Origin of the sequence: Arthrobacter sp. LjRoot78 (assembly GCF_964254335.1) — a bacterium.
Taxonomy (GTDB): Bacteria; Actinomycetota; Actinomycetes; order Actinomycetales; family Micrococcaceae; genus Arthrobacter.
In genome coordinates, this window is the sequence record NZ_CAXUTG020000001.1 from 2,319,162 (window position 1) to 2,431,801 (window position 112,640).

110 protein-coding genes and 1 tRNA gene (2 of these 111 cut by a window edge) are annotated in these 112,640 nt (G+C 64.9%); 59 read left to right on the forward strand and 52 right to left on the reverse strand.

Features of this window, described 5'->3' with window-relative positions; translation table 11 throughout:
- The 3 genes from ACSQ1X_RS10720 to ACSQ1X_RS10730 form a co-directional block, all read left to right on the forward strand.
- Positions 1–201, forward strand: the 3' portion of a protein-coding gene (locus tag ACSQ1X_RS10720; RefSeq protein ID WP_436057662.1) for a TrmH family RNA methyltransferase. The gene continues 609 nt to the left of window position 1, outside the view; 201 of the gene's 810 nt are visible here — the last part of the coding sequence; its start codon lies beyond the left edge, outside the window; it ends in the stop codon at positions 199–201.
- A gap of 188 nt (positions 202–389) precedes the next feature.
- Complete coding sequence (locus ACSQ1X_RS10725; RefSeq protein ID WP_011691973.1) at positions 390–647, forward strand: type B 50S ribosomal protein L31; 258 nt, start codon at positions 390–392, stop codon at positions 645–647.
- A 90-nt stretch (positions 648–737) separates the two neighbouring features.
- Complete coding sequence (locus ACSQ1X_RS10730) at positions 738–1,844, forward strand: lipoate--protein ligase family protein (RefSeq protein WP_436057663.1); 1,107 nt, start codon at positions 738–740, stop codon at positions 1,842–1,844.
- Here ACSQ1X_RS10730 and pepN read toward each other — a convergent pair.
- Positions 1,841–4,450, reverse strand: coding sequence for an aminopeptidase N (gene pepN, locus ACSQ1X_RS10735; RefSeq protein ID WP_436057664.1), 2,610 nt, complete (start codon positions 4,448–4,450; stop codon positions 1,841–1,843). The two genes, ACSQ1X_RS10730 and pepN, sit on opposite strands and share 4 nt — an antisense overlap.
- Positions 4,451–4,527: 77 nt before the next feature.
- Entirely contained in the window at positions 4,528–5,538 is a 1,011-nt protein-coding gene (locus ACSQ1X_RS10740) for a YeiH family protein (protein WP_436057665.1), read from the reverse strand.
- Positions 5,539–5,771: 233 nt separating this feature from the next.
- On the opposite strand from ACSQ1X_RS10740, the gene ACSQ1X_RS10745 reads away from it, so the two are divergent.
- From ACSQ1X_RS10745 to ACSQ1X_RS10755, 3 genes are all read left to right on the forward strand, one after another.
- The gene (locus ACSQ1X_RS10745) at positions 5,772–7,328 is read left to right on the forward strand and encodes a circularly permuted type 2 ATP-grasp protein (protein ID WP_028269258.1); all 1,557 of its coding nucleotides are present in this window, start codon (positions 5,772–5,774) and stop codon (positions 7,326–7,328) included.
- Between the two features lie 81 nt (positions 7,329–7,409).
- Positions 7,410–8,336: an alpha-E domain-containing protein gene (locus tag ACSQ1X_RS10750; RefSeq protein WP_011691978.1), complete on the forward strand. Its 927-nt coding sequence runs from the start codon at positions 7,410–7,412 to the stop codon at positions 8,334–8,336.
- The gene (locus tag ACSQ1X_RS10755) at positions 8,333–9,184 is read left to right on the forward strand and encodes a transglutaminase family protein (protein ID WP_436057666.1); all 852 of its coding nucleotides are present in this window, start codon (positions 8,333–8,335) and stop codon (positions 9,182–9,184) included. The genes ACSQ1X_RS10750 and ACSQ1X_RS10755 overlap by 4 nt, the downstream gene beginning before the upstream one ends.
- A 19-nt stretch (positions 9,185–9,203) precedes the next feature.
- Here the strand turns inward: ACSQ1X_RS10755 and ACSQ1X_RS10760 are convergent, their stop codons facing one another.
- Positions 9,204–9,689 (reverse strand): pyridoxamine 5'-phosphate oxidase family protein, encoded by a 486-nt coding sequence (locus ACSQ1X_RS10760; protein WP_436057667.1) that lies wholly within the window; start codon positions 9,687–9,689, stop codon positions 9,204–9,206.
- A 154-nt stretch (positions 9,690–9,843) separates the two neighbouring features.
- Between ACSQ1X_RS10760 and ACSQ1X_RS10765 the strand changes: the two genes are divergently transcribed.
- Entirely contained in the window at positions 9,844–11,541 is a 1,698-nt protein-coding gene (locus ACSQ1X_RS10765) for a GAF domain-containing sensor histidine kinase (RefSeq protein WP_436059328.1), read from the forward strand.
- Here the strand turns inward: ACSQ1X_RS10765 and ACSQ1X_RS10770 are convergent.
- Positions 11,538–12,302 carry a response regulator gene (locus ACSQ1X_RS10770; RefSeq protein WP_436057668.1) on the reverse strand — a complete coding sequence of 255 codons (765 nt, stop codon included), beginning with the start codon at positions 12,300–12,302 and terminating at the stop codon, positions 11,538–11,540. The genes ACSQ1X_RS10765 and ACSQ1X_RS10770 overlap by 4 nt on opposite strands.
- A gap of 271 nt (positions 12,303–12,573) precedes the next feature.
- On the opposite strand from ACSQ1X_RS10770, the gene ACSQ1X_RS10775 reads away from it, so the two are divergent.
- Positions 12,574–13,017: a universal stress protein gene (locus ACSQ1X_RS10775; protein ID WP_436057669.1), complete on the forward strand. Its 444-nt coding sequence runs from the start codon at positions 12,574–12,576 to the stop codon at positions 13,015–13,017.
- Between the two features lie 73 nt (positions 13,018–13,090).
- Here the strand turns inward: ACSQ1X_RS10775 and ACSQ1X_RS10780 are convergent, their stop codons facing one another.
- The 3 genes from ACSQ1X_RS10780 to glgC form a co-directional block, all read right to left on the reverse strand.
- Positions 13,091–13,555 (reverse strand): pyridoxamine 5'-phosphate oxidase family protein, encoded by a 465-nt coding sequence (locus ACSQ1X_RS10780; RefSeq protein WP_055805794.1) that lies wholly within the window; start codon positions 13,553–13,555, stop codon positions 13,091–13,093.
- 120 nt (positions 13,556–13,675) lie between these two features.
- Complete coding sequence (locus ACSQ1X_RS10785; RefSeq protein WP_055805791.1) at positions 13,676–15,127, reverse strand: SDR family NAD(P)-dependent oxidoreductase; 1,452 nt, start codon at positions 15,125–15,127, stop codon at positions 13,676–13,678.
- Positions 15,128–15,195: 68 nt separating this feature from the next.
- Positions 15,196–16,593, reverse strand: coding sequence for a glucose-1-phosphate adenylyltransferase (glgC, locus tag ACSQ1X_RS10790; RefSeq protein ID WP_055805790.1), 1,398 nt, complete (start codon positions 16,591–16,593; stop codon positions 15,196–15,198).
- A 102-nt stretch (positions 16,594–16,695) separates the two neighbouring features.
- Here glgC and glgA point away from each other — a divergent pair, with 102 nt between their 5' ends.
- Entirely contained in the window at positions 16,696–17,892 is a 1,197-nt protein-coding gene (gene glgA / locus ACSQ1X_RS10795) for a glycogen synthase (RefSeq protein WP_055806626.1), read from the forward strand.
- Between the two features lie 118 nt (positions 17,893–18,010).
- On the opposite strand, the gene ACSQ1X_RS10800 is transcribed toward glgA, so the two are convergent.
- Positions 18,011–20,125, reverse strand: coding sequence for an acyl-CoA dehydrogenase family protein (locus ACSQ1X_RS10800; protein WP_436057670.1), 2,115 nt, complete (start codon positions 20,123–20,125; stop codon positions 18,011–18,013).
- Positions 20,122–20,889 carry a TetR/AcrR family transcriptional regulator gene (locus ACSQ1X_RS10805; protein WP_436057671.1) on the reverse strand — a complete coding sequence of 256 codons (768 nt, stop codon included), beginning with the start codon at positions 20,887–20,889 and terminating at the stop codon, positions 20,122–20,124. Before ACSQ1X_RS10805 ends, ACSQ1X_RS10800 begins: the two co-directional genes overlap by 4 nt.
- A gap of 63 nt (positions 20,890–20,952) precedes the next feature.
- On the opposite strand from ACSQ1X_RS10805, the gene ACSQ1X_RS10810 reads away from it, so the two are divergent.
- From ACSQ1X_RS10810 to ACSQ1X_RS10820, 3 genes are read left to right on the forward strand one after another with little or no spacing between them, the layout of a single operon-like run.
- Positions 20,953–22,323, forward strand: coding sequence for an acetyl-CoA C-acetyltransferase (locus ACSQ1X_RS10810; protein WP_436057672.1), 1,371 nt, complete (start codon positions 20,953–20,955; stop codon positions 22,321–22,323).
- A 10-nt stretch (positions 22,324–22,333) separates the two neighbouring features.
- Positions 22,334–23,674 carry a 3-oxoacyl-ACP reductase gene (locus tag ACSQ1X_RS10815; protein ID WP_436057673.1) on the forward strand — a complete coding sequence of 447 codons (1,341 nt, stop codon included), beginning with the start codon at positions 22,334–22,336 and terminating at the stop codon, positions 23,672–23,674.
- Entirely contained in the window at positions 23,671–24,582 is a 912-nt protein-coding gene (locus ACSQ1X_RS10820) for a MaoC family dehydratase (RefSeq protein ID WP_436057674.1), read from the forward strand. The genes ACSQ1X_RS10815 and ACSQ1X_RS10820 overlap by 4 nt, the downstream gene beginning before the upstream one ends.
- Before the next feature lies 1 nt (position 24,583).
- On the opposite strand, the gene ACSQ1X_RS10825 is transcribed toward ACSQ1X_RS10820, so the two are convergent.
- From ACSQ1X_RS10825 to ACSQ1X_RS10845, 5 genes are read right to left on the reverse strand one after another with little or no spacing between them, the layout of a single operon-like run.
- Positions 24,584–25,705, reverse strand: a complete 1,122-nt coding sequence (locus ACSQ1X_RS10825) for an FUSC family protein (protein ID WP_436057675.1) — start codon at positions 25,703–25,705, stop codon at positions 24,584–24,586.
- A gap of 47 nt (positions 25,706–25,752) precedes the next feature.
- Positions 25,753–26,892 (reverse strand): serine hydrolase domain-containing protein, encoded by a 1,140-nt coding sequence (locus ACSQ1X_RS10830; protein ID WP_436057676.1) that lies wholly within the window; start codon positions 26,890–26,892, stop codon positions 25,753–25,755.
- 36 nt (positions 26,893–26,928) lie between these two features.
- The gene (locus ACSQ1X_RS10835; protein ID WP_436057677.1) at positions 26,929–28,011 is read right to left on the reverse strand and encodes a glutathione S-transferase family protein; all 1,083 of its coding nucleotides are present in this window, start codon (positions 28,009–28,011) and stop codon (positions 26,929–26,931) included.
- Between the two features lie 9 nt (positions 28,012–28,020).
- Positions 28,021–28,770: a M50 family metallopeptidase gene (locus ACSQ1X_RS10840; protein ID WP_436057678.1), complete on the reverse strand. Its 750-nt coding sequence runs from the start codon at positions 28,768–28,770 to the stop codon at positions 28,021–28,023.
- Positions 28,767–29,132 (reverse strand): TraR/DksA family transcriptional regulator, encoded by a 366-nt coding sequence (locus tag ACSQ1X_RS10845; protein WP_436057679.1) that lies wholly within the window; start codon positions 29,130–29,132, stop codon positions 28,767–28,769. The genes ACSQ1X_RS10840 and ACSQ1X_RS10845 overlap by 4 nt, the downstream gene beginning before the upstream one ends.
- Positions 29,133–29,381: 249 nt before the next feature.
- Here ACSQ1X_RS10845 and ACSQ1X_RS10850 point away from each other — a divergent pair, with 249 nt between their 5' ends.
- Positions 29,382–29,825, forward strand: a complete 444-nt coding sequence (locus ACSQ1X_RS10850) for a hemerythrin domain-containing protein (protein WP_436057680.1) — start codon at positions 29,382–29,384, stop codon at positions 29,823–29,825.
- 76 nt (positions 29,826–29,901) lie between these two features.
- Positions 29,902–32,055 carry a 4-alpha-glucanotransferase gene (gene malQ / locus ACSQ1X_RS10855; RefSeq protein ID WP_436057681.1) on the forward strand — a complete coding sequence of 718 codons (2,154 nt, stop codon included), beginning with the start codon at positions 29,902–29,904 and terminating at the stop codon, positions 32,053–32,055.
- Positions 32,056–32,071: 16 nt separating this feature from the next.
- On the opposite strand, the gene ACSQ1X_RS10860 is transcribed toward malQ, so the two are convergent.
- The 3 genes from ACSQ1X_RS10860 to ACSQ1X_RS10870 all read right to left on the reverse strand — a co-directional run bounded on the left by ACSQ1X_RS10860 (position 32,072) and on the right by ACSQ1X_RS10870 (position 35,098).
- Positions 32,072–32,968, reverse strand: coding sequence for an HNH endonuclease (locus ACSQ1X_RS10860; protein WP_436057682.1), 897 nt, complete (start codon positions 32,966–32,968; stop codon positions 32,072–32,074).
- A 58-nt stretch (positions 32,969–33,026) separates the two neighbouring features.
- The gene (locus ACSQ1X_RS10865) at positions 33,027–33,398 is read right to left on the reverse strand and encodes an STAS/SEC14 domain-containing protein (RefSeq protein ID WP_436057683.1); all 372 of its coding nucleotides are present in this window, start codon (positions 33,396–33,398) and stop codon (positions 33,027–33,029) included.
- A 398-nt stretch (positions 33,399–33,796) separates the two neighbouring features.
- Positions 33,797–35,098, reverse strand: coding sequence for a class I SAM-dependent methyltransferase (locus ACSQ1X_RS10870; protein WP_436057684.1), 1,302 nt, complete (start codon positions 35,096–35,098; stop codon positions 33,797–33,799).
- A gap of 226 nt (positions 35,099–35,324) precedes the next feature.
- Here ACSQ1X_RS10870 and ACSQ1X_RS10875 point away from each other — a divergent pair, with 226 nt between their 5' ends.
- Positions 35,325–35,507, forward strand: a complete 183-nt coding sequence (locus tag ACSQ1X_RS10875; protein ID WP_028269234.1) for a hypothetical protein — start codon at positions 35,325–35,327, stop codon at positions 35,505–35,507.
- 81 nt (positions 35,508–35,588) lie between these two features.
- Here ACSQ1X_RS10875 and ACSQ1X_RS10880 read toward each other — a convergent pair whose 3' ends face one another.
- The gene (locus ACSQ1X_RS10880) at positions 35,589–35,780 is read right to left on the reverse strand and encodes a hypothetical protein (RefSeq protein ID WP_055805752.1); all 192 of its coding nucleotides are present in this window, start codon (positions 35,778–35,780) and stop codon (positions 35,589–35,591) included.
- Positions 35,777–36,250 carry a hypothetical protein gene (locus tag ACSQ1X_RS10885; protein WP_436057685.1) on the reverse strand — a complete coding sequence of 158 codons (474 nt, stop codon included), beginning with the start codon at positions 36,248–36,250 and terminating at the stop codon, positions 35,777–35,779. Before ACSQ1X_RS10885 ends, ACSQ1X_RS10880 begins: the two co-directional genes overlap by 4 nt.
- A gap of 113 nt (positions 36,251–36,363) precedes the next feature.
- On the opposite strand from ACSQ1X_RS10885, the gene ACSQ1X_RS10890 reads away from it, so the two are divergent.
- The 4 genes from ACSQ1X_RS10890 (at position 36,364) to ACSQ1X_RS10905 (ending at position 39,001) form a co-directional block, all read left to right on the forward strand.
- Positions 36,364–36,867: a hypothetical protein gene (locus ACSQ1X_RS10890; RefSeq protein WP_436057686.1), complete on the forward strand. Its 504-nt coding sequence runs from the start codon at positions 36,364–36,366 to the stop codon at positions 36,865–36,867.
- A 124-nt stretch (positions 36,868–36,991) separates the two neighbouring features.
- On the forward strand, positions 36,992–37,744 hold the full coding sequence (locus tag ACSQ1X_RS10895; protein ID WP_436057687.1) for an HNH endonuclease family protein: 753 nt from the start codon (positions 36,992–36,994) through the stop codon (positions 37,742–37,744).
- 77 nt (positions 37,745–37,821) lie between these two features.
- Positions 37,822–38,379 carry a Pr6Pr family membrane protein gene (locus tag ACSQ1X_RS10900; RefSeq protein ID WP_436057688.1) on the forward strand — a complete coding sequence of 186 codons (558 nt, stop codon included), beginning with the start codon at positions 37,822–37,824 and terminating at the stop codon, positions 38,377–38,379.
- Positions 38,380–38,410: 31 nt separating this feature from the next.
- On the forward strand, positions 38,411–39,001 hold the full coding sequence (locus ACSQ1X_RS10905; protein WP_436057689.1) for a hypothetical protein: 591 nt from the start codon (positions 38,411–38,413) through the stop codon (positions 38,999–39,001).
- Between the two features lie 130 nt (positions 39,002–39,131).
- Here ACSQ1X_RS10905 and ACSQ1X_RS10910 read toward each other — a convergent pair.
- Positions 39,132–39,214 (reverse strand) — tRNA-Leu (locus ACSQ1X_RS10910).
- A gap of 165 nt (positions 39,215–39,379) precedes the next feature.
- Here ACSQ1X_RS10910 and ACSQ1X_RS10915 point away from each other — a divergent pair.
- Positions 39,380–40,684: a M20/M25/M40 family metallo-hydrolase gene (locus ACSQ1X_RS10915; RefSeq protein WP_436057690.1), complete on the forward strand. Its 1,305-nt coding sequence runs from the start codon at positions 39,380–39,382 to the stop codon at positions 40,682–40,684.
- 46 nt (positions 40,685–40,730) lie between these two features.
- Complete coding sequence (locus tag ACSQ1X_RS10920) at positions 40,731–41,909, forward strand: acyl-CoA dehydrogenase family protein (protein ID WP_436057691.1); 1,179 nt, start codon at positions 40,731–40,733, stop codon at positions 41,907–41,909.
- Positions 41,910–41,943: 34 nt separating this feature from the next.
- On the opposite strand, the gene ACSQ1X_RS10925 is transcribed toward ACSQ1X_RS10920, so the two are convergent.
- Positions 41,944–42,177, reverse strand: a complete 234-nt coding sequence (locus tag ACSQ1X_RS10925; protein ID WP_436057692.1) for a DUF5703 family protein — start codon at positions 42,175–42,177, stop codon at positions 41,944–41,946.
- A 39-nt stretch (positions 42,178–42,216) separates the two neighbouring features.
- On the opposite strand from ACSQ1X_RS10925, the gene ACSQ1X_RS10930 reads away from it, so the two are divergent.
- Positions 42,217–42,480 (forward strand): hypothetical protein, encoded by a 264-nt coding sequence (locus tag ACSQ1X_RS10930; protein WP_055805727.1) that lies wholly within the window; start codon positions 42,217–42,219, stop codon positions 42,478–42,480.
- Positions 42,481–42,522: 42 nt separating this feature from the next.
- Here the strand turns inward: ACSQ1X_RS10930 and ACSQ1X_RS10935 are convergent, their stop codons facing one another.
- Positions 42,523–43,458: an aldo/keto reductase gene (locus ACSQ1X_RS10935; RefSeq protein WP_436057693.1), complete on the reverse strand. Its 936-nt coding sequence runs from the start codon at positions 43,456–43,458 to the stop codon at positions 42,523–42,525.
- A 52-nt stretch (positions 43,459–43,510) separates the two neighbouring features.
- On the opposite strand from ACSQ1X_RS10935, the gene ACSQ1X_RS10940 reads away from it, so the two are divergent.
- The gene (locus ACSQ1X_RS10940) at positions 43,511–44,344 is read left to right on the forward strand and encodes an undecaprenyl-diphosphate phosphatase (RefSeq protein ID WP_436057694.1); all 834 of its coding nucleotides are present in this window, start codon (positions 43,511–43,513) and stop codon (positions 44,342–44,344) included.
- A gap of 15 nt (positions 44,345–44,359) precedes the next feature.
- Positions 44,360–45,637 carry a cysteine--1-D-myo-inosityl 2-amino-2-deoxy-alpha-D-glucopyranoside ligase gene (gene mshC, locus ACSQ1X_RS10945; RefSeq protein WP_436057695.1) on the forward strand — a complete coding sequence of 426 codons (1,278 nt, stop codon included), beginning with the start codon at positions 44,360–44,362 and terminating at the stop codon, positions 45,635–45,637.
- 13 nt (positions 45,638–45,650) lie between these two features.
- On the opposite strand, the gene ACSQ1X_RS10950 is transcribed toward mshC, so the two are convergent.
- On the reverse strand, positions 45,651–46,556 hold the full coding sequence (locus ACSQ1X_RS10950; RefSeq protein WP_028269220.1) for a PAC2 family protein: 906 nt from the start codon (positions 46,554–46,556) through the stop codon (positions 45,651–45,653).
- A gap of 163 nt (positions 46,557–46,719) precedes the next feature.
- Here ACSQ1X_RS10950 and ACSQ1X_RS10955 point away from each other — a divergent pair, with 163 nt between their 5' ends.
- From ACSQ1X_RS10955 to ACSQ1X_RS11040, 18 genes are all read left to right on the forward strand, one after another.
- Positions 46,720–47,469 (forward strand): HAD family hydrolase, encoded by a 750-nt coding sequence (locus tag ACSQ1X_RS10955; protein ID WP_055805717.1) that lies wholly within the window; start codon positions 46,720–46,722, stop codon positions 47,467–47,469.
- Complete coding sequence (locus tag ACSQ1X_RS10960) at positions 47,438–48,649, forward strand: site-2 protease family protein (protein WP_436057696.1); 1,212 nt, start codon at positions 47,438–47,440, stop codon at positions 48,647–48,649. Before ACSQ1X_RS10955 ends, ACSQ1X_RS10960 begins: the two co-directional genes overlap by 32 nt.
- Before the next feature lie 103 nt (positions 48,650–48,752).
- Positions 48,753–49,820, forward strand: coding sequence for a tRNA (adenine-N1)-methyltransferase (locus ACSQ1X_RS10965; protein ID WP_055805714.1), 1,068 nt, complete (start codon positions 48,753–48,755; stop codon positions 49,818–49,820).
- A gap of 82 nt (positions 49,821–49,902) precedes the next feature.
- Entirely contained in the window at positions 49,903–51,684 is a 1,782-nt protein-coding gene (gene arc, locus ACSQ1X_RS10970; protein WP_028269216.1) for a proteasome ATPase, read from the forward strand.
- A 50-nt stretch (positions 51,685–51,734) separates the two neighbouring features.
- The gene (gene dop, locus ACSQ1X_RS10975; RefSeq protein ID WP_436057697.1) at positions 51,735–53,354 is read left to right on the forward strand and encodes a depupylase/deamidase Dop; all 1,620 of its coding nucleotides are present in this window, start codon (positions 51,735–51,737) and stop codon (positions 53,352–53,354) included.
- 83 nt (positions 53,355–53,437) lie between these two features.
- On the forward strand, positions 53,438–53,641 hold the full coding sequence (locus ACSQ1X_RS10980; protein WP_028269214.1) for a ubiquitin-like protein Pup: 204 nt from the start codon (positions 53,438–53,440) through the stop codon (positions 53,639–53,641).
- 87 nt (positions 53,642–53,728) lie between these two features.
- Positions 53,729–54,550 (forward strand): proteasome subunit beta, encoded by an 822-nt coding sequence (gene prcB, locus ACSQ1X_RS10985; RefSeq protein ID WP_055805709.1) that lies wholly within the window; start codon positions 53,729–53,731, stop codon positions 54,548–54,550.
- Between the two features lies 1 nt (position 54,551).
- Complete coding sequence (gene prcA, locus ACSQ1X_RS10990) at positions 54,552–55,259, forward strand: proteasome subunit alpha (protein WP_055805706.1); 708 nt, start codon at positions 54,552–54,554, stop codon at positions 55,257–55,259.
- Position 55,260: 1 nt separating this feature from the next.
- Positions 55,261–56,625, forward strand: coding sequence for a Pup--protein ligase (gene pafA, locus ACSQ1X_RS10995; RefSeq protein WP_028269211.1), 1,365 nt, complete (start codon positions 55,261–55,263; stop codon positions 56,623–56,625).
- A 111-nt stretch (positions 56,626–56,736) separates the two neighbouring features.
- Positions 56,737–57,666: an FKBP-type peptidyl-prolyl cis-trans isomerase gene (locus ACSQ1X_RS11000; RefSeq protein WP_055805705.1), complete on the forward strand. Its 930-nt coding sequence runs from the start codon at positions 56,737–56,739 to the stop codon at positions 57,664–57,666.
- A gap of 43 nt (positions 57,667–57,709) precedes the next feature.
- Positions 57,710–58,105 (forward strand): FKBP-type peptidyl-prolyl cis-trans isomerase, encoded by a 396-nt coding sequence (locus tag ACSQ1X_RS11005; protein ID WP_028269209.1) that lies wholly within the window; start codon positions 57,710–57,712, stop codon positions 58,103–58,105.
- 123 nt (positions 58,106–58,228) lie between these two features.
- Positions 58,229–60,229, forward strand: a complete 2,001-nt coding sequence (locus ACSQ1X_RS11010) for a helix-turn-helix transcriptional regulator (protein WP_436057698.1) — start codon at positions 58,229–58,231, stop codon at positions 60,227–60,229.
- 10 nt (positions 60,230–60,239) lie between these two features.
- The gene (locus tag ACSQ1X_RS11015; protein ID WP_436057699.1) at positions 60,240–60,617 is read left to right on the forward strand and encodes a hypothetical protein; all 378 of its coding nucleotides are present in this window, start codon (positions 60,240–60,242) and stop codon (positions 60,615–60,617) included.
- A 32-nt stretch (positions 60,618–60,649) separates the two neighbouring features.
- On the forward strand, positions 60,650–60,946 hold the full coding sequence (gene tatA / locus ACSQ1X_RS11020) for a Sec-independent protein translocase subunit TatA (protein WP_055805697.1): 297 nt from the start codon (positions 60,650–60,652) through the stop codon (positions 60,944–60,946).
- A 48-nt stretch (positions 60,947–60,994) separates the two neighbouring features.
- The gene (tatC, locus tag ACSQ1X_RS11025) at positions 60,995–61,789 is read left to right on the forward strand and encodes a twin-arginine translocase subunit TatC (RefSeq protein WP_055806611.1); all 795 of its coding nucleotides are present in this window, start codon (positions 60,995–60,997) and stop codon (positions 61,787–61,789) included.
- Positions 61,790–61,813: 24 nt separating this feature from the next.
- Complete coding sequence (locus ACSQ1X_RS11030; protein WP_436057700.1) at positions 61,814–64,705, forward strand: DEAD/DEAH box helicase; 2,892 nt, start codon at positions 61,814–61,816, stop codon at positions 64,703–64,705.
- 63 nt (positions 64,706–64,768) lie between these two features.
- Positions 64,769–66,445, forward strand: a complete 1,677-nt coding sequence (locus tag ACSQ1X_RS11035) for an amidohydrolase (RefSeq protein WP_436057701.1) — start codon at positions 64,769–64,771, stop codon at positions 66,443–66,445.
- Positions 66,446–66,866: 421 nt separating this feature from the next.
- The gene (locus tag ACSQ1X_RS11040) at positions 66,867–67,607 is read left to right on the forward strand and encodes a polyprenol monophosphomannose synthase (protein ID WP_436057702.1); all 741 of its coding nucleotides are present in this window, start codon (positions 66,867–66,869) and stop codon (positions 67,605–67,607) included.
- 117 nt (positions 67,608–67,724) lie between these two features.
- Here ACSQ1X_RS11040 and ACSQ1X_RS11045 read toward each other — a convergent pair whose 3' ends face one another.
- From ACSQ1X_RS11045 to ACSQ1X_RS11060, 4 genes are all read right to left on the reverse strand, one after another.
- Positions 67,725–68,072 carry an RNA polymerase-binding protein RbpA gene (locus tag ACSQ1X_RS11045; protein WP_026266329.1) on the reverse strand — a complete coding sequence of 116 codons (348 nt, stop codon included), beginning with the start codon at positions 68,070–68,072 and terminating at the stop codon, positions 67,725–67,727.
- A 261-nt stretch (positions 68,073–68,333) separates the two neighbouring features.
- Positions 68,334–69,335 (reverse strand): SPFH domain-containing protein, encoded by a 1,002-nt coding sequence (locus tag ACSQ1X_RS11050; protein WP_436057703.1) that lies wholly within the window; start codon positions 69,333–69,335, stop codon positions 68,334–68,336.
- 115 nt (positions 69,336–69,450) lie between these two features.
- Complete coding sequence (locus ACSQ1X_RS11055; protein ID WP_055805686.1) at positions 69,451–69,912, reverse strand: NfeD family protein; 462 nt, start codon at positions 69,910–69,912, stop codon at positions 69,451–69,453.
- A gap of 122 nt (positions 69,913–70,034) precedes the next feature.
- Positions 70,035–70,886 (reverse strand): putative RNA methyltransferase, encoded by an 852-nt coding sequence (locus ACSQ1X_RS11060; RefSeq protein WP_436057704.1) that lies wholly within the window; start codon positions 70,884–70,886, stop codon positions 70,035–70,037.
- Positions 70,887–71,008: 122 nt separating this feature from the next.
- Between ACSQ1X_RS11060 and ACSQ1X_RS11065 the strand changes: the two genes are divergently transcribed.
- Positions 71,009–73,093, forward strand: a complete 2,085-nt coding sequence (locus tag ACSQ1X_RS11065; protein ID WP_436057705.1) for a S9 family peptidase — start codon at positions 71,009–71,011, stop codon at positions 73,091–73,093.
- Here ACSQ1X_RS11065 and ACSQ1X_RS11070 read toward each other — a convergent pair.
- The gene (locus ACSQ1X_RS11070) at positions 73,090–73,761 is read right to left on the reverse strand and encodes a peptide deformylase (protein ID WP_436057706.1); all 672 of its coding nucleotides are present in this window, start codon (positions 73,759–73,761) and stop codon (positions 73,090–73,092) included. The two genes, ACSQ1X_RS11065 and ACSQ1X_RS11070, sit on opposite strands and share 4 nt — an antisense overlap.
- A 9-nt stretch (positions 73,762–73,770) precedes the next feature.
- Entirely contained in the window at positions 73,771–74,682 is a 912-nt protein-coding gene (locus tag ACSQ1X_RS11075; protein WP_436057707.1) for a hypothetical protein, read from the reverse strand.
- A 58-nt stretch (positions 74,683–74,740) separates the two neighbouring features.
- Between ACSQ1X_RS11075 and ACSQ1X_RS11080 the strand changes: the two genes are divergently transcribed.
- The gene (locus ACSQ1X_RS11080) at positions 74,741–75,172 is read left to right on the forward strand and encodes a nuclear transport factor 2 family protein (protein ID WP_436057708.1); all 432 of its coding nucleotides are present in this window, start codon (positions 74,741–74,743) and stop codon (positions 75,170–75,172) included.
- 20 nt (positions 75,173–75,192) lie between these two features.
- Here the strand turns inward: ACSQ1X_RS11080 and ACSQ1X_RS11085 are convergent, their stop codons facing one another.
- Genes ACSQ1X_RS11085 through ACSQ1X_RS11095 form a run of 3 tightly spaced genes read right to left on the reverse strand, consistent with a single transcriptional unit; the run spans position 75,193 to position 78,276 of the window.
- Positions 75,193–76,347: an FAD-dependent oxidoreductase gene (locus ACSQ1X_RS11085; RefSeq protein ID WP_436057709.1), complete on the reverse strand. Its 1,155-nt coding sequence runs from the start codon at positions 76,345–76,347 to the stop codon at positions 75,193–75,195.
- On the reverse strand, positions 76,340–77,050 hold the full coding sequence (locus ACSQ1X_RS11090) for a class I SAM-dependent methyltransferase (protein ID WP_055806601.1): 711 nt from the start codon (positions 77,048–77,050) through the stop codon (positions 76,340–76,342). Before ACSQ1X_RS11090 ends, ACSQ1X_RS11085 begins: the two co-directional genes overlap by 8 nt.
- Before the next feature lie 14 nt (positions 77,051–77,064).
- Positions 77,065–78,276, reverse strand: a complete 1,212-nt coding sequence (locus tag ACSQ1X_RS11095; RefSeq protein WP_436057710.1) for a type III polyketide synthase — start codon at positions 78,274–78,276, stop codon at positions 77,065–77,067.
- 148 nt (positions 78,277–78,424) lie between these two features.
- Here ACSQ1X_RS11095 and ACSQ1X_RS11100 point away from each other — a divergent pair, with 148 nt between their 5' ends.
- From ACSQ1X_RS11100 to ACSQ1X_RS11110, 3 genes are all read left to right on the forward strand, one after another.
- Positions 78,425–80,815 (forward strand): ATP-binding cassette domain-containing protein, encoded by a 2,391-nt coding sequence (locus ACSQ1X_RS11100; RefSeq protein WP_436057711.1) that lies wholly within the window; start codon positions 78,425–78,427, stop codon positions 80,813–80,815.
- 305 nt (positions 80,816–81,120) lie between these two features.
- Positions 81,121–81,531 (forward strand): hypothetical protein, encoded by a 411-nt coding sequence (locus ACSQ1X_RS11105; protein ID WP_436057712.1) that lies wholly within the window; start codon positions 81,121–81,123, stop codon positions 81,529–81,531.
- A 40-nt stretch (positions 81,532–81,571) separates the two neighbouring features.
- On the forward strand, positions 81,572–82,159 hold the full coding sequence (locus ACSQ1X_RS11110; RefSeq protein WP_436057713.1) for a hypothetical protein: 588 nt from the start codon (positions 81,572–81,574) through the stop codon (positions 82,157–82,159).
- 121 nt (positions 82,160–82,280) lie between these two features.
- Here ACSQ1X_RS11110 and ACSQ1X_RS11115 read toward each other — a convergent pair whose 3' ends face one another.
- From ACSQ1X_RS11115 to ACSQ1X_RS11125, 3 genes are all read right to left on the reverse strand, one after another.
- Positions 82,281–82,619, reverse strand: a complete 339-nt coding sequence (locus ACSQ1X_RS11115) for a hypothetical protein (RefSeq protein WP_436057714.1) — start codon at positions 82,617–82,619, stop codon at positions 82,281–82,283.
- A 44-nt stretch (positions 82,620–82,663) separates the two neighbouring features.
- Positions 82,664–82,960: an antibiotic biosynthesis monooxygenase family protein gene (locus ACSQ1X_RS11120; protein ID WP_055803696.1), complete on the reverse strand. Its 297-nt coding sequence runs from the start codon at positions 82,958–82,960 to the stop codon at positions 82,664–82,666.
- Between the two features lie 123 nt (positions 82,961–83,083).
- A complete protein-coding gene (locus ACSQ1X_RS11125; protein WP_436057715.1) occupies positions 83,084–83,560 on the reverse strand; it encodes a VOC family protein in 477 nt (158 codons plus the stop codon).
- A gap of 136 nt (positions 83,561–83,696) precedes the next feature.
- On the opposite strand from ACSQ1X_RS11125, the gene ACSQ1X_RS11130 reads away from it, so the two are divergent.
- Positions 83,697–84,329: a LysE family translocator gene (locus ACSQ1X_RS11130; RefSeq protein WP_055803131.1), complete on the forward strand. Its 633-nt coding sequence runs from the start codon at positions 83,697–83,699 to the stop codon at positions 84,327–84,329.
- A 21-nt stretch (positions 84,330–84,350) separates the two neighbouring features.
- Here ACSQ1X_RS11130 and ACSQ1X_RS11135 read toward each other — a convergent pair whose 3' ends face one another.
- On the reverse strand, positions 84,351–84,719 hold the full coding sequence (locus ACSQ1X_RS11135) for a VOC family protein (RefSeq protein ID WP_436057716.1): 369 nt from the start codon (positions 84,717–84,719) through the stop codon (positions 84,351–84,353).
- 132 nt (positions 84,720–84,851) lie between these two features.
- On the opposite strand from ACSQ1X_RS11135, the gene ACSQ1X_RS11140 reads away from it, so the two are divergent.
- Positions 84,852–85,271 (forward strand): DUF3054 domain-containing protein, encoded by a 420-nt coding sequence (locus ACSQ1X_RS11140; protein ID WP_436057717.1) that lies wholly within the window; start codon positions 84,852–84,854, stop codon positions 85,269–85,271.
- Positions 85,272–85,353: 82 nt separating this feature from the next.
- Positions 85,354–85,635 (forward strand): Lrp/AsnC family transcriptional regulator, encoded by a 282-nt coding sequence (locus ACSQ1X_RS11145; protein WP_055803137.1) that lies wholly within the window; start codon positions 85,354–85,356, stop codon positions 85,633–85,635.
- Between the two features lie 13 nt (positions 85,636–85,648).
- On the opposite strand, the gene trpD is transcribed toward ACSQ1X_RS11145, so the two are convergent.
- Complete coding sequence (trpD, locus tag ACSQ1X_RS11150) at positions 85,649–86,707, reverse strand: anthranilate phosphoribosyltransferase (protein ID WP_436057718.1); 1,059 nt, start codon at positions 86,705–86,707, stop codon at positions 85,649–85,651.
- A 148-nt stretch (positions 86,708–86,855) separates the two neighbouring features.
- Between trpD and ctaE the strand changes: the two genes are divergently transcribed.
- The 4 genes from ctaE (at position 86,856) to qcrB (ending at position 91,193) form a co-directional block, all read left to right on the forward strand.
- A complete protein-coding gene (gene ctaE, locus ACSQ1X_RS11155) occupies positions 86,856–87,494 on the forward strand; it encodes an aa3-type cytochrome oxidase subunit III (protein ID WP_436057719.1) in 639 nt (212 codons plus the stop codon).
- 86 nt (positions 87,495–87,580) lie between these two features.
- The gene (qcrC, locus tag ACSQ1X_RS11160) at positions 87,581–88,369 is read left to right on the forward strand and encodes a cytochrome bc1 complex diheme cytochrome c subunit (RefSeq protein WP_028269177.1); all 789 of its coding nucleotides are present in this window, start codon (positions 87,581–87,583) and stop codon (positions 88,367–88,369) included.
- A 99-nt stretch (positions 88,370–88,468) separates the two neighbouring features.
- Entirely contained in the window at positions 88,469–89,539 is a 1,071-nt protein-coding gene (gene qcrA, locus ACSQ1X_RS11165; RefSeq protein ID WP_028269176.1) for a cytochrome bc1 complex Rieske iron-sulfur subunit, read from the forward strand.
- Positions 89,517–91,193, forward strand: coding sequence for a cytochrome bc1 complex cytochrome b subunit (qcrB, locus tag ACSQ1X_RS11170; RefSeq protein ID WP_436057720.1), 1,677 nt, complete (start codon positions 89,517–89,519; stop codon positions 91,191–91,193). The genes qcrA and qcrB overlap by 23 nt, the downstream gene beginning before the upstream one ends.
- 89 nt (positions 91,194–91,282) lie before the next feature.
- Here qcrB and ACSQ1X_RS11175 read toward each other — a convergent pair whose 3' ends face one another.
- A complete protein-coding gene (locus ACSQ1X_RS11175) occupies positions 91,283–92,077 on the reverse strand; it encodes a GntR family transcriptional regulator (protein ID WP_347894505.1) in 795 nt (264 codons plus the stop codon).
- Positions 92,078–92,201: 124 nt separating this feature from the next.
- On the opposite strand from ACSQ1X_RS11175, the gene ACSQ1X_RS11180 reads away from it, so the two are divergent.
- Positions 92,202–92,531, forward strand: coding sequence for an HPr family phosphocarrier protein (locus tag ACSQ1X_RS11180; RefSeq protein ID WP_436057721.1), 330 nt, complete (start codon positions 92,202–92,204; stop codon positions 92,529–92,531).
- 118 nt (positions 92,532–92,649) lie between these two features.
- Here the strand turns inward: ACSQ1X_RS11180 and ACSQ1X_RS11185 are convergent, their stop codons facing one another.
- The 5 genes from ACSQ1X_RS11185 to ACSQ1X_RS11205 form a co-directional block, all read right to left on the reverse strand.
- On the reverse strand, positions 92,650–93,051 hold the full coding sequence (locus ACSQ1X_RS11185; RefSeq protein WP_055803147.1) for a cytochrome c oxidase subunit 4: 402 nt from the start codon (positions 93,049–93,051) through the stop codon (positions 92,650–92,652).
- Positions 93,048–94,775, reverse strand: a complete 1,728-nt coding sequence (ctaD, locus tag ACSQ1X_RS11190) for an aa3-type cytochrome oxidase subunit I (RefSeq protein WP_028269171.1) — start codon at positions 94,773–94,775, stop codon at positions 93,048–93,050. Before ctaD ends, ACSQ1X_RS11185 begins: the two co-directional genes overlap by 4 nt.
- 10 nt (positions 94,776–94,785) lie before the next feature.
- Positions 94,786–95,658, reverse strand: a complete 873-nt coding sequence (gene ctaC / locus ACSQ1X_RS11195; RefSeq protein WP_028269170.1) for an aa3-type cytochrome oxidase subunit II — start codon at positions 95,656–95,658, stop codon at positions 94,786–94,788.
- A gap of 186 nt (positions 95,659–95,844) precedes the next feature.
- Entirely contained in the window at positions 95,845–96,234 is a 390-nt protein-coding gene (locus ACSQ1X_RS11200; RefSeq protein ID WP_011692062.1) for a HesB/IscA family protein, read from the reverse strand.
- Between the two features lie 198 nt (positions 96,235–96,432).
- Positions 96,433–97,863, reverse strand: a complete 1,431-nt coding sequence (locus ACSQ1X_RS11205) for a dipeptidase (RefSeq protein ID WP_436057722.1) — start codon at positions 97,861–97,863, stop codon at positions 96,433–96,435.
- A gap of 132 nt (positions 97,864–97,995) precedes the next feature.
- Here ACSQ1X_RS11205 and ACSQ1X_RS11210 point away from each other — a divergent pair, with 132 nt between their 5' ends.
- Positions 97,996–98,595, forward strand: a complete 600-nt coding sequence (locus tag ACSQ1X_RS11210; RefSeq protein WP_055803156.1) for a DUF3043 domain-containing protein — start codon at positions 97,996–97,998, stop codon at positions 98,593–98,595.
- 80 nt (positions 98,596–98,675) lie between these two features.
- Here ACSQ1X_RS11210 and ACSQ1X_RS11215 read toward each other — a convergent pair whose 3' ends face one another.
- A complete protein-coding gene (locus ACSQ1X_RS11215) occupies positions 98,676–99,761 on the reverse strand; it encodes a quinone-dependent dihydroorotate dehydrogenase (RefSeq protein WP_436057723.1) in 1,086 nt (361 codons plus the stop codon).
- Between the two features lie 126 nt (positions 99,762–99,887).
- Here ACSQ1X_RS11215 and ACSQ1X_RS11220 point away from each other — a divergent pair, with 126 nt between their 5' ends.
- On the forward strand, positions 99,888–100,895 hold the full coding sequence (locus ACSQ1X_RS11220) for an alpha/beta hydrolase (RefSeq protein ID WP_436057724.1): 1,008 nt from the start codon (positions 99,888–99,890) through the stop codon (positions 100,893–100,895).
- Entirely contained in the window at positions 100,892–101,977 is a 1,086-nt protein-coding gene (locus tag ACSQ1X_RS11225) for an alpha/beta hydrolase (protein WP_436057725.1), read from the forward strand. Before ACSQ1X_RS11220 ends, ACSQ1X_RS11225 begins: the two co-directional genes overlap by 4 nt.
- Here the strand turns inward: ACSQ1X_RS11225 and ACSQ1X_RS11230 are convergent.
- The 3 genes from ACSQ1X_RS11230 to leuA form a co-directional block, all read right to left on the reverse strand.
- Positions 101,974–102,798, reverse strand: coding sequence for an isoprenyl transferase (locus ACSQ1X_RS11230; RefSeq protein ID WP_436057726.1), 825 nt, complete (start codon positions 102,796–102,798; stop codon positions 101,974–101,976). The two genes, ACSQ1X_RS11225 and ACSQ1X_RS11230, sit on opposite strands and share 4 nt — an antisense overlap.
- 2 nt (positions 102,799–102,800) lie before the next feature.
- Positions 102,801–103,556, reverse strand: coding sequence for a DNA repair protein RecO (gene recO, locus ACSQ1X_RS11235; protein WP_436057727.1), 756 nt, complete (start codon positions 103,554–103,556; stop codon positions 102,801–102,803).
- 92 nt (positions 103,557–103,648) lie between these two features.
- Positions 103,649–105,388, reverse strand: a complete 1,740-nt coding sequence (gene leuA / locus ACSQ1X_RS11240) for a 2-isopropylmalate synthase (RefSeq protein WP_436057728.1) — start codon at positions 105,386–105,388, stop codon at positions 103,649–103,651.
- A gap of 254 nt (positions 105,389–105,642) precedes the next feature.
- Between leuA and ACSQ1X_RS11245 the strand changes: the two genes are divergently transcribed.
- On the forward strand, positions 105,643–107,595 hold the full coding sequence (locus ACSQ1X_RS11245; RefSeq protein ID WP_436057729.1) for a M13 family metallopeptidase: 1,953 nt from the start codon (positions 105,643–105,645) through the stop codon (positions 107,593–107,595).
- Between the two features lie 105 nt (positions 107,596–107,700).
- Here ACSQ1X_RS11245 and ACSQ1X_RS11250 read toward each other — a convergent pair whose 3' ends face one another.
- The 5 genes from ACSQ1X_RS11250 to ACSQ1X_RS11270 all read right to left on the reverse strand — a co-directional run.
- On the reverse strand, positions 107,701–109,275 hold the full coding sequence (locus ACSQ1X_RS11250) for an LCP family protein (protein ID WP_436057730.1): 1,575 nt from the start codon (positions 109,273–109,275) through the stop codon (positions 107,701–107,703).
- Positions 109,276–109,448: 173 nt separating this feature from the next.
- Positions 109,449–110,405, reverse strand: a complete 957-nt coding sequence (era, locus tag ACSQ1X_RS11255; protein ID WP_055803178.1) for a GTPase Era — start codon at positions 110,403–110,405, stop codon at positions 109,449–109,451.
- Positions 110,389–111,732: a hemolysin family protein gene (locus tag ACSQ1X_RS11260; RefSeq protein WP_436057731.1), complete on the reverse strand. Its 1,344-nt coding sequence runs from the start codon at positions 111,730–111,732 to the stop codon at positions 110,389–110,391. Before ACSQ1X_RS11260 ends, era begins: the two co-directional genes overlap by 17 nt.
- Complete coding sequence (ybeY, locus tag ACSQ1X_RS11265; RefSeq protein WP_055803182.1) at positions 111,729–112,202, reverse strand: rRNA maturation RNase YbeY; 474 nt, start codon at positions 112,200–112,202, stop codon at positions 111,729–111,731. Before ybeY ends, ACSQ1X_RS11260 begins: the two co-directional genes overlap by 4 nt.
- Positions 112,199–112,640: the 3' portion of a PhoH family protein gene (locus ACSQ1X_RS11270; RefSeq protein ID WP_055803185.1), read on the reverse strand. Its footprint extends 647 nt past the window's final position; the window shows 442 of its 1,089 coding nt (coding positions 648–1,089); its start codon lies beyond the right edge, outside the window — the gene reads right to left on this strand; its stop codon occupies positions 112,199–112,201. The genes ybeY and ACSQ1X_RS11270 overlap by 4 nt, the downstream gene beginning before the upstream one ends.

Here is a 112,640-nt window from a genome sequence, read left to right on the forward strand (position 1 = left end):
GCCGTGGACCTCGACGAACTGGCCGCCCGCAACCCGGACAAGCTCGCGCTAGTGCTGGGCACCGAAGGAGCAGGCATGAGCCCGGAGACGCTCGCCGCCGTGGACCTCGCCGTCAAGATTCCCATGCGGGCGGGAGTCGATTCGCTCAACGTCGCGGCGGCCTCCGCCGTCGCTTTCTGGGAACTCCGCCCGAAGGGCTGACCCCGCCCGCCGGACTGCCCGGTTCGCGCCCCTCTGATTCGTGCCGAAACCGTGTTTAGGCTAGGATTGAGTGTTGGTCCGGACACCCGGTGTTTGCATGGCTTTTAGCAACCACCGTTGCCCCGCACCCTCATCCCATTCATACCTGGCAGCTGGCAAAATCCAGTTGTGCGAACGAAGGTCCAATTATGAAGTCTAATACTCACCCGAAGTACGAAGCTGTTGTTTTCAACGACCTGGCTTCCGGCGTCAAGTTCCTGACCAAGTCGACTGTGTCTTCCAAGAAGACCATCGAATGGGAAGACGGAAACACCTACCCGGTCATCGACGTCGAAATCTCCTCCGAGTCCCACCCGTTCTACACGGGCAAGCAGCGCATCATGGACTCCGCAGGCCGCGTCGAGCGCTTCAACGCTCGCTTCAAGGGCTTCGGCGGCAAGAAGTAATAACTTCTCCCCAAGGCAGTTGGAAAAGCCCGCATCTTTCGGAATTCCGGAAGATGCGGGCTTTTGCGTTGGTGGGGCAGGATGGGATGCATGACATTCCCTCCTTTTGAGACCGGTCCGGCGGACGGCACGGACGACGGCGGCCGGCGCCACGGTGAGTACAAGGTCCCGGGCGGCAAGCTCGTTGTGGTGGATTTCGACGTCGTCGGGGGCCGCCTCGCGCACGTTTCCGTCAGCGGTGACTTCTTCCTGGAACCCGATGAAGCGCTGTTGGACATTAACCGCGCCCTGACTGGGTTATCGGAAACAACTGCAGCCGCGGACATCTCCGCCGCCGTGGCCGCCGGCCTCCCCGAAGACGCCGTGCTCTTCGGGTTTTCGGCCGACGCCGTGTCCATCGCTGTCCGCAGGGCCCTCGCGAAGGCGACCGGCTGGGCAGACCACCACTGGAATGTCATCGCGCCCTCGGTCCTGCCGACGCACATCAACGTTGCCCTGGACGAAGTGCTCACCGAGGAAGTGGGGGCAGGGCGCCGTAACCCGACCCTCCGGTTCTGGGACTGGGAGGAACCGTCCGTTGTGATCGGCAGTTTCCAGTCGGTCCGCAACGAGGTCCATCCCGAGGGCGTGGCACGCCACGGCATCAGCGTGGTCCGGCGGATCAGCGGCGGGGGAGCCATGTTCATGGAAGCGGGCAACTGCATCACCTACTCGCTGTACCTGCCCCAGACCCTTGTGGACGGCATCAGCTTCGCCGACTCCTACGCTTTCCTGGACGCCTGGGTCATGGCTGCACTGGAGAAACTGGGCATCAGTGCCTTCTACGTCCCCCTCAACGACATTGCCACGGAGCAGGGCAAGATCGGCGGTGCCGCCCAGAAGCGCCTGGCCAACGGCGGCATGCTGCACCACGTCACCATGAGCTACGACATCGACGCCGACAAAATGGTAGAGGTCCTCCGGATCGGCAAGGAAAAACTCTCGGACAAAGGCACCGCCAGTGCCAAAAAGCGCGTCGATCCGCTGCGCCGCCAGACCGGCCTGGCCCGAACGGAAATTGTTGAGGCCATGATCGATGTGTTCAGCGGCCGCTACGGGGCCACACCATCAGTCCTGACTGACGGAGAACTGGCCGCCGCCCGTGATCGCGTGGCGGCGAAATTCGGCACCTCGGAATGGCTGCACCGGGTGCCTTAGCCCCGTGCGCGAGCCTGTGCTGTGAGGGAACGGTGCAGGTGGCTCCGCTGCTCGATGACGATGCGGCGAAGCGCCCGTGGAGCCTCCGGGTGCCCGGCCAGCCAGTCGTCCGTCCGGACGATCACGGCGTGGGTGTCCGGACTGCTGCCGTCCAAATCCTGGCCCGCCGGATAGAGCCCCCGGACAATCCGGCTGGCGATCTCGATGCTGCGCTCCGCCCAGACGTTCTCCAGGCACTCGAAGTACGGTTCCACAAACGGGTCCAGCAGGCCGTCCGGTGCCGTGTTGAAACCGGCAATCGTGGCGCTGAGCAGCTGGTTGGAGAGAGTGCTGCCTTTGACGGCGGCATCCCAGGCTGCGGCTTTGACGGCCGCCTCGGGGCGGGCGGCCAGCGCCGTGGCGTGGCCCGCGCGGCCCGAAGCCGTGGTGTCACGGGAAAGTTCGGCGTCCAGTTCAGCTTGCGTTGCCTGTCCGTTGGCCGCCAGGGCATGCCACAGGCTCCAGCGGAGCTCCGGGTCCACGGCAAGGCCCTCGACGACGGTTGTGCCGTCCAGGATCCCCCTCACGAGGTCCAGCCGGCCTGCTGACTGCCTGCTCGTGGCGGCGAGGGTCCTTGCCCAGGCAAGCTGGTGGTCCGAACCCGGCCGGGCTGCGCCAAGTTCCCGGGCAGCCACGTCCAGGAAGCGGTTGCGAACCGAGTCCCGCACGGAAACCGGGACATAGCGGTCGACGGCGGTCGAAGCGTTGCCCAACACGTTGAGCAGGACGGCGATTCCGTTTTCAGCGGCGCCGAATTTCTCCACGGCCGCAACGTAGCTGTCCGCCGGTGCCATACCGTCGCGGGCTGCATCCCAGAGCGCTGTCCAGCAGAGCGCCCGCGCCATCGGGTCCTGCAGGGCACCGAGGGACGTCCGCGCGGTGGCTTCCGATCGGGGATCGAAGCGGACCTTCACATAGCTGAGGTCGTCGTCGTTGACCAGGAGGAGGGCGGGCACAGGCTTGCCCGCCAGTTCCGGGACCACCGTGCTCTGGCCGGTCAGGTCCGTCTCCACGCTGTCCGTGCGGACCAGCAACCCGTCGGCGTCGAAATCGTACAGCCCGACCCGTATACGGTGCGGCCGCAGTTCCTGCTGTCCGGTGACCGGGTCCACTGCCTCCTGGACGAGGGCCACCCTGCCCAGCACGCCATCGTGCTCTTCGATTTCCGCCGTGACGGTGGAGATCCCTGAAGTCTGCAGCCACTGGCGGGCCCATGCTGCGAGGTCCCGGCCGGACGCCTCGCCAAGCGCGGCCAGCAGGTCCGCCAGGGTGGTGTTGCCGTACTCGTGGTCCCGGAAATACCGGCGCGAGCCGGCGATGAACGCCTCAAAGCCGACGTAGGCCACCAGCTGCTTCAGCACGGACGCGCCCTTGGCGTAGGTGATGCCGTCGAAGTTCTGCTTGGCCGCCTCGAGGTCGGGAATGTCGGCCACGATCGGGTGGGTGGTGGGCAGCTGGTCCTGGACGTAGGCCCACGCCTTGCGGTTATTGGCGAAGTTCACCCAGGCGGTGTCCCAGTCCGTGGCGCGGTCCACGCCCAGGGTGCCCATGTAGTCGGCGAAGGACTCTTTGAGCCAGAGATCGTTCCACCACTGCATGGTTACGAGGTCGCCGAACCACATGTGTGCCATTTCGTGCATCAGGGTGTTGGCGCGTGCCTGGTACTGGGAATCGGCGGCCCGGGACGTAAAGACATAGTTTTCGGTGAAGGTGACCAGCCCGGGGTTCTCCATGGCACCGAGGTTGTATTCGGGCACGAACGCCTGGTCGTACTTGCCCCAGGGGTAGGGGTAGTCGAAGAGGTTGTTGAAGAATCCGAGACCCTGCTTGGTGAGCTGGAACAGGTGCCCGGTATCGAAGGATCCTGCCATGGAATTGCGGCAGTAGAGCGCCAGCGGGATTTCCAGCGCAGTGCCGTCCTCCAGGGTTCCGCTCCAGTGGTCCTCCGCCTTGAAGTACGGCCCTGCCAGCACCGTGGTGATGTAGGTGGACATCCGCCGCGTCGGTGCGAAGTCCCAGCGGCTCGTTGCGGGATCGCTGGTCAGCTGCGTGCGGTTTGCCTCGGCGCCGTTCGAAGCGACCTGCCAGTCGGAGGGAGCCATCACATGGAACGTGAACTCCGCCTTGAGGTCGGGCTGTTCAAAGTTGGCGAACACCCGCCGGGCATCAGCCGGCTCGTACTGCGTGTAGAGGTAGCACTGGCCGTCGGCGGGGTCGAAGAAGCGGTGCATGCCTTCCCCTGATGTGCTGTACAGCGCGGTCCCGGTGACGGTGACCTGGTTTTCGGCCTGCAGGTTGTCGAGCCGGATACGGGATCCGTCCACGACGTCGGCGACGGACAGCCCCTTCCCGTTCAGGAACACGCTGTGCACGTCTCTGCTGATGAAGTCCAGGAATGTGGAGCCGCCGGGTTCCCGGGCGGAGAAGTTGATAACGCTGCGGCTGGTGTAGCCGGTAACCTCCGGATCCAGCGCCGTGCGGACGTCGAGGGAAACGTCGTAGCTATGGGTGGTGATCAGGGCTGAGCGATTTGCCGCTTCATCGCGTTGCAGGTTCTCATTCGACACCAAGCTATTGAATCATGGCGCAAGCCGGATCACCGGTGCCGCAGTTCCCGTGCCGTTGTCCGGGTGGGACCAGTCAGTTACGGCTGAACGATCAGCATGGCAGCCCCAAGGCCCAGGGCGGCGATGAGGAGCCACGCGGCGAGGGCTGCCAACAGGGCCCTGGCGCCGGTGTGGAGCAGGGTTCGCACCCGAACCGCCGAGCCCAGGCCGAAGAGCGCCGTGCCGAGCAGCAGGTCCTGCACGGCGGCCGCGGCCTCCAGCCAACCGGGGGACAGCCACCCGGTGGACCGCACGCCCACCATGGCCACAAATCCAATGACGAACAGCGGAACAACGGGCGGCATCCGCAGCTCCGCACCGTCGGCGTCGGATGCCGGGCCGCCCGGCTCCGCACGGGCAATCCCGTCCGTCCCCGCGCCGTCCCGCACAGCCCCGTTGCGCTTATCGCGGTTGATGGCCGACCGCTGGTGGATCCCCGCAGCGGCCACCATGGGGGCCAGCAGGATCACCCGCGTCAGCTTCACGACGACGGCGATCGCCAATGCACCGGTGCCTGCGGTCTGTGCGGTGGCCACCACCTGGCCGACGTCGTGCACCGAAGCCCCGGTCCACGCGCCGAACACTTCAGGAGTGAGCTGCAGCGGGTGCAGGAGGAGCGGCAGGACACCGATGGCCAACGTGCCACACAGCGTGACCAGTGCAACCGGCAGGACGGTGTCCACATGGCGGATCCTGCGGACCGCCGCCATCGCCCCAATGGCTGAGGCGCCGCAGATTGAAAAGCCGGTGGAGATGAGCAGGGAGGCATCGCGGGTCAGCCGGAACATCCGGGAAATCCCGTATGTTCCGACGAAGCTGACCAGAACCACCCCCGTGATCAGCAGCAGCGACTGCCAGCCAAGCCCCAGGACGTCCAACACGCTGACTTTCAGTCCGAGGAAAACAATCCCGGCCCGCATCAGGTGCTTGCCGGCGAAGTCGAGCCCCGGACGCGCCCGCCCCGCCGCCCAGGTTCCCGTGCCGGGGAGGTTCGCAGCGAGCAGGCCCAGCACCACGGCGACGGTCATGGCGGGCAGGACAGGCACCATTGCGTGTACGGTAAAGGCCACCCCGACGGCGAAAACGGCAGTGAGTAGTCCCGGCAACAGGGGTGGGATCCGTGTGGAGATCCGCCCTTGGAGGGCGGCGGGGAATCTGGGCAATGGCACTCACCTACCTTGCCGGAACAGTGCGGAAAAACACGAACCGGAAGGGTGGCTTCAACACGCCCCAATGGGCATCAGTAATGAATTCGAAACAAAAAGGTGGTTGGCTAATGACCATGTCTGACCTATTCCAGGATTACTCCGAGGCTGCCGGCCGCACCGGCGCCTACGACGAGATGTTTGCACCCGGCCAAGAAGCCAGGAAGTCCTACGGACAGGTCGCCGGTGCCCTACGGGAACTTTCCCTCACCGATGTCACTGCCCGTGCCGATTCGATGGCGCGTACGTTCCTGGACCGCGGTGTCACTTTCGACTTCGCCGGAGAGGAACGTCCGTTTCCCCTGGATATCGTCCCCCGGGTGATCCCTGCCGATGAGTGGACCGTCCTGGAGAAGGGCGTGGCCCAGCGGGTCCGTGCCCTCGAAGCCTTCCTCAATGACGTCTACGACAAGATGACGGTGGTGGCAGACGGCGTCATCCCGCGCCAGCTCGTCACCACCAGTGCCCACTTCCATCGCCAGGTTCACGGTTTCGAGCCGGCCGGCGGCGTGCGCGTCCACATCTCGGGGATCGACGTCGTCCGTGACGCTGCGGGAACCTTTCGGGTGCTCGAAGACAACGTGCGGGTACCCTCCGGCGTAAGTTATGTGCTGGAAAACCGCCGGGCCATGGCCAAGGGCCTGCCCGAGGCGTTCGGCCAGCAACTGATCCGTCCGGTGGAGGAATACCCCCGCCGGCTGTTGTCGGCACTCCGCAAGACAGCACCGTCCGGCGTCGACGACCCCACCGTAGTGGTCCTCACGCCCGGCGTGTTCAACAGCGCGTACTTCGAACACACCCTGCTGGCCGGTCTCATGGGCGTTGAGCTCGTTGAGGGCCGCGACCTCATCTGCCGCGGCAACCGGGTGTACATGCGTACTACCGCCGGCGAACAGCGCGTTGACGTGATCTACAAGCGGATTGACGACGACTTCCTCGACCCGCTGCAGTTCCGCGCCGATTCCATGCTGGGCTGCCCCGGTCTGGTCAATGCGGCCCGCGCCGGTGGCGTGACCATCGCCAATGCGGTGGGCAACGGCGTGGCCGACGACAAGCTCGTCTACAGCTATGTGCCCGACCTCATCCGCTACTACCTCAACGAAGAGCCCGTGATCGCCAACGTGGACACGTTCCGGCTGGAGGAGAAGGAAGCGCGTGAGCACGTCCTGGACAGGCTGGATGAACTGGTGGTAAAACCGGTGGACGGCTCCGGGGGCAAGGGCCTGGTCATCGGGCCCGACGCGTCCAAGGAAGAACTCGAGGCGCTCCGCAAGCGCGTCATCGCGGATCCCCGTGGCTGGATTGCGCAGCCGGTCCTGCAGCTGTCTACGGTTCCCACCCTCAGCGGTGATAAGTTTGGCCCTCGGCACGTCGACCTGCGACCGTTCGCCGTCAACGACGGCGACGAAGTCTGGGTGCTTCCGGGCGGACTGACGCGCGTTGCCCTCAAGGAGGGTTCGCTGATCGTCAATTCCAGCCAGGGTGGCGGGTCCAAGGACACGTGGGTGCTGTCGGACTCTCCCGAGGTTCCGGTGGAGCTCCTGCCCAGGCCGTCCATCACCGTCCGCGAGCGGGTTTCGGTGTGGCCGGTCGAAAGCAACTGGCGCGACCGCCAGACGGAACAGCAGCAGTGAGCCGCCGCCGTCGGGAGTTCCCCGCACCAGTTTCCATTTCTATGTACATGCAGATTTCGGACCCGCAGGAGGTAGCCGCGAATGCTTAGCCGTATCGCTGAGTCCCTATTTTGGATCGGCCGCTATGTGGAGCGGGCTGACGGTACCGCCCGCATCCTGGACGTCCACCTTGAGCGGCTCAACCACCTGCCCACGGAGGAGCGGGACAATGTGGCCCGGGAACTCCTGGCTGTTATGGGAGCCCGGCCCGAGAGCGACGAATTCGGCCTCGAGGAGCTGCTGCACGCCCTCGCCTACGACAAACAGAGCGCCACATCGATCGCCGGATCGTTGGGGGCTGCCCGCGAAAACGCCCGCCGTGCCCGCGAAACGGTTTCCTCCGGGCTCTGGGAAAGCTTGAACACCACGTACTACGGCCTGAACCAGCACCGCAAGGACGTGGTCGGCACCTACCGGTTCTGCCACTGGGTGCTGGAGCGCACGGCCATGGTCAGCGGCCTGGCGGACACCACCGTGAGCCACGACGACAGCTGGTTGTTCCTGGCCCTGGGACGTTCCCTGGAGCGTGCCGACATGACGGCACGCATGCTTTCAACCCGCGATGTGCTCTCCGCCGGCATGTCATGGGTCAACATGCTCCGCTGCGCCGGGGCATATGAGTCCTTCCTCCGGACCCGCAGGGCCGCCTTCGGGGACCAGCATGCCGCCGAGTTCCTGCTGCTGGACCGGTTGTTCCCGCGTTCGATCGTCTACGCCCTGCGTGATGCTGATGAGTGCCTGGCGAAGCTCGACCCTTCCGCCCAGCGCGTCGGTTTCATCAACGACGCACGCCGGATCGTGGGCCAGGCCCGCACCTTCCTGGAGTTCCACCGTACGGACGACCTCATGTCCGAACTGCCGGAGCACATGGAGCGCGTCCAGAAGGCTGTGTCGCAGGCGTCCGACGCCATTTCCCGTAAGTACTTCAATCAGGCGGACGAACTGGCCTGGGTGGGAGAAGTTTCATGACCCGGCTGAGCATCATCCATAAAACCGGCTACAAGTACAACAAACGCGTCACGCTCTCGTACAACGAAGCCCGCATGACGCCGCTGACGGATCCGCAGCAGGTAGTGCTGGAATCGTCCATGAAAGTTGCGCCGTCGCAGGCCGCCATCAGCAGCTACCGCGACTACTGGGGCACACGCGTTACGGCCTTCGACATGCAAATGCCGCACGAGTACCTGGAGGTGGTCGCCACTACCACGGTCGAAGTCCACCGCGCAGAGCGCGTCCCGGCAGAGGGCGACATCGTCTCGTGGGACGTGCTGCAGGCGCCTGAGACGCTCAACCAGTTCAGCGACTGGGTCCCGCAGTCCAGGCTGAGCGGTCCCGGTGACGAAGTCCTCGGCATCATTCCGGGGATCGTCGAAGGCAGGAATCCGCACGGGTCGGCCATGGCCATCTTCGAATGGATGCGCGGCGAGATGACCTATATGAAAGGCTCAACCGGCGTCACCACCAACGCCGCGCAGGCCTGGGGGCAACGCCAGGGCGTCTGCCAGGACCTGGCGCACCTCGCCATCGGCGCGCTGCGCAGCTGCGGTATTCCGGCACGGTATGTCTCCGGTTACCTTCACCCGCGTTCGACGGCGGACATCGGCGAGACGGTGGCAGGCCAGTCGCACGCGTGGCTGGAGTGGTGGGACGGCGAATGGCGCAGCTGGGACCCGACCAACCACAAACCGGCCGGCGACTTCCATGTCACCGTGGCACGCGGACGCGATTACCGGGATGTGCCGCCGCTCAAGGGCATCCTGTCAGGCGGCGGCGGTTCCGCGTTGAACGTGAGCGTCGAAGTCACCCGTCTGGCGTAGGCCGGCCGCCCTGGCAGGCTTATTCGTACCCGGACCTGGTGGCGTCATCCAGCGGCGTCCACCAGGTCAACGGGGGAGTGACCTTGAAACGCCTGCCCGTGACCGTGTCCGGTGTAATCCGGACGAAGTGCTCTTTCTTGCCGGCCTGCCAGGGGAAAAGCAGCAGTCCCACAGTGTCCAGAACCTCCTGCTGGTTCTTGACCGGCGCGGCTTGCCCTTTGATCACCACGCTCCAGGCGATGCCGCTGTCCGCATCCACGCCGTCTGCCTCCACGGCAACAGGAGTGTCGCCCGTGGCTGCCTGCAGCTTGGTGCCATCTGCCGTGCGGAAGACGAGAGTTCCGTGGTCCACCTTGTAGTTGATGGGGAAGATGTCCGGGTGGTCCTCGACCCAGACTGCCAGCCGGCCCACTGAGACGCTCCGCAGCAAACGCCAGCATTCGTGGTTGTCAAGGTTTTCGACTTCGTGCGGATGGTCAGCGCCCGGTTTAGGATCAGTGCTCATGACGCCGAGCCTAAGCGAGGGTAGGTCCGGAAAGCTAGGGCCCAAGGTCCCTGCCGCCAAATCGACACCCCCTCGCCCCATGATGATTGCCTTAACGGTATTCTGGCCTCACGACGCCGGAGCGGACGGACGCGGTCAGGAGTGGTTTGTGGATATGCATGCCGATGGCGACGCCCCGGGGCGATACACCGCGCCAAGCGGCACCAGGATCGAGGACTTGCTCAAGGACTTTGTTTCCCGGGCCGGTGAACTCCTCCAGTTCCAGGAACGCATGGGTGGCCTGCTCGAAGCGGTGGTTGCCGTTGCAGAGGACTTGAGTCTCGACGCCGTCCTGGAACGGGTTGTCCAGTCAGCCTGCCAGCTACTGCGCGCCCGCTACGGTGCCTTGGGTGTCATCGGGGATGACCGCGCCCTCAGCCACTTCATAACGGTCGGGATCGACGGCGAACTCGCCAAGCAGATCGGCCCCCTCCCCACCGGCCATGGCGTCTTGGGATTACTGATCTCCGACCCCCGGCCACTGCGGCTTCATGACCTGAGGATCCATCCCGAGGCCTACGGCTTTCCCAAACACCATCCGCCGATGCAGTCATTCCTTGGCGTTCCGGTCCGGGTCCGGGACGTTGTCTTCGGAAACCTGTATCTGACGGAAAAGGTGGGCGGCGGCGACTTCACGGTGGAGGATGAAGAGTTGGCCGTTGCCCTCGCGGCAGCCGCCGGCGTAGCCATCGAAAATGCGCGGCTCTACGACGACGCCAGGCGGCGTGCCCAATGGCTTGAGGCCTGCATGGATGTTGCCGGGCTGATGCTGGGGACCGATCCCGCCCACTCCGCCGGGCTTGGTCCCATCGCCGGGAGGGCCCTTCGAGAGTCCGGATCCAAGCTGGCCCTGATCGTGGAACCCGCGGCAGACGGCGACGGCTATGTCGTGGCCGGGGCCGACGGCGAAGGCGCTGAGCTGTTTTCCCGCTTGCCGTTGTCCCTGGATTCGGAAACGCTCCGGGGCGTACTCTCCGGAGGCGACCCCCTTCTCGTGGACAACGCCGCCGACGTGCTAGGAGTGTTGGAAGGTACTGTGGCCGGACCGCTGCTTGCGGTGGCACTCAGCACCCAGGGCGCCCATCACGGCCTGCTCCTCCTCGTCCGGGATTCCGGGGCCGGCCCGTACGGCCGGATCGATGTGGAGATGGGCGCTGTTTTTGGGTCCCATGTCGCGTTGGCGCTGGAACTCGCCAGGGTCCACCGCCTGCGGGAAGAACTGTTGGTGTACACCGATCGCGACCGTATTGCCCGCGACCTTCATGACCTCGTAATCCAGCGGCTCTTCGCCGCCGGCCTGAGCGTCCAAAGCCTGAACCGCTTCACGAAGGAAGAACTTGCCCTGGATCGGATCCGCGCCGTCACCGGGGAACTCGATGAGGCCATCCGCAGCCTCCGGGATACCATCTACTCGCTGAGGACCGGCAACGGCGATACGGAATTGCTCAGCGCGCGGCTCCGCCGCGTCACCCGGAGCGCGGCCAAGTCACTGCCCTTTGCGCCCGGACTCATGCTGGAAGGCCCGGTTGACTCAGTCCTCCCGGACAAGGCCGAACATGTGGTGGCCGTAGTTTCAGAGGGGCTGAGCAACGCCATCCGCCATTCGGGAGCGGACTCGATCGAGGTGTCCGTTTCTGCCCTGGACGGCAGGATGACGGTCCTGGTCACGGACAACGGCAGCGGGTTCAACGGTTCCACGAAGCGCAACGGTCTCAACAACATGGAGGAGCGCGCGAGGATGCTGGAGGGAACGTGCACCATCACCGGCGCGCCAGGTGCGGGCACCAGCCTCGAGTGGTCGGTTCCGCTTTAGTGCCTGTGCCCGTCGGAATCGGTGCCGGCCGAGTGGGCCGAGGACGAATGTGCCGCAGCGGAGTGCCCTGAAGACGACGCAGCCGGCATGGAGCTGTTGGCAATATACACCGCAGCCTGCGTCCGCCGTTCAAACCCAAGTTTTGCCAGCAGCGAGGACACGTAGTTCTTAACGGTCTTCTCCGCCAGGAACATTTCCGCAGCAATCTGCCGGTTCGTCAGGCCGCCGCCCACGAGCTCCAGGACGCGCCGTTCCTGCGGTGTCAGCCCGGCAATCCTCGGGTCCACCTGCTGGGGCGTGACGAGGCTTTCGACGACGCTGGCCGCCACGCCGTCGTCGAACAGCGACTCACCGGCAGCCGCACGCCGGAGTGCCCCGATGAGGTCAGTGCCGCCGATTTCCTTCAGAACGTAACCGCGGGCGCCGGCGAGTACCGCGCCCCGCAGGGCCTGCTCATCGTCGAAACTCGTCAGGATCAGGCAGTTAAGATTCGGGTCCACCGACCGGACATCCCGGCAGACTTCAATGCCCGTGCCGTCCGGAAGCCGGGCGTCGAGCACGCTAACGTCGGGGTGCAGAGCGGGAATGCGCCGCGTTGCCTCGACAGCGGAACCTGAGCTGCCCACAACTTGGAAACCCTCGCCCTCAAGGAGCTCCTGAAGCCCGCGCCTGACAAGTTCATGGTCATCGAGGATGAACACACGGATCAGGTCGGTGTTCGCGTCCTGTGCGGTGGGACCTTGGTCTGCCCGAGGAATCATGGTCCTCCTGTCCGGCGGCCGGAGCCGCCATCATCGGTCCGCAACCGGCTTGCGGTGCGGTGCAGATCCCATTATGTCTGTCCGGACCCGGTTTCCCTCATCCGGCTCTGCCATTCTCGTTGACACCTCCGGGCGCAACAAGGGTCCTTGGACCCACAGCGGGCATGACTTTAGGCCCTAGCACCGCGCGGTTCCGGCACACATCCTTGAAGTACACCTGCCGGTCCGCGGCCGGGTTCCACCCGTGAAAGCCCCTGCGAAAGGGAACGACATGAATGAGGCCAGGGATGTCCGTACCATCGTTGTCGGAGTGGATGGTTCGGACGCTTCGGTGGAAGCCCTGAAGCGGGGGCAGGGCCTTGCGGAGCAACTCGGAGCCCAGGTTGTCGCGCTGGCGTGCTGGGATTACCCGCCCGTATACGACGGCTACGTGGCCATGGGCATTAACGACTTCGATGTCCGTGCCGGGGAGATCCTGAACGAATCCGTAGCCAAGGCCTTCGGGCCGGAGACACCGCCGAACGTCGAGACCCGGCTGGTGCAGGGGCGCCCGCGTCATACCCTCATTGACGCCAGCCGGACCGCGGACATGCTGGTGGTCGGCCGCCGCGGCCACGGCGGCTTCGGGGGCCTGCTGCTAGGGTCCGTGAGTTCTGCCTGCGTTGCGCACGCGCATTGCCCGGTGCTGGTGGTGCATACCCCGGAGAAGCGCTGACACGCGGAATGTAGACGCCGGCGAATGTCGATGCCGGCGGCCGGGCGTGCGCGCTATCCGAAGGCCGCGCTGCCTACTCGAAAGCCGCGCGCCGGGGATCGGAGAGCCGGGTGTTCCACAGGTCCGGCTTCTTGACCTTGAATCGCCGGCCGGTCAGGGCCTTTGGCGCGACCCTGACGTAGTAGTCCTTGTCGCCGGGCTGCCATGGTTCCAGGAAGAGGGCATCAACCTCGTCCTTTTCGTCCTTGGCCTCGATCAGTTCGGCTTCGCCGCGGGCAACGACGCTCCAGGCCATCTCTTCATGGGCGTCATAGCCGTCGATTTCGAAAGCCACGGGCTTGGCGGTCATGGCAGCCCAGAGCTTGGTCCCGCCTGCAGTGCGGAAGACGATGCTGCGGCGCTGGAGCACGAAGTTCACCGGGAAGATCTCGGGGTGGCCGTCGACAATGAGGGCGATCCTTCCCACCGTCTCCGTGTCGAGCATGACCCAGCACTGGTCAATGGACAGCTGGCCTTCGGGCGGCGTCATGTTGTTCATGTAAACCCACGTTACGGTCCTGCCGCCATGCCCATTAGGGCCATAGGGCCCCTTGCGGCACCACAACAGCCTCTGATAGCGGACGAGCTACGTTGTTGCGCCTTACCAGGATTGTGGCGCCTACCAGGGGCTGGGCTTGTAGTCCTTGAGGAAGACGCCGTACTGGTCCTCGCCGTTTTCGCCCATGACAATCGGGTCGTAGACCCTGGCTGCACCGTCCACGAGGTCCAGCGGCGCATGGAAGCCTTCCTCCATGAGCCTGACCTTCGTGAAGTGGGGCCGCTCATCGGTAATCCACCCGGTGTCCACCGCGGTCATCAGGATGCCGTCGGAATCAAGCATTTCCTGCGCACTGGTCCGGGTCATCATGTTCAGCGCCGCTTTGGCCATGTTCGTATGGGGGTGGCCCGGGCCCTTGTAGGCGCGTGAGAACTGGCCCTCCATGGCCGAGACGTTCACGATGTACTTCCGGTGCGCGGTGGAGCGCTTCATGGCTGCACGCAGCCGGCTGACCAGCAGGAAGGGCGCCGTGACGTTGCAGAGCTGCACCTCGAGCATTTCCAGCGGATCCACTTCGTCCACCACTTGGGTCCAGCTATTGATCGCGGCAAGATCCGGGACCAGTCCGCCGGCGTCAATGGCCGTGCCGGAGGCAATGCGTTCCAGCGATGCCGAGCCTGTCGAGAGGGCAAGGGAGGTGATGGCATCCCCGGCCAGGACGGGGTGCTCCATGACGCTGCTGGCAAGGGCGAGCGGGTGTTTGTCATGGGCATGGCCGAACGTCACCAGTTCCGGGCCGCCATTGGCTACTTCAAGGGCTGTCGGCAAGGGCTCGTCCTCGGCATCAACCAGGGGTTTGTACGCGTTCCCGGACCGGCGGACGGTCTGGGCGGCGTTGTTGATGATGATGTCCAGGGGCCCCGCGGCGTCGAGGGAGTCGGTCAGGGCCATCACCTGGGAGGGATCACGGAGGTCGATGCCCACAATCCGGAGCCGGTGGAGCCAGTCACCGCTGTCCTCCATGGCCGCGAAGCGACGTGCAGCATCCTTCGGGAACCGCGTGGTAATCGTGGTGTGGGCGCCGTCGCGGAGCAGCCGCAGCGCAATGTACATGCCGATTTTTGCGCGCCCTCCCGTGAGCAGAGCGCGCCGGCCTGTGAGGTCGGTGCGCGCATCACGCTTGCTGTGGCTGAAGGCAGCACACTCAGGGCACAACTGATGATAGAAAGCGTCAACCTGCGTGTAGTGGTTCTTGCAGATGTAGCAGGGGCGGGACCTGATGAGGTGCCCGGCAACTTTCCCCGTCGCTGAGGGTTCCAGTTTGTTCCCGCGGGTTTCGTCGTCGATCCGGTCGGGTGCAGCCGTGGCCGTCTGGGCGATCACTGCCCGGTCCGATTCCGCGATCAGGTCGCGTTTCGTGACCCGGCGGTGGCGTTTGACAGCCTTGAACATCTTGCCCGTGGCGCGGCGCACCGAGACGTAGTCAGGGTGTTCCTCGTCGTAGGCGTGGATGGTGTTGAGAACCTTGAGGCAGGCCTGGATGTCCTCAGGCGTCAAATCGGCGGTGTTCATTGGTCCAATTTTACAGCCTGGGAATCCTTCGGCCTGCCGTCAGGTTTCGGGGGATAGGGATCCGGGTCCTAGTCGGCGACCGTCACACCCAGCGTCGCTGCGTGGGCTTCGCCCAGCTTGGTCACGGTGTCCCGCACAGCCGGGTAGTTTTCCGTTGCCGCCTTTATCGCGTTGGGGACCAAGTGAAGGTTGGCGGCGGACAGTGCGCGTTCGGCGTCGTCCGGCTCGGGGACTTCCTGGCCCTTGGACAGCACGGTGATGCCCGAATCGGTGACTTTGAACCCGCGGGCCCGGTCGCGCTCCGGGTCCAGGCCGATCGCTGCGCCGGCGGGTACTTTGACGTTTTTGTCGATGATGGCGCGGTTGACTACGGCTCCTTCGCCGATCTGGACCTTGTCCATCAGGACCGAATCAACCACCCGGCTGGACGTACCCACGTAGACGTCGTTGGACAGGACTGAACCCTCCACGATGCCGCCGGAGATCACCACGCCGCTGGCCACGATCGAATCGAGCGCCGTACCCACGGTGTTTCCCTTGCCGCGAACGAACTTTGCCGGCGGGGAAATGCTCTGCCGGGTGTAAATGGGCCATTCCGAGTTGTACAGGTTGAAAACCGGCATCGGGGAAATAAGGTCCATGTGCGCATCGTAGAAGGAGTCGATGGTGCCCACGTCGCGCCAGTAAGTCCGGTCCCGTTCGGTGGAACCCGGAATGTCGTTCAGCGTGAAGTCATAAACGCCTGCTTCGCCTTTGTTGACGAAGTACGGAATGATGTCGCCACCCATATCGTGCTTAGTGTCGAGGCGCTCGGCGTCAACATGCAAGGCGTCCACCAGGGCATCGGCATCGAACACGTAGTTACCCATGGAAGCCAGGAACTGCGTCGGATCAGCGGCCAGGCCCGGAGTTGAGGACGGCTTCTCCACGAAGGCCGCAATCTTCTGGGGATCGTTCTGGTCCACTTCGATGACGCCGAACTGGTCGGCCATGTTGAGGGGCTGGCGGACGGCGGCCACCGTTGCCTTGGCGCCGCTGGCGACGTGCTGCTCCACCATCTGCGCGAAGTCCATGCGGTAGACGTGGTCCGCACCGACGACGACCACGATGTCCGGGTTGGCGTCATGGATCAGGTTCAGGGACTGGTAAATGGCATTAGCGCTGCCAAGGAACCAGCTCTTGCCCACACGCTGCTGCGCGGGGACGGAAGCAATGTAGTTTCCCAGCTGCGTGGACATCCGCCACGTTTCGGAAATGTGCCGGTCCAGGCTGTGGGATTTGTATTGCGTGAGCACCACAATCTGCAAATAACGGGAATTCACGAGGTTGGAAAGTGCAAAGTCAATCAGCCGATAGCTTCCGGCAAAAGGCACGCCGGGTTTGGCCCTGTCCGCCGTCAATGGCATCAGACGGTTGCCCTCGCCGCCTGCGAGGACAATGGCCAGGACTTTCTTATTCAACGGCATGGTGGTCGCTCCTGTACGCCTTCGTATCTTTCCCCAATAGTCCGGCACGCCCGGACCCCTTCACACTAGAACAGATACGCCGTAAGGACTACCTTGGGTATCGTGCGAATAGACATTGTGACTAAAGAGTTCCCGCCCGAGATTTACGGTGGCGCCGGGGTCCATGTGGCTGAACTGAGCCGCGTGCTGGCCAAGCATGTGGATTTGCAGGTGCGGGCCTTCGGGGCGCCCCGGGATCCCGACTATCACGGGGCGAAGGTGACGTCCTACTCCGTTCCGGAGGATCTGGGAGCCGCCAACGCCGCCGTCCAGACGCTCGGGGTCGATCTGCGCATCGTGCCGGACATCGCGGGGGCCGACCTTGTGCATTCGCACACCTGGTATGCCAACATGGCGGGCCACCTGGCCTCGCTGCTGCACGGCATCCCGCATGTGTTGAGCGCCCATAGCCTGGAGCCGCTCCGGCCGTGGAAAGCCGAACAGCTCGGGGGCGGCTACGCCTTGTCCTCCTGGGTGGAAAAGACCGCCTACGAGGCCGCCGCTGCCATCATCGCCGTGTCCGAAGGGATGCGGCAGGACATCCTGCGCAGCTACCCCGATGTGGATCCGGCCAAGGTCCGCGTGGTGCATAACGGCATTGACGTCGAACTCTGGCAGCGTGACGAGGCCGATGACGCCATCCGCGCCCTGGGCATCGATCCGGCCCTGCCCAGCGTGGTGTTCGTAGGCCGCAACACCCGCCAGAAGGGTGTTCCGTACCTGCTGCGTGCCGCGGCCAAGCTGCCGGCGGATGTCCAGCTGGTGCTGTGCCTCGGCGCGGCGGACACTCCCGAGCTCGCCGCGGAAACTGCCCGCCTGATCGAGGAGCTGCAGAGTCAGCGCAGCGGAGTTGTCCTTATTGAACGGATGCTTCCGCGCAACGAACTGATCCAGGTCCTCAGCCACGCAACCGCCTTTGCCTGCCCGTCCATCTACGAACCGCTGGGGATCGTCAACCTCGAGGCCATGGCCTGCGGTGCGGCCGTGGTGGCCAGCGCCACCGGCGGGATCCCGGAAGTGGTCCAGCACGGCGAAACCGGACTGCTAGTGGATCTGGAACAGGTCACCGACGGCACCGGAACCCCGCTGGATCCGGAGAAGTTCGTCAACGAATTCGCAGCCGCCTTGACCGAGGTGGTGTCCGACCCCGAGCGCGCCCGCGCCATGGGACAGGCCGGCCGCCGCCGCGCGGAGGAGCACTTCTCCTGGGACTCCATCACGCAAACCACCCTTGAGGTGTACCGCTCGGTCCTTGCCTAAACGGAATTAATCGACGACGGCGCCGCACCCCGCTAAGGGGGCGGCGCCGTCGTGGTTTCCCGCCGGTATGACTTCCTACCAGCGAACGTCCTCAGACTGTCCGGACAGTGCCGGCAACCTAGCGGCGCTGAGGCTTGGACTCACGCGCCTTCTTCGCAAGAAGGACTTTCTCGTCAACGGGGGCCTTGCCGTCGGCGCGCTGCGAACGGAAGTAGGCCCTGGCTTCGTCCTGCCGGATCTGTTCGGCGCCGGTCGCAATCGCCGCCCGGAGATGCTCCGGTCCATACCCGAAGGCGTCCACTAAATCCACGGCGTGCGGACGGATCTTGACCAGGAGCCGGTTAATGTAGTCGCCCACCGTTCGCGCACGCTGCATCGACAGCCGCCCGTTCATGAGGTACCAGGACAGGTTCTTCTCGATGAGCGAGAGTCCGAACAGATCCCGCAGCCAGGTCAGCACCCGCTTGGTGCCCGGGTCCTTCACGTTGGCCAGGGCCTCGGTGAAGGCCTCCCACTGCAATAGCTCCGCGTGTGCCTGCGCCGCTTCGATCAGTTCGTGCTGGTGCTGGTTGAACGCCTCGGCAGCCTTCTGCTGCGGCAGCTTGTTCGTCCCCTTCAGTGCGGCTCCCGCTTCGGCAACCATGGTCTGCACCCGGTCGGTCAGCAGCAACCGCTGCGTGGCCTCGTCCCGCAGCGCAATGGCTGCCTTCTGGACGGAGCCAGTGTCGGCCACGAACTGGGCGACCTGGCGAAGGCCCGTCCGGTGGACTGCAGTGCCGGCGGCCTGGCTCACCACGTAGCGGGCCAGCACCCCGACATCGACGTTGCGGAATTCCTTGGCGTAATCCGCGAGGAGCCGCTTGGCCACCAGCTGGAGCAGCACCGTGTTGTCACCTTCGAAGGTGACATAGACGTCCAGGTCGGCACGCAGGGATGCAAAGCGGTTCTCAATCAGGAACCCGGCACCGCCGCAGGCTTCACGGCATTCCTGGAGCGTGTCGAGGGCATGCCACGTGCTGAGAGGTTTGAGCGCGGCGGCCAGGGTCTCGAGGTCCTGGCGGTCCTCGTCGGTGTCGTGGGCGCCCGAGAACACGTCGTCGAATTTCTGGAGCAGCTGCTCGTGGGCGAAGCCCGCGGCGTAGGTCGTGGCCAGCCGGGTGAACAGCCGCCGCTGGTGGCGCTGGTAGTCGAGCAGCACTTCTTCGTCAATGTGTGATGAAGCGTTGAACTGGCGGCGTTCGGTGGCGTACTGGATGGCGGTCTTGAGGGCGATCTTGCTGGCAGCCACCGCGGCACCGTCCAGCGAGACGCGGCCCTGGACCAGGGTGCCCAGCATGGTGAAAAAGCGGCGGCCGGGGCTGGCAATGGATGAGGTGTAGGCGCCGTCAGTGTCAACGTTGCCGTAGCGGTTGAGCAGGTTGGTCCGCGGGATGCGGACGTTGCTGAAATGAAGCCGGCCGTTGTCGATGCCGTTCAGGCCGCCTTTGACGCCGTCGTCCTCACCGCCGATGCCGGGCAGGAATTCCTTCGTCTCCGGATCCCGCAGGTCCACGTAGAAGGCGTGGACACCGTGGTTCACGCCGCTGGTGACCAGCTGGGCGAACACCACGGCGCCGAGTCCGTCTATGGCGGCGTTGCCGATGTAGTCCTTCCACGCTGCACGAAAAGGCGTGTTGACCACGAATTCCTGGGTGGCCGGGTCAAAGGTCGCCGTGGTGGCAATACTCGCAACATCGGAGCCGTGCCCGGTTTCCGTCATCGCGAAGCAGCCGGGAATGTCCAGATTCATGATGCCGGGCAGCCACTTGGCGTGGTGTTCCTCAGTGCCGAGGTGCATCACAGCCGAACCAAACAAGCCCCACTGGACGCCCGCCTTGATTTGCAGCGACGGATCGGCCGTGACGAGTTCCTCGAACCCGGCGATGTTGCCGCCGTGATCATCGGAACCGCCCAGCGACGCGGGAAAGGCGCGGTGGACGGCGCCATTGTCCACCAGGTACTTGAGCTGGCCGAATGTGCGCTTCCGGTGCTCCGTATGGGTCAGGCCCTCGGTCTTGTACAGTTCGGGGCGGCCTGCAAGCTCGCGCGAGTGCAGGCGGATCCGGGCCCACTTGCCCAGAAGCTGCTCACCTAGCGCCTCGACGTCGACGGACGGCGTGGCGTCCGCGCGGTGGTGTGCGCGGGCGGCGGGGCGGCTTGCCTGGCTGGCGGGGCGGTCAACTACGTCAGTCATGTCGATTCCTTCTTTGGTTCTGACAATTCACTAAGGGTCGGATTGAGTGGATCCAGGACTTCGAGTTCCGGGGCTATCCCGACGCACAGCCACGCCGTGATCTGGCGGGCCATCATTTCCTGGTCCGGTTTGTTGGTTGATTCCGGTGTGGCGAGCCACTGCTCCCCGGCATTCCGGACGAGTCCGATCGCCGCGGTAGGCCAGTACCCGATCACGGCTTCCTTGCCGGCTCCGAGGTGTTCCCGCATGGGCCGGGCGATCATGTCGCGGACTTCTTCGAAGAAGTGGCCAAGGGCACCGGCTGCGGCCATTCCGCCGGTGGTCGTTCCCGGCTCGCCCGCCGAATAGGTGGTGACGAACGTGTAGACGTGGGGACTGGTTTCAGCCATTTGGAGGTAGGCGGACACCATGGCCAGAAGCCCCTCCCTGGGCGTTTGCGCGCTCTGCGCTGCTTCCTGGATACGGCGCTGCATCTGGCTGAGCACCACCTCGCCGACTGCCTGCTGCAGGCCGGCCTTGTCGCCGAAATAGCGGTAGAACACGGACTTGGACGTGCCGGCTGCAGCCGCGATGTCCTCCATGGAAGCGTCGCTCCCCAAGGCGTGGACTGCCTTCCGAGCCGATTTGATCAGTTCGCGCCGCCGCTCCTCACGGTGCGACTGCCAGCGTGCGGCGCGTCCGTCGATGGCCGAGCCGCTTGCGGAAATACCGCCGAGGGAGTTGCCGTCCCGGGGCGCGGGAGGATCAACGGGGGGAATGTTCACGATACTCAGCGTATCAGGTACGCTGGGTATCGGTAATCAGAGTTCAGCCAAAGGAGACAGCACATGTCCTTTACCGGACAGTCCGCCACCGGACCAGAGGAATCATCCAACGCCCAAGCGGCCACACATGGACGGGACTCATTGCGCAAAGCTGTGGTGGTGGGCGGAAACCGGATTCCGTTCGCGCGGACCGGCGGCGCATATACCAAGTCTTCGAACCAGGACATGCTGACTGCAGCACTGGACGGCCTGATCGCCCGTTTCGGCCTTCAGGATGAACGGATCGGCGAGGTTGCCGCCGGCGCCGTGCTCAAGCACTCCCGTGACTTCAACCTCACCCGGGAAGCAGTTCTGGGCTCGGCGCTCTCCGCGGAAACACCCGCCTATGACCTCCAGCAGGCGTGTGCCACGGGGCTCGAAACGGTCCTGGGCTTAGCCAACAAGATTAAGCTTGGACAGATTGATTCGGCGATTGCCGGTGGCGTCGATTCAGCATCCGATGCGCCGATTGCCGTGAGTGAGGGCCTGCGCGAGGTCCTGCTGGACCTCAACCGGGCCAAAACCCTGCCCCGGCGGCTTCAGGTCCTGAGCCGCCTTCGTCCCAAGGACCTGGCACCCGACGCACCCAATACGGGGGAACCGCGAACCGGGCTGTCCATGGGTGAACACCAGGCCCTCACCACCGCACAGTGGAAGATCACACGGGAAGCCCAGGACCAGCTGGCGTACAACAGCCACCGCAACCTCGCCGCCGCCTACGATGCAGGCTTTTTCGACGATCTGCTCACGCCCTACCGTGGGCTGACCCGGGACTCAAACCTCCGCGCTGACACCACCCTGGAAAAACTGGCAACGCTCAAGCCCGTCTTCGGCAAGAGCCTCGGCGCCGAGGCAACTATGACAGCGGGGAACTCCACACCCCTCACCGATGGCGCGTCCACCGTGCTTCTTGCTTCGGAGGAATGGGCCGACGCCCACGAACTGCCCAAGCTCGCCACCGTGGTCGACGGCGAGGCGGCCGCCGTCGATTTCGTCCACGGCAAGGACGGCCTCCTGATGGCGCCGGCATTCGCCGTGCCGCGACTGCTGGCCCGCAACGGCCTGACGCTCGATGACATCGACTTCTTTGAGGTCCACGAAGCGTTTGCCGGCACCGTCCTCAGCACGCTGGCCGCCTGGGAAGACGAGGAATTCGGGCGCACTCGCCTGGGTCTGGACGGCGCGCTGGGCAGCATCGACCGCTCCAAACTGAACGTCAACGGATCCTCACTGGCCGCGGGGCACCCCTTTGCTGCGACCGGCGGCCGGATCGTGGCCTCCCTGGCGAAGATGCTCCACGACAAGGGCCGGGTGGACGGCCGTCCGGCGCGCGGCCTGATTTCCATCTGCGCCGCCGGCGGCCAAGGGGTCGTCGCCATTCTTGAAGCATTCTAAGGAGGCCGGTGTGACTGACAAGTACACACAATTTGTAAGCCGTGGAATCGGCAAGGATGTGGCCAAAAAGCTCGGCCTGCCGCAGCCGGTAGTGCTCCGGCGCTACCAGCCGGGACAGCCCCTGGTCCCCGGTCCGATCCTGGTCCAGGGCTCCAGTGACGGCGCCGACGAAGTCGCCGCCGCCCTTTTGTCCTGGGACCTCGACGTCCGCCGGCATGCGGTGCCCCGGGAGAAGCTGGGCGCCATCATCCTGGTGCTGGACGAGCTGGGCCGCCCGGAGGATCTGGAAGGGCCTGTCCTCGCGGCGGCAACGTCCATTCGGGATTTGTCACCCAACGCCCGCGTCGTGACGGTGTCTCGGACAGCGGCAGGCGCGCCGGGTCCGGCGTCTGCGGCAGCGCGCCAGGGTGTGGACGGACTATTGCGCTCCCTCGCCAAGGAGTTGCGCGCCGGCGCCACGGCAAACGGCATCGTCCTGGCGGACGGGGTAACGACCACGAGTCCCAGCGCCCTGGGAGCATTACGGTTCTTTCTCTCCGCCCGGTCGGCTTTCGTCGACGGCCAGTTCCTCACCATTGCATCCGGGGAAGGGAAACTGCCGGCCGATCCGGACAAGCCGCTGGCCGGGAAGGTCGCAGTGGTGACCGGTGCCGCCCGCGGCATCGGCGCGGCAATAGCCCGCACGCTTCACCGGGACGGGGCCACCCTGGTGGTCGTCGACATCCCTGCTGCCGGCGACCATCTGGCGGCAGTGGCCAACGAGGTCCGCGGCACAGCGCTTCAGCTAGACATCACCCGGGAAGACGCCGGGCAGCGGATCATCGACCATGCAGTGGGCAGGCACGGACGCCTGGACATAGTTGTCCACAACGCTGGCATTACCCGGGACAAGTTGCTGGCCAACATGGATCCGGACCGCTGGAACTCCGTCATTGCCGTCAACATCGTCGCCCAGCTGCGCATCAATGAGGCCTTGCTGGCGTCCGAACAGTTCCGCAACTCCCCGCGGATCGTCTCGGTCGCGTCCACCAGCGGTATCGCAGGCAACCGCGGGCAAACGAACTACGCGGCATCCAAAGGCGGCGTGATGGGCATGGTGCGCGCCACGGCACCGCTGCTCGCGGAACGCCACGGATCCATCAACGCTGTGGCGCCCGGCTTCATCGAAACCGAAATGACTGCCCGGATTCCGTTTGCCACCCGCGAAGTTGCCCGGCGCCTGAACTCCCTCCAGCAGGGCGGCCGGCCCGAAGACGTCGCAGAGGCGATCGCGTTCCTGGCGGGCGACGCCGCCGGCGGCATTACCGGCGAAGTGCTGCGAGTGTGCGGACAGAACCTGGTGGGCGCATGACCGGTGCCCAGCCCGTGATCCTCGGGGACATGCCGTCGTTATCCAAGCTTTATGTGAATGCCGCGGCCACCGCAGCACGGCGCCGGGTGCTGGGTGCTGACGCGGGGATCACGCTTCCACCCTGCGGGCATGAAGTCAGGGGAGTGCGGGCCCAGGTGGCAAATCTCACCGCCTACCAGCATCTGGTGGGCGAGACGGCAAGCGACGTTTTGCCTGCCGGATTCATTCACGCCCTGGCGTTTCCGGTGTCCATGAGCGTGATGAACCGTGACGATTTTCCGCTGCCGCTACTAGGAATGGTGCACCTGAGCAACAAAGTGGAGCAGCACGGAGCCATCCTGTTCACGGAGCCCCTGGACATCACGTCATGGGCCGAGAACCTGGGCGGTCACCGTGCCGGCACGCAGGTTGACATCGTCGCGGAGGTTCGGCGCGCAGGGGAATCCGCGGTCCTCTGGAAGGGAACGTCCACGTACCTCGCCAAGGGCGTCTTCCTCCCCGGGATCGACAAGCCCTCGGCGCCGGCTGCACCTGCGTCGTTTTCTGCGCCGGATCCCACGGCGCTGTGGCAGTTGGGCGTTGACACGGGAAGGGCCTATGCGGCCGTGTCCGGCGACTTCAACCCCATCCACCTGAGCGTGCTCTCGGCCAAAGCCCTGGGTTTGCGCCGTTCCATAGCGCACGGCATGTACCTGGCCTCGCGGGCACTCGCCGACGTCGGCGCCGTGAAGGGGGATTCATTCCGCTGGGATGTTGCGTTTGAAGCGCCGGTGTTCCTGCCGGCACGGGTCGCGCTGGACATCAGTTCGGTCCATTCCTCTTCCGGCGCCTGGCTGTGCTCCGACTACTCCGCATGGAATCCGCGGTCCGGCCGCCGGCACTTCACGGGCAGCGTAAGTTTGCTGTAGCTCAGGACTGCCCGGCCGAGACCACCCGGAGGATCCGGTGGAGATTCAGCACGATGGATTCGGCAGCGCTGGGGGCATCCGGATTGACATCGTCGGATGCCATCCGCTCTGCCAGTGCGTCCACGGCGGTTTTGGCTGACTCAATCAGCTCGTTTTGCTTTTGCGGGTGCTCGTCTTCCATGGACCTGAGGACCTCGCTGACTGCGGCCAGTGCATCAGCCAGCGGCTCGCTGTAGGGCAGTGGGATGACGAAGGGCACGTCCTTGTCCCAAATGACGTCCGCCAGCACCTCGGTCATGTCCTGGATGTGGAAGGTAACGCCCTCCAGGCCCCTGACGTTGTTGTAGTCCCGGTCCAGGTCATGTGGATGGAGCCGGCGCCGCGGATTGGCCTGCCGGCTTGCATCCGCCTTTTGGACGGCGGCCCGAACAGCCCGGGCCGACTGGGCGAGCTCCTCCGACCGCACCGCCCAGTCCTCATGCTCGGGCGGCCATGTTTCCCTCAGGGCCTCGCCCATGTCCGAGAGCTGCTTGGCGAGCGCCCACCGGAGCTCGGCGAGGCTGAGCGCCGCAGCCTTGAAATGCAGGGGCGGGAAAACCAGCATGTTGACGGCGATACCGACGGCGACTCCGACGCCCATTTGAACAAGGTAGCCGAAGGAGAAGTCGTCAGGGTTGTTCCCGCCTACCAGCAGCACCAGCAGGGCCGCCGTCGGGATCCAGTCGCGGCCGGCCCCGAGGCGCGGCAGTCCGGCCAACAGGACGCCGAGCGCCATAAAGATGGCCACGGTGACGGGCGAGGGTTTGCTGACACTGATCAGCAGGAAGGCCAGGCCGATGCCCAGCCCAAGGCCCACCAGCGTCTGGACGCCCTGCTTCATGGAACCCGACACGTTCTCGTACATGGCGACCAGTGCGCCGAGCGGGGCATAGTAAGGGTACTGGGCCGCGGCGCCGGGCATCAGGGGCGCAATGAGGAAGGCAAGCCCGGCGGCCAGCCCTGCCTTGGCTGCGAGTTTCAGCCGTGGGCCTGACAGTGCCACCGCAATGCTGTCCGCAACGGACTGCCATATCTTGCCGGCCCGCGAGGGGAGGGCCTCTTCCTGCTGTTTTGAGTTAGCCATTGGGCCTCACCATAGGGCTGTCCTGAAGCTGCTACAAGTGGATAAACCTACTCACGGGTAAGAGCTGGCGCCGTGGCCCCTCCGACGGAGGCAGCCGCCTGCCGGACCGCGTGGGCCAGCCGGTGCGCGCGGCCCGGGGTTCTGCCTTCCTCCTGCGTTCCGGGCACGTAGCCGAAGGCGAGGTCGTAGGCAGGATCCGCAAAGCCCAGGGCGCCACTGGCACCTTCGTGGCCGAACGCCCGGTGGCTGCCGAAGTTGCGGCTGGGGTGCGGCTTCATAAAGACAACAGCAAAGGCATTGTCCAGCCCGGACGCGCGGTCCAGCCCCCATACCTGTTCCTCGGACATGATCCGGATGGTTTCCGGTGACAGGAAGGCCGGACGGCCCTCCAGGCCAGTGGTGGCGGCAGCATAGAGCCGGGCCAGGCCCTCTGCCGATCCCACGCCTCCGGCACTGCTCATGCCATGTTCCCGAATGACTCGCTGGTTGGGGAGTTCCATCACTGTGCTGACTGCCGCATTGCCGTTGAGGCCTTCAAGTCCCAGCGGGTCCAGCCAAGGCTGGCTGGTGTCGACGGTGTACAGCACGTCCCGGTAACGGGGCTCCTGCTTCGCCGGGAGCCCGAGGAAAAAGTTGATGCCGTACGGCAGCCGGATGCGTGACGAGTACAGCTCCTGGAGGGTACTGCCGGAGAGCCGCCGACAGAGTTCCTCCATGATGATGCCTATGGTCAGGGCGTGGTATCCGAACGTGGCGCCCGGCCGCCACAGCGGCGGCGCCGCAGCCAGCTTCCCGGCCGCGTCCGCCGTCGTGAATTCACTGAGCGCGAATCCTCCTTCCACCCCAAGCAGCCCGGCCCGGTGCGAGAGCGCCTCGCGGACTGTGATCGTGTCTTTTCCGTGGGCAGCGAATTCGGGCCAGTAGTGCGCCACTGTACGGTCAAGGTCCAGCAGTCCGTCCTGGACCAGGAGGGCGATGACAAACGCGGCGGCACCCTTCGAGCAGGAGTAGGTGCCCGTGATCGAGTCCGCTGCCAGGCGGGGCCCGCCGCTGACCTCCAGCACTTTCGTGCCTGAACGGTAGGCGGCAAGCTGGGCGCTGTACTGCGGGTCATCCCGGAGGAATGAATCGAACAGGCTCCGGACGGCTTGGTATTCGGGCACGGCAAAGCCTGACGAAAGTTGCATGGGACAACACTAGCGGCGCGCCAGGATCACTCCCGATCAGCGTGCGCCGTGTCCCGCGGCAACTTCCTCGCCGCTGCGGACGGGACCGGGAGCGGTGCCCGCTCCAAAGGGGCGGCCGCCCAGGGCCTCGCGGCCGTGGCCTGTCAGCCATCCGGCCAGATCAGGCCCCTGCGGGACGATTCCGGTGGGGTTGATGTCTTCGTGGACGATGTAGTAGTGCTGCTTGATCTGCACGAAATCGATGGTGTCGCCAAATCCTGGGGTCTGGAAAAGATCCCGGGCGTAGGCCCACAGCGCCGGCATCTCGCTAAGCTTTTGCCGGTTGCACTTGAAGTGGCCGTGGTAGACGGCGTCGAAACGGACCAGCGTGGTGAACAGCCGCACGTCCGCTTCGGTGATGGTGTCGCCCACCAGGTACCGCTGGCCGGCGAGGCGTTCCTCCAGCCAGTCCAGGGTGGTCCACAGGCGTGTGTACGCGGCGTCGTAGGCGTCCTGCGAACCGGCAAAACCGCAGCGGTAGACGCCGTTGTTTACCTCGGTAAACACCCTCTTATTAACCTCGTCGATCTCGGTCCTGAGATGGGCAGGGTAGAGTTCCGGGGCCCCTGGCCGGTGGAACGCGGCCCACTCAGTGGAGAAGTCGAGCGTTATCTGCGGGAAGTTATTGGTGACCACACCGCCTGAGCGTACGTCCACGATGGCCGGCACGGTGATTCCGCGGGGGTACCCCGGGAATCTCTTGAAATACGCGTCCTGGATCCGCTCAATTCCGAGGACGGGATCGACGCCGCCCCGGTCCAGGTCAAAGGACCAGGACCGCGCGTCATGCGTAGGGCCGGGCTGCCCCAGCGAGATGGCATCCTCCAGTCCCAGCAGCCTGCGGACGATAGCTGTCCTGTTCGCCCAGGGGCAGGCACGGGCTGCGATCAAGCGGTACCGTCCGGCTTCCACCGGCCACCCCGGCTCCCCGTTCCGTCCCGGCGCGCCGTCCCGGGTGATCCGGTCCTCGATGTAGTTGGTGTCCCGGGAAAATTCCTCACCGCCGGTGACGTATGAGCCCTTGGTGCTGAATCCGGGGTCGGAAGAGTGATCAGCCGCGGCGCGGGAACCTGAAGTCATGTTTCCACCCTATTGGCTCAGCAGCGTTGCAAACACCCGGGCCATGGGCTGCCAGGCCACCCACCACGAACCGGCAACCACCGCGGCGAAGAGCAGGATCCAGACGGCGGCGGGAACCGACGTGGCCCGGTAAAGGAGATGCGCGTCGGATGTGGGCAGCCTGTCCCGGCGCCGCAGGTGCACGTTTGACAGCTTGGCGAGGTCGCGGACGGCGGCCACCAGCAGGGCGAGGCCCAGAGCAATCACCACGTGGCCGGTGAACTGCGGCGGGACGAAAAGCACCAGGAGTGCGCTGCCTACAACTGCTGCGGAGGTAATGAGCAGCCCCATGGCGTTGCGGATAAACAGGAACGAACCCGCCAGGATTAGCGTGCCGACGGACATCGCCGCCGGTCCCCAGCCGTTGAAACCCGACCACACCATGGCCGCTCCCACCACGCCGGGCACGGGGTAGCCCCAGAACGTGGACCAGACTGCGGGGAAGCGTCCCCTGCTGTACGTGGTGGTGGTCCCGGAGTGGTCCAGGCTCAGCCTGATGCCGCCCAGGCGCTGCCCGGTCATGAGGGCAGCGAACGCATGCCCGAGTTCATGGGTGACGGTGGCCAGCAGCCCGAAGTACCGCCACGAAGCACGGGGGAGCGACAATACCGTAGCAAGCACCACCACAATCAACAGTTCTGTCGCCGTCACCTGCGGCGAGGGCGACTGGGAGAATCCCGAAACGATACGCTCCCACAATGAACCGGCAACATCCGTCATGGCTTTGGACCTGACTTTCCGCCGGCGTGATCGATGCAATAGGGGGTCCAGGGGCGGGCTTCGAGCCGGCCCTCGGCAATCGCCACGCCGCAGATTTCACAGTGGCCGTAGCTGCCGCCCGCTATCCGGGCAAGTGCCGCCTCAACCTGCGCCAGGGTGGCGCTGCTTTGGTGCATCAGCGCGGCAGCCTGGGAAAGCTCAAAGGCAATAGTGGCGCCCTCGGGATCATGCTCGTCATCGACGTTGGAGTTCTGGCGCGCAGCGTTCGCGGCGGTGATGTCGGCACGGAGCGCCGGCAGCAATAGCGTTTTCCGGGCGCGCTCGGATTCAAGCAGAATCCGGAATCTCTCGACGTCAACCATAGTATTCAAGGCTAGCCCGGCGCGGGGGCCGAGCCTAAAGGGCAGAAGGTTTTCGGGCCATAAGACCCCTCACCGACGGGCCGTGCGTCCGTAGAGTGAAATTGCGTAAAGCCAGTACCCGCCCGGTGAGGGGCCGCCCGCCGGACGGCAGGCGCGCACGAGACCGGGAGGGACGATGAACCATCCGTCAGAGAAGGACCCTGCTGCGGAGAACGAAGCCTGGAGGCCGTGGAAAGGCACCACGCGAGCATGTTGAAACGCCTCACGGCGCTCGTTGCCGCTTTGACGAGTTCGGTGGAGAAACGCGATGCCGGGGGCGAGCATGATGCGCACGAGATATTGCTGGAATGGTTGGAAAACGAGTTGGTGCCCCATGCCCTCGCCGAAGAAGGCCCGCTCTATGGTGGTCCCCGGAAATCAGCGGAAGCGAGGCTGCTGGTTGAAGGCATGCTGGCAGAACACCAGGTGGTCGTGGCACTCGTCGAAGAGTTCCGTGGGGCGCGGGGTGTGGCCGCCGCCGTAACAGCGGGCTCCATTCAACGCATCTTTGCCCTACACCTGGATAAAGAGAACAGGCTCCTGATGCCATTTGTGGTGTCATCGCCCGAACTGTCCCTGGCCGAAGCCGTCTCAGGGCTGCACGAGTTGGTGGGCGAAGAGCACGCGCACCACCGGGGCAGCGCGCATCATTAGCACAGGGCGCAGCAGCACGAAAATAGGTGGCGGCGGTGTCCTTGCCGAAGCCCGGCGACCCAATAGAGTAAGGGCCATGGCGCATGGAACGGGACAAGAAACCACAGGGATGGCCGATGAACTGCTTCGCAAACTGGCGGCAGCCCGCGGCGTGAGCACCTCCTTCCGCGGCTGGGATGGCAGGCAACATCCCGTCGCGGCCGGGACGCTGCACGGCGTATTGGCTGCACTGGGGGACCGAACCGGGACAGTTGATGACCTCCATGGCGCCCTGCGCGATGCGGAACAGGCGCCGTGGCAGCGTCTCCTCCCGCCGTCGGTCGTTTCGAGGGAAGGCCGCGAAATCCACGTTGCCGTTCACGTCCCGCACGGAACACCCGTCAGTGTGTGGGCGGTAACGGAGGATGGGAACCGAGTGGACGCCGAGCAGCGGGACAACTGGGAGGAGCCTCGTGAAGTGGACGGCACGCTCACCGGCCGGGCGTCCTTTGCCATTTCCGGCGAACTGCCCCTGGGCTGGCACACCCTGCATGCCGACGCTGGCGGGGAACTCGCGGAATGTGCCCTGGTCATTACGCCCGAGCGGCTGGAGACCACCCGGCGTCTGGCGTCTGACCGGCAGTGGGGGCTGACAGCCCAGCTATATTCGGTCCGGTCGTCCCGTTCATGGGGCATCGGCGATTTCTCCGACCTTGTGGACCTTGCTGCGATTGCAGGAAAGGACGGCGCGGGTTTCGTCCTGGTGAATCCCCTGCATGCGGGGGAACCCCGGCCTCCTATCGAGGATTCGCCGTATCTGCCCACCACCCGCCGTTTCTTCAACCCGCTCTATATCCGCGTTGAGGACGTGCCAGAGTACGGATACCTGGACCCTGAAGCCAGGGCAGGCATCGAGAAGAACGCGGCATTGCTCCACACCGCCAATACGGCGGACGGCCTGCTGGACAGAAACGCCAGCTACCAGGCCAAACTCGAGGCACTTGAGCTCATTTTCAAGGTCCGCCGCAGTCCCGGCCGTGTCGGCATGTTTGAAAACTTCTGCGCAGCGGAAGGCAAGGGCCTGGATGACTTCGCACTGTGGTGCACGCTCGCAGAGCGACTGCCGTCGTCGGCGCCCGAGTGGTCCGGCGAGGCACTGTCACCGGAGACCCCGTACTGCGACAACGTGCGGCTTGAGCAGGCGGACCGGCTGGAGTTTTACCGCTGGATGCAGTGGATCTGCGACGAGCAGCTGGCTACCGCCCAGCGGACGGCCAAACAATGCGGGATGGCCATCGGCATCGTCCATGACCTGGCGGTGGGCGTCAAGACAACGGGAGCAGACGCGTGGATGCTTCGCGGGGTGCTCGCCCAGGGTGTGACTGTCGGTGCCCCGCCGGACGTCTTCAACCAGCAGGGACAGAACTGGACCCAGCCGCCGTGGCACCCCGGACGGCTGGCGGCGGCCGGGTATAAGCCGTACCGCGACATGCTGCGGACGGTACTCCGCCATGCAGGCGGCATCCGCGTCGACCACATCCTTGGACTCTTCCGCCTCTGGTGGATCCCGGAAGGAGCCGGTCCGGACGAGGGCACGTATGTGTACTACGACCATGAAGCCCTCATCGGGATCCTGGCCCTCGAAGCCCAGCGGGCTGGTGCGACCGTTGTCGGGGAGGACCTTGGCGTGTTCGAGCCGTGGGTACGGGATTACCTGACGGAGCGGGGGATCCTGGGCACGTCCATCCTGTGGTTCGAGCACAATGAATCAGGTCCGCTGTCCCCGGAGGAATACCGTCAACAGTGCCTGACCAGCGTCAACACCCACGATCTGCCACCGACAGCGGGTTACCTTGCGGGTGAGCACGTGACACTCCGCGAATCATTGGGCCTGCTCCTGCGGCCGGTCGAAGAGGAGCGGGCAGAGGCAGCGGCCGAACAGGAGTCCGTGCTGGCCCTTGTCCGCGAACGCGGGCTGCTTCCTGATTCGTCGGCCGACGTTCAGCGCACCGTCGAGGCGCTGTACGCCTTCACCGCCCTGACGCCGTCTGCCCTGCTGGGTGTCGCCCTTGTGGACGCCGTCGGGGAAACCCGTACGCAGAACCAGCCGGGAACAGACGCGGAACACCCTAACTGGCGCATCCCGCTTGCGGGGCCGGACGGTCCGGTGCTCATCGACGATCTGCCGGAAAACGGCCGCTTCAATTCTTTGGTGGGTGTGGTCCGGAACGCGCTCAAGCCGTCAGGCTAAGCCCGCCAGGGCATTCCTAGCGTTCTGGTCCCGGCGGATGCCCGGGATCAGTCCTTGCCGGTCCCAGTATCCGCAGTGCCTCGTTTTGCGACTCAACTTCCGCGGGGCGGAGGGTCTGTCCGCGCATGAAGCCGGCGCCGGCCAGCATCTGGCGCAATTCCGAAAGCGCCCGCGGCGTAGTCACACCGATGTGCGCCATGGCATGGCAGTTAGCGCAGAGCGGCACCAGATCCGTGACGGGATCCAGGCGGTAGTTGCTGTCGAGCATCGAAAACGGCACGGTGTGGTGGACGTCGATGAAGTCCCTGCCGGCTTCGCCGTACGCGATTTCAAAGGAAAAGCCGCAGGCGGCACAGCTGGTCCCGTAGTGGGCGATGCAGGCGCGCCGCGCCTCCGGATTCCGTTCGTACCGATTCACCACAACTGTGCTGACCGCCCACGCAGGGTAGCTGCCTGGCAGCGGAAAGGTCGTCTCCTGAATCGGCGCCGGGCCTTCAAGCCGCCAGAGGTCACGGACCCGGGCTTCTGCGGCCGGGTCCATGACCTGGCCGTTGCGGACGTCGTTCCACGGCACTTCGGGAAGGTTAGTGCTGAGGATCTCCGGGCCCACCTGGTCGCCGAGGGGAAGGAGGGAGTCGAACGCGACAATCAGGGGGGACGAAGGCCTTCCGGGAGCTCCGGAGCGCGGTCCGGGGCAGCGCCCCGCAGAGATCACCACGCCGTGCCCGAGCAGGCCCCGCCAGTTCTTTCCCCGCAACAGCAGCCAGGCGTCCGATCCATCGGGGATACCGGCCGCGCCCGCAACGCTCCACTCACTGTGGGACTGCCCGGTTTCCTGCACCTGCACGACGACGGATGTGTAGTTCCAGTCGTCCTCGCGGTCCTGGTTCCACACCAGGAAGATGGCTGTCATGCGCCCATTCTTTCAGGGCTACCGCTGAGTGAACCTGTTGGCCCTCCGAAGCGGAAGTTCACCCGCAGACGGAATGAAGCCAGTTGAGTGCTTCGTCCTCGTCCGTGAAGTACTCGCTCGGACAGGCCGGCAGCGGGAGACCCAGCAGGCCGTGGGCAATGACTCGGTCCACCGGAGTGCTGCCCAGGATGGCGAACGCGCTGACAGTGACCGCCGAGCTGTACACACTGATCGCTTCCCTGCTGACTGAGCCCACGCCTGTGATCTCCAGTAGCACGCCGCCCCGAGTGCCCCCGGTCAACGCCAGCAGTTCCTCCCGGGTGCGCTGCCCGTCCTCCTCGGTGATCCGGGCGCTGGGCCGGAGGGTGATCCGCGATATGCCCTGGCTTACACGGCCCACGCTGACATTGGCCCCGGTGTTGTATGTCATTGACTCCCCCAAAGGGGCAGTGCCCAGTGCAGCCGGGCGGCTGCAATTCCCCCGGCGTTTCAGGGCCGGGAAACCTGCCCCGGCGTCAATCTAACGGGGCAGGCCACCGTTGTCCACCAACCACGCAGGTTGCCGCCGCGCATCATCTGCGGGGGACATGGTGATGCTCAAGAACGTAGTCTGCAATCGCCATCGCCGAGGTGGCCGCGGGGGAGGGGGGCGTTCCGTAGGAGCGTTACCGGGCCCACTTTCTCGATCGCAAAGTCGTCAAGGAGGCTGCCGTCCAGTGACCATGCCTGGGCGCGGCGTGTGCGATCGCGATGCCGCCTCCAATGATGCCTACGCGTTCAGTCATTGATCCCGTCTTCCGGCCCGTTTCTTAGCTGAATTACACTCCATCAGATCCATGCGTGCCGCCGTAGCGGCGGTTCCGTTCCGCCGGGGCGTTGCACGAGCACCTGGTTCACTCCGGTCAGTCCGTCCTCGAAGCCCAGCGCACTGGCGGCCATGTAGAGCCTCCAGATCCGTGCCCGCCCGGGGCTGGCGGCGCTGACGGCCTCATCCCAGTGCTGCTCCAGGTTTCGCACCCAGGCCCGGAGGGTCAGGGCATAGTGCCGGCGAAGCGCTTCGACGTCGAGCACTTCGAGTCCGCCGGACTCCAGCGCACCGATCATGTCCGCGAGGCTGAGCATTTCGCCGTCGGGGAAGACGTAGCGGGGTATAAACGAGTCCGGGTCCGGGCTCGTCGGACCCGCATTCCAGGAGATGGCGTGGTTAAGGAGCCGACCGCCGGGACGCAGCAGTCCGTGGAGCTGGGATACGTAGCGGGAAATCTGATCGCGGCCCACGTGCTCGGACATGCCGATAGAGCTGATCGCATCAAACGGGCCATCGTCCACGTCACGGTAATCCTGGACCCGGATGTCCACGCGGTCTGTCAGGCCGGCGTCCGCCACACGTTTGCGGGCAAGCCCCGCCTGTTCGTTCGAAAGGGTCACCCCTACGACATCGACGCCGAAGCGCTGGGCTGCGTGGAGGGCGAAACTGCCCCAGCCGCAGCCGACGTCCAAAACCCGCATGCCGGGCCGCAGTCCCAGCTTCCGGCAGACCAGGTCGATTTTGGCTTCCTGGGCCGCTTCCAGGCTGTTCGGGCCCGCAGATTCGTCCGTTTGGTCGTTCCAGACAGCGCAGGAGTAGACCATTGAGGGACCCAGGACGAGGGCATAGAAGTCGTTGCCCACATCGTAGTGATGCGAGATCGCTGCGGCGTCGCGGCTCTTGGAGTGGCGCCGTCCGTGCCGGTGGATCTTGGATTCCTCCGGTGGCGGAGCAGGATTCGGACCAATCGCGCCCACCCTGACTGCGGTCTTGGCGAGTGTCCACGCTTCCTTTGCCGTCAGCGGCGGAAACGGCCCGGGCTCGGCGAACTTACCGGCCGAACTCAGCGCCGCGAAGCTGGCGAAAACGTCCCCCGGCGCGTCGATGTCCCCGGCTACGTAAGCCCGGCTGAGGCCCAGTTGCCCGGGCGACCAAATGATACGTCGCAGGGCCCGCTTGGAGCGGAACTCGAGGACCGGGGCGTCCTCCGGACCTGCCTCCGAACCGTCCCAGGCGCGCAGCCTCAGCGGGATCCCTTCAGTGCCGAGGACTACGGCCAGTGCTTCGGCCAGCCGTGATGCCACACCCGTGGTCTTCGCCATGTGCATTGCCTCTCATCCAAACTGAAACTGCTGCCTGCCCGTTCCTCATCCATGGTGGCGTGAGCTCCCTGCCGGTCCCCACGCACCTGTGGTTGTTCAATCTATGGTGCAACTCCCGCCGGTGTCTTGGGCCTAACGACACCCCCTGACTTTCGGTCCAAAAACTGTCGACCCGCGCGCAAATTGGGAGGAGGATTAAAGGGCATTCACTATGAGGAGGTCAGGGATGTGCTATCCGTATAACAAGGACTTCCGGAGGGACATTCGGAAAGAGGACTCGAGGGAACCTGAGAAGCAGCCCGAGCCACGCGTCGAGGCGAAGGACTTCAAGTTCTGGGCCTTCCCGCGCCGGGAACGGAAGTTCACAGGTTCAGAGCCGGTGGTGGACCGCACCCCCGAGAAGGTCTAACGGAACCTGGACAAAGAAACAAGAAAAAGGCCCCGCTTTGCGGGGCCTTTTCTGTGGGCACTGGCTTCGTGGGGCTCCAGCCTAAAGGTCTTCCTTGGAGAGCGCCTTGGTCTCAGCCGGGGTGGACCGGCCCAAACGTTCGTCGAGTGCAACCCGCAGCCTTGCTGCGGCCACCTGGACCCTGTGCTCCGAAGGGGTCAGTTGCTTATCGCGGGACGCGGAGACGTGACGGGGTGTCCGGGATTTCTTTTGTTCCGGTGTACTGGTGCTCATGGCCTTCCCTCCTCCGTTCGGTCCGTGCTCGTTGTTCCATTGTCGCCGATTGGTTCCGCGGAGTCCACGGCGTCGACGTCCTCGTCCCACGTGCCGTCGCCGCCGTTGGCCTCGGTCACCGATTGCCACGCAATATCCAGCAGCTCAAGCTCTTCTTCCCGGGCGAGGTCGCTCCGTGCGAGTACCGCAAGCGATGCCAGGCCAAGGGCCTTGGCATCCTCGTCGCCGTCGAGGGCCTTATCCAGTGCCCACTGCGTGCGTTTCCACCACTCGGCCCGGTCGTCTGCCCGTGTCCTTTGCCTGAGTGCCTGCGCGTCCGCCACAGCTTTTTGCCGCAGGGTCCGCCAGCCGATGAAAGCGGCAAGGACGGCACCGGCCAGGACCGCCAGCGGCCCCAGTGCGGCAACGATCTGCCACCACTCGGCAGGGGCCGAAAGCGCAGCTTCAAGGGGGGCAGGGGACAACGTCACATGTCCAGCCTAGGCCTTGGACGCCTGCCGGGCCGGCATTTTGGAAGCTGCAGCAGCGAGTCTCCTGACCCGTCGCGCCATTGGCCGGTACCGTTTATTTGGGGGTGCATGACATGGAGAACGGAGTTACGGACCGGCTGTGGGACAAGGCCGTGCAGGAGTTCATAGCCGCCTGCCGGCAGGAGAAGCTGAGCGACATTGCATTGACCAATGAAGGCCTGGACAACGGGCAGCAGCTGGCCGTGTCCGCCACGTATCTGTCCAGGAAAGGTCGCAGCGTGCCCGTCGGATTCCGATGGACGGCTGCAGAGTCCGGCCTCGCGGCCGAAATCTACGTGGGTAAGGCCAAAGCCCCCGCCGGCCTGGAGCTTGACGGACTGTTCAGGCTCGCGTTGCGAGCCGGCCTGTGGATGGAGCGGCGGCATGTCGCCTTTGCGCTCCTCGCGGTCACAGACATTCACTCAACGGCCGACGGCGTCCGCGGCCGCCTTGAGCTTGAGTACCTGAAGACGCTTGCCGGCGAAGGATCAGTTACACAGGCGCGGGACCTGACCCTGCAGACGCTCAACGATCTCGCGTACCTCTACGGCTCCCGCTCGGCATACGGCACGCCCTAGGCCCCGCCGTGTGCTTGTTGCGGACGGCGGCACTAAGCCGACTGGACTGCTGTGACGGGCGCCACCCCCACGCCTGCCAAGTCAGTGCCCGCAGCGGCGATAGCCTGAGCTGGACTCCGTATCAATGAAGGACAAGACGATTCCACGCCGCAGCTCCAAAGCACTGACCCTTGTGACAGCCGTTGTACTACTGGGAGGCCTGGCCGGCTGCGGCGCCGCGGAATCCGCCGGAACCGCAATCGCGGAAGCCCTCCGCAGCGCCGCACCTTCTGTTGACGGGAAAAATCCGGCCGCACAGCCGGCCATCGACCCCGATGAGATCGCTGCCGCCGTCGCCCGGCTCGCTTCCATCCCGGTGAAGGGGCGCGCTCCGAAGACCGGCTACAGCCGCGACCGGTTCGGTCCCGCCTGGGCTGACACGGACCACAACGGCTGCGACACACGCAACGACATCCTGGCCCGGGACCTGACCGGAGAGACGTTCAAACCCGGCACTCACGACTGCGTAGTTGCCACCGGAACCCTGGCTGACAGATACACCGGCAAGACAATCCGGTTTGTCCGCGGCGCGGACACCAGCTCGGCTGTCCAGATAGACCACATCGTCCCGCTGTCCCTGGCCTGGCAGACCGGGGCACAGCAGATCAGCGACGACCAGCGCCGGGAGTTCGCCAACGATCCCCTGAACCTCATGGCCGCCGACGGTCCTTCCAACATAGCCAAGTCCGACAAGGACGCCGCCACCTGGCTTCCGCCGAACAAGGCCTTCAGGTGCGAATATACAGTCCGGATCACCGCGGTGAAGGCAAAGTACAAGCTTTGGGTCACCCCGCCCGAGCACGACGCGATCCAAGGCATCCTGACCGACTGCGCGTGATCCCGGGCGATGGCCCCGTTCCATCACCGGTACTTTTGACTCTGGGGACCGTCCCCCCTTGGCACCACACTGGTGCAATGAGTGTGCTGCTGACACTGGTTCCCCCGATTGAACGCAACGTGGGCGCCAACCGGGCCCTGCATCCGGACCGTCCCTGGATCCGCGTGGCGCGTGGCGGGGCCGGACTGGCCATGCTCGCCGCCCTCGCCCAGGAGCTCTTCGACGCGACGCAGCCGGGCAACTCCGTCGACATTCCCCAGCTCATCTCCCAGTTCACGTTCCAGTCGAACCTCGTCCTTGGGCTCGTGCTGCTTGTGTCGGCCGCACGCCCGCGGGTGATCGCGGCGCTCGACTGGCTCCTCGTCACCTGCACCGTCCGTGGTCCGTGGCAGCGGCCCCTCCTGTGGCTCTGCTACCCGGTCGCATTCCTGATCTTCTCGTGGGGGCGCGGCGCCCTCGACGGCTGGTATCCCTACGACTTCCTGGACCCGAGGCTCGACGGCGGCTGGCCGGCAGTGATCGCCACGAGCGCCCAGGTGCTCGCAGCGTTCCTCATAGCCGGGGTGCTCGTGCATCTGGCCGGCAACGCCCGGGTAGGCCTCGCCCGCGAGGCCGGAAATGAACCCCATGCCTAGTCACCACTCCTGGCCAACCCGACTCGGGGTCATGCTCGTGGCAGTGCCCGCGCTGTTCCTCGCCGCGTGTTCCCAGCCTGCGGGCCAAAGCGGGCAGACCTCGTCGTCTGGCCCCTCCTCCGGCACGGGCAGCCCGGCCTGCAATCTCATCACCCCGGAGATTGCGGCGAAGGTCGAACCCGGGCTCATGCCTGCCGGCCAGAACAGCCCGGCCAGGCCGCCAGGCAGCAAGGCGTACCTGTGCACCTATTCGAGCAAGTCAAAAGAGGGAGGTCTGACGGCCCTGTCGGTGGCACTCACGTCTCCCGCGTCGGCCGCCGACATCTCCAAAGCCAAGTCGACGCCGGATTGCTCACCGGTCACCGGCATCGGCGACTTCGCATGCCTGCAGTGGACGGGATACTTCCGGGGTGAGGCCGGCGGCGCTTCCGCGAATGTCGTCCTCACAGCAGTCCGTGGCAACGAGACCCTCGAGATGCCCTACGTGGCATCACCGCCCATGGCCGGTTCCGGCGTCCCGGACGGCGACGCGATGGCCCGCGCGCTCTCGCAGGCTGCAGTGGACGCCGGCTGGGGCAACGGCGCTGCACTCAGCGTCCCCGCCGCTCCGCCGGCGGGTTAGCCCGGGCGGGTTAGCCACGGGCGGGTCATCACGATGCCGGCATGTTTCAGGAGCTCTCGTCATGCCATCATGCGCGCGACATCACAGAAAAAAACCCCCGGAATCCTTGGATTCCGGGGGTTTTCCCTTGTGCGCGGAGGGGGACTTGAACCCCCACCCCCTTTCGAGGACTAGCACCTCAAGCTAGCGCGTCTGCCATTCCGCCACCCGCGCAGGTGGTAATTCGGAGATCGTTTCCGCCTTTCAGCGTTTTGGATTTCTCCGAAGCAGCGAGAAAGACTCTAGCACGACTTTTCCGGAAACAAATAATCGAGGGTTGGAGGGGGCTTGTGGGTAGGCTGAAACCAGCAATCAGGCCGCCCCCACGAGGAGTGAAACATGACTGAAGGACGCCCCGAGGATGAAGTTGTCAGGATCTGCCAGGAACTGATCCGGATCGACACTTCGAACTACGGCGACGGAACAGGACCGGGGGAGCGTGCGGCCGCGGAATACACCGCGGGCCTCATCACCGAAGTGGGGCTGGACGCGGAGATTTTCGAATCGGCGCCCGGCCGCGCGAACGTTGTCACGCGGATTGCGGGCGAGGACCCCTCGGCCAGCGCCCTGGTGGTTCACGGGCACTTGGACGTTGTACCTGCACTGCGGGAACAGTGGTCAGTGGATCCCTTCGGAGCCGAGCTCAAGGACGGCCTGATCTGGGGCCGCGGAGCCGTGGACATGAAGGACATGGACGCCATGATCCTCTCCGTCATGCGGAACTTTGCCCGGACCGGGCGCAAGCCAAAGCGGGACCTGATCTTCGCGTTCTTCGCCGACGAGGAGGCGGGCGGTACCTACGGCGCCCGCTACGCCGTCGAGAAGCGTCCCGAACTCTTCGACGGCGCCACCGAGGCGATCTCTGAAGTCGGAGGCTTCTCCGCCACCATTGGCGGCCAACGCACGTACCTCCTGCAAACCGCGGAAAAGGGGCTCTCCTGGCTGCGGCTGGTGGCCCACGGCCGGGCGGGCCACGGTTCGCAGATCAACACCGATAACGCCGTGACACGCCTCGCCAGCGCCGTGTCCCGCATCGGCGAGTACAAGTGGCCGGTGGAGCTGACGCCGACCACCCGGCAGTTCCTCGACGGCGTGACGGAACTCACGGGCGTGGAATTCGATCCGGACGATCCGGAGAAGCTTCTCAAGGAGCTCGGAACCGTGGCGCGCTTCGTGGGCGCCACGCTGCAGAACACCACCAACCCGACGCTCCTCAAAGGCGGGTACAAGCACAACGTCATTCCCGAGTCGGCCGAGGCCCTGGTGGATTGCCGGACGCTTCCGGGCCAGGAACAGCAGGTGCTGGAGATCGTCAAGGAACTGGCCGGCAAAGGTGTAGAGGTGTCATACGTCCACAACGACGTGTCCCTTGAGGTGCCGTTTGCCGGCAACCTCGTGGACTCCATGATTGACGCCCTGCACGCCGAGGATCCCGGCGCCAAGGTCCTTCCCTATACGCTGTCCGGTGGTACTGACAACAAGTCCCTGAGCAGGCTGGGTATCACCGGGTACGGCTTTGCCCCGCTCCAGCTCCCGGACGAGCTCGATTTCACCGGCATGTTCCACGGCGTGGACGAACGGGTCCCCGCAGACTCACTCAAATTCGGCGCCAGGGTGCTGGACAGGCTGCTGACCACCTACTGAACCCCACCCTGTTCCCAAGCCACAGAAAGCTGACCTAAGCCAGGCCATGACACCGGACCAGATCCTCACCGAGCCCCTGCTGGAACGCATCCGGGGCCGTGCCGCACACTACGACCGGGAGAACGCGTTCTTCACCGAGGATCTGGAGGAACTCGCCGCAGCGGGATACCTCAAGATATTTGTGCCAGCTTCCGACGGCGGTCTGGGCCTTGGGCTTGCGGCGGCAGCGCAGCTGCAACGGAAGCTGGCGACGGCGGCTCCAGCCACCGCGCTGGCGGTCAACATGCATCTGGTGTGGACCGGCGTCGCCCATGTGCTGGCAGCCCGCGGCGATTCGTCTCTGGACTTTGTCCTCCAGGAGGCCGCGCAGGGGGAGATCTTCGCTTTCGGGAATTCGGAGGCAGGCAACGACTCGGTGCTGTTCGATTCACGGACTGTGGCCACCCCGCATGCCGACGGCAGCTACAGCTTCACCGGGCGGAAGATCTTCACCAGCCTCTCTCCGGCGTGGACCAGGCTCGGGATCTTCGGCAAGGACAATTGGGCCCGGGCAGGCGAAGGCGAACTCGTCCACGGATTCATCTCCAGGGACACCGCCGGCTACGAAATCCTTGACGACTGGGACACCTTGGGCATGAGGGCCAGCCAGTCGAACACCACGGTGCTAGACGGCGCTGTGGTGCCCGCGGACCGGATCTTCCGGAAACTTCCGGTGGGGCCGAACGCGGACCCGCTGATTTTCGCGATCTTCGCCTGCTTCGAGACCCTGCTGGCCGCGGTCTACACCGGCCTGGGAGAACGTGCACTGGAGCTGGGCGTCGACGCCGTCAAACGCCGGACGTCCTTCAAGAATGACGGGCGGAGCTACGCCCAGGATCCTGACATCCGCTGGAAGGTGGCGGAGGCCGCCATGGCGATGGACGCCCTATATCCCCGGCTGGCCGAACTCTCCCGCGACGTTGATGGCCTGGCGGATCACGGCGGCCAGTGGTTTCCCAAGCTCGTTGGCCTCAAGGTCCAGGCTACGGAAACTGCGCGCACGGTGGTGGACCTGGCAATCCGGGTCTCCGGAGGCTCCAGCTACTTCCGGGGGACTGAACTCGAACGGCTCTACCGCGACGTGCTCGCCGGGATGTTCCACCCCTCGGACGACGAGTCGGCGCACAACACCGTGGCCAATGCCTGGCTGGGGCCACTGGAGACGCCAGAGCAACGGCCGCGCTGAATTGCGCCGGCACTACTAATCGGGGCGCTGGACGCTACACCGTCCGCTGGACCTGAATGACTTTCCGGCGGAGCCAGAAGCGCCGTCCGCCGCCCAGATAGAGGACGCTGCGTTCCAGTTCCCATTTGCCGTACTCGGAGTGTTCAACCAGGCGCCGCCGGGCTTCCGGGAGCGAATCGTCAGGGCTGAGCGTCAGTACGAGGTACTCGTACTGCCTCGCGTAGTCCCGCTCCCGCTGGACTGAACTGCTCAGAAAATGTTCTTTCATTGCTCTCCATTTTCGTCCATTTCCGACTAACGTGAAGTCATGAGCATCGATCCGCGTGTCGCGCTTCAGTCCCTGACCACAGCCCTTGAAGAACACCTGATCGCAGCCTCCGCCCGGCGGGGTGAAGGAGACCCAACGGTCGAAGCGGCGTTCTTTGCCGTTGCTGATGCCTTCGAAGTCTATGACGATTCACTCTACGAGGCCTACGGCGAAGTGACTCCGCTGGAGGTTATCGACGATGTGGATGATGACGACGAGCAGGATGCCGAAGACGACGAGGACCTGGAAATCGTCCAGGACTGACTACGGACGCCGGCCCGCCCCAATGCTCACTAGTCGGACTGCCTACTCCGGCGCGGAAACGTCTTCCAGCGCCCGGGCGATTTCCGCAGGAACGTGAGTCAGCTGCGCGTCCAGGATCTCCTTGAGCTGCACGGGGGACCTGGCCCCCACGATTGCGGTGGCCACGCCGTGCTGCGACAGCAGCCAGCTCAGGGCAACATCGACCGGTGACCGGCCGAGTCCCCGCGCGGCCATCGCCACGGCCTCCACAATCCTGGACGCAGGCTGCCCCAGATACGGCTCCACGTAGCTGGCCAGCCTCTTCTGCGACGCCCGCGAATCCGCAGGAATGTGCCCGCGGTACTTGCCGCTCAGCACTCCGCGGCCCAGGGGTGCCCAGGCAAACAAGCCCAGGCCGGCGTCCTCGATGGCCGGAATGAGCTCGGATTCAGGCTTCCGTTGGAGCAACGAGTACTCCGACTGGCTTGCCACCAGCGGGAAGCCGGCCACCGCCGCGGCCTTGGCCGTCTGCCACCCTGTGAAGTTCGACACACCGGCATACCGGGCTCGGCCTGAGCGCACGGCAAATTCCAGGGCCGACAGCGTCTCCTCGAGGGGGACGTTTGCATCCCACGCCTGCGCAAACCAGATGTCGACATAGTCGGTGCCGAGCCGGGCGAGGCTGGCATCAAGCCCGGACAACATCCCGTTACGGGAGGTATCGACGCTCCGCCGGCCGTCCGACGTCGAAATTCCCGCCTTGGTGGAAATCACCACCTCCGACCGGGAGACGACGTCGCCAAGCATGGACCCCAGGAGGGCCTCCGCCTGGCCGTCGGCGTAGGAGGCGGCAGTGTCGATCAGGGTTCCGCCGGCGTCAACGAACGAACGCAGCAGTTCGGAGGCGTCCTGCTCATCCGTCTCCCGTGCCCACGACATGGTTCCAAGGGAGAGTGAGGACACGCGCAACCCACTGTTGCCGACATAACGCTGCTGCATAGCAGTTAGCTTACGGGGATTCACCCGGGTCCATGACGTAGGGTCTATAAACGTGAACTGGTTTGAAGCGGCCCTGCTGGGTCTTGTCCAAGGGCTGACCGAATTCCTCCCGATTTCCTCAAGCGCCCACCTGCGCATCGTCGGTTCGTTCCTTCCCAATGCGGCGGACCCGGGAGCGGCGTTTACGGCCATCACGCAGCTCGGAACCGAGACTGCGGTGATCATCTACTTCTGGCGCGACATCGTCCGGATCGTCAAGGCCTGGTTCGGCACCCTGACGCGGCGCGTGCCGTCCGACGACCCGGATGCCCGCATGGGCTGGCTGGTCATCCTGGGCAGCCTTCCCATCATCGTCCTCGGCCTGATCTTCCAGGACCAGATTGAGTCCGTCCTCCGCAGCCTCTGGATCGTGGCCACTATGCTCATCGTCTTCGGCCTGATCCTCGCCGTGGCGGATGCTGTAGGCCGCCAGGAGCGCGACCTGACGAACCTGACGTACAAGCACGGCATCCTCTACGGGTTCGCGCAGGCGATGGCGCTTATCCCCGGCGTGTCGCGCTCCGGCGGAACCATTACGGCCGGCCTGCTGATGGGATACACCCGCGAAGCGGCGGCCCGGTATTCGTTCCTCCTCGCCATTCCGGCAGTGTTCGGTAGCGGCCTCTACCAGCTGTACAAGGTCGTATCCAAGGAAGGGATCACGGGCCCCTTCGGCCTGCCGGAAACAGCCTTGGCCACCGTGATAGCCCTCGTTGTTGGCTACGTGATCATCGGCTGGTTCCTGAAGTTCGTCTCCACCCGCAGCTACCGGCTCTTCGTCTGGTACCGCATCTTCCTGGGGCTGGCGCTGTACTTACTGCTCGGTTTCAATGTCATCAGCGCCTAGCACTAGGCTTGGTCTGTGAAATCCTGGATCTCCCGCCCTGTCCCTCAGCTACCGGGCCGAATGCCCGCTGTTCGGATTTTCGACACCGCCGAGGGGGCCTACAGCACCCTGGCGGCGACCGGTGAGCAATCACTTTATGTCTGCGGAATCACCCCGTATGACGCCACCCACATGGGGCACGCGTCCAGCTATGTCGCCTTCGACCTGCTGAACCGTGCGTGGCGGGACGGCGGCCAGCGCGTCGCCTATGTCCAGAACGTGACCGACGTCGACGACCCCCTGCTCGAGCGGGCAACGGCCACGGGCGTGGACTGGCGCGACCTTGCCGCGAGCCAGATCGACCTCTTCCAGACCGACATGGCGGCCCTGAACGTTTTGGCGCCGGACCACTACGTGGGGGCGGTCGAAGCCATCCCGGAAATCGTTCCCGCGATCGAGCGCCTCCTGCACCTGGGCCTGGCCTACCGCGTCGCCGGCACTGCCGGTGAGCCGGACGGCGACGTCTATTACGACGTCGAGGCCGCCAGCAAGCAGTCAGCAGACGCCGGGGCCTGGACACTGGGATCGGTGTCCGGGCTCTCCGAAACCGAGATGCTTGAACTCTTCGCCGAACGTGGCGGCGACCCCGGCCGCGGAGGCAAGCGGCAGGCCCTTGACCCGCTGCTTTGGCGGGTGGCCCGTGCCGGGGAACCCAGCTGGCCCGGCGGCGAACTGGGGGAGGGCCGGCCCGGCTGGCACATTGAGTGCACGGTCATCGCGCAGAAATACCTTCCTGCACCGTTCACCGTGCAGGGTGGCGGATCAGACCTGATCTTCCCGCACCACGAGATGGGCGCAGGCCACGCCTATTCGCTGGCCGGGGTTCCCTTGGCACAGCACTTCGCCCACGCCGGAATGGTGGGACTCGACGGCGAAAAGATGAGCAAGTCCAAGGGAAACCTGGTGCTGGTATCCAAACTCCGGGCTGCCGGCGAGGAACCCGCGGCCATCCGCCTCGCAATCCTCGCCCACCACTACCGCGCTGACTGGTCGTGGACGGACGCCGGCTTCGCCGAAGCAAAGGCCAGGCTGGAGGAGTGGCGCAACGCCCTGACAATGGCCCCGCAAGGATCAGCCGCGGCCCTTATCGCCGAAATGCGGGCCCAGCTCGCGGACGACCTCAATGCCCCCGGCGCACTCTCGGCCGTGGACCGCTGGGCCGCCGACGCGCGGAAGCGGTCGGTTGCCGGCTCGCCGATGGACCAGGCGCTGGTCAGTGACGCCGTTAACGCACTGCTCGGCGTCGAACTCTAGACCTCGCCAGGCCCTACTGTTTGTCCTTGCCGCGGCGCTTGAGGTACCGCTCGAATTCGCGGGCAATCGACTCCCCGCTTGCTTCGGGAAGGTCCGCGGTGTCCTTGGCCTCTTCCAGTTGCCGCACGTAAGCAGCAATCTCCGGGTCTTCCGTGGCGAGCTCATCCACCCCGCGCTCCCAGGCATCCGCCTCTTCCGCAAGTTCGTGCGTATCGAGCGGCACCTGGAGCAATTCCTCAATCCGGTGAAGGAGGGCGAGCTGCGCCTTGGGCGAGGGGGCCTGGGCGACGTAGTGCGGTACCGCCGCCCAGAGGGACACGGTCGGCAGCCCCGCAAGCAGCGCCACTTCCGAGAGCACGCCGACAATACCCACCGGTCCCTCGTACTGCGACGCCTCCAGGTTCATCCGTTCCCGCAGCGCGCTGTCGTCCGTGGACGTGCTTACCGGGATCGGACGGCTGTGGGGCACGTCGGCGAGCAGGGCGCCCACCAGAATGACGTAGTCCACGTGCAGCGCCTCGGCATGGACCAGCAGCTCAGCCGTGTAGGCCCGCCACTTGTAGGACGGCTCCGTGCCCTGGACAAAGATCACATCGACATTCGCGTCCGGGGCACTGGCCTTGTAGATCCGCGTGGACGGCCATTTGATTTTGCGTTCCCCGGATGAGGTACGGCGGATGGTGGGCCTAGTGAACTGGAAGTCGTAATATTCGTCGGCGTCAATCGAGGCCACCTTCTTGCCGCCCCACAGTTTGTTCAGGTAGCGCAGGGCGTCGCTCGCTGCTTCACCGGCATCGTTCCACCCCTCGAAGGCGGCGAGCATTACAGTGATGCGCTGGCCTTCTGGCACGGGCTGCAGCAGCCGTTCCGGCTCGGGCGTGGCACCCGGTTCGCTGGTGTCTCCGTCGAAGCTATTCATTTCTTCACCCTACGTCCAAGACCCCGCCGGGTGCATGGAATGAAGCGCCACAAATCTTCGGCGGGCCGCATCCGTACCGCGCCACACCGCAGTGTCCCGCAGGATATTCGCCAAGGGCGTACTGCCGGCTTGCTCCGGATGTCAGCACCGTAGACTTGGAGCCATGCGATCCTCAGCCTCCCAGCCCCTTCTCAAAGCCGCTTTATGGGACATGGATGGCACCATCGTCGACACCGAACCGTACTGGATCGAAGCGGAGCATGCACTCGTCGCAGCCCATGGCGGGCAGTGGTCCCATGCCCAGGCCATGCAGCTGGTGGGACAGTCCCTGGTTTTCTCCGCCGGCGTTCTCCAGAAGGCCGGAGTCAAGCTTGAGGCCCGGGAGATCATCGACTCACTGACAGCCCAGGTCGTCAGCAAAGTCCGCAAGTCCGTTCCGTGGCGGCCGGGAGCCCGTGAATTGCTGGACCAGCTCCACGAGGAAGGTGTCCGGTGCGCCCTGGTGACGATGTCCGAAGGGCCCCTGGCGCGCGAGGTGGTCGCGGCGCTGCCGAAGCCTTACTTCGAATTCCTGGTCACCGGGGACACCGTCACCCACGGCAAGCCCCACCCCGAGGCTTACCTGAAAGCAGTTGAACTTCTGCAACAGGAAGACCCCGCGCTCACCATCCACGACTGTGTGGCGCTGGAAGACTCAGCACCGGGAGTTGCCGCTGCCATGGCCTCGGGAGTAGTCACCGTGGCGATCCCGCACATCGTTCCGCTGCCCGCCGACCCCGCCCGGGCCACCTGGCATTCCTTGGAAGGACGCACCGTAAGCGACCTGCAGCAGCTGGTGGCCCGCCGGGGCGACTTCCCGGCCGGGGACATCGGCCTCGAGGATGCAGCAGTCCGGAGCCACGGCCTTGACTGAACCTACGCGCGGCGGGGACCCGAAGGCACCCAACGGCCGCAGGGAAGGCATATCACTGGGGCGCATCGCAGGGATCCGGGTGGTCCTGGCTTATTCGTGGTTCATCATCGCCGCGTTCACGGTGATTGTTTACGGACCTGTGCTCGAAGGGCAATACCCGGACATGGGCATCGCAGCCTACTACGTGGCGTTCGCCTATGCACTGCTCCTGCTCATCTCAGTCCTGGTCCATGAGCTCGCGCACGCCCTGACGGCCAAGATCTTCCACTGGCCCACGGAGAAGATCGTACTCAACCTCTGGGGCGGCCACACCCAGTTCGAGGGTTTTACCGCCACGCCCGGACGCTCGGTGCTGGTGGCCATGGCCGGGCCTGCTGCGAACTTGGCCCTGGCCGGCGCCGGCTGGCTGTTCATCCTCGCCGCGGACCCCTCCGGTGTGGCGGGCATCCTGTCCAACATCTTTGTCTGGGCGAACATGCTCATCGGCATCTTCAACGTCCTCCCCGGCCTTCCCCTCGACGGCGGCCGCTTGGTAGAGTCCGCCGTCTGGAAAGCCACGGGAAGCCAGGAAAAGGGCACCGTGGCCGCAGGCTGGGCAGGCCGGATCATCGTCATTGGCCTCGCCGTCTGGTTCGTCCTGCTTCCGCTGGCGCGCGGTGACCGCCCCGACGTGTCGCTGATGCTCATCACGGTACTCGTGGGCAGCTTCCTCTGGATGGGGGCCTCGGCTTCCATCCAGCACGGACGGCTCCGCAGCCGGCTGCATCTCGTCAACGCCGCCGCCCTCGCCGAACCGGCCATCGGAATCCCGGAATCCTCCACGGTGGCCGACATCCTTCGGCTGTCCCCCCAGGGAACTCCGGTCATTGTCCTGTGCGGACCGGACGGACGGCCCGCGGGAATCGTCTCCGATGTCGCCGTCGCCTCCGTTCCTGCGGGGTCGGCAGCAGTGACGCCGGCAACCGCGGTCTCGCACGCCCTCGGAGCAGGCGCCTACGTGCCCGAGTGGTCCCAGGGCCAGGAACTGGTGCAGTTCCTCGCCCAGCTCGAAGGACAGGAGTACGCAGTGGTCGATCACCACGGCAGGGTGACCGGCCTGCTCCGCCAATCCGCCGTAGTGACTGCCATTACAGGCAAGGAAATGCGCCGCGGCGGGCGCGCCAAGGCGCAGAACCGGTAGAGTTACCTGCCGGTCGTGAAATACCGGCGCCCCGGGCCCGGCGACTGGTGCCAGGCCATCCTGATGCACGGCCACACAGGTTTACAAAAGCGAGGAATATCCCATGAGCAGCGAAACTGCCGCCAACAACATCACGCCGGTCGACACCGCAGACGCCGCCGGCACCACCGGGGCAACGCCGGTGGGCGCTGCCCGGCGTCGCGGACCGTTCCGCGAGGGCGAACGTGTGCAGCTGACTGACGAGCGCGGCCGGATGAACACCATCACCCTGGAGGCCGGGGGAGCATTCCACACCCACCGGGGCTTCCTCAACCACGATGAAATCATCGGCAAGGTGGACGGTTCAGTGGTCACCAACAACGTGGGCCAGCAGTACCAGACCCTGCGCCCGCTGCTCTCGGACTTCGTGCTGTCCATGCCCCGCGGAGCTGCTGTGGTGTACCCCAAGGACGCCGGCCAGATCGTCACCATGGCGGACATCTTCCCCGGCGCCCGCGTGGTGGAGGCCGGCGTAGGTTCAGGCGCGTTGTCGATTTCGCTGCTGCGCGCCGTCGGAGACAACGGCTACCTGCATTCCTTCGAACGCCGCGAGGAATTCGCGGACATCGCCCGCGGCAACGTGGAAACGATCTTCGGCGGCCCGCACCCCGCCTGGAAGATTTCCCTCGGCGACTTCCAGGAGGAAGTGGTCCGCAGCGAAGCTCCCGGTTCAGTGGACCGCGTGGTGCTGGACATGCTGGCACCGTGGGAATGCCTCGACGCGGTTGCCACGGTCCTTGCCCCCGGCGGTGTCTGGATCAACTACGTGGCAACCGTGACACAGCTGTCCAGGACGGCGGAGGCCATCCGTGCCGACGGCCGCTTCACCGAGCCCGATGCCTGGGAATCCATGGTCCGCGGCTGGCACCTGGAAGGCCTGGCTGTGCGGCCGGACCACCGCATGGTCGCCCACACCGGCTTCCTGCTGGTCACGCGCAGGCTCGCTGACGGCGTCACCGGCATCTCGGTGAAGCGGCGGCCGTCCAAGACCGACTTCAACGAAGAGGACGTCAATGCCTGGACTCCGGGCGCAGTGGGGGAGCGGCTCGTCTCGGACAAGAAACTCCGCCGCGCTGCCCGCGATGCAATTGCCGGAACCAATGTGAAGGACGATCCGGAGGTCACGAACTAGTCCGTATTTCGGATGTCTCCAGCAGTACCCGGCTTCTTGGGGCTATGGTCTTAATAGAAGCGCAGGAAGGGGCTGATGCATGATGGAAACTCCGAACAACGACTCCTCATGGACACCGGACGAAGCCGCAGGGGCTGTGGAACCTGAGAATGCCCGCTATGTGGCAAACGAACTCTCAGTTGCAGACCGGCAGGTGAACATCCTCCGGGACAAACTGCGGCACATAGACCGCCAGCTTGCTGCCGCGACGCAGAACAATTCAAAACTGGTGGGCATGCTGGAAACCGCGAAGGCGGAAATCCTGCGTCTTAAGAACGCCCTGGACCAGGAGGGCCAGCCGCCCTACAGCTTTGGCACCATTCTGCAGCTGAACCCCAAACGGCAGCCCACTGCCGGCAACAGCGGGCAGGCCGCCACGGAAGAGTCGGTGGATATCTTCAACGCCGGCCGCAAAATGCGCGTCGGCGTGAGCCCTCTGGTGAACATGAACCAGCTGGCCGTGGGGCAGGAAGTCCTCCTCAACGAAGCCCTGCTGGTGGTAGCCGGACTCGGCTACGAACGCGCCGGAGAACTGGTCACGCTCAAGGAAATGCTGGGCACAGACCGTGCCCTCGTGGTGGGTCGCGCTGACGAGGAACGCGTCATCCGCCTGTCGGGGGCATTGATGTCGGAGAAGCTCCGCGTCGGCGACGCCCTCTCCATCGATTCCCGGACAGGGTATGCCCTTGAGAAGGTTCCGCGCTCCGAGGTGGAGAACCTGGTGCTCGAAGAAGTCCCGGACATTACGTACGAGGACATCGGCGGCCTAGGCCCGCAGATTGAGCAGATCCGGGATGCCGTTGAGCTGCCGTTCCTGCACCCGGACCTCTACCGCGAACACGGACTGAAGGCTCCCAAGGGAATCCTCCTCTACGGTCCGCCCGGATGCGGCAAGACGCTCATCGCCAAGGCGGTGGCCAATTCGCTGGCCGCACGGGCAGCCGAGCGGACCGGCAACGTGGACCTGAAGAGCTACTTCCTCAACATCAAGGGCCCGGAACTGCTGGACAAGTACGTGGGCGAAACGGAGCGGCACATCCGCCTGATCTTCTCTCGGGCACGGGAGAAGGCATCGGACGGCAGCCCCGTCGTCGTCTTCTTTGACGAGATGGATTCGCTGTTCCGCACCCGCGGCACCGGCATTTCCTCCGACGTCGAAACCACCATCGTGCCCCAGCTCCTGAGCGAGATCGACGGCGTTGAACGCCTGGACAACGTGATTGTCATCGGCGCGTCCAACCGAGAGGACATGATCGACCCGGCCATCCTGCGCCCCGGCCGGCTGGACGTCAAGGTCAAGATCCAGCGTCCGGATGCGGAAGCCGCCGCCGACATCTTCTACAAGTACATCACCACGGACCTCCCGTTCCACGAGTCCGATCTCGCCGAACACGGCGGCGACGTACAGGAAACCGTAGATGCCATGATCCAGCGCACCGTTGAAGCGATGTACTCCACCGAGAAGTCCAACGAGTACCTCGAGGTGACCTACGCCAACGGGGATACCGAGATGCTCTACTTCAAGGACTTCAACTCCGGCGCCGTTGTGCAGAACGTGGTGGACCGTGCCAAGAAGTACGCCATCAAGGACCTTCTGACCACGCAGCAAAAGGGCCTCCGCATCGACCACCTGCTGCGCGCCGTCGTCGACGAATTCCGTGAACATGAGGACATGCCCAACACCACCAATCCGGATGACTGGGCACGCATCTCAGGCAAGAAGGGTGAGCGCATCACCTACATCCGCACCATCGTCCAGGGCAAGGCAGGACAGGAGCCCGGTAAATCCATCGAGACAATGCCCAACACGGGCCAGTACCTGTGACGCCTCGCCGCGACGGGCTACCAGGGGGGCCGCTGCCGGTAGGCGGCGCCATGCGGGTGATGGGATCGGAGACGGAATACGGCATCCATGCCCCATCGGCCCCGGGCGCCAATGCCACGATGATGTCCGCCCGCGTGATCCAGGCTTACGCCCAGCTGACCCGGCAGCGCGCCGCCGGCGGCGCCGAAACCCGGTGGGACTACACCGATGAGGAGCCGCTGCACGATGCCCGCGGCTGGACGCTGGAGCGGAACCAGGCGGATCCCAGCCAGCTGACGGACCAGCCACCGGTCCTTGACGCCGAAGCGGTGGCGCTGGCCTACGGACGGCAAGAACTGGAGCAGGACGGCGAGGACGAAACCGGCTCGCTCCTGATGAACATGGTGCTGGGCAACGGCGCGCGCTTGTACGTCGACCACGCGCATCCTGAGTATTCCAGCCCTGAGGTCACGAGTCCCACGGATGCGGTCACCTGGGACGCCGCCGGGGACGTCGTTGCACTGTCCGCGGTGCGCAGAATGGCGACCGATCCGCAGCTGCCGCCGGTGAACCTCTACAAGAACAACACCGACAACAAATCGGTGTCCTACGGCTCGCACGAGAACTACCTCATGCCGCGAGTGGTCCCTTTTGGCGACATCGTCCGCGGGCTGACGCCGTTCTTTATCACGCGCCAGGTCATGTGCGGCGCCGGCCGCGTGGGCCTTGGCCAGGACAGCTCCCGGCCGGGGTACCAGATCAGCCAGCGGGCCGACTTCTTCGAGGCGGAGGTGGGCCTGGAGACCACCATCCGCCGGCCCATCATCAACACGCGGGACGAGCCGCACGCCACGGCGGACAAGTACCGCCGGTTGCATGTGATCATCGGTGATGCGAACCTCAGCCAGGTGGCCAATTACCTGAAGTTCGGCACCACGGCAATGGTGCTCAGCCTGATAGAGGCCGGGCTGGCACCACGCATCGAGGTCCACGAGCCGGTAGCTGCCCTCCAGACCGTCAGCCACGACACCTCGCTGACGGCCACCCTCCGGCTCCTGGATGGACGACGGGTCACGGCCCTGGACCTGCAGTGGATCTATTACGAAGCCGCCGCCAAGCTCGCCCAGGACACCGGAGTGGGCGATGCCGTGGACGGAGACGGCCATACCCACGCCCTCCTGGAACGCTGGGCGGCAACACTGACCGATCTCGACAGCAACCGAACCGCCGCTGGCTCGTCCGTGGAGTGGCTGGCCAAGCTTTCCCTGCTGGACGGATACCGGCAGCGGGACGGACTGGAGTGGAACGACGCCCGGCTGGGGCTTGTGGACCTGCAGTGGGCCGACGTCCGGCCGGAAAAGGGGCTGTACCACCGGATGCTCGCCCGGGGCCGCATGGACAGGATCGTCGACGACGAAACGATCGCCCGTGCGGTCACGGAACCGCCGTCGGACACGCGCGCCTATTTCCGGGGGCGCTGCGTCAGCAACTTCAGCAAAGACGTTGTCGGCGCCAGCTGGGACTCGGTAATCTTCGATGTCCCCGGCCACGGACGCCTCCAGCGAGTGCCTACCCGCGAGCCGTTGAGGGGCACGGAAGCCCTCACCGGAGGCCTGTTCGCGAGGCACAGGGACGCCGGATCGTTCCTGGCCGAATTGCTGGGACAAACTCCGCCTCCGCCACCGGCATAAAGCACCCCACCACGGCTTAAGGCGTGGCAATATGGGCTTACAGGATGTCCCCTCTCATCGGGGACGGAAAGAAGGAGAAGGAAATGGCAGGCCAGGAGCAGCAGCAGCCGCAGTCACGCGATGACGAATTCGAAGACGACGCCCCCGCCACGCCGCCCGCATCCGGGGACGCCCAGGCATCGGCAGCCACCCAGGGTGTGGACGATCTTCTTGACGAAATCGACGGCGTACTCGAATCCAACGCCGAAGAATTCGTCCGGGCCTTCGTCCAAAAAGGCGGCCAATAGGGCCCAGGCTGCCACCGCCTGAACCGAAGGGACGGCAGCCCGGACGGCCGAAGAGACGTTGACCCACCACGTTGAAGGAGTGCATCAGTGCAGGACACCACAGCCAACCAGGTAGCTGCCAACGCGACGTCATCATTCACTGAACACCTCCAACGCAACAGGCCCGGCTTACTTCCCTTCAACCAGCCGCTGCCTGCAGCTTCCGCCGGTTCACAGCCGCTGCAGGTGCCGCACGCCACCACCATCGTCTCGCTGACGTACGGCGGCGGTGTCCTCATGGCCGGCGACCGGCGCGCCACAATGGGGAACGTCATCGCGAGCAGGCACATTGAAAAGGTCTTCCCGGCCGACCGGTACTCGGTGCTGGGAATTGCGGGCACCGCAGGCATCGCGATCGACCTGACGCGGTTGTTCCAGGTGGAACTGGAACACTACGAAAAGATCGAAGGAACGCTGCTGAGCCTCGAGGGCAAGGCCAACCGGCTCGGCGCAATGATCCGCGGAAACCTGCCGATGGCCATGCAGGGCCTGGCCGTGGTGCCGCTCTTCGCCGGCTTCGACCTGCCGGCGGGCATCGGCCGCCTGTTTTCCTACGACGTCACCGGCGGACGATATGAGGAGCAGGAACACCATGCCGTGGGTTCCGGTTCCATGTTTGCCCGGGGAGCCCTGAAGAAACTCTGGCGGCCGGGACTTACCGAGGACGAAGCGGTCGCTGTCGCCGTGGAAGCCCTCTACGACGCCGCGGATGACGACTCGGCAACTGGCGGGCCGGACCCCGTCCGGCAATTGTGGCCGGTTGTCTACACCGTGGGCCGGACAGGCGCCAGGCGCATCCCCGAGCATGATCTGGCTGCCGTAGCGGGCGCCATCATCGAGGCCAGAACTGCCGCACGGCGGGAGGCCTGATATGACTCAACAGTTTTATGTTTCGCCCGAACAACTGATGAAGGACCGTGCGGATTTCGCACGGAAGGGAATTGCCCGGGGCCGCTCCGTCGTGGTGATCAGCTGTGAAGAGGGGATTGCCCTCGTCGCGGAGAATCCGTCGCCGTCGCTGCACAAAATCGGCGAGATCTACGACAAAATCGCTTTCGCCGCCGTCGGCAAGTACAACGAGTTCGAGAGCCTGCGCCAGGCGGGTGTCCGGTACGCGGATGTCCGCGGCTACTCCTATGACCGGGAAGACGTCACCGCCAGGGGACTGGCCAGCGTCTATGCGCAAAGCCTCGGCGCCGTGTTTACGGCCGAACAGAAGCCGTTCGAAGTTGAGCTTGCTGTTGCGGAAGTCGGGGGCAGTGCGGCGGACGACCACCTGTACCGGCTGACGTTCGACGGGTCAATCGCTGACGAAAAGCGCTTTATCGTGATGGGCGGCCAGGCCGACAAAGTCGCCGAGACCGTCGAGGGCGGATGGCAGCGGGAACTGAACTTCGCCGGTGCCATCAGGCTCGCTATGAAGGGGCTCGTCACGGACAAGGAGGCCGGCGAATTGCCGGCGTCAGCATTGGAAGTGGCGGTACTGGACCGCGCCTCAGAGAGCACCCGGGGATCCCGGCGGGCTTTCCGGCGCCTCGGCGACGACGAAATCGCCGCCCTGTTGTCTGAGGAGAACTGAAATGGACAAGCGAATTTTCGGCATTGAAACCGAGTTCGGGATCTCATACTCGAGCCCCGACTCGCGTCCGCTCGCACCTGAGGAGGTGGCACGCTACCTCTTCCGCAAGGTGGTCAGTTGGGGACGTTCATCCAATGTCTTCTTGACCAACGGTTCCCGGCTGTACCTCGATGTGGGGTCCCACCCCGAGTATGCAACCGCCGAATGTGATGACCTGGCGCAGTTGATCGCCCATGACCGCGCAGGCGAATTGATCCTGGACGACCTCGTGGACGAGGCACAGGAACGACTTGCCGCCGAAGGTTTCAACGGCACGGTCTACCTGTTCAAGAACAACACTGACTCCGCAGGCAATTCCTACGGCAGCCATGAGAACTACCTCATACCCCGCCGCGGGGAATTCTCGAGGCTGGCGGAGATCCTGATTCCCTTCCTGGTGACGCGCCAGCTCATCGCCGGGGCCGGAAAGATCCTGAAGACCCCACACGGCGCCACCTTCGCCTTTTCACAGCGCGCGGACCACATCTGGGAAGGCGTTTCTTCGGCCACCACCCGGTCGCGGCCCATCATCAACACCCGGGACGAGCCCCACGCAGACGCGGAATTCTACCGCCGCCTGCACGTGATCGTGGGTGACTCCAACATGTCCGAAACCACGGCCCTGATGAAAGTCGGCACCGTGGACCTGATCCTTCGGATGATCGAGGCCGGCGTGATCATGCGGGACATGCGGATGGAGAATCCGATCCGCAGCATCCGTGAGATCTCCCACGATCTCAGTGGCAGGGCGCTCATCCGCCTTGCCAACGGACGGCAGTTGACGGCGCTGGAGATCCAGCGCGAGTACCTGAACAAAGTCACGTCCTTCGTCGCTGAAAACGGCGCACACAACCAGCACGTGCCCCTCATCCTGGACCTTTGGGAACGGACGCTCACTGCCATTGAGAGCGGGGACACCAGTACGATCGACACCGAGATCGACTGGGCCATCAAGAAGAAGCTGATGGACAGCTACCGTAACCGGCACGGACTCGGGCTGGACGCTCCGAGGATCGCCCAGCTGGACCTCACCTACCACGACATTTCGCGCACGCGCGGCCTCTACTACCTGCTGCAGTCCAGGGGAGCCGTCCGCCGGGTGGTGGATGACACAGCCGTCAAGGACGCCGTCGATGCGCCGCCGCAGACCACCCGCGCCAAGCTCCGCGGCGACTTTGTCCGCCGTGCCCAGGAACTGGGTCGCGACTACACGGTTGACTGGGTGCATCTGAAGCTGAACGACCGGGCCCACCAGACCATCCTGTGCAAGGATCCGTTCCGCAACGTGGACGAACGCGTGGACGCCCTGCTGGACTCTATGGGCTGATACCCAGCTTCAGGGGCTATTCTGGATGGGGCCGTTTATCCGGCCCCGACTGCGTTGCCGCGCGCACCACTCGCGGCATCGCATCCATCTTGCCCCGACGAAAGTTCTTACGTGCGCCGACTACTAGCAATTCTCATTCCCGGACTGCTGCTGATCACCGCCTGCGGCGGATCGCCTGCAGCCCCGGAGCCCACCAGCCAGTCTGCTGGCGAGACCGCCAAGCTCGACTCCCTGAAGCTTACGGATAACGGGGACAAGAAGGCACCCGGTGTCGAATTCGACAAGCCTCTGGACGTGAAGGAACCCACCGTCAAGGTGGTCACCGAGGGTGACGGAGAGCGACTGAAGGCCAACCAGATCGCCGACATCTCGATCCTCGCCGTCAGCGGCAAGGACGGCAGCACCCTCGAAGACACCTTCGCCAAGGACCCCGAGCCGCTTGAGCTGAACGACGCCCTCAAGACCGGCAACGCCGTGATCTACAACGCGTTTGTGGGCGCCAAAATAGGCTCGCAGCTTGCCCTCGCCGTGCCGGGCCAGGCCGCCGCGGAAGGCGCCGAGGCCGGCCCCACGCAGCTGCTTGTTGTGAAGGTGCTCTCCGCCAAGGACGCCCCTAAGGTGCTGGACAAGCCGGAGGGTGAGACGGTCACGCCGCCTGCCGGACTCCCGACCGTCAAGGAAAACGACAAAGGAATCCCGGAGATCTCTGTTGACGGTGTGAAGGCACCCACTGAGCTGGTGTCCCAGGATCTCATCAAGGGGACCGGCCCGGCGGTCAAGGAAACCGATACCCTGACCGTCAACTACGTGGGTGTCACCCTGAACGGCGGCACGAAGTTCGATTCCAGCTTCGACCGCGGCGAAAAGGCCAGCTTCCCGCTGACCGGCGTCATCAAGGGCTGGACGCAGGGCCTGGCCGGCAAGAACGTAGGCTCCCGGGTCCTCCTCGTGATTCCGAAGGACCTTGCTTACGGTGATGCCGGACAGGGCGAAGCCAAGGGCGACCTCGTGTTCGTCGTCGATATCCTCGGCGTCAAATAAGCCACTCAACCTCCAAGCCAACCCAAACTAAGAAGGAGCAAGCATGTCATTTGGACAACGCAATTTCGACCGCCAGAAGCCGGAAATTGACTTCCCCGAGGGGGATGTCCCCACCGAACTGGTGATCACCGATCTCATCGAGGGCGACGGAGCCGAGGCCAAGCCGGGCGACACCGTCTCCACCCACTATGTCGGAGTCGCCTGGTCCACTGGCGAAGAATTCGACGCGTCTTGGGGCCGCGGTGCACCGCTGGACTTCCGCGTTGGCGTTGGCCAGGTCATCCAGGGCTGGGACCAGGGCCTGCTGGGCATGAAGGTCGGCGGCCGCCGCCGCCTGGAGATCCCCTCCGAGCTCGCCTACGGTTCCCGCGGCGCCGGCGGAGCGATCGGACCCAACGAAGCACTGATCTTCGTAGTGGACCTCGTCGGAGTCCGCTAAACGGACGACGGTCCGGCGCCAGCCGGACACACCTGAGGAAGCGCGGTAACAATCGGAAGGAAATTTCCGTTTGTTGCCGCGCTTTCGGGGTTAAGGCGCAACGGCTTTAGTAACGTAGCCAAGGTGTCCGCCTCACGTACAGAACGCCTCCTGAACCTGCTCATCGCGCTCCTCAACACCCGCTACGGCCTGCGGCGCAGTGAACTGCGCGACAAGGTGTACCACGACACGAGCAGCAGCGAGGTTGCCTTCGGCCGCATGTTCGAGCGGGACAAGAGCGACCTCCGCCAGTTCGGCTTCGACGTCGAAACAGTGATGGACCAGGGCTGGGGCTCGGACGATCCTGCCACAACGCGCTACCGCATCGGCAAGGAGTCCAACCGGCTCCCCGACGTCAGCCTCACCTCCGCCGAATGCACGGTGCTCATCCTGGCGGCGCAGCTCTGGGAGCAGGCCGCACTCGGATCGGCAGCGCAGGACGCCATGCGCAAGCTGCAGGCGGCCGGCGGCCTCACGGAGGCCGAACTGCCGGCCGGCGTTCAGCCGCGGATCAAGCCCGCCGGCCAGGCCTTTGAGGACCTCATCAGGGCGATGCACGCCCAGCATCCCGTCAGCTTCGCCTACCTGGCCGGCAGCACGGGCCGTGAAGAAGCCCGGACCGTTGAGCCCTGGGGTCTGGGCAGCCGCTTCGGGCAGTGGTACCTGGTGGGCTTCGACCGGGCCCGTAAAGCGAAGCGCTTCTTCCGTCTGTCCCGCTTTACGTCCGCCGTAGCCGTCCAGGAGAAAGACCACTACTCGCGTCCGCAAGGCTTCAACGTCCGGCTGGAACTGGACTCCCTCCCCGAGCTGCCGGTGCAGTCCGCGGTGGTGGAGGTGGCGGAAGGCAGGGTGCTCGGCCTGCGCAAGCGCGCCACCGAAGCCCCCGCAGACATCCCGCTGGACGCGCCGCTGGAGACGTCCGACGCCGGGTGGGACCGGCTCAGCGTCCCCTTCAGGGATGCTGAGGTGCTGGGTGAGGAACTCGCCTCCTACGGGCCCAACGTGGTGGTCCGCGCGCCGGCCGAACTGGTATCGGCAGTCCGGAGGCGGCTGAAAGCTGCAGCGGACTTCGTAGCGTCGCCGGCGCCCGCGATCGTCTTTTCAGAAGCTGCCCCGGCGAAGCGCCCGCGTAAGCGAACGTCCGAGGACCAGCTCAAGCGGATGCTTCAGCTGGTGCCGTTCCTGGTCCACAACCAGGGCCTGCATATCACCGAGGTTGCTTCCAGTTTCGGCGTGACCCGGAAGGAACTGGAAGACGACCTGCGGATCCTGATCTGCTCCGGCCTGCCCGAGGGGTACCCGGATGACCTCCTGGACATCCAGTGGGAAGACGACCACGTCTTCATCACCCAGGACCTTGACCTCAACCGTCCGGTCCGCTTCACGGTGGACGAGGCCTGCGCTCTCCTGACGGGCCTGGAGACCCTCAACGGCCTGCCCGAGCTCGCAGAGGGGAGCGCCCTGGAGTCCGTCACGGTGAAACTGATGGCGGCGGCGGGCGAGGAGGGCCTGAAGGCAGCGTCCATCGCCGGACCCCAGGTGGGCCCGGCTAATTCCGCATACCTTTCGACGATCCGGCAGGCCATCGCGGACGGCCTGCAGTTGCACCTCGCCTACTTCTCCGCGCAACGCGACGCCATGTCCGAACGGGACGTCGACCCGCTGCGGCTCTATTCACTGGACAACACCTGGTATTTCGAGGCCTACTGCCACAGCGCACAGGGGCTCCGGAACTTCCGCTTGGACCGCATCGAGAGCCTGGAACCAAACGGCCGGCCCGTGACCGAAGCTGCACAGCCCGCCGAGGGTTTCCCGGTGAAACTCTTCACCCCGAACGACGACGACACTCTGGTCACCGTGGAACTGGCTCCGCAGGCCATCGGGCTTGCCGACGACTACTACTCGGAGCGGACGGCTCCGCTTCCCAACGGCGGTCTCCTTGCCGAAATCAGGTTCGGCAGCACCGGGTGGCTGCCGACGTTCGTTGCCCAGCATGGCGGAGCCGTCCGTATTCTTGCGCCCGCCAGCCTGGCTGAGGCTGCCGGTGACTGGATCGGCGCGGCCCTGGCCCGCTACGGCGGCTAGACTACTCAGCATGCCTTGGTGGTCTTGGATCCTGATCTGGATAGCGCTCGTAGCCGTTTCCCTTCTTTTTTACGTGCTGTTGGGAATAAGGCTGTTCAGGCAGTTCATGGCCACGGCCAGGGACCTGGGTGCCGCCGGTGAACGGTTCGGCGCACCGCTCGCCAACCTCACCGACCCTGCACCGTTGCTGGGCCAGACGCCCGACGGGGAGCACGACCCGGGACGGCACCCATTGGCCGGTTCAGCGGTTTTTGCCTCGCCGATGCAGATGAGACATGATTACCTCACGTCCAAATCCTCCCGCAGGGATGAACGCCGCCGCCGGCGGGTTCAGCGCAAAGCGGACCGTGGCCAGCCCCAGGCGCTGCGCGACATCGATTTCGGTTAGACGTAGGATGTATTTCGAGGAAAGGACTTCCAGTGGGACGACTCTTTGATGGCCCTTGGCCCATCGTCATTATTATCATCGTGGCTCTGCTTCTTTTTGCTGCCCCCAAGCTTCCGGCCATGGCCCGCAGCCTCGGCCAGTCAATGCGGATCATTAAATCCGAGGTCAAGGAAATGAAGAACGACGGCAAACCCGAGGCCAAAGACGGCACGGACCCGGTTGAAGGCAAAATCGTCAACCACCCGCAGTCCCGGCCGCAAAACGGTGACACCGGCAGCGGCACTGGCAGCGCCGACGGCACCGACGTTCCGCCGTCGAACCGCGTTTGACCTGAAGTGGCACTGACGAAGGGCCGTAAATCCAACCCCGAGGGCCGGATGGCCCTGATGGACCACCTTAAGGAGCTCAAGAACCGGCTCATTAAGTCGGCTATCGGACTTGTGATCGGCGGCATCGGGGGCTGGATCCTCTACGACCCGGTTTTGAGCGCGCTGAAGGAACCCGTCGATCGGATCGCCGAGACAACTGGCGGCACCTCTTCGGTGAACTTCTCCAGCATTGCATCGCCGTTTGACTTCAAACTGCAGCTTTCGCTGCTGATCGGCGCGGTCATCTCGAGCCCCATCTGGATCTACCAGCTGTGGGCCTTCATTACCCCCGGCCTTACCAAGAAGGAACGGCACTACACGCTCGGCTACATGGCCGCAGCGGTGCCGCTCTTCCTTGCCGGCGTCTGGGTTGGCTGGATGGTGACGCCGCAGGTGGTGCGCGCGCTGACCCAGTTCACTCCTGCCGGGTTCTCCAACCTCATCGATGCCCGCGACTATGTCGACTTCGTCACCCGCATGGTCCTGTTCCTTGGCCTCGCGTTCCTCGTCCCCGTCGTCCTGGTGGGCGTCAACATGGCCGGCATTATCAGGGGCGAGACCATCCTGAAGGCCTGGCGCATCACGGTCTTCCTGGTGTTCGTGCTGGCCGCCGTCGCGGCACCGGGAGCGGACGCACTGTCCATGTTCCTGCTCGCAGGCCCGCTGCTTGCATTGTTTTTCGCCGCCATCGGACTCTGTATCTTCAACGACCGGCGCCGGGATCGTAAGGCTGCAAAGATCGCCGCCGAAACTGACGCGACGGCAGACATCGCGACGCCCGGGTCGGAACTGGGGAAACTGTAGCCCCTCGCCCACTAGGCTGGAAGTATGTCCTCCACAACCGGGCCACAGTCGCCATCCGAACTCTATCGGGCCAGTGCCGAACGGACCGCAGAAGCCAACACCTACCTCGGCGCATTCGTCCGGACGCTGGATTTCGAACTCGACGATTTCCAGCGCCAGGCCTGCAAATCCCTGCAACAGGGCAGGGGAGTGCTGGTCGCGGCCCCCACCGGTGCCGGCAAGACCATCGTGGGGGAGTTCGCCATCTATCTGGCACTCCAGCGCGGGCTCAAAGCTTTCTACACCACCCCGATCAAAGCGCTGAGCAACCAGAAGTACTCGGAGCTGGCGGACAAGTACGGCCCGGAAAACGTAGGGCTCCTGACAGGCGATACCAGCCTCAATGGCGACGCCCCGGTGGTTGTGATGACAACCGAAGTCCTGCGGAACATGCTCTACGCGGATTCAGACACCCTGGACGACCTCGGCTTCGTGGTCATGGACGAGGTCCACTACCTCGCTGACCGGTTCCGCGGCGCCGTCTGGGAAGAAGTCATCATCCACCTGCCGAGCGAAGTCCAGGTGGCTTCGCTGAGCGCCACAGTTTCCAATGCCGAGGAATTCGGCGCCTGGCTTGACACCGTCCGCGGACACACCGACGTCATCGTCACCGAGCACCGGCCGGTGCCGCTCTGGCAGCACGTCATGGTGGGACGGGAGATCGTGGACCTCTTCGCGGGCGAAACGACATTCGATGAGATTGCCCCCGAAGGGGAAGCGAACCCCGGCGCAACGGCCATGACGGCCAACGTAGCCCTCGAACGGGGGTTTGAAGTGAACCCCGACCTGCTGGCCATGGCACGCACCGAGAGCCAGATGAATTCACGGGCCCGCTTCGGCCATGGCGGACGCAGCCAGCGTCGCCAGCAGAGCCAGCGCGGCGACAACCGCTCCCAGGCAGCCCAGCAGGGTGCCGTCCGCAAGGCCAGCCGCCCCCAGGTCATCGCCAGCCTGGACCGGCAGGACCTGCTGCCCTCCATTACCTTCATCTTCTCCCGCGCCGGCTGCGATGCTGCAGTGGCCCAGTGCGTCGCAGCCGGCTTGTGGCTGACTACCGAGCGGGAACAACAGATCATTGCCAGCCGCGTTGACGAAGCGGCACAGGACATCCCCTCGGACGATCTGGACGTACTCGGATTCTGGAGTTGGCGCGACGGCCTCCTGCGGGGTCTGGCAGCCCACCATGCAGGGATGCTCCCGACGTTCAAGGAAGTCGTGGAGAAGCTCTTCGTCGAAGGCCTGGTCAAGGCGGTCTTCGCCACCGAAACCCTGGCGCTGGGCGTCAACATGCCGGCACGTTCCGTGGTCCTCGAAAAGCTGGACAAATTCAACGGCGAAGCCCACGTTGGCATCACCGCCGGCGAGTACACTCAGCTCACCGGCCGCGCCGGACGCCGCGGCATCGATGTCGAGGGCCACGCCGTGGTGCTCTGGCAGCCCGGGACGGACCCCACAGCAGTGGCAGGCCTCGCGTCCCGCCGCACCTACCCGCTGAACTCGAGCTTCCGCCCCACGTACAACATGAGCATCAACCTCCTGGCGCAGTTCGGCAGGCCGCGTGCCCGGGAAATCCTGGAGTCCTCCTTCGCCCAGTTCCAGGCGGACCGTTCCGTGGTGGGCCTGGCCAAGCAGGTCCGGAGCAGGGAGGAGTCCCTGGCCGGCTTCCAAAAATCCATGACATGCCATCTCGGTGATTTCACCGAGTACTCCCGGCTTCGGCGGGAACTTTCGGACACGGAAAACGCCGCCTCCCGCAGCACTTCGAAGGCCCGCAAGTCCATTACCGAGGACTCCCTGAGCAGGCTCCTCCCGGGCGATGTGGTGGACGTGCCGACAGGCAGGGCGCCCGGTCTGGCTGTGGTGCTCGGCTCAGACCACAACTCCCGCGAGCCGCGTCCCGCGGTGCTGACGCTGGACAACCAGTTGCGCAGGATAGGCATCCAGGACCTTGAAGGACCCATCACCCCGGTGACCCGGGTCCGCATCCCCAAGTCGTTCAACGCGAAGGTCCCCAAGTCGCGCAAAGACCTGGCGGCTTCGGTCCGGAACGCCATCGGGGAAAACCGTCCCCCGGCGCCCGGAAACACCCGCAACACTGATTTCGGCAGGGCGGCGGCCCTGCCGGACCAGGAGAAGCGGATTACCGAACTGCGGCTGGCGCTCCGGTCCCATCCGTGCCACGGCTGTAGTGAACGCGAGGATCACGCACGCTGGTCGGAGCGCTGGTTGAAACTCCGCCGCGAAACGGACGGACTGGCCCGCGAAATCCAGGGCCGGACAAACACTATCGCCAAGACGTTCGACCGGGTCTGCGACCTTCTCTCCAGCTACGGCTACCTCGAAACGTCCGATTCGGGAAGGGTGACCATCAACGCCGACGGCCAGAAGCTGCGCCGTATCTACGGCGAAAAGGACCTCCTCATTTCCCAGTCCCTCCGGCAGGGTGCGTTCAGCGACCTTGACGCCACCGAAGTGGCGGCACTCGCGAGCGTGCTGGTTTTCCAGGCCAAGCGGGAAGAACGCGGGCTGCGGCCCAGGATGCCCAGCGTGTCCCTGGAGACCGCCGTTGACATCGTCGTTCGGGAATGGTCCGTGCTGGAAGATGCCGAGGAAGAGAACAAGCTTCCGTTGACCGGTGAGCCGGAGCTGGGGCTCGTGTGGCCCATCTTCAAGTGGGCCAAGGGCAGGCACCTCCAGGAGGTCCTCAGCGGCACAGACCTGGCAGCCGGCGACTTTGTCCGGTGGGTCAAGCAGGTCATCGACCTCCTGGACCAGCTGGCGAAGATCCCCGGCCTGGATCCGAGGCTCTCACGGCTCTGTTCGGAGGCCATCATCCTGGTGCGCCGCGGAGTGGTCGCTTACTCCACGGTGGTGTGACCCCAACGGTCCCCGCCCGCACATTTCCACTACCTTCAAGGCTGCTTAGGAGCACCACACAACATGACTGACGCACGGGCGGACCAGCCGGCCGGAGAACGCAAAGTGACGCTTTACCGCAATGGTTCCGTCTACACCGCTGCCGACCCCTTTGCCACCGCACTGCTGGTGGACGGTGACACCGTGGCATGGGTCGGTTCAGAGCAGGCAGCAACATCCATCGCCGATTCGTCCATGGACATCGTCGACCTTCATGGCGCACTCCTGGCCCCCGGCTTTGTTGACTCACATGTTCACCTAACCGAAACGGGCATTGCCCTGGACTCGCTGAAGCTGGGCGCAGTGCGCTCCGCCGCCGAACTCCTGGATGCCGTGGCTGCCTCCGTTGCGGGGTCGTCAGCCGATGCCGGTGGCACCGTCCTGGGCCATGGATGGGACGAGAGCAACTGGTCCGACCCGGCACTGCCCAGCCGCGAGGAACTGGAACGTGCGGCAGGGGGCCGGCGCGTGTATCTCTCCCGCGTCGACGCCCATTCCGCGCTGGTGTCATCATCCCTGGCCGAAGCAGCCGGCCTGGCCGGGTTGGACGGCTACTCGGCCGGCAGCCAGGTGAAACGCCAGGCCCACACGTCGGCCAGGCTTGCCGCGCGGCAACTGCCGGACGAGGCCCTGCGAAGCTACCAGTCGCGCGCCTTGGCCGACGCCGCCGCAAACGGCTATGTGGCAGTGGCGGAAATGGCCGCGCCGCATATCGGCAGCCCTGCAGACCTGCGGATTGCCGCCGGTTGGAACGGCCCGGATGCACTCGGGAAGCCGATGCCCGAGGTCCTGCCGTACTGGGGCCAGCTGGCCGGGTCCGAGGAAGATGCCCACGCTATCCTGGCAGGCCTCGGAGCAGGCGTGCGCGGACTCGCCGGTGACCTGAACGTTGACGGTTCCATTGGGTCCCGCACTGCCGCACTCAGGAACGACTACAGCGATGCCCCGGGAGAGCGCGGCAGCCTCTACCTGTCGGTGGACCAGGCAGCCGCCCACTTGGCCGCCTGTTCCATGCTGGGTATCCAGGGGGGCTTCCACGTCATCGGAGACGCAGGACTCGACGCGGCCCTGGACGCACTGGACCGGGCGGCCGCGGAAGTGGGGGAGCAGCGGGTCAGGGCCGCCGGCCACCGGTTCGAACATGTGGAAATGGCCGACGCCGACGCAATCGGCCGGCTGGCCAAATACTCCGTGACAGTCAGTGTGCAGCCGGGATTCGACGCGGCGTGGGGCGGAGCCGGGCGCCTTTATCAGGAACGTCTGGGGCACCGGGAGCGCGGGATGAATGCTTTTGCATCGTTCTATGCTGCAGGAGTTCCCATCAGCTTTGGCAGCGACAGTCCTGTCACTCCGCTCAACCCTTGGGCAAGCGTCCGCGCCTGCCTTGAGCACAGCAACCCGGACCAGCGCATCTCAGCGAGGGCGGCTTTCCTTGGCCACACCAGGGCCGGCTGGCGGGCAGCCAAGTACCGCAACCCGATGGCCGGCCAGCTGGTTCCGGGCGCACCGGCCAGTTTCGCGGTCTGGGAAGTGGAGGAACTCATGGTGCAGGTCGCGGACGGCCGGGTTCAGTCCTGGAGTACGGACCCCCGGGCGCGCACACCCTTGTTGCCGGCGCTGGACACCGGCAGCGATCCTGTGTGCCTGCAGACCGTCCGGGACGGAAAAGAGTTGTTCACAAACGGCTCCCTGCGGTCATAGGCCGGAAAGCTTACCGGCGCGCCGTATGCTCCTGACCTGCAGTTATGCCTAAAACTGCAGGTCAAACCCGGGTTGACACTGCCGGGGCTGTCCGTAGCATTGAGTCGCAACGGACGGAACCAACAGTCAAGGGGCTCCGTCTGGCCGCGTGACTCGCCAGCAGGTGCCCAGCCCGGACCTGCCGTCGGGCCAGACCGTGGCAGTCCCGGGGGCAGGTCCACTTTGCAGCAGAAAACAGTTCCGCCGAGGCACATCGAATCCGGACGCAACTGGCCCGAGGCATGTGGACCTGCCCGCGGCCCGCCCGCGTGACGCGCCCCGCCAGCGCAAACTCCCTATAATGGTGACTTGCGCCTTAAAGCCCTCACTTCTGTTCGGCTTCGTGGCGCGTGACCGCTCCCATCAAGGAAAGGGCCTCGCTGTGCGTGTCCTCACCATCATCCCGACCTATAACGAGCTGGAATCGTTGCCCAAGACACTCGCACGCCTGCGCGCGGCCGTCCCGGCTTCCGATGTGCTGGTGGTGGACGACAACAGCCCGGACGGCACCGGACAGCTTGCGGACGGCATCGCCGCGGAGGACAGCCAGGTCCACGTTCTGCACCGCGAAGGCAAGGCCGGCCTGGGAGCCGCCTACATCGCCGGGTTCAAGTGGGGGCTGGAAGCCGGGTACGACATCCTGGTGGAAATGGACGCCGACGGATCCCACCAGCCCGAGCAGCTGCAGCAGCTCCTGGACGCCGTGGAAGAGGGCGCAGACCTAGCCATGGGCTCCCGCTGGGTGCCGGGCGGCAGCGTGGTCAACTGGCCCCTGTACCGCCAGGCCATCTCACGGATCGGCAGCACGTACGCCCGCCTTATGCTGGGCATCAAAATCAAGGACGTCACAGGCGGCTACCGCGCCTTCCGGCGGACGACGCTTGAGAAGCTCAACCTGGACCAGGTGGACTCCGTCGGCTACGGATTCCAGGTGGACCTCGCCTGGCGGGTGGCCAAAATGGGCCTGAAGATCGTGGAACGACCCATCACGTTCGTGGAGCGGGAACTCGGAGCTTCCAAGATGAGCGGCAACATCGTGGTGGAAGCCATGATCAACGTCACCAAGTGGGGACTCACCGCCCGCTGGCGGAAGCTCACAGGCCGCGGTTCGGCCACGTCCTAGTCGGCCCGTGCTGAACATCGGGCACTAGCCGGACACAAGAAAAGGGCCGGGCCCGTAACCTCTCCAAGAGGTTACGGGCCCGGCCCTTGCGTTCTCGACTTCGCGGGGGGCGCTGGTCTAGGCCGAGCGCCGTTCGCCGCGGCGTTCGCGAAGGATGGTCAGACGGTCTTCGAGGATCTGCTCGAGCTCGGGCAGTGAACGGCGTTCCAGGAGCATGTCCCAGTGCGTGCGCACGGCCTTCTCGTTGCTGTTGACGGGGCGTTCGCCGTCAACGAGCAAGGCTTCCTTGCCGGTCTTCGAAACCCACACCGGAGGAATCTCGGCTTCGGAGGAGAAGGTAACGAAGACCTGCTCGCCGTCCTCGCAACGATACTCAACCCGCTGGCGCGGAGCCGGCTCAACACCGGATTCGGTCTCCATGCTCTGTGCGCCAAGACGCATGCCCCGGAGGCTGCGATCGCTCATGATTTCTCCCTTTGGTCGGTTCGCGGAGCCAGGCTCCGCGCTAGCCGGGGCAGCTCACGCCTCGGACTACTGTTTGCACTGCCCTGCATCATTAGACACAACGCTTTGCCAAGCTTGATTGTTCCAGCAGGTCTGAACCGGCCGGACAAATATCCCATTATACGGGCTAACTTCCCGGCGCGTAAAGCCGGACGCTGCCGCAGGCGCAAGGAGGTTCCCGCAACGCGGACACCTCCCGCGGCCAATGCCGGACGTTGTTGCCTACAGAGGCTGCCGCGGGTCCGCGGGCTGCGTGCCCCCGTGGTTGGCGGCGGTGCCGCCGCCAGTGCCGCCGTCGTCCGCCTTGGTATCACTGCCGCCGCCGAAGAGACCGCCGGTGCGGGGATCAGCATTGTTGCCTCCGAGGACATTGCCGATGCCCTTCAGGGCCTCCCCGACTTCGCTGGGGATGATCCAGAGCTTATTGGAGGAACCTTCGGCCAGCTTCGGCAGTGTCTGCAGGTACTGATAGGCCAGGAGCTTGTTGTCCGGGTTGCCCTTGTGGATGGCGTCGAATACTTTCTGGATGGCCTGGGCTTCACCGTCGGCGCGGAGGATGGCAGCCTTGGCATCACCTTCGGCCTTCAGGATGGAAGACTGGCGCTGCCCTTCCGCCGTGAGGATGGCCGACTGCTTGGTGCCCTCGGCCGTGAGGATGGCTGCGCGGCGGTCGCGTTCGGCACGCATCTGCTTTTCCATCGAATCCTGGATGGAGTGGGGCGGATCAATGGCCTTCAGTTCCACACGGGAAACCCGGATGCCCCAGCGGCCGGTCGCTTCATCCAGTACGCCGCGAAGCTGGCCGTTGATCTGGTCGCGGGAGGTCAGGGCCTCCTCGAGGTTCAGGCCGCCAACAACATTTCGGAGTGTGGTGGTGGTCAGCTGTTCGACCGCCTGGATGTAGTTCGCAATCTCGTACGTGGCTGCCCTGGCGTCCGTGACCTGGAAATAGACCACCGTGTCAATGGAGACGACGAGGTTGTCCTCGGTGATAACCGGCTGCGGGGGGAATGACACAACCTGCTCGCGAAGGTCCAGGAGCGGCAGGAGCCTGTCCACGAAGGGAATCAGGATGGTGAGGCCCGGGAGCAGGGTCCGCTGGTACTTACCGAGCCGTTCCACGACGCCCGCGCGGGCCTGCGGGACGATCCGCACCGACCGGACCAGCACTATTATTACGAACGCAACGAGAACCAGCAGCACGATTGCGACTGCGATATCCATACATCACCTATTCCCCAGTTATGTGCCTTGCTATTTTCGCGGCGGTGGTCCGCCGCGTGCCCGGCGCCGGTGACGGCGGCCGGAAAAATGTCCTTGCGTGCTGGCGCTGCCGGTCCTACTGGACGGCCGTCTCCGGCTGTGGCGCCACCACCGCGGTGGCTCCTTCGATGGCCGAAACCACTACTCGCTGCCCGGCGTTCAGGACGCCGTTCTCCGAGCGTGCGCTCCAGACGTCCCCGCCAATCTTGACCAGCCCGGAGGAGGTGCTGACGGTCTCCATGACGAGGGCGGACTCGCCGATCAGGCGGTCGATGTTGGTCCGCTGCTCCGCAGGGCCTTTCTTCAGGTGCTTCAGCGCAACCGGACGGACGAAGACCACCATCAGCAGTGAAACTACGCAGAAGACCACGATCTGCAGCCAGAAGTCGGCACCGGCGAAATCAGCCAGCAGCCCGGCCAGCGCTCCGCCGCCCAGCATGATGAAGAAGAGGTCCAAGGTGAGCATCTCCACCACGGCAAAAGCCAGGAAAACGGTGAGCCACAGTGCCCACCAGTTCTCGTTAAGCCATTCAAACATGCGCTCCCCCTCCGTCCCCGGGGCTGCGGACGCAGGCCCTCAGTAACTGTCCTTCCATCCTAGACCGAAGCGGCGGGGCGCAGGAGGGGACCGTTTGGCACGTTCGGAAAGTAGTCAAGTCGTTATGCGGGCGGCTGCTCCAAGGGTTCAAACACGCTGATCCGGAACCGGGCCGAGACCTGCGTGAGGGGCGGCAGCGCCGCGATGATGGCGTCCAGGGCTGCGGGATCCAAGTGGTGGCCGGCGGGCCCCATCAGGGCCAGATTGCCGACGTCGGCCGGTTCAAGCCCCAGATCCAGGTCCAACTCCCGGGTGGAGCGCTGGGCGAAATGTCCGGCCAGGGAGGCGGCAAGCCGCTCCTCCTTGGCCGGCTCGATCCCGAGCATGCCGGTCTGTCCCGCTATTTCAGCAAGATGGCCTGACCGCGGGGTGACCACGATCAGCCGCCCGCCGGGGCGGAGCACGCGGGCGAATTCCGCGGCGTTCCTCGGCGCGAAAACCACCGTGACGACGTCAACAGCTGCGTCCGCGACCGGAAGCGGCTGCCAGACGTCGCTGACCAGGTTGCCGGCGTCGGGATTCATCCGGGCCGCGCGCCGCAGCGCGAATTTGGAAATATCCAGGCCGATGGCGGACGCGGGGGCCACCGCCAGCAGCGCATTCAGGTAATGTCCGGTTCCCGTTCCGGCATCCAGCACCGCAGCGTCCGCCCCGCGAAGCGCGGCGGCGGCCAGTTCCGCGACCGCGTCGGCAAGCGGCCGGTAATGCCCGCTGGACAGGAAGTCGAAGCGGGCGGCCACCATAGCGGCGGTATCGGCTTCGAAGACAGTGCCCTTGCCCACCAGCAAGTTGAAGTAGCCCTGCCGGGCCGCGTCAAAACTGTGGCCCTCCGGGCAGGCCAGCCGGTTTCCGCGGAGGGTAAGGCTGTTCCGGCAGACGGGGCACAGGAGCAAACGGGCGGCGTCGGGAAGCATGCACCCAATCCTAGGGCCGCGGCGGGGGTCGCCGTCCCCGGCGCTCCACGGCCTGAAGCACCGCGACGGGGCGCGGCGTGAGTTATTTCACAGGTCATGCGTGAGCCGTTAGGCTCACAGGCGTGAAGCCTGAACATCTGCCCCTGCTGAAGTCCGTTTCCGCCCCCGCCGTCCACCCTGACGGCAGCCGGGCAGTGGTTTCGGTGGTCCGCCCCGATTTCGACGCCGACACCTACGTGGGCCAGCTCTGGACCGTGCCGCTGGATCCGGAGAAGCTGCCCCGCCGGCTGACCCGCGGTTTCCGCGACACTGCCCCGGCTTTTTCGCCGGACGGGCTGGTGCTGGCGTTCCTGCGCGCGACGGCAGGCGGGAGGCCGCAGCTTCACGTCGTGGAGGCGGCCGGCGGCGAACCGCAGGTCCTGACCAACGCCAGGCTCGGCGTCTCATCCTTTGCGTGGTCTCCCGATTCGCGCAGCATTGTCTTCGGTGCCAGAACGCCCGACGACGGCCGGTACGGCACGCTGGACGGCGTATCCGCCGGTGCTGAGGACGCAAGGCTGATCACGGACTACAAATACCGGATGAACGGTGTCGGGTATACGGCGGACAAGCCCCTCCAGCTCTTCATCGTGGAGGTCCCCGAACTGGACGACGAACCGCGCGTGGCGCCGGTTGGCCGGGCGCTGAAGGCCCGCAAGCCAGCAGCGAAAGATCCGGCGGCGGGCCCCGGTCCGGCGGCAGACGCCGACGCCCGCGAAGCCGCAGCCGATGCGGCGGCGAGCGAACTGCTCCCGGCCGCGCGGCAACTGACCTTTGCCGCGGCAGACCACAGCGGTGAATCGTTCAGCGCGGACGGACAATCCGTGTACTTCGTTGCGGCCCTTCACGAAGGCAGTGACCGTGACCTGGAAGCCGGTGTGTACCGGGTGGCAGCCTCTGGCGGTGAGCCGGAATCCATCAAAGCGGCCAACAGCGGGCGCCAGACGGTCGGTGCCGCACGCCAGTCCAGGAACGGGAAGTGGCTGTTCTACACCGCCCAGGAACTCGGCGAGTCCGGCCAGGACTTTGTGGCACGGAATACGGCCCTGTACGTGATGCCGGCGGAAGGCGGCGACGCCAGCGTCCTCAGCGACGTGGAAATGATGGACCTTGCCGGAGGCTCCGGGGAACTGGAGCTCCGCGGCCCCGATACGGTACTGCTCCTGAACAACGCGCAGGGAACGGTTGAGTTGCTCGAGTTTGGAGCAACAGGCAACCACTCGCTGCTGGTCCACGGAGACCGGGTCGTCACAGGCGCTGCGTCCGCGGGCGGCTCACTGTTCGTCAGCCTCTGCGACGCCGCCACAGCGGGGGACGTTGCGGCGCTGGAGGGCGGCCAGCTGAGGCTGTTGACGGATTTTTCGGCCGAACTGCGGCTTCAGGCCGAGATTATTGAGCCCAGGGAACTGACCTTCGATGCGGCTGACGGCTACCCGGTCCACGGCTGGCTGGTGCTGCCACCCGGAAAAGGTCCGCACCCCGTCCTGCTCAACATCCACGGCGGGCCTTTCTCGCAGTACACCGTGGCCCTGTTCGACGAAGCGCAGGTATACGCCGCGGCCGGCTACGCGGTGCTCATGTGCAACCCCCGCGGCTCTGCCGGTTACGGCCAGGCCCACGGGCGTGCCATCAAGGAAAAGATGGGAACCGTGGACATGCTGGACGTCCTGTCCTTCCTCGACGGCGCGCTGGCAAAGTTCCAGGAACTCGACGGCGGTTCGCTCGGGATCATGGGAGGTTCCTACGGCGGATACCTCACGGCGTGGACCATCAGCCAGGACCACCGTTTCAAAGCGGCCATCGTGGAGCGCGGATTCCTCGATCCGGTCAGTTTCGTCGGCTCCTCGGATATCGGCTGGTTCTTCGGCGGCGAGTACACCGGAAGCTCAGCGGAACAGATGGCCGCCCAAAGCCCCATGGCCACCGTCCGCAACGTCCGCACGCCGTCGCTGGTCATCCACAGTGAAGAAGACCTCCGCTGCCCGGTGGAACAGGGCCAGCGATATTTCACGGCACTGAAGCAGCAGGGTGTGGACGCTGCGTTCCTTGTCTTCCCGGGCGAAAACCACGAGCTGTCCCGGTCCGGCACCCCGCACCACCGGAAGCAGCGCTTCGAGGAAATCCTGCGCTGGTGGTCCCGCTACCTGCCCACCCGGTCCAACCTCTAGTCCGCGGGTTCGTCCGGCAGGAAACCCAGCTCCTGCCGGGCGAGGCCAATGTCCGGGTGGGCCCACCGCGCACCGTATTCCGCGTTGTTGCTCAGGGAGCGCAGCTCGGCTTTGTCGATGTAGAGCACTCCCTGCAGATGGTCCGTCTCGTGCTGGACTATACGCGCCTGCCAGCCGGAGAAATCCCGCTGCAGCGTGGTTCCCGATGCGTCGGTGAAGTCGAGGCGCACTGACTCGTGCCGCGACACCACGGCCTGCAGGCCCTGGAGCGAAAGGCAACCTTCGAAGAAGGCCGCGGCGCCGGTCCCCACTGGGGAATAGCTCGGATTGATGACCGTAAAGAACTCCAGCGGTGTCCGGTTTCTGACAGCGGCAATATCGGCGTCGACGTCGTATTGGTCCTCGAGGACGGCGAGCTGCAGGGGAATGCCGAGCTGCGGGGCCGCCAGGCCGACACCGGGCGCGTCATGCATCACCTCACGCATCAGCGCGATGAGCGCGGCGAGTTCGGCGCTGTCCAGCTGGCCGTCGTACGGTGCAGCTTGCTGCCGGAGCACCGGATGGCCGGCCTGCACAATGGGCGGAAGCACCCCGGCGGCGAGGATCTCCTGGACGGTTTCCCTGATCCGGGCGTTGCTGAACGGGGTGGGGTTCGCGACATGAAGCATGGGAAAAGCCTAGTGCGCCGTGCAGGCCGCCGTGACGAACGCGTGGATCCGGCCCGTCAGGGCGGCACCGGCAGGAACCTTGAACACGCCGCGCCGTCCACCGACATCGAGGCGCAGGGGCAGCAGGGTTCCCACCTTGTCTTCAGCGACGGCATGCGGATCGCAGCGGGCGGGGCGGAACCGGAGTCGGAACTCGCCGGGGCTCCCGCCGGCAGCAACCATGACTCCGCGCGGCCACGGACTGTTCGGGGCTTCGGCGAGAAGGGTGGTGCCCTCGACGCTTTCGATGGTCAGGGTGCGCGGTGTCCCGGCTTCGGGCGCGCGGGGCGTCACTTGAAGGCGTACGACGGCGGTCCGGCCGTCCGCCGCAACCTCCAGTTCCGGGGCGAGATCCATCCGGGCGATGCGCCCGGCTTCCTGCGCAAGGCAGAGTTCAGCGCGGTTACGTGGCAGGACTCCGAAGGGGTCCGCTGCCGGCAAATGCACGTCGCTGGATGTAGAGCCCTGGCGGAAGGACACCTTGACCTCCGCCGGTGCCGCGCCGGCCGAGGTATCTGCGTCGGCATCCGCCCCAGGGCTGCCGCAGGCTGGCGCCGGCAGCATGGCCGGCAGGCTTTTTGTCTGGCCCGGCGGCACTTCGGTGCCCTCCGGCATTGCCCGCCAGGATGTGCCCGCCGGGAACAGGGAACTGGACACCTCAGCACTGAAGATCGTTAGCGGCACGGACGAGGTGTTGCTGAGCTGGATCTCGATGATCTGCCTGCCGTAGTTGTCCCTGAACTGGTTGAGTTCCGCCGTCAACGGAGCGGCCACCGCCGCCTCCGTGCTGCAGCCCTGCAGCGCGGGAACTGCCACCGCAGCAGCGAGTACGACGGCGGCTGTTGCTGACCACCGTCGCTTCCCTTGCGCTGCGCCGTCCATGCCAGCAGTCTAAAGGCCCGTTGAATCCGGGCGCCTGGCCATGGGCTACCCTCGTTCCATGACCGAACAGACCCCGCTCAACTGTGTCCTTGGATTTGTCCGCGCCATTGAGGCCGGCGGCGGCGCCGCTGAAGTGGACAGCTTCCTGGCCGAGGACTTCACGCTGGCTGAAGCGCCGCACCTGCTCGCGCCGGAAGGGTCCACTCGCAGCCGTGCGCAGGTGCTGGCGGGGGCGGATCAGAGCCGCCAGGTGGTGTCCGGGCAGCGTTTCGACGTCCGGCGGACCACATGCGAAGGAGGCCGCGTGGTCCTGGAAGCGGACTGGTCGGCCACGCTGCTGATGGACCTGCGCTACTGGGACGCCGGCGAAACAATCCGGGCCCGCACCACATCGGTCTTCGAGGTCCGCGACGGAAGAATCACCAGTCAGGACAGTTACGACTGCTACTTCGGCAGTGATTCAGAGGCGGACCCGGCAGGTGCGGAGTAGTCCGCTGCAGCGGTGAATCCCTAGTGCATGGTGAACCGGGCGGCCACGCGTGAATTGACCGCCGGCACGCCCGCCGCACATCCGATCAGCCGGTTCCTGACTGTCCACCACGGATGCGCCAACGGCCTGCCCAGCACCATGTTGATTTCCGCCTGCCGGGCAGCCTTAGCGGCCGCCCGCAGCCTGTGACCTTCAAACGACCGGAGATCCCGCTCCAGCCCGGTCCGCGCCAGCCGGCGGAGGATGACCGGCACCAGTTCAGCAGCATCCAGCCAGCCCAGGTTCATGCCCTGGCCGCCTATAGGGCTGATTTCGTGGGCGGCGTCACCGATGACCGTGATCCTCCCGTGGACCATGCGCTCCACCAGCCGGGTACGGGCGCCGAAGCTGCTCAGCATCGAACTGGTGCCGGCGTCGACCGCGATCCCGGTCCGCTCCTGCACGATCCGCGCCAGGCTGCCGGGAGTCGGCGCACCCGGAATAGCGCCAGCAGCGACCAGGGCGCCCGGCAATCTGGCCACCCAACGCCGCACTCCGCCCGGCAGCGGAAAGGACTCCACGATGCCGGCGGTTTCCAGGAAAAGGGCTGCGTCCGGGCCGAACGCCGTGTTGTCGGCGAAGTCTCCCATCAGGTACCTGTCGCGATACACCTTCAGCCGGGCGGGGGCGTCCAGCAGCTGGCGGACAGTGGAGCGCACCCCGTCCGCGGCCACTGCCAGGGACGCATGAATCCTGGATTCCCCGCCGGCGGTGAGGACGTCCACCGCAACTGACGTCCCGTCGTCGTGAATTCGAGTCACGGTTGCGCCGCGGAGAAGCGCACCGCGGTCCAGCTCCCGGACGCGCCGTTCCAGGGCGGCTTCCGTTCGCGCCTGCGGAACCGACAACACGAACGGGTAGCGCCGGGACACGGAGTCGAAGGACATTCCCGCCACTTCCACGCCGCCCCCGATGGCAACTCCGCGGCGGATCCGGACGCCCTCCGCTACCAGGCCGGACGCTACGCCGATGCAGTCGAGGGCTTCCAGCGACGGGGGATGGATGCCGATGGCGCGGGAGTGGGCGTTGGGCACCGCGCGCTGTTCCAGGATCCGGACCGACACGCCGTGCTGCAGCAGGAGGGCCGCCAGGAACATCCCCACCGGCCCGCCGCCCACCACGACGACGTCAATCACCGCGATTGGTCCGGTCCAGAGTGAGCAGATTGCGGAAGGGGAAACGGGGCGCAACGGCCCAGCCCGGGGGAGCGGCAGCTTGGAGTTCCGCCGCCGTGTAGCTGCGGCGGATGGACGTCAGGCCGTCGTCCCTGATGAACGATCCGGGAAACGGCCACGAAACGGCGTAGAACAGCGCGTACGCGGCGGGGCTGCGGCGGATGTCGTTGTGGAGGACGTGGCCACGGGATAGCAGCGCCGATTCGGCCAGGAACTGCGGTAGTTCAACTGTGTCCAGGTGGTGCAGGACGTGATTGGACAGGACGACGTCGTAGCGCTGCCCCTCGGCTACCAGGCCGGCCGTCGACGCCTGCCGGAACGTCACGCCGTCGACGCGCCTGCGGCGCAGGGCGAACTCGAAGGCTCGGCGGTCCGGATCAATGGCCGTGATCTCCACCCTGCGCCGGTCCCTGGCCGCCCACGCCGCCAACATTACGGGCACGTCCCCGCCGCCGCAGCCGATGTCCAGCAACGTCGTCACTTCTGTGGCTGAGAGAACGGGCCGGAGATGGGTCCGGTAGATTCCGCGCCACCCGGCAATGGCCCTGTTCACCACGGAAAACTGCGCGTACGTGCGGTCCAGCCGCGCCGGATCACAGCCGGGACGGTCCATTTCCTCAAGGGCGTGGACGTCCCGCTCGCGCAGCCATCCCGAGCCAGCCATCAAACGGGCTGCCATCAGAGGAGCGACGGCTCTGTCCGTGCTGCAGCAGGCAGTACTGAGGACTCCCCGGCTGCCTCGGGTGAAGACTCTGCGAGCGGTGCACGCACCTTGGTGAACATCGCCGTTTCCACCGTGAGCCCCGGCCCGAACGCCATCGAACAGATGCGTTCGTCGCCGTCCTGCGGCGGGAGTCCGGCGATGTGCTTGAGGACAAAAAGCACCGTGGCGCTGCTCATGTTGCCGAATTTGCGGAGGGTTTCCCGGGCAGGAACCAGCTGCTCGTCCGTGAGCTCAAGCCGGGACTGCACCTTGTCCAGGATGCTCCGCCCGCCGGGGTGGATGGCCCAGTGGGTGATGTCCCGGTAGGGGAGTCCCCGCAGGGATTCGTCGCGCGCAAGCAGCGGCTCCAGTGCGCCGATGATGTGGTCGTCAATGATGTGGGGGACGTAGTTACCCAGCACCATCTCGAAGCCTTCGTCGCCGATGTTCCATGCCATGGATTCCTCGCCGACCGGAGTGAGCACAGTCTCGAAGTGGTCCAGCCGCAACAGGGGGTTCCCGTTGGGGATGTCCCGCGCCGAGACGACCGCGGCAGCGGCGCCGTCCGCAAACAGGGCCGAGCCCATGATGGTGTCGGGGTCGTTGGAGGTGCGGACGTGGAGCGAACAGAGCTCGGCACAGACCACCAGGACCACGGCGTCGGGGTCCGCCTCGCAGAAGGATTTGGCGGCACGCAGGGCCGGAAAAGCCGCGTAACAGCCCATGAAGCCAAGGTGGTAGCGCTGCACAGCCGGGTTCATGCCCAGTGCGCGGACGATTTTGTAGTCAGGACCCGGGTTGAAGAAGCCGGTGCACGAGACCGTGACCAGATGGGTGATATCAGCTGACTCGACGCCGGGACAGGCATCAAGCGCGGCTTTGGCAGCCTCCACGAAGAGTTTGGTGGCTTCGCGGCCGAAGATGTCGTTCCTGACCTTCGTACTGGGACTCAGTACCAGGCCGGTATCGGGGTCAAAAAATTGTGGATCGTCGGCACGGCTCTCTTTGGTCAGCTCCGTGACGGCAGTATGGCGGGTGTCGATGGCGGCGGAATCAAAACAGGTGTTCACGAGCCGCGACCCCAGCCTGGTCAGCCCCGGCTGGGCAGCAAACACATCACGGGCCTCGGACTGAATGAGTACGGTGGGCGGGACAGCAGTTTCCAGGGACCTCAGGTAGACCGTCATGGTTCATTCTCAGTGAGCTTTCGCCTTAAGACAATGGTGGCTACCATACGGTAGGAAGCCCGGCGGACCCCTTGAGGCTGGTTAGATTGAGCCAGGTGACCGCCCGGCGAATGCCACGAGGCGGCCCCGATGAGCAGATGGAGAGACGATGACCATGGCCACCACGTCGGACCCGCAGTCGTCCGCGCTGCATGTAGCCGACACTCACGACCTGATCCGTGTGCAGGGTGCGCGGGAGAACAACCTCAAGGACATCAGCCTGGAGCTCCCTAAGCGGCGCCTGACGGTGTTTACGGGCGTCTCCGGATCGGGCAAGAGTTCACTGGTCTTCGCGACAATCGCCGCCGAGTCGCAGCGGATGATCAACGAAACCTACAGCGCGTTCGTGCAGGGCTTTATGCCCAACCTGGCGCGGCCCGACGTCGACTTCCTCGAGGGCCTGACCACGGCCATCATCGTGGACCAGGAGCGGATGGGTGCCAACCCGCGCTCCACGGTCGGCACCGCCACCGACGCCAACGCCATGCTGCGGATCCTCTTCAGCCGCCTGGGCAGCCCGTACGTGGGCCCGCCAACGGCATACTCATTCAACGTGCCCACCCGCAAGGCCAGCGGCGTCATGTCCACCGACCGGGGCGGCCGCGTCGAGAAGAGCGTTGTCAGCCAGGCTGTTTACCTGGGCGGCATGTGCCCGCGCTGCGAGGGCATGGGCAATGTCAGCGACATCGACCTCACCGCCTTGTACGACGACAGCAAGACACTCAGCGACGGCGCCCTCATGGTTCCCGGCTACTCGATGGACGGCTGGTACGGCCGGCTGTTCGAGGGAGTCGGCCTGCCAATGGACAAGCCGATCGCCAAGTTCACCAAGAAGCAGCTCGACACGATGCTGTACGCCGAGCCCACCAAGATCAAGGTGGAGGGCATCAACCTCACCTACGAAGGCATCATCCCCAAGATGCAGAAGTCGATGCTCTCCAAGGACCCCGAGGCGATGCAGCCGCACGTGCGCCGGTTCGTCGAGCGGGCCGTGACGTTCCAGACCTGCCCCGACTGTGAAGGCACGCGGCTGACCAAGAACGTCCTGACCTCGAAGATCCAGGGCAAGAACATCGCCGAGCTCTGCGAGATGCAGATCACCGACCTTGCCGACTGGGTCCGTGACCTCAACGAGCCCTCAGTGGCGCCGTTGCTCAAAGGACTGCAGCACCTGCTCGACTCCTTCGCCGAAATAGGCCTCGGCTACCTCTCGCTTAACCGGCCGGCCGGGACGCTGTCCGGGGGAGAGGCACAGCGGACCAAGATGATCCGCCACCTGGGCTCGTCGCTCACCGACGTCACCTATGTCTTCGACGAGCCGACGATCGGCCTGCATCCGCATGACATCGAGCGCATGAACCGGCTCCTGCTCCAGTTGCGCGACAAGGGCAACACGGTGCTGGTGGTCGAGCACAAGCCGGAGACGATCGCCATAGCAGACCACGTCGTCGACCTGGGACCGGGTGCAGGTACGGCCGGCGGAACGCTTTGTTTCGAGGGAACCGTCGAGGGGCTGCGGGGGAGCGATACCACCACCGGGCGCCACCTCGACGACCGGGCGGTCCTGAAGGACGCTCTTCGTACGTCAGCCAGCAAACTGGAGATCCGCGGCGCATCGACGCATAACCTCCAGGACGTGGACGTCGATGTCCCGCTCGGCGTGCTTTGCGTCGTCACGGGGGTAGCTGGCTCCGGGAAGAGCTCGCTGATCCACGGCTCTGTTGCCGGCCGCGACGGCGTGGTGGTCATCGACCAGGCAGCCATCAAGGGCTCGCGCCGCAGCAACCCTGCTACGTACACAGGCCTCCTCGAGCCGATCCGGAAGGCGTTTGCCAAGGCCAACGGCGTCAAGCCGGCGCTCTTCAGCTCCAATTCCGAAGGCGCCTGTCCCGCCTGTAACGGTGCCGGTGTCATCTTCACCGAACTTGGCGTTATGGCCACGGTCGAGTCGCCCTGCGAGGACTGCGAAGGCCGGCGGTTCCAGGCATCGGTCCTGGAATACACGCTGGGCGGCCGGAACATCGCGGAGGTGCTGGAGATGCCGGTGACCGAGGCGACGGTTTTCTTCGATTCAGACGACGCGAAGGTTCCGGCTGCCCATAAGATCCTCGCGCGGCTTTCCGACGTCGGGCTCGGCTACCTCAGCCTGGGCCAGCCGCTCACCACGCTGTCCGGCGGTGAGCGCCAGCGGCTGAAGCTGGCCGCCCAGATGGCCGAGCAGGGCGACGTGTACGTCCTCGACGAGCCGACCACCGGCCTCCACCTTGCCGATGTACGGCAGTTGCTGGGTTTGCTGGACAGGCTTGTCGACTCCGGCAAATCGGTCATTGTGATCGAACACCATCAGGCCGTCATGGCTCACGCTGACTGGATCATCGACATCGGCCCGGGCGCCGGGCACGACGGCGGCAGGATCGTTTTCGAAGGAACCCCGGCAGAACTCGTTGCAGGACGCTCGACGCTGACCGGCGAGCACCTCGCGGCTTACGTCGGCGGCTGAACGTCCGAGCTTCATGGTGAACGGAACGCGGTTTAAGCACGGCACGATCAGCCGTAACCACGACACGGAAAACGGGCGGAAAACAGGCCCCCTCTCGCCTGGCCGGACTTCTCCCCTATAACGCCGATAATCTACATTATGTAAAGTAGTACTCTGCGTATCTCATCAGGTGAATCATTCAGGCCCTCTCCCGCGGAATTCCGCGCCACGCGTTCGAGGCGCCTTTCGCGGCGGCGTTCAGGGGTTTTCTCCGACTCCAATCGATGTTCCCAGCCATGACTGGGTGGGCCGGGCTTGTGCGCCGAATGAAAGAAAAGACGCCTCTGACCTGCGCGGTCAACATCAACGACACCACCGGCACGATCACGATCTCCCTCGGCACGCATCCAGTGCCTGTCCCGCCGCCTTTCGCGGAACTCCTCAGCGAGCACGTCCGGAACCGCCCCAACCTCCGAACAGCATCAGGTGCAGAAAGCCACTGGCTCTTCCCCGGAACCAGGGCAGGCAAGCACCTCCACCCGAACACGATCATGCTCAGGCTCCGTGGCCTCGGAATTGAACTCCTCGGATCACGGAACACGGCACGGGACGAGCACCTCTCCGTCACCCCGCCACCACTGGTCGCCAAAGCACTCGGCTACAGCTACCAGGTCGCATTCCTCCACGCAGATGCCGCAGGAGAAGCTTGGACGCGTTATGCCAGTGAGCGCACGTGAATAGGGCGCCATTACGCGAGCTCGTGCGAGACTTCCAAGCATGGTAACTGCCGCCTTCTACTTTGGGACCCTTGAGGACCAAGCGACGCTACTCGACTACTTGGGAGAACCGGACAAAGTCACTTTGCATCCGTGGCCAGTTGTTCGAAATCCCCTGGATGCCCTCAGCCGTGAGGCCGCCCTCGCCACCCCGCAGGTGATGGTAGTCAATCGGGACCTCGGCCCACCGGTGCCGATCCGCCAGGGTGACGGCGTGATGGATCAGCCGACGAAAGCCGGCGTCTTCAACAGGCTCAATTGGGACCGGTTACACCCTGCCCACGACGAAGCTCTGGTGGACCCGAATGCCTCCCCAGTGCTTCTCTGGGTCCCCGCCGAAATCGGCAGTGAAGTCATAGGCGTCAGCCAGCTCGGATCGCAGGCCGACGCAATGGCAGCAATATCGACGGATTATGAACGCTGGGTCAACCGGACGACCGGCTGGATACGACGCAAGGGAACGAAAGTCTGGGGCCTTGAGCAAGGCACGGTTCGGCCAGATCTCAATATTCAGCTCGGCTTCATCAACAGTGTCTACGCACTTCCCGGAGCTCTTCGAGCACTCGAGCAAGGCGCGGCCGGACGCTAACGAATCGCAGCTACACCCAATAATGAGCGCCTGTTCCGAGGCGAATACGCACCAACTCGATACGCAGGGGTGCCAGTAGTTCGGAATTTGGGCATCCCCCGCGGGATCAGGATCTGCGGGATCAGGATGTGCGTTCGTCGACTATCCGGTCTATTTCCTCGTCGTCAGGGCACGGTTGATCATCGATGGGACATGGCCCCGGTCCGAGCGCCCGCCCAAAGACTTCCATGCACATCGAGCACAGGATCTGCGGATCACGGGCGATCGTCATCTCCGGTTCCTCATAGCCGCACATTGCCCGCCGCCAGTCCAGATCCCGGCAACAGACAATGTGGACCACTTCGTCAGGGTCCTCGCTCCAGCCGTACTTGACCTTCCATGCCGGAGCGCGGCGCGTTTCCGTCGCACCGCCCTCGCCTGGCGTCGAAGGTTTTGCAGCATCGCCCTTCGTTTCCGTCATCGCGGTCCCCCTCCGTTGACGTTGAGCAGGATTCCCTCCCGCTCTCAACCGATGCTCGCGGCCTCATCCAGGGTGTGCGGTTCAAAGTGTTCCAGCAACCCTCGCATGGCCTCATATCCTTGTGTGAAGACGTCCGAGGCGCGCCACACTTCAACCTGTTCGAGCGACTCCCACGGGCCCGTGCTGATAAACCTGTTGGGAACATCGCGGTCGTGCATCAGGATGGCTTTTGCCCCGGGGAAATCCTCTTGTGTCTTTCTGGCGAGGTCCCGCCAGGCCTGCACAAAATCATTCTCCCTGCCGGGCTTCACCAGCCAGATTCCGAGCGTGTAAACAGACATCGCGAATGCCTCCATTCAGGTGCCGGGGTAAGTATTCCCGATTATCGTCCGGCAGTCCCTGGCCGGGTAGGGCCGGATGGCATGTGGTCCACTCCCCTGTCCCGGGCCCGGGGCCGGGTTCGTTCAGGCCCCGTCGTAAGCGGCCTGAAGTTCGGCGATCTCAAGCTTCCGCATACCCAGCATCGCCTGCATGGCCCGCTGCGCACCGTCAGGATCAGGGCCTCCCAACAGTTGCCCCAGGACGGACGGCACCACCTGCCACGACACTCCGAATCTGTCCTTGAGCCAGCCGCACTGGCTTTCGGTGCCACCTGCGGTCAGCGCCGACCAGTAGCGGTCCACTTCTTCCTGCGAGGAGCAGTCGATCACGAAGGAAACAGCTTCGTTGAACGTGAACGCCGGTCCCCCGTTGAGCGCAAGGAACTTCCGGCCCTCGATTTCGAACTCCACCGTCATGGCCTGGCCGGCGGTGCCCGGTCCACCCTCGCCGTAACGCGCCACGTTGAGGATTTTGGAGCCGTCGAAGACCGAGACGTAAAAGTCGGCGGCTTCCTCGGCCTGGGTATCAAACCACAGGCAGGTGGTGATCTTTTGGGTCACAGTGTTCCCTCATCTCGCAGGCAGCGCCGGAACGGATTCCCGACGGCGACGCTTCAGTCGCGTTGCGAGCCTAGCCGGGCCCGGTTGCCGGCACAATGGCCCGCCCGAGCCGGACCGCCCCCCGTTATCATCGAGTATGTCCGTCGCCGACGCCCTCCTCCAGTTCGCCCTCGTCGCTGCCCTGCTGACCATAATTCCCGGGCTGGACACCGTCCTGGTGCTTCGCACGGCAATCAGCAACGGCCGCGCTCCTGCTTTTGCAACGGCTGCGGGAATCTGCACCGGCACCGTTGCCTGGGGTGTGGCTGCCGCCCTCGGCGCGTCCGCATTGCTGGCTGCCTCGGAGGCCGCCTTCACGATGCTGAAGGTAGCCGGTGCCTGCTACATGGCATGGCTGGGCGTCTCGATGTTCATCAGGACTTTCAGGAGCAGCCCGGCGTTGCCGGCGGCATCGCCGCAGGGCGGACCGGGCGCCAGGAGCGCCTGGCTGACGGGCGTCACCACCAGCCTGCTGAATCCGAAAGTGGGTGTCTTCTACATGGCCATGATCCCGCAGTTCCTGCCCCAGGATGTGCCGCCCCTGCTCATGGGCATACTGCTCCCCCTCGTCCATAACGTTGAGGGCATGCTCTGGTTCGCCGGCATCATTGTTGCCACGCAGTATGCCCGGCGCTGGCTGCAGTCCCCTGGGGCGGGCAAAGCCACCGACCGCATCGCCGGCGTCGTACTTGTCGCTTTTGCGGCGAAAATCGCGGCCAGCAAAGCCTGATACTTCCACCGGAACTAGCCACTAGTGCGGCAGCTGGCTGACCAGTCCAACGGTGTTGCCCTCGCTGTCGCGGATGAAGGCCATCCACTCGTCGGTCCCTGCCGGGCCCAGACGGTCGTCTGTGTGGCTGAAGATCACACCGGGTTCAGCGACGATCTCCACTCCCCTGCTCCGGAGCCGGGCCACCGAGTCCCTGACGTCGGCGACCGCCAGGTACACCAGGGCCGACGGCGCTCCGGACTCGAGCAGTAGCCGGACGCCGTCAAGGTCAAAAAACAGCAGACCGGGCGGGTCGAACACGGCACGGGGCTCCGCGCCGAGCAGTGCGGCATAAAATTCCGCAGCCCGCTGGAGGTCGCTGGCATGTTGCGCGATCTGGACAAGTCTCATGCTGCCGTCCGGGATTAGCTGGCGGGTGACGCAATAAGGCGGCGGGGAACGGGTCCCCGGTCACAGTGTACGGCCGCCCCGGGCGCTCACGTCAGGTCGTAGCAGCGGGAAACCGGAACTACTGTTGGAGATATGCCTTCCAGTACTGATCCAGCCCCCGTCCGCGTCACCACCGCCAGGAATGCGGTGCTGCTTGCCGCCCTTGCCGACGCTGCCCTGATCCTGACGTTCGCAGCCATCGGCCGGGACGCCCACCATCGCGGGGATGTGATCACCGGGGTTCTCCTGACCGCCTGGCCGTTCCTGGCCGGAGCGGCCATAGCGTGGCTTGGGCTGCGGGTGTGGCGGGCGCCGTTGCGCGTATGGCCCGCGGGCGTCGCCGTCTGGCTTGGGGCCGTGGCCCTGGGGATGGGGCTGCGGGCAGTGACCGGACAAACGGTGGTCCTGCCGTTTGTCATCGTCGCACTGTTGAGCCTGGGCACTTTCCTCCTGGGGTACCGACTCATTGCGGCCGCCGCCGGCAGGCTGAAACGGCGCCGGCTGCTCCGCTGATCCACCCCCTCATGTACTAGGCTGGCAGCACACAGCAACGCCTGCCGTGCCCGCAGGGGCGCACCTATCCGAAAGGTCAAGAGTGATCACCGCATTCGTCCTGATCAAGACAGACGCCTCCCGCATTCCGGAGACGGCAGAGGAAATTTCGGCGATTCCGGGCATTAGCGAGGTCTACTCCGTAACCGGGGAATGGGACCTGATCGCCGTCGCGCGGGTGGCGAAGCATGAGGAACTGGCCGACGTCATTGCGGACAAGCTGTCGAAGGTTCCCGCGGTGGTGCACACCACAACGCACATCGCCTTCCGTGCCTACTCCCAGCACGACCTGGACGCCGCCTTCGCGCTGGGCTTCGAACAGTAAGCCCGTCGCCTCCCTAGCCCTGGGTAAGGGCGACCCACTTTTCCAGTACGGCTGCTGCGGCACCTGAGTCAATCGACTCTTCCGCGCGCTTCAGTGCCGCCGCCATCCGGTCGGCCAGGGGACCGTCGGCATCGACGTCGAACGCCACCAGGCCTGCCGCGGCATTCAGCAGAACAGCATCACGTGCCGGACCTGCTTCCCCTCGCAATACATCACGGACGACGGCGGCATTTGCTGTGGCGTCGCCGCCCCGGAGCTCCTCCACCGTTGCGGGACGGATACCCAGAACCTGCGGATCAAACGTTTGCTCGATGACTTCGCCGTGCCGGATCTCCCAGACGGTGGACGGTCCCGTAGTAGTCATCTCATCCAGACCGTCGCTTCCTCGGAAGACCAGGCCGCGGCTGCCGCGCTTGGCCAGCACGCCGGCAACCAGCGGGGCCATCCGGGCGTTGGCGACGCCAACCGCCGAGGCCTGGACCCGCGCCGGGTTGGTCAGCGGGCCCAAAAAGTTGAACGCCGTGGGGATGGCGAGTTCGCGGCGGGGTACCGCAGTGTGCCTGAAAGACGGATGGAACACCTGGGCGAAGCAGAAGGTGATGCCGGCTTCTTCGGCGTTGCGGGCCACGCGATCAATCGGAAGGTCCAACCGGACGCCGAGCGCCTCCAGCACGTCCGCTGAACCCGACGACGACGACGACGCACGGTTGCCGTGCTTCACCACCTTTGCACCGGCTCCCGCGCAGACGAGGGCTGCCATGGTGGAAATGTTCACTGTGTTCAGCTGGTCACCGCCGGTGCCCACGATGTCGAGTTTCTCGCCGCCGATGTCGATGGGGTTTGCATGGTCCAGCATGGCCTCGACCAGGCCGGCAATCTCATCCACCGTTTCGCCCTTGGCCCGCAGGGCCACCAGGAATCCGGCGATCTGCGCCGGACTGGCTTCGCCGGACATGATGGTGTCCATTGCCCATTCCGTGTTCTCGGCCGTCAGGTCCGTGCCGTTGATCAGTGCCGAAATGAGCCGGGGCCAGGTGTTGCCGGCCGCCTGTGCAGATGCCTGTGAAGTCACCTCCTGATGCTATCGAGGCAGCTGCCCTGATGACCAATATGAACCGGTCCGGGAACTTTTCCGCGCGAATTCGCGTCTTTGTAGAAAAAGTCCGGGCAAAAGGCGGTTTGCGTTGGGCAGGAGGAACTTTTACAGACATAATGTCTATGTGACATCTGCGACCCATGCCCCCAGTACCCCGGCGCACCCGACGCTGAACCGCCCGAATATGGTTTCCGTAGGAACCGTTGTCTGGCTGTCCAGTGAGTTGATGTTCTTCGCCGGTCTCTTTGCCATGTACTTCACACTCCGTTCGACGTCCGGACTGATGTGGGCTGAAGAGACAGCCAAGCTCAACTTCCCCTTTGCGCTCGTAAACACGATCGTCCTCGTGGCAAGTTCTTTCACTTGCCAGATGGGCGTCTTCGCCGCTGAGCGGCTCCAGCCGCGCCGCGCCGGCGGCCCCCTTGCATTCACGCGTTGGGGGATGAACGAATGGTTCACCCTGACGTTCATCATGGGTGCCTTCTTCGTTGCCGGCCAGGCGACCGAATACGCCATGCTCGTCTCGGAGCATGTGTCGCTCTCGTCGAATGCATACGGCTCGGCCTTCTACATGACTACCGGCTTCCACGGCCTGCACGTCATCGGCGGCCTCATCGCCTTCCTCTTTATCATCGGCCGTTCGTTCGCCGCCAAGAAGTTTGGTCACTTCGAAGCCACCTCCGCGATCGTCACCTCGTACTACTGGCACTTTGTCGACGTCGTGTGGATCGGCCTCTTCCTGGTCATCTACGTCCTCAGGTAGCCCGACTTGACTCTTTTTCTACAAGAGGCAGAATTTCAAGAAGCGGCTCCCGGAGCCGACGCACGATCGAATAAAGGAACCACCACGTGAAGGCACTCTCGCAGAAGCGACGTCACCCACTGGCAGCCATAGCGCTGCTGCTGATGGGCCTCCTCCTCACTGGTGGGCTGTACGCCGTTGCCACCACCGTCAACGAGGCCAAGGCTTCCACCACCAGCTTCAGTGCGAACGACACTGAAGAAGGCGGGAAGCTCTTCGCCGCAAACTGCGCCACGTGCCACGGCATGGGTGCGAGCGGAACCAAGGACGGACCCTCACTTGTGGGCGTCGGTGCTGCCGCCGTTGACTTCCAGGTAGGCACCGGGCGCATGCCCATGCAGATGAACGGCCCGCAGGCTTACAAGAAGCCGGCACAGTTCAACGACGAACAGACCCACCAGCTGTCCGCTTACGTCGCTTCGCTCGGGCCTGGCCCGTCCATCCCCGAAGAGGGCCTCCTCGATGCCCAGGGCAATGCTGCAGAAGGTGGCGAGCTCTTCCGGGTGAACTGCGCGATGTGCCACAACGCAGCGGCCGCCGGCGGCGCGCTCACCCGGGGCAAGTTCGCTCCCGCCCTCGCAGATGTATCCGAAAAGCACATCTACGAAGCCATGGTTACCGGACCGCAGAACATGCCGGTCTTCAATGACGCAAACGTCACCCCTGAAGGCAAGCGCGACATCATTACCTTCCTGAAGCAGATCGAAGCCAACGGTTCACCCGGCGGAGCCGATCTCGGCGCCCTGGGCCCGGTTTCCGAAGGTCTGTTTGTCTGGATCGCCGGTCTGGGCGTCATCATTGCCTTCACCATCTGGCTGACCTCCCGGACCTCCTAGCAGCGTCCGCAACTGTAAGAACTCCTGCTGACGAGTCAGCAGTATGGAATTGAAAACTAACCCGGCACCTGCCGGGACGAGAGAAGGATGAGGCGAATTATGGGCAACCATAGTGACGGCAGTCCGAACCACTCGGGCACCGTAGCTACGGCTGGTCAGAATGAGGTGGAGAAGTTCCAGGATCCTGGAATTCCCCCGCATCGTTTGCGCCTGGCTGACACGGACCCGAAGGCCGCAAAGCGTGCAGAACGGCAGGTTGCCGTCCTCTTCGGCAGCTCAGTCGTGGGCACCGTGATCTTCCTGGTGGCGTACTTCGCCATCGATCTTGGACCCGACTCCACGATCGCCACCATCCGGCTGCAGAATGCCCTGCTGGGCATTGGCACCGCCTTTGCCATGCTCGGCATCGGCACCGGCATTGTCCACTGGGCCAAGGCCCTTATGCCGGACCATGAAGTTTCCGAAGAGCGCCATGCCATCCGCACCGAGGACGACCGCCAGGCGGCAGTCCGCATTGTTGATGACATCGTCGAAGAAACCGGCATCAAACGCCGGCCGCTGATCCGCAACACGCTCCTCGGCGCCGTGGCGCTGGCTCCGCTGCCCGCACTGGCCATCTTCGGTGACCTTGGCCCCCGCCCTGACGACAAGCTTGCACACACCATGTGGGCCCCGCAGGAGGGCAAGCTCAAGCGCCTCACCCGTGACCCGGACGGCACGCCCATCAAGGCCTCTGACGTCACCATCGGCTCGGCTTTCCACGTGATCCCGGAAGGCCTGAACGAGCTGCACGAAGGCAAGCTGAACGAAAAGGCCAAGGCCGTCGTCCTGCTTATGCGCCTGAACCCCGAGTCCCTCAAGCCTTCCGCGGGCCGCGAGGACTGGAGCTACAACGGCATCGTTGCCTACTCGAAGATCTGCACCCATGTTGGTTGCCCTGTTGCTCTTTACGAGCAGCAGACCCACCACCTGCTGTGCCCGTGCCACCAGTCAACCTTCGACCTGACCCAGGAATGCAAGGTTATCTTTGGCCCGGCAAGCCGGCCTCTCCCCCAGCTGCCCATCGCAGTTGACGCCGAGGGCTACCTGGTCGCTACGAGCGACTTCAAAGAACCCGTAGGACCGAGTTACTGGGAGCGTGATGAGCATGAGCGCAACATCAACAGCTAATGCCCCCGCCTTCGTCGCCAAAACCAAAGGCGGCCGCATTACCGACTTCGTTGACCAGCGCGTTGGCGGTTCGGGTATTCTCCGTGAGTTCGGCCGCAAGGTCTTTCCGGACCACTGGTCGTTCATGTTTGGCGAAGTTGCCCTGTACTCCTTCGTCATCCTGCTGCTCTCCGGCACATTCCTGACGTTCTTCTTCGATCCGTCCATGGCGGAGACGCACTACGACGGTTCATACACACCGCTGAAGAACGTCGAAATGTCGGTTGCCTACAGCTCTTCGCTGGATATCTCTTTTGACGTCCGCGGCGGTCTGTTCATGCGCCAGGTGCACCACTGGGCAGCGCTGCTGTTCGTGGCCTCGGTATCCGTACACATGCTGCGCGTCTTTTTCACGGGCGCGTTCCGCAAGCCCCGCGAACTGAACTGGGTGGTGGGCGGCGTCCTGCTCATCCTCTCCATGGCAGCGGGCTTCACCGGCTACTCACTCCCCGATGACCTCCTCTCCGGTAACGGCCTGCGAATCATCGACGGCGTCATCAAGTCGATCCCCGTTATCGGCACCTACATCTCGTTCTTCCTCTTTGGCGGCGAGTTCCCCGGGACCGTCATCATCAGCCGTCTCTACATGCTGCACATCCTCCTGGTTCCGGCCCTGATCCTGCTGATGATCGTGATCCACCTGTTCATGGTGGTTGTTCACAAGCACACCCAGTACCCCGGCCCGGGCCGCAACGACGGCAACGTCGTCGGCTACCCCCTCGGCCCCGTTTACGCGGCCAAGGCCGGCGGCTTCTTCTTCATCGTGTTCGGTGTCGTCGCGCTCATGGCGGCGTTCTTCACCATCAACCCGATCTGGAACTACGGCCCGTACGACCCCTCACCGGTTTCCGCAGGCACGCAGCCTGACTGGTACATCGGTTGGGTTGACGGCGCCCTGCGCCTCATGCCCGGTGTGATCGGAGACTTCCACTTCGAGTACGTCATCTTCGGCCAGGTCCTGACCTTGAACGTACTTCTCCCGGCGCTGGTTCCCGCCGGCCTGGTCTTCACCGTACTGTTCATGTACCCGTGGATTGAACGCTGGATCACCAAGGACGACCGCGAGCACCACGTCCTGGACCGCCCGCGCAACGCTCCCACCCGCACCGCCATCGGCATGGCCGGCTTCACGTTCTACTGCGTGATGTGGGCCGCGGCCAGCTCCGACCTCATCGCCACGCACTTCCACGTGGCCCTGAACGATGTCACGTACTGGCTGCGGGCGCTGTTCTTCATCGGCCCGATCATCGCCTTCATCGTGACCAAGCGGGTGGCACTGGCCCTTCAGCGCAAGGACCGTGAAATCGCCCTGCACGGCCGCGAAACCGGCCGTATCGTGCGCCTGCCGCACGGTGAGTTCATCGAGGTCCACGCACCGCTGGACGACTACAAGCGCTACAAGCTGGTGGGCTTTGAATCTCCGGTACCGCTGCCCGCAGTTCCGAACGAACACGGTGTGGTTACCCGCAAGGAAAAGCGCCGTGCAGCGCTCTCCCGCTTCTTCTTCGAAGACAGGGTTGCTCCGGCTTCGCCGGCTGAACTCGAGGCGGCCCATGGCCACCACGGTCAGCACGAAGTCGAATCGGCCGAAGCACAGAAGACTCTGAGCCACTAGGTCGAGATTGCAGTACAAAGAGGCCCGGTCCGCAAGGACCGGGCCTCTTTCTGTGTTCCGCGGCTGTGTGTTCCGCGGCTCTGCGTTCCCTAGGGGTTCCGGTAGCCTGAGGCGTAGTTGCGCGTGGGCCGCACACCCGGTCGTTGCAGCGGCACCCACAGCTTGTAACGGTCTGCCCGGTAGTAGGACACGGAGTAGTCCACCATCGACCGGGCAACAAAGGCGTGCCGCTGTATCTTGAGCAGCGGGGACCCGACCTCGACATTGAGCAGCCTTGCCGTGGACGGTGACGCTGCCGTGGCCTCGATCATGTCCTCTCCCCACTCCATGACCAGCCCGAACCGTTCGCTCAGGACGTTGTACAGCGATGTCGGAGGTTCACCGTCGAGCAGCCCCGGCACCCGATGCGCGGGAATGAAGTTCTCATCCACGCTCATGGGTTCGTTGTCGGCCAGCAGGAGGCGCCTGAACCGCACCAGGGGTGTCCCCTCGTCCAGCTGGAGCTCGCGGGCCAGAAAGGCACTTGCGCTGATCTGTTCGAAGCTCAGCACTTTCGCCGCGGGCACCATGCCGCGGCGCTGCATTTCCTCACTGTAGGACGTGAGCTTGACCTGCAGATCGAGCTTCGGCTTCCGGACGAACGTCCCGAGGCCCACGACCCGTTCAATGACTTCCTCACCGACCAACGCGTCAATTGCCTGGCGAACCGTCATCCGGGCCAAGCCGAATCGTTCGGCAAGGTCGCGTTCCGAAGGCAGCGAGGAACCGGGCGGGCACGATGCCGCGATGTGCGCCCTGAGGAGCTCCCGCAGCTGGACGTAGATGGGCGTCCCGCTGGTGCGGTCGATCTCCCCCACCATCCTGCTTGCATCAGAGGCCGGCATGGCAACGTTTCACATCAACATTCATGCTTTAAGGGTAGGGCACCCGGCGGGCAGGTCTAGACCACCGCCTCGACGGTTTCGGTGACCCAGTCCGCCGCGGCTACGCTTGTTCAGGAATGCAGTCATGACGGACGAAGCCCGTCGGAACAAAGGAGTCCTGTTGCCAGTGCGCAAGGCGATCGTTCAATCACCAATAGGCCTGCACGCGCGGCCGGCTGCCGTCTTTGTCCGGGCCGTCACCGATTCCGGCCTCCCGGTCCGGATCGGAAAAGAGGGCATCGCGCCCGTCGACGCGCGGTCCCTGCTCGAGGTAATGACGGCCGATTTCCACTGCGGCTGTGAAGTGGAACTGTCGATTGACCCCGATGCGCTCCCCGCCCGCTACAGCGTTGAATCAGCGGAGGCGGCACTGGAAGGCCTGATGCTGCTGCTGGAGGCTGACGCGGCCGCCTAAGGGCTCTGCAGGACCCCTCGGTCGGCGGCCCCTGGACGGCCGCCCGGCAAGACGACAAAACGACGGCGGCCCCACCAAGTGGTGGGGCCGCCGTCGTTGTCAGTACAGCCTGTATTTGCTAGTGGGCGTGGTCGCCGCGGCTGTATTCGTAGACCCAGCCAACGAGGGCGACGACTGCCAGTCCGCCGGCGATGAACGTGACCCAGAAACCGATCGCCAGGCCGAGGAAACCGCCCGCGCAGGAGAGGCCCAGGACCAGCGGCCACCAGCTCCAGGGGCTGAAGTGGCCCTGCTCGCCGGCGCCTTCGTGGATCTCGGCGTCGTTACGGTCTTCGGGACGCATTCCCACGCGCTTGCCGGTGAATCCGAGGTAGGCACCGATCATGCCGGCCAGGCCGCCAACAAGCAGTACGCCAAGGATGCCGACCCATTCGGTCCAGTTGGTCAGGAATCCGTACACCACGGAGACCGGCACGAAGAAGAAGACTCCGGCTCCAAAAATCCATGATTCGATCTTCACTTGGCGGTGTCCTTCTGATCTGCGTTGCCAAGCACGGCTGCTGCCGGTGCCGGTGACTCAACGGTGTGCGACTGTGCGAGCTCCGGGTGGTGGAGGTCCAAGGCAGGACGCTCCGAGCGGATGCGGGGCAGCGAGGTGAAGTTGTGCCGCGGCGGCGGGCACGAGGTGGCCCACTCGAGCGAAGCACCGAAGCCCCAGGGGTCGTCCACCTCTACCCGTTCGTTGCTGCGCCAGGTGATGTAAACGTTCCAGAAGAACGGGATCAGCGAAGCGCCCAGCACGAACGAGGAAATGGTGGAGAACTGGTTCATCCAGGTGAAGTTGTCCTGCGGCATGTAGTCCGCGTAGCGGCGCGGCATGCCTTCAACGCCCAGCCAGTGCTGGATCAGGAAGGTTCCGTGGAAGCCGAGGAACAGGAGCCAGAAGTGGATCTTGCCAAGGCGCTCGTTGAGCATCTTGCCGGTCCATTTCGGCCACCAGAAGTAGAAGCCGGCGAACATTGCGAACACCACGGTGCCGAACACCACGTAGTGGAAGTGCGCCACCACGAAGTAGGAATCCGAGACGTGGAAGTCAAGCGGCGGTGAAGCCAGGATGATGCCCGTCAGGCCACCGAAGAGGAAGGTTGCCAGGAAGCCGATGCTCCAGAGCATGGGGGTTTCGAAGGTGATGGACCCCCGCCACATCGTGCCGATCCAGTTGAAGAATTTCACGCCGGTAGGCACTGCGATCAGCATGGTCATGAACGAGAAGAACGGCAGGAGCACCGAGCCGGTCACATACATGTGGTGGGCCCACACGGTGACGGACAGCGCCGCGATGGCGATTGTTGCGTATACGAGGCCCTTGTAGCCGAAGATCGGCTTGCGGCTGAAGACCGGAAAGATCTCGGAGACGATGCCGAAGAACGGCAGCGCAATGATGTACACCTCGGGGTGGCCGAAGAACCAGAACAGGTGCTGCCACAGGACCGCACCGCCGTTCTCGGGGTCGAAGATGTGTGCACCGAAGCGGCGGTCGGCACCAAGTGCGAACAGGGCAGCGGCCAGCGGCGGGAACGCCATCAGGACCAGGATGGCCGTCACCAGGGTGTTCCAGGTGAAGATCGGCATGCGCCACATGGTCATGCCGGGGGCACGCATGCAGATGATGGTGGTGATGAAGTTGACCGCACCGAGGATGGTGCCGAAGCCGGAGAGCGCGAGGCCGAAGACCCAGAGGTCACCGCCGACGCCGGGGCTGAAGGTCGTGTTGGAGAGCGGCGCGTACGCGAACCAGCCGAACGACGCGGCACCCTGCGGGGTGATGAAGCCGGAGACGGCGATCGTGGAGCCGAAGAGGAAGAACCAGAAGGCCAGTGCGTTCAGTCGCGGGAAGGCGACGTCGGGTGCACCGATCTGGAGCGGCATGATCACGTTGGCGAAGCCCGCGAACAGCGGAGTCGCAAACATCAGCAGCATGACGGTGCCGTGCATGGTGAACAGCTGGTTGTACTGCTCCTTGGTCTGCAGGATCTGCATGCCGGGCTCGAACAGCTCGGCACGGATCAGCAGGGCCATGACGCCGCCGAAGCAGAAGAACACGAAGGACGCGATCAGGTACATGTACCCGATGGTCTTGTGGTCGGTCGAAGTGATCCAGTTGACGACGATGCGTCCCTTGGACTTCGGTACAACGGGCGCCCCAAGGCTCCCGACAGGTGCGGATTGAGTGTAAGTAGCCACGTCGCTCCCCTTACTTAATTTCGTTCAGGTTCGGGTTGCGGTCGTACTCTTCGCCGAGCAGGCCGGTGTTGCCGTCCTGGCGCAGCTGGTCCATGTGGGCCTGGAACTCCGATTCGGAGACAACCTTCACGCGGAACAGCATTTCGGAGTGGTATTCGCCGCAGAGTTCGGCACACTTGCCGTCATAGGTGCCCTCTTTGGTGGGGGTGAACCTGATGTAGTTGGTCTTGCCGGGGATCATGTCACGCTTCTGCAGGAAGGCGGGAACCCAGAAAGAGTGGATAACATCGCGGGAGTTCAGCTCCAGGTCAACAGACTTGTTGACGGGGAGGTACAGGGTGGGCAGCTTTTCCTTGTCCACTTCAGCGCCGGTCAGGTGCGCCTGCACGCCGGCTTCGTGCACGTCTTCGGTGACGACGTCGCCCTGCTTGTAGTTGAAGTCCCAGGCCCACTGCTTGCCGCGGACGTCCACAACGACGTCGGCCGGCTTGGAGCGGTCATCGATCGCCTGCTGGTCGCGGTCGGTGAAGTAGAAGAACACCAGCACCATGAAGAGCGGGATGGTCAGGTAAAAGACCTCAAGGGGAAGGTTGAAGCTGGTCTGGCGCGGGAACCCGACGGTGCCCTTGCGGCGACGGTAGGCGACGATGCACCAGACCATGAGTCCCCAGGTAATGATGCCCACGACCAACGCGGCAATCCATGAGTTGACCCAGAGGTCCATGATGCGGTCAGTGTGATTGGTGGTGCCACGCTCGGTGGGCAACCAGCCTCTCTGTACCTCTGGTGAACATCCAGTCAATGCCAACGCGCCGGCTAGTGCCAAGCCAGTGATCGTAGTGATCTGTTTGCGTCGGCTGCCGGTTCGGTTCTGCGAACTCACAGACGGCCCTTCCTACTTGTTGCTGTTGCCCGGGCCGTAGATGGCTCCCCGGGCACACTAAAAGTTTTACTACTCGATGTAGAGCTTACCGCTCCCCGGGGGTTTTCGCTCACATGTCGGCACCGTGCGTCGGCACCGGTTTCCACCGGTGCCGAGAGCAAGCTGTCATGGGGCAAAAGAGCCGGGTTAGTGGAAAGAATCACCGCAGGCGCAGGAGCCGCCGGCATTGGGGTTATCGATGGTGAAGCCCTGCTTCGAGATGGTGTCCTCGAAGTCGATGCTGGCGCCGCTGAGGTACGGGACGCTCATCTTATCGACAACGACTTCGACGCCGTCGTAGTCGCGCACGGCGTCTCCGTCAAGCAGCCGCTCGTCGAAGTAGAGCTGGTAAATCAGGCCGGAGCAACCGCCCGGCTGGACAGCAACGCGCAGGCGCAGGTCGGTGCGGCCTTCCTGCTCCAGGAGGCTGCGGACCTTGCCGGCAGCGACGTCGGTCAGCTTGACCTCGTGCGTGGGCAACTCTTCGCTTGCGGTGCCTGTGGCTGCGGCGCTGTTTTCATTGGTTGTAGTGCTCATTGGCCTACCTTCTTACGACGGTGGTGGCGACTCGGCTTGCGCGTTGCCCGCCCCTACGGAAACGGTATGGGCTATAGCTACATGCTACGTCGATCCTGCGTGTAGCTCTAACTCCTGACGTAACCGTGGCCATACCCTGAATGTTCCCTGACGGTTCCGTAACCGCCAGGGAACATCCCCGCTGCTGCGCGGCCGGCGTCAGGCAAGACCCTCACGGTTGAGCCGTGCCAGCAGGAGCGCTTCGGCCACCACGGCATTCCGGAAGTCCTCCAGGTGCAGCGACTCGTTGGCACTGTGTGCCCTGGAATCGGGGTCCTCGACACCGGTCACGAGGATCTGCACGTCCGGGTACACCTCCGTCAGGTCGGCAATAAAGGGAATCGAACCGCCGATCCCCATCTCCACTGCCGGAACGCCCCACGCTTCTCCGAGCGCCCACATCGCCATCCCGGCGGCGGTGGAACCCGTGTCGGTCAGGAAGGAGTTACCGCTCTCCCCCGGCGTGAACACCACCTTCGCGCCGAACGGCGCATTGGATTCAACATGGTTCCGCACGGCCTCCATGGCATCGGCCGGGTCCTGGCCCGGCGCCAGCCGCATGCTGAACTTGGCGCGCGCCCGCGGGAGCAGCGTGTTGGACGCCACATCCACGGCGGGAGCGTCGAAGCCGATGATCGACAAAGCAGGCTTGGTCCACAGCCGGGAGGCGATTGTCCCGCTGCCGGCGAGGCGGACCCCGTCCAGCACGGACGCGTCGGCCCGGTATTCCGCTTCCGTGAGGTCGACGGAAACGTCGTCCCTGCTGACCAGGCCCTTAACCGCAACGTTCCCGTCGTCGTCGTGCAGGGTCGCGATCAGCCGGGAGAGCAGCGTCGGAGCATCCAGGACCGCGCCACCGAACATCCCGGAGTGGACGGCGTGCTCCAGCACCTGCACCTCGATGGTCCCGTCGACCAGTCCGCGCAGGCTGGTGGTGAGCGCGGGAATGCCTACCTTCCAGTTGCTGGAGTCCGCCACCACGATGACATCGGCACGCAGCAGTTCGCGGTGGGTTTCCAGGAACGTGCGGAAGGTGGGCGAACCGGCTTCCTCTTCGCCCTCGAAGAAGAACGTCACGCCCAGGCCCAGCTCGTCGGCCAACACCTCAGTGACAGCGGCGTAGGCGGCTATATGGGCCATGATGCCGGCCTTGTCATCGGCCGCACCCCGGCCATAGAGACGGCCGTCGCGCTCGACGGCGATAAACGGTTCGGTCTCCCACAGCGCCAGGTCCCCGGTCGGCTGGACGTCGTGGTGGGCGTAGAGCAGGATGGTCGGCTTCCCTTCGGCAGCGGCCCGCCGCGCCACGACAGCCGGTCCGCCCGGCGTGCCGTCCTCTTTGTTGCAACGCAGGATCCGGACGTCCTCGATTCCCGCGGCGCGCACCAGCTCCGCGACGGCCTCCGCGCTGCGGTCCAGCGGGTCGGGATCAAAGCTCGGCCAGGCGATTCCCGGGAGCCTCACGAGGTCCTTCAGCTGTGCAACAGTGGTGTCGAACGCCTCGTGTACGGTCCGGCGCAGGGCATCGACGTCGATCCCGTCGAATCCTGCGCTGATTTTTTGCGGGGTCCCCGCCGGTGATGAAGTCATGGCCAAAACCCTACCTGTGTCCGTGACCACAGGAAACACTCCGGAACCGGCCGCCAGTCCCCACTGTTCCGCCGTAGCCGGAACCCTGTGACACATGACTTTTCGCCTGCGCGTGCAAGGTATTCTGTAGGGGTGTTTGGACGTAAAAAGGAAGCGCCGACGGCGCAGGACGTAGTTGACCAGCAGGCAGCCGAGGCCTTGGCCCGGGACACTGCCCTCGGCAAGGGCGCGCCCACGCCCAAGCGCAAGGCACAGGAAGCGGCGCGGAAGCGTCCCCTGGTGCCTGAGGACCGAAAGGCCTCAAAAGCAGCAGAACGGGCGGCCGTGCAGGAGCAGCGGATCAAGATGCGCCAGGCGCTGGACACGGGTGACGAAAAGTTCCTGCCCCTTCGGGACAAGGGCCCGCAGAAGCGCTACGCGCGTGATTACGTGGATGCCCGCTTCAGCCTGGGCGAGTACCTGATGTTCGGCGCCCTGGTGTTCGTCATTGTCTCCCTGCTGGTGCCTTCCACCAGCGAGGCGATGATTTATGTGCTCGGTGGTTTCTGGGTCATGTTCCTGGCTGTTTTCGTTGACGTCTTCATCCTTTCCCGCAAGCTGCGGAAGCGCCTCACGGAGAAATTTGGCGAGGTGGAACGCGGCACTGTCTGGTACGGCTCCATGCGTTCCCTCCAGTTCCGCCGTCTTCGCCTTCCCAAGCCGCTCGTCAAGCGCGGAGAATTCCCCGCCTGACTCAGGCCACAAAGAAACCCCCGGCAGTCTGGACTGCCGGGGGTTTTGTCGTTTCCGGGCGCTTGCAGCCGGAGTGTCGGCTACGCGCGGGACTGGCGGCGGGCGGGGTGCTTGGCCAGCTGGCGGTTGATGCCGGCGGCCCAGAACGGCCCCTCATACAGGAACGCCGTGTAACCCTGGACCAGGGTGGCGCCGGCGTCGAGCCGGTCCTGGACGTCCTTCGCTGTTTCCACGCCGCCAACCGACACCAGGGTAAGGGCACCGCCGGTTGCTTCCTTGAGGCGCTTGAGAACTTCAAGGGACCTGGCCTTTAGGGGCGCGCCGGAGAGGCCGCCGGCCCCGCACTCCTGAATTTTTGCCGGGTCGGAGGTGAGCCCCTCCCGGCTGATCGTGGTGTTGGTGGCGATGATCCCGTCCAGCTTGAGATCGAGGGCCAGCCTCGCGACGTCGTCGATGTCCTCGTCCGTCAGGTCGGGTGCGATCTTCACCAGCAGGGGGACGTGCCTGCCGGCGGCACTGTCCGCTTCCTGGGCCACGGCTTTGAGCAGCGGGCGGAGGGTTTCGACGTTCTGGAGGAGGCGGAGCCCCGGCGTGTTGGGGGAACTGACGTTGACCACAAGGTAATCAGCCGCGGGCGCAAGGCTCCGGGCGCTGGTGAGATAGTCACTGACCGCGTCATCGAGCTCCACCACCTTGCTCTTGCCAATATTGACGCCGATGACCGGACGTACGCCGGGGTGGCGGCGCTGCAAGGCAGCCCTCGCGGACTTGAGCCGGGGGGCGACGGCGGCGGCGCCGTCGTTGTTGAATCCCATGCGGTTGATGACGGCTTTGTCCTCGATGAGGCGGAAGAGGCGGGGCTTTTCGTTGCCGGGCTGGGCCTGGCCGGTGATGGTTCCGACTTCCACGTGGCCGAACCCGAGTTCGGTCAGCGCTTCAATGCCGTGTCCCTCCTTATCGAAGCCGGCGGCAAGGCCGAACGGCGACGGGAAGGTGATGCCGAAGGCCTCGGTCTGAAGCGACGGCGCGGGGGCCGTGAACTTCGCGAGCACTTTGCCCGCCCCGGAGCTGTGGGCCAGCCCGATGGCACGAAAGCCGATCTTGTGGGCGCGTTCGGCGTCCATCCATGAAAAGGCCAGGCGAAAGAAGGTGGGATATACGCGCATGACACCAGTTTTCCGGTTCAGGCTCCGCAGACCAAACCGGCGCGCTCGTGACGCCTGCGGTGTGACGGATCCTGCAGGCGTCCCGGCCTGCTCGCTGCTGTGGCCTGCGTTGTTTAGGCTAATGAAATGAGGTGGCACACAGATATTCTGGGGGACGACTTCGAAGCCTGTTCCTACGAGGCCACGGGCGACGACGGGGTGGAGCGCACCGCTACCCTGGTCCGGCACGCGCCCAAGGGCGAAGCAGGGACCGTCCGTCCCGGACGCCGGCCGCTCCCCCGCCGGGCCTTGCTGTTCCTGCACGGCTGGAGCGATTATTTTTTCAACGTGGAGCTCGCCCGGTTCTGGACAGACAAGGGCTTCGAGTTTTTTGCCCTCGACATGCACAACCACGGGCGGAGCCTGCAGCCCGATACCCACGGCGGCTATGTGGCGAACCTCGACGACTACGACGCCGAGATCAGCAAGGCAATAGGGATCATCGGTTCCCTGTGGCCGGAACAGGCCGGCGGGGTGCCGGTGACCCTGATGGGCCATTCGACCGGCGGCCTCATCGCAGCCCTGTGGGTCAGCCGGCATCCGGGGGTTGTCGCCCAGCTGGTGCTGAACAGCCCGTGGCTGGAAATGCACGGCAATTCCCTGGTTCGACGCGCCACCCGGTCCATGGTGGGACCGCTGGCACGGTACCGGCCGGAGGCTGTCCTGCCTCTGCCGGAACGCGGCTTCTACTGGCGCAGTATCAGCAGCGAAGCCGAGGGTGAGTGGAACCTGGACAACAAGTACCGGCCGCCCCTCGCTTTTCCCGTCCGGGCCGGCTGGCTCAGTGCAGTCCTGGCCGGGCATTCCCGGGTGGCCCGTGGACTGCGGATCGAGATCCCCATCCTGGTGCTCCTGTCCGAAACCAGCGAGAACGGCATGTTCTGGACCGAAGCCATGCGAAAGTCCGACGCCGTGCTGGATGTGAACACGATCGCGATCAGGGCCATGGCCCTGGGCCGAACGGTCACCCTGGAACGGATTGACGGCGCCCTCCACGATGTCTTCCTCTCGCCGGCGCACGTCCGGGCTGACGCGTATGCCCGGCTGAGCCGCTGGATCCGGGGATACGTCCTGGACGACGGCGGCCAGGAGTGAAGGCTGCGGCCCCGGTCGCGCCGCGTTGGCAGCCCGACCAACTCGGTGCAGCATTCGAGTCCCTGGCACTGCCGCTGCCCGACGACGACGAAGGCGCGGTGTGTGCCACGCTGGTCCGCCATGTGCCTGCCGCGCCGGCCGGACCGCCCGGCTTTCTTTCGGCGCTGCGGTACAGGGGCTTCCGAACGCTGGCCTGGCCGTTCCCGGACTCACCTGCGGGTAACAATCCCGGGCATCCCGTCGCCGTCATCTACCTTCACGGCTGGGCGGACTACTTCCTGCAGTCCGAACTTGCTGAATACGTCGGCGCCCACGGACTGTACTTCTATGCGCTGGACCTGCGGAAATTCGGCCGCAGCCTGCGGAGCTGGCAGACGCCGGGCTACACCACAGACCTGGCTGTCTATGACGAAGACATCGCAGCGGCCATGGATGCGATCAGGACGGACATGGCCGAGCGCACCGGCCAGGCCGGGGAACCTTCCATCCACATGCTGGCGCATTCACTGGGCGGGCTGATCGGCGCGCTGTGGGCAGACCGCAATCCGGGCGCGCTGGGGAGCCTTGTGCTGAATGCGCCATGGCTGGAGCTCCAGGGCAGCAGCCTGATCCGAAACATCGCCATGCACCTGGTGGAGCCGATCGCGCGGACGGATCCGCGGCGGCCGTTCCGTTTTCCGGAAATGCCAGGCTACTGGGAGAGCGTCAGCGACCAGGCCCACGGCGAGTGGTTCCTGGATCCGCAGTGGCGCCCGACGGCGTCGTTCCCCATCCGCGCGGGCTGGACCCGGGCGGTCCTGGCCGGACATGCAGCCGTCGAACGGCGCCTGGACATTGCTGCGCCGGTCCTGGTGATGCTTTCTGACCGCACCAAAATCCAGGCCGAGTGGTCTGAGGAGCTGATGTCCGCAGACGCCGTGATCGATGTGGAACAGACAGCCCGCCGTGCCCTCGGCCTGGGACGCCGGACGGCGGTATTCCGTTATCCGGGAGCCATCCACGACGTCTTCCTCTCACGCCGCGAACTACGCCAGGAGGCGTACCGGGACCTGGTGTCCTGGCTGCATTCCCATTCCGTCTAAGCCCCTGCCGGGGCCGCATCCACAGCGCCGCCGTACCGCCGGTCCCGCCGGGCGTAGACTTCGACGGCGTCCCATAGCGTGCGGCGGTCGACGTCCGGCCAGAGCGTGTCCATGAAAACGAACTCGGCATACGCGGACTGCCACAGCATGAAGTTGGAGAGCCGCTGTTCACCGGAGCTTCGGAGGAAGAGGTCGACGTCGGGCAGGTCCGGTTCGTCCAGGTACTTCTGGATGGTCCGTTCGGTGATGGCGCCCGGATTAAGCCTGCCTGCCGCCACGTCTTCGGCGATGGCCGTCACCGCATCGGCGATTTCGGCGCGGCCGCCGTAATTAACACACATGGTCAACGTGCACGTGCTGTTGCCCCGGGTGTAATCCTCTGCCTCTTCCAGCTCGCGGATCACCGAACCCCAGAGCCGGGGCCGGCGCCCCGACCAGCGGATGCGGACGCCCCAATCGTCCAGCTGATTCCGCTGACGCCGTAGCACATCCTTGTTAAAACCCATCAGGAAGCGGACTTCCTCCGGGGAGCGCCGCCAGTTCTCCGTCGAGAACGCGTACACCGTGACGTACTTGATGCCCAGTTCAATGGCACCTGCCACAACGTCCAACAGTGCAGGTTCGCCAGCCTTGTGCCCTTCGATCCGCGGCAGCCCGCGCTGGTTGGCCCAGCGGCCGTTGCCGTCCATCACGATCGCCACATGCTGCGGGATGAATTCCTCAGGAATCGACGGCGGAACGGCACCGGAGCTATGCGGATATGGTGCTGTCACCGGCGCGGTCCGCTGCCGGACGGGAGTTTTCTTCTTTCCAAGGGCCACAGTCAGCTACGCTCCACATGTTTAAGTGATTTCAGCACACGTTCAAGATGCCATTGCAGATAGCTGGCCACCAAACCGGCAGCCTCACGCCGGTGGACCGCAACGGAGGCATCCGCCGTCGCCCAGTCCCCTGTCAACAGTGCCCCGAGCAGGAAGACCGTCTCGGCCGCGGGCGCGGGAGATCCCGGCGGACGGCAGTTGGCGCACACCATGCCGCCCAGCGGCGCTGAAAAAGCGGTGTGCGGCCCCGGCGCACCGCAGCGGGCGCACACCGTGAAGCTGGGCGCCCATCCCCCCGTTGCCAGGGCACGCAGGAGATACGAGTCGAGGATAAGTTCCGGCGTGTGCTCGCCGCGGCTCAGCGAGGCAAGCGCCCCGACCAGGAGGTTGTATTGCGCGGTTCCGGCTTCGCCGTCCACGTCTGTCAGCTTTTCGGCCGTCTCGGTCATGGCCGCCGCCACGGTATAGCGGCCGTAGTCCGCCGCGATGCTGCCGCCGTAGGCGCCCTTGGCCACCGCCTGCGTGACGATGTCCAATGTCCGGCCGGAAATCAGCTGCAGGTCCGCCACCATGAACGGTTCCAGGCGGGCGCCGAAGCGGCTGCTGGTGCGCCGCACTCCCTTTGCCACGGCACGGACCTGGCCGTGGTGTTTTGTCAGGAGCGTGATGATCCGGTCCGCTTCACCCAGCTTGTGGGTACGCAGCACCACGGCATCATCACGGTATGCGCGTGCAGAGAAGGAGGATTGTTGGGCCACGGTTAATTTTTGCACTGACTTTCTGGTTAACGCGGCTGCTGCGCCACCGGATTGCTCCGGGGCGCAGCAGCTCAGCGGATCGAACGGTCAGTCTAGGCTTGTGCGTCCCGGATTGCACGGTTGACGGCGGAGACGACCGCCTTCAGCGAGGACGTGGTGGTGTTGGAGTCAATGCCGACACCCCACAGCACCCGATCGCCCACCGTGCACTCAACGTACGCGGCCGCACGGGCATTGCCGCCTTCGGAGAGTGCGTGCTCGCTGTAGTCCAGCACGCGGACGTCCACGCCGTCCTGGCCCAGGATGCCCAGCAACGCCGCGATGGGGCCGTTGCCGGTGCCGGTGCGGCGAACCTGGACGCCGTCTACCGTGACGGTCGCATGCAGCGTCATGGTGCCGTCGTCGTCCGTTTCCGTGCTGAACGAACCCAGCGAATAGCGGCCCCACTGGCCGTCCCCCTTGCTGGAGGGCAGGTACTCGTCCTGGAAGATCTGCCAAAGCTGGGAGCCGCTGACTTCGCCGCCAACAGTGTCCGTCCGCTTCTGGATGACGCCGGAAAATTCGATCTGGGCCCGGCGCGGCAGGTCCAGGCTGTGCTCGTTCTTCAGCAGGTAGGCCACGCCGCCCTTGCCGGACTGCGAGTTGACCCGGATGACGGCTTCATAGCTGCGCCCGAGGTCCTTGGGATCAACCGGCAGGTACGGAACCTGCCAGGTGTAGTCGGCCACATCCTTGCCGGCCGCTGCAGCGTCCTTTTCGAGCGCTTCGAAGCCTTTCTTGATGGCATCCTGGTGCGAACCGGAGAACGCGGTGAAGACCAGGTCCCCGCCGTACGGGGAACGCTCCGCAACCGGCAGCTGGTTGCAGTACTCCACGGTCCGGCGGATGTCATCGATGTCCGAGAAATCGATCATGGGATCGATGCCCTGGACGAACATGTTCAGGCCCAGCGTGACGAGGTCCACGTTGCCGGTCCGCTCGCCGTTTCCGAACAGGCATCCTTCGATCCGGTCCGCGCCGGCCAGATAGCCCAGCTCGGCGGCAGCTACACCGGTGCCGCGGTCGTTGTGCGGGTGCAGGGAGAGAATGATGCCCTCGCGGGGGTGCAGGTTGCGGCTCATCCACTCGATGGAATCGGCGTAGACATTGGGTGTGGCCATTTCAACGGTTGCCGGCAGGTTGATAATGACCTGGCGGTCAGCCGAGGCCTCGAAGACATCAGCCACAGCGTTGCAGACGCGGATGGCGTATTCGAGTTCCGTGCCGGTAAAGGATTCGGGCGAGTACTCGTAGGTGATGTGCGTGTCCGCCAGCGTTTCCTCGTACTTCTTGCACAGGCGCGCGCCCTGTAGCGCGATGTCCAGGATGCCGTCCTCGTCCTGGTTGAACACCACGCGGCGCTGCAGGACCGAGGTGGAGTTGTACAGGTGGACGATGGCCTGCTTGGCGCCGACCAAGGATTCGTAGGTCCGCTCGATCAGGTGCTCGCGTGCCTGCGTCAGCACCTGGATAGTGACGTCGTCCGGAATGTGGTTGCCCTCAATCAGCTGGCGCACGAAGTCGAAGTCAGTCTGCGAGGCGGACGGAAAGCCGACCTCGATCTCCTTGTAGCCCATGCGGACCAGCAGGTCGAACATCTTCATCTTGCGGGCTGGGCTCATGGGATCGATCAGGGCCTGGTTGCCGTCCCTGAGGTCCACGGCGCACCAGCGCGGGGCCTTGGTGATGACCTTGTCCGGCCAGGTCCGGTCCGGCAGTTCAACTTTGATCTGGTCCTGGAACGGGATGTAGCGGTGGACGGGCATTCCTGAGGGCTTTTGTGCGTTTCGCATTACTATCTGGGCCTTTTCTGTGGTTCCTATGTGAAAGGTGGCCGGGCAACACAAACTCCGCGACGAGGATTGGCCTTGCGCTAGATCGCGTCTGAGGCCTCGCCGCGGCAGCTAAGAAGAAGGAGTTCTGCGCGCACCATTTCACACTAACACGGGTGCGTAAGATGAAGGAGCAACACCTCCAGCAACGTCCACCATGCAGACGCTGCCACCGGTGCCAGCGCCGGAGGCAGCCTTCACCTGAAGGAGCACTTGTGCCAAACTCGGGGATCGACCTGTCCAACATCGACCACACCGTCCGGCCGCAGGATGACCTGTACCGGCACATCAACGGCGCGTGGCTGAAGAGCACCACCATCCCGGACGACCGCCCCCTCGAAGGAACCTTCACGGCTTTGCGGGACGGGTCCGAACTGGCGGTCAGGGAAATCATCGAAGAAGCCGCTGCGCGCGGCGAAGATGGCAGCGGCATCGAACGGAAGGTCGGAGACCTCTACAACAGCTTCATGGACGAAGCCACAGTGGAGGCCAAAGGCATGGACCCCATCCGGGAACGGCTTGCCGCGGCCTTCGCCACGCAGTCAGCCAGGGACGTCATCGAACTGGCCGGGAGGCTCTTCCGTTCCGATGTTTCCGGGCTCTTCTACATCTACCCGGCCCCCGACGCGGGCAACCCGGACCGGATCCTGCTCTACACCGGCCAGGGCGGCCTCGGTTTGCCGGACGAGTCGTACTACCGCGAAGAGAAATTCGCCCCGATGGTGTCGGCGTACCGGGACCATGTCCGGACCATGCTCGGCCTCGCGGGAACCAAGGACGCGGAGGGTGCCGCGGACCGGGTGGTCCGGCTGGAGACCGCCCTTGCGTCGCATCACTGGGACAACGTGACCCTGCGCGATCCGCAAAAAACGTACAACCTGAAATCCGCCGAAGAGACCGGTGAGCTGTTCCCGCTCATGGACGCATGGTTCGAAGCCGCCGGAATTGCTGCCGAAAAGCGCGCGGAAATCGTGGTCAGCACCCCTGATTTCTTTGCCGGGGCGGCAGGCCTTCTCGAAACCGAACCGCTGGAGGCGTGGCAGGATTGGCTGGCCATGCGCGTTCTCAGCTCTGCTGCACCTTATCTCTCGGCCGAATTCGTGGACGCGAACTTCGCGTTCTACGGCACCACCATCAGCGGCACGCCGCGTAACAAGGACCGCTGGAAGCGCGGCGTCGCCGTCGTCGAAGCCTCACTGGGCGAAGCGGTCGGCCAGATCTACGTTGCCCGGCACTTTCCCGAGACCCACAAGGCCCGCATGCAGACCCTCGTGGCCAATCTCATCGAGGCCTACCGGGAGAGCATCACCGGGCTCGCCTGGATGGGTGAGGACACGAAACTCGAAGCCCTCAAAAAGCTCGAGGCATTCCGCGCCAAGATCGGCTACCCCGATGAGTGGATTGACTACACCGCGGTGGAGATTGACCCCAGCGACCTTCTTGGCAACGTTGAGCGCGCACACAATGCCGACGTCGACCGGCACCTGGACGAGGTGGGCAAGCCGGTTGACAAGAACAAATGGCTTATGACGCCGCAGACAGTCAACGCGTACTACCACCCGCTTCTGAACGAGATCGTGTTCCCGGCCGCAATCCTGCAGGCCCCGTTCTTCACGGCCGACGCCGACGACGCCGTCAATTACGGCGGCATCGGTGCTGTCATCGGACACGAGATCGGGCACGGCTTTGACGACCAGGGCTCACAGTTCGACGGCGGCGGCGCCCTCCGCAACTGGTGGACCGAGGATGACCGCACGGCGTTCGAGGCCCTGACGTCCAAGCTGGTGGCCCAGTTCGACGCGTTGTCGCCCACCGCGGCCCCGGGGCACCATGTCAACGGCAAGCTCACCCTCGGGGAAAACATCGGAGACCTGGGCGGGCTCACCATCGCCTACAAGGCCTACCTGATCAGCCTCGACGGTGCCGAGCCTCCGGTGCTGGACGGCCTGACCGGACAGCAGCGTTTCTTCGCGTCCTGGGCTGCCGGCTGGCGGCAGGTCATCCGGAATGAGGAAGCTATCCGCAGGCTCGCCACGGACCCGCACTCCCCCAATGAGTTCCGCACCAACGCCATCGCCAAGAACCTGGACGCCTTCCATGAAGCCTTCGACGTATCGGAGCAGGACGGCATGTGGTTGCCCTTGGAGGACCGCGTCAGCATTTGGTGACCGGGCAGTAACGAAGAGACCTGCGGGGCCGGCCACTGTTTGTGGCCGGCCCCGCAGGTCTTTGATCAGCGCACGTCGTCGAACAGACGCAGCGCCGCCGTGCCGTTACTGGGTGATCAATTCCGGATTGGCCTGCTGGCAGACGGTGTCGCCGGCAGTCTGATTGACGATGTCGGTGGGAAGCGCCACGGCGCCCATCTTTGTTCCGGACATGAAGTCGGTGCCGAGGTAGACCTGCACGCCGCTGACCCCGGTGGCGGGGAGGACCTGCGTGGCGGGAATTTCAAGCAGCGCCGCGACGTCGGCCGCCACATCCTCGAAGCCGGGTCCGTAATAGACCGACGTCTTCGAGACAGACTGCGCCACCAGCGGAGCCACCTGGGTGAAGCCGCCGGCGATAATTGCCTGGGTGATTTCCTGGGTCCGCGCCGGAACGCCTGTACCGTTCGCGACGGTCACCGGCTGCAGCGCCTTGTCGTAGGCCGGCGGCGGGGTTGCAGTTGGCGTCGACGGCGAGGGGGCGGGTGCTGACTCGGTCGGTGCCGCGCTGGGGCTCGGCGGGGCCGTCGGGTCCGTCAGGTCAACGTCCTTGCGCAATGCCGCGAAAAGCTGCGATGCGGCCGGCTCGGCAACGGTGAGCCGGTTGGGATCGCTGGGCGCCGCCGTGGTGGGAACGGCAACGAACGCCACCTTGCTGATGTCAATGTTCTTGAGCCGGTTGCCGATGGTCAGCAGTGACGGGACGGAAGCCAATCCATCGTCCACCGTGAGGTTCTGTGTCACGACGTCGGCAATCTTGAGCATCTTCTGGGGATCGGACAGCGTGCCGTCATCCTTGATCTTGCGGGTGAGGGAGGAAAGGAAGCCCTGCTGCGCCTTGATGCGGCCCAGGTCGCCGCCGTCCGCGAACGCATGCCTGGTCCGCAGGTACGCCAGTGCCTGCTCGCCCTGCACCTGCGAGGTTCCGGCGGGGAGCCGCAGGCGGGAGTCGGGGTCATAGACGGCGTCGCTGATGCAGACTTCCACGCCGCCCACGGCGTTGGAGAGCTCCTTCACCGCGTTGAAATCCGCCATCATGAAGTGGTCGACTTCCAGGCCGGTGATCTTGTTCACCGTATCGACCGCGCAGCCGATTCCGGCCTGCTTCATGGCTTCGTTGATCATCACTCCGCTCTGGGCGGGGTACACCTGCTTGGTCTTCTGGTCCGTGCATTCCGGAATGTCCACCAGCAGGTCGCGGGGGAAGCTGATGACGCTGACCCGCTTGTTGTCGGCAGAGATGTCCATCATCATCATGACGTCGGACTGGCCGTACCCCGTTGAATCTTCGGCGGTGCCGTACTCCGAATTCTTGCCGTCGCGGGTGTCTGAGCCCAGGATCAGGATCTGCATCCGGTCCTTGGAATCGTTGACGGGATCTTCGGTGCGGCTGCTGCCGGCACCCAAGGGTGCCTTGTTGATGTTCAGCTGCAACCGGATTACCCAGAAGGCGGCGAAAGCCAGACCGCCAACGAGGAGCAGGGCCACAATCGCGCTGGCCACTTTGAACCAGGCGGGTTTGCCCCGCATGGCGCCGAGGTGCCGGGCCGGGCCCATGGCCTTGTTGTCAGAATGCCGGGCGGCGGCGTCGGACGCTGGCGAACCAATGCCTTGTCCGGGAGTGTCTCGGCGTCGCACCACGTGGTGTTACCTTCCTCTATAAAACGGGTTCGGTCCATTTTAGTGGCCGAGACTGGGAAAACGCCCGATGCCCGGAGGCCGCCGTCGTGCTGCCACAGCCGGGCATGCCTGCGGCAGCCGCGCGGCGGCCGGTCTGCGGTGGACCGGGAGGCTGCCGCGAATAGCGGTGCAGGCTAGAAACCGAGCTTGACCAGCTGCTTCGGGTCCCGTTGCCAGTCCTTGGCCACCTTGACGTGCAGGTCAAGGTAGATCCGCGTTCCAAGCAGCGCTTCGATGCCTTTGCGCGCATTGGTGCCGACTTCCCGGAGCCGGGCGCCGCCCTTGCCGATAATGATGGCTTTCTGGGAGGGCCGCTCCACGTAAAGGTTGACCCGGACGTCGAGGAAAGGGCTGTCCTCGGGCCGGCCTTCTCGGGGAACGATCTCCTCAACCACGACGGCGAGGGAGTGCGGAAGCTCGTCGCGGACGCCCTCCAGTGCGGCTTCACGGATCAGTTCGGCCACCATGACGGCCTCGGGCTCGTCAGTGAGGTGCCCGTCCGGATACAGCGGCTGGGACGGCGGCATGTGGCTGATCAGCACGTCGGCAACCGTGCTCACCTGGAAGCCATCCGTGGCCGACACCGGAACGATGTCCTTCCAGCCTTCCTCGCCGAGGACTTCGCGTCCCAGTGCGGCGACGGCAAGCAGCTGTTCAGTCAGTGCCTGCCGGTCCACGAGGTCGGCCTTGGTCACAATCGCAATGATGGGCTTCTTGCCCACCGCGGCCAGCTGCGCAGCGATAAAACGGTCGCCGGGGCCGATCTTCTCGTTGGCCGGAAGGCAGAATCCGATGGCATCCACTTCCGAAAGCGTGTCCGCCACGAGATCGTTGAGGCGCTTGCCAAGAAGCGTCCGCGGCCGGTGCAGGCCGGGAGTGTCGACGAGGATCAGTTGGGCGTCGTCCCGGTGGACGATTCCACGGATGGTGTGGCGCGTGGTCTGCGGCTTGGCCGAGGTGATGGCCACCTTCTTGCCCACCAGGGCGTTCGTCAGGGTGGACTTACCGGCGTTCGGCCTGCCCACAAGGATCGAAAATCCGGCACGGAAGCCGCCAAAGGCCTCGCCGTCCGCTTTATTCTGCTTGCTCACGTGGAACTCCCTGTTGCGTTGTTTCGGCCTCGTCGAGTAGGTCTTCAAGGTCAGTTTGTTCTGGAACAGCGCCCTTTGCAACGGGCGCCGCGATGATGTGGCTGACCCTGTTGCGGCGGCCTTCCAGGCGGTCTGCCCGCAGCGAGATCCCGTCCACTTCGACGGTGCTGCCGACGATGGGAACCCTGCCCAGGGCCTTGGCCAGCAGGCCGCCGACGGTATCCACTTCGTCGTCGTCGAGTTCCACATCAAAAAGCTCACCGAGGTCGTCGATGCCCATCCGTGCGCTCACGCGGTAACTGCCGTCACCCAGCGCAACGGCCTCGGCGCTCTCGGTGTCATACTCATCCACGATCTCGCCGACGATCTCCTCGATCAGGTCTTCGAGGGTGACCAGGCCGGCCGTTCCGCCGTATTCGTCGATCACGATCGCGACGTGCGTGGATTCCTTCTGCAGTTCGCGCAGAAGGTCGCTGACCTGTTTGGACTCCGGCACGTAGCGCACTTCGCGGGCAAGTTCATCCACGATGGGGGGTTCCTCCCCCGGGCGGAGGCTGTGCAGCGCCGCAGCTACATCCTTGAGGTAGACAATGCCCAGGATCTGGTCGGTGTTGTCCCGGATGACCGGGATCCGCGAGTAGCCTGACCGCAGGAACAGGGACATGGCCCGGTGCAGGCTCGAGCCGGCGTCGATGCTCAGGATGTCCGTCCGGGGCACCATCACCGCGCGAACCAGAGTGTCACCGAAGTCGAAGACGGACTGGATCAGTTCGGCCTCGTTGTCCTCGATCATGTCCGATTCGGTCGCGCGGTCCACGAGCTCACGGAATTCCTCTTCACTGAACGAGGCCTCGTCCACGCCGCGTCCGCCCGGCGCCACGACGCTGCCCAGTGCGACTAGCCAGCCGGGGATGGGACCTAGGACCCAGCACAGGAAGCGGATGACCGGCGCCGTGGACCGGGCGACGGCTCCGGCATGTGCCCGGCCCAGTTGCCGCGGCGAAACGCCTACGATCACGAAGCCTACGAGGGCCATGATCCCGGTGGCAGCCAGCCCGGCGAGCCAGACACTGTCCCACAGGCTGTGCAAAAGGACAGCGACCGCCACGGCCGAGGCCATTTCGAACCAGATGCGCCAGAACCTCAGGGAGCGCATGTGCGCCATCGGCTGGTCCAGGATGCGTTTGAGGGCCTGCCCGTCGCTGCGAAGAACAGCTTCTTCGGCGTCGTGGCGGGGCAGGAAATTAAAGGCGGACTCGGCCGCTGTCAGCAGGGCGGCGAAACTCAGGAAGACTACCGCCATGCCAACGAGGATCAGTGGGGTCACTGCATCGTCTCTGACGGGGCTTCTTTGCCGGTGAAGCCCTCAAGCAGTTCCCGCTGCAGGCCGAACATCTCTTCTTTTTCTTCGGGGTCGGCGTGGTCGTAACCAAGGAGGTGCAGGATTCCGTGCGTGGTGAGCAGCAGCATCTCGTCCTGGGTGGAATGTCCCGCGTTCCGGGCCTGGACTTCCGCCACCTGCGGGCAAACGGCAATATCGCCGAGCATGCCCTGCGGTGTCGGCTTGTCCGGCGTACCCGGAGTCAGTTCGTCCATGGGAACGGACAGGACATCGGTGGCCCCGGGCTCATCCATGAGCTCGAGGTGCAGCTTTTCCATGGCGGGTTCGTCCACGAGCAGGATGGAAAGCTCAGCCTGGGGGTGGATGTACAGGCGTTCGAACACATACCGGGCCAGGGCAACCAACTCGGCTTCATCCACCTGGACGCCCGATTCGTTGTTTACTTCGATGCTCATGCGTGCTCTCCCCGCTTCTCCCGGGGCACGGAATGCTTCACCCGGTTCCTTTGTGCCTCGTCCCAAATACCGTAAGCGTTGACAATGTCGCCGACGAGGCGGTGGCGCACTACGTCCGAGGAATCCAGCACGCTGAAGTTGACGTCGTCAATGCCTTGGAGAATCTCCTCCACGATCCGGAGCCCGGAACGGGTGCCAAACGGCAGGTCCACCTGCGTGACGTCGCCGGTGACCACCATTTTGGAGCCAAACCCGAGCCGTGTCAGGAACATCTTCATCTGCTCCGGCGTGGTGTTCTGGGCTTCATCCAGGATGATGAACGCGTCGTTGAGGGTTCGGCCGCGCATGTATGCGAGCGGGGCCACTTCAATGGTGCCCGCCGCCATCAGCCGCGGGATGGACTCCGGGTCCATCATGTCGTGGAGCGCGTCGTAGAGC

Coding starts and splice junctions, on each gene's coding strand:
- pafA (WP_028269211.1), top strand. CDS start 55,261: ATGGACAAGCGAATTTTCGGCATTGAAACCGAGTTCGGGATCTCATAC.
- ACSQ1X_RS10890 (WP_436057686.1), top strand. CDS start 36,364: ATGGAGAACGGAGTTACGGACCGGCTGTGGGACAAGGCCGTGCAGGAG.
- ACSQ1X_RS10835 (WP_436057677.1), bottom strand. CDS start 28,011: ATGACTTCAGGTTCCCGCGCCGCGGCTGATCACTCTTCCGACCCCGGA.
- ACSQ1X_RS10980 (WP_028269214.1), top strand. CDS start 53,438: ATGGCAGGCCAGGAGCAGCAGCAGCCGCAGTCACGCGATGACGAATTC.
- ACSQ1X_RS11045 (WP_026266329.1), bottom strand. CDS start 68,072: ATGAGCGATCGCAGCCTCCGGGGCATGCGTCTTGGCGCACAGAGCATG.
- ACSQ1X_RS11070 (WP_436057706.1), bottom strand. CDS start 73,761: ATGCTTCATGTCGCGAACCCCACCCCGTTCAGCAACGCCCGGATCAGG.
- ACSQ1X_RS10920 (WP_436057691.1), top strand. CDS start 40,731: ATGACACCGGACCAGATCCTCACCGAGCCCCTGCTGGAACGCATCCGG.
- ACSQ1X_RS10935 (WP_436057693.1), bottom strand. CDS start 43,458: ATGCAGCAGCGTTATGTCGGCAACAGTGGGTTGCGCGTGTCCTCACTC.
- prcA (WP_055805706.1), top strand. CDS start 54,552: ATGACTCAACAGTTTTATGTTTCGCCCGAACAACTGATGAAGGACCGT.
- ACSQ1X_RS10865 (WP_436057683.1), bottom strand. CDS start 33,398: ATGACATACAACACCGGGGCCAATGTCAGCGTGGGCCGTGTAAGCCAG.
- ACSQ1X_RS11120 (WP_055803696.1), bottom strand. CDS start 82,960: ATGTCTGTTTACACGCTCGGAATCTGGCTGGTGAAGCCCGGCAGGGAG.
- ACSQ1X_RS11135 (WP_436057716.1), bottom strand. CDS start 84,719: ATGAGACTTGTCCAGATCGCGCAACATGCCAGCGACCTCCAGCGGGCT.
- ACSQ1X_RS10845 (WP_436057679.1), bottom strand. CDS start 29,132: ATGGTTGACGTCGAGAGATTCCGGATTCTGCTTGAATCCGAGCGCGCC.
- leuA (WP_436057728.1), bottom strand. CDS start 105,388: ATGCGAAACGCACAAAAGCCCTCAGGAATGCCCGTCCACCGCTACATC.
- glgC (WP_055805790.1), bottom strand. CDS start 16,593: ATGCCGTTGAATAAGAAAGTCCTGGCCATTGTCCTCGCAGGCGGCGAG.
- ACSQ1X_RS11035 (WP_436057701.1), top strand. CDS start 64,769: ATGACTGACGCACGGGCGGACCAGCCGGCCGGAGAACGCAAAGTGACG.
- ACSQ1X_RS11060 (WP_436057704.1), bottom strand. CDS start 70,886: ATGCTTCCCGACGCCGCCCGTTTGCTCCTGTGCCCCGTCTGCCGGAAC.
- ACSQ1X_RS10770 (WP_436057668.1), bottom strand. CDS start 12,302: ATGATTCCTCGGGCAGACCAAGGTCCCACCGCACAGGACGCGAACACC.
- qcrB (WP_436057720.1), top strand. CDS start 89,517: ATGAGCGCAACATCAACAGCTAATGCCCCCGCCTTCGTCGCCAAAACC.
- ACSQ1X_RS10780 (WP_055805794.1), bottom strand. CDS start 13,555: ATGAACAACATGACGCCGCCCGAAGGCCAGCTGTCCATTGACCAGTGC.
- ACSQ1X_RS10750 (WP_011691978.1), top strand. CDS start 7,410: ATGCTTAGCCGTATCGCTGAGTCCCTATTTTGGATCGGCCGCTATGTG.
- ACSQ1X_RS10745 (WP_028269258.1), top strand. CDS start 5,772: ATGTCTGACCTATTCCAGGATTACTCCGAGGCTGCCGGCCGCACCGGC.
- ACSQ1X_RS10905 (WP_436057689.1), top strand. CDS start 38,411: ATGCTCGTGGCAGTGCCCGCGCTGTTCCTCGCCGCGTGTTCCCAGCCT.
- ACSQ1X_RS11175 (WP_347894505.1), bottom strand. CDS start 92,077: ATGCCGGCCTCTGATGCAAGCAGGATGGTGGGGGAGATCGACCGCACC.
- ACSQ1X_RS11075 (WP_436057707.1), bottom strand. CDS start 74,682: ATGGACGGCGCAGCGCAAGGGAAGCGACGGTGGTCAGCAACAGCCGCC.
- ACSQ1X_RS10850 (WP_436057680.1), top strand. CDS start 29,382: ATGTTGAAACGCCTCACGGCGCTCGTTGCCGCTTTGACGAGTTCGGTG.
- ACSQ1X_RS11015 (WP_436057699.1), top strand. CDS start 60,240: ATGCCTTGGTGGTCTTGGATCCTGATCTGGATAGCGCTCGTAGCCGTT.
- ACSQ1X_RS10875 (WP_028269234.1), top strand. CDS start 35,325: ATGTGCTATCCGTATAACAAGGACTTCCGGAGGGACATTCGGAAAGAG.
- ACSQ1X_RS11055 (WP_055805686.1), bottom strand. CDS start 69,912: ATGTTTGAATGGCTTAACGAGAACTGGTGGGCACTGTGGCTCACCGTT.
- malQ (WP_436057681.1), top strand. CDS start 29,902: ATGGCGCATGGAACGGGACAAGAAACCACAGGGATGGCCGATGAACTG.
- ACSQ1X_RS10925 (WP_436057692.1), bottom strand. CDS start 42,177: ATGAAAGAACATTTTCTGAGCAGTTCAGTCCAGCGGGAGCGGGACTAC.
- tatC (WP_055806611.1), top strand. CDS start 60,995: ATGGCCCTGATGGACCACCTTAAGGAGCTCAAGAACCGGCTCATTAAG.
- ACSQ1X_RS11110 (WP_436057713.1), top strand. CDS start 81,572: ATGGTAACTGCCGCCTTCTACTTTGGGACCCTTGAGGACCAAGCGACG.
- ACSQ1X_RS10840 (WP_436057678.1), bottom strand. CDS start 28,770: ATGACGGATGTTGCCGGTTCATTGTGGGAGCGTATCGTTTCGGGATTC.
- ACSQ1X_RS10830 (WP_436057676.1), bottom strand. CDS start 26,892: ATGCAACTTTCGTCAGGCTTTGCCGTGCCCGAATACCAAGCCGTCCGG.
- ACSQ1X_RS11200 (WP_011692062.1), bottom strand. CDS start 96,234: ATGAGCACTACAACCAATGAAAACAGCGCCGCAGCCACAGGCACCGCA.
- ACSQ1X_RS11090 (WP_055806601.1), bottom strand. CDS start 77,050: ATGGCTGGCTCGGGATGGCTGCGCGAGCGGGACGTCCACGCCCTTGAG.
- ACSQ1X_RS10960 (WP_436057696.1), top strand. CDS start 47,438: ATGCAGCAGTCCGGAGCCACGGCCTTGACTGAACCTACGCGCGGCGGG.
- arc (WP_028269216.1), top strand. CDS start 49,903: ATGGAAACTCCGAACAACGACTCCTCATGGACACCGGACGAAGCCGCA.
- ACSQ1X_RS10725 (WP_011691973.1), top strand. CDS start 390: ATGAAGTCTAATACTCACCCGAAGTACGAAGCTGTTGTTTTCAACGAC.
- ACSQ1X_RS11215 (WP_436057723.1), bottom strand. CDS start 99,761: ATGCGCGTATATCCCACCTTCTTTCGCCTGGCCTTTTCATGGATGGAC.
- ACSQ1X_RS10755 (WP_436057666.1), top strand. CDS start 8,333: ATGACCCGGCTGAGCATCATCCATAAAACCGGCTACAAGTACAACAAA.
- ACSQ1X_RS11105 (WP_436057712.1), top strand. CDS start 81,121: ATGAAAGAAAAGACGCCTCTGACCTGCGCGGTCAACATCAACGACACC.
- ACSQ1X_RS10930 (WP_055805727.1), top strand. CDS start 42,217: ATGAGCATCGATCCGCGTGTCGCGCTTCAGTCCCTGACCACAGCCCTT.
- ACSQ1X_RS10740 (WP_436057665.1), bottom strand. CDS start 5,538: ATGGTGCCTGTCCTGCCCGCCATGACCGTCGCCGTGGTGCTGGGCCTG.
- ACSQ1X_RS10870 (WP_436057684.1), bottom strand. CDS start 35,098: ATGGCGAAGACCACGGGTGTGGCATCACGGCTGGCCGAAGCACTGGCC.
- ACSQ1X_RS11030 (WP_436057700.1), top strand. CDS start 61,814: ATGTCCTCCACAACCGGGCCACAGTCGCCATCCGAACTCTATCGGGCC.
- ACSQ1X_RS10820 (WP_436057674.1), top strand. CDS start 23,671: ATGACCGGTGCCCAGCCCGTGATCCTCGGGGACATGCCGTCGTTATCC.
- ACSQ1X_RS10765 (WP_436059328.1), top strand. CDS start 9,844: ATGCATGCCGATGGCGACGCCCCGGGGCGATACACCGCGCCAAGCGGC.
- qcrA (WP_028269176.1), top strand. CDS start 88,469: ATGGGCAACCATAGTGACGGCAGTCCGAACCACTCGGGCACCGTAGCT.
- ACSQ1X_RS10860 (WP_436057682.1), bottom strand. CDS start 32,968: ATGACAGCCATCTTCCTGGTGTGGAACCAGGACCGCGAGGACGACTGG.
- ACSQ1X_RS10800 (WP_436057670.1), bottom strand. CDS start 20,125: ATGACTGACGTAGTTGACCGCCCCGCCAGCCAGGCAAGCCGCCCCGCC.
- ACSQ1X_RS10775 (WP_436057669.1), top strand. CDS start 12,574: ATGAATGAGGCCAGGGATGTCCGTACCATCGTTGTCGGAGTGGATGGT.
- ACSQ1X_RS10965 (WP_055805714.1), top strand. CDS start 48,753: ATGAGCAGCGAAACTGCCGCCAACAACATCACGCCGGTCGACACCGCA.
- ACSQ1X_RS11180 (WP_436057721.1), top strand. CDS start 92,202: ATGACGGACGAAGCCCGTCGGAACAAAGGAGTCCTGTTGCCAGTGCGC.
- ACSQ1X_RS11005 (WP_028269209.1), top strand. CDS start 57,710: ATGTCATTTGGACAACGCAATTTCGACCGCCAGAAGCCGGAAATTGAC.
- ACSQ1X_RS10760 (WP_436057667.1), bottom strand. CDS start 9,689: ATGAGCACTGATCCTAAACCGGGCGCTGACCATCCGCACGAAGTCGAA.
- ACSQ1X_RS10785 (WP_055805791.1), bottom strand. CDS start 15,127: ATGAACACCGCCGATTTGACGCCTGAGGACATCCAGGCCTGCCTCAAG.
- ACSQ1X_RS10730 (WP_436057663.1), top strand. CDS start 738: ATGACATTCCCTCCTTTTGAGACCGGTCCGGCGGACGGCACGGACGAC.
- ACSQ1X_RS10895 (WP_436057687.1), top strand. CDS start 36,992: ATGAAGGACAAGACGATTCCACGCCGCAGCTCCAAAGCACTGACCCTT.
- ACSQ1X_RS11095 (WP_436057710.1), bottom strand. CDS start 78,276: ATGACGGTCTACCTGAGGTCCCTGGAAACTGCTGTCCCGCCCACCGTA.
- ACSQ1X_RS11130 (WP_055803131.1), top strand. CDS start 83,697: ATGTCCGTCGCCGACGCCCTCCTCCAGTTCGCCCTCGTCGCTGCCCTG.
- ACSQ1X_RS11115 (WP_436057714.1), bottom strand. CDS start 82,619: ATGACGGAAACGAAGGGCGATGCTGCAAAACCTTCGACGCCAGGCGAG.
- dop (WP_436057697.1), top strand. CDS start 51,735: ATGCGGGTGATGGGATCGGAGACGGAATACGGCATCCATGCCCCATCG.
- ACSQ1X_RS10900 (WP_436057688.1), top strand. CDS start 37,822: ATGAGTGTGCTGCTGACACTGGTTCCCCCGATTGAACGCAACGTGGGC.
- ybeY (WP_055803182.1), bottom strand. CDS start 112,202: ATGAGCATCGAAGTAAACAACGAATCGGGCGTCCAGGTGGATGAAGCC.
- ACSQ1X_RS11080 (WP_436057708.1), top strand. CDS start 74,741: ATGACCGAACAGACCCCGCTCAACTGTGTCCTTGGATTTGTCCGCGCC.
- ACSQ1X_RS11050 (WP_436057703.1), bottom strand. CDS start 69,335: ATGGATATCGCAGTCGCAATCGTGCTGCTGGTTCTCGTTGCGTTCGTA.
- ACSQ1X_RS10880 (WP_055805752.1), bottom strand. CDS start 35,780: ATGAGCACCAGTACACCGGAACAAAAGAAATCCCGGACACCCCGTCAC.
- ACSQ1X_RS10810 (WP_436057672.1), top strand. CDS start 20,953: ATGTCCTTTACCGGACAGTCCGCCACCGGACCAGAGGAATCATCCAAC.
- ACSQ1X_RS11205 (WP_436057722.1), bottom strand. CDS start 97,863: ATGACTTCATCACCGGCGGGGACCCCGCAAAAAATCAGCGCAGGATTC.
- ACSQ1X_RS10955 (WP_055805717.1), top strand. CDS start 46,720: ATGCGATCCTCAGCCTCCCAGCCCCTTCTCAAAGCCGCTTTATGGGAC.
- ACSQ1X_RS11100 (WP_436057711.1), top strand. CDS start 78,425: ATGACCATGGCCACCACGTCGGACCCGCAGTCGTCCGCGCTGCATGTA.
- ACSQ1X_RS10950 (WP_028269220.1), bottom strand. CDS start 46,556: ATGAATAGCTTCGACGGAGACACCAGCGAACCGGGTGCCACGCCCGAG.
- ACSQ1X_RS10825 (WP_436057675.1), bottom strand. CDS start 25,705: ATGGCTAACTCAAAACAGCAGGAAGAGGCCCTCCCCTCGCGGGCCGGC.
- ACSQ1X_RS11220 (WP_436057724.1), top strand. CDS start 99,888: ATGAGGTGGCACACAGATATTCTGGGGGACGACTTCGAAGCCTGTTCC.
- ACSQ1X_RS11140 (WP_436057717.1), top strand. CDS start 84,852: ATGCCTTCCAGTACTGATCCAGCCCCCGTCCGCGTCACCACCGCCAGG.
- ACSQ1X_RS10915 (WP_436057690.1), top strand. CDS start 39,380: ATGACTGAAGGACGCCCCGAGGATGAAGTTGTCAGGATCTGCCAGGAA.